Origin of the sequence: Nonomuraea sp. NPDC049714, from assembly GCF_044465295.1 — a bacterium.
Classification (GTDB): domain Bacteria; phylum Actinomycetota; class Actinomycetes; order Streptosporangiales; family Streptosporangiaceae; genus Nonomuraea.
Window position 1 is genome coordinate 394392 of sequence record NZ_JBITLM010000007.1, and the last position, 111593, is coordinate 505984.

104 protein-coding genes, 1 tRNA gene and 2 pseudogenes (2 of these 107 cut by a window edge) are annotated in these 111593 nt (G+C 70.9%); 60 read left to right on the top strand and 47 right to left on the bottom strand.

Annotation, left to right across the window (positions count from 1 at the left end; translation table 11 throughout):
• The 3 genes in view from ACIBQX_RS28020 to ACIBQX_RS28030 are tightly spaced (each overlapping or abutting the next) and all read left to right on the top strand, a layout consistent with a single transcriptional unit that may run on beyond the window.
• Positions 1-191, top strand: partial view of an Nramp family divalent metal transporter gene (locus tag ACIBQX_RS28020; protein ID WP_397009532.1) — the final stretch only. Its footprint begins 1216 nt before the window's first position; 191 of the gene's 1407 nt are visible here — the last part of the coding sequence; the start codon falls outside the window, past its left edge; the stop codon is at positions 189-191.
• A complete protein-coding gene (locus tag ACIBQX_RS28025) occupies positions 191-685 on the top strand; it encodes a hypothetical protein (protein ID WP_397009534.1) in 495 nt (164 codons plus the stop codon). The genes ACIBQX_RS28020 and ACIBQX_RS28025 overlap by 1 nt, the downstream gene beginning before the upstream one ends.
• Entirely contained in the window at positions 682-1668 is a 987-nt protein-coding gene (locus ACIBQX_RS28030) for a TerC family protein (RefSeq protein WP_397009535.1), read from the top strand. The genes ACIBQX_RS28025 and ACIBQX_RS28030 overlap by 4 nt, the downstream gene beginning before the upstream one ends.
• Positions 1669-1714: 46 nt before the next feature.
• Here the strand turns inward: ACIBQX_RS28030 and ACIBQX_RS28035 are convergent, their stop codons facing one another.
• Together ACIBQX_RS28035 and ACIBQX_RS28040 are read right to left on the bottom strand one after the other, a co-directional pair.
• Positions 1715-1894: a hypothetical protein gene (locus ACIBQX_RS28035; protein WP_397009537.1), complete on the bottom strand. Its 180-nt coding sequence runs from the start codon at positions 1892-1894 to the stop codon at positions 1715-1717.
• Between the two features lie 74 nt (positions 1895-1968).
• Positions 1969-2718 carry a GntR family transcriptional regulator gene (locus tag ACIBQX_RS28040; RefSeq protein ID WP_397009539.1) on the bottom strand — a complete coding sequence of 250 codons (750 nt, stop codon included), beginning with the start codon at positions 2716-2718 and terminating at the stop codon, positions 1969-1971.
• Positions 2719-2918: 200 nt separating this feature from the next.
• Here ACIBQX_RS28040 and ACIBQX_RS28045 point away from each other — a divergent pair.
• The 3 genes and pseudogenes from ACIBQX_RS28045 to ACIBQX_RS28055 all read left to right on the top strand — a co-directional run.
• Positions 2919-3686: pseudogene (locus ACIBQX_RS28045) on the top strand (RNA-guided endonuclease InsQ/TnpB family protein); the annotation flags it as partial.
• A gap of 178 nt (positions 3687-3864) precedes the next feature.
• Complete coding sequence (locus tag ACIBQX_RS28050) at positions 3865-4107, top strand: zinc ribbon domain-containing protein (protein WP_397009810.1); 243 nt, start codon at positions 3865-3867, stop codon at positions 4105-4107.
• A 109-nt stretch (positions 4108-4216) separates the two neighbouring features.
• Entirely contained in the window at positions 4217-4345 is a 129-nt protein-coding gene (locus ACIBQX_RS28055) for a hypothetical protein (protein ID WP_397009541.1), read from the top strand.
• 99 nt (positions 4346-4444) lie between these two features.
• Here ACIBQX_RS28055 and ACIBQX_RS28060 read toward each other — a convergent pair whose 3' ends face one another.
• Together ACIBQX_RS28060 and ACIBQX_RS28065 are read right to left on the bottom strand one after the other, a co-directional pair.
• Positions 4445-4846 carry a hypothetical protein gene (locus ACIBQX_RS28060; protein ID WP_397009543.1) on the bottom strand — a complete coding sequence of 134 codons (402 nt, stop codon included), beginning with the start codon at positions 4844-4846 and terminating at the stop codon, positions 4445-4447.
• Positions 4843-5292 carry a hypothetical protein gene (locus ACIBQX_RS28065; protein WP_397009544.1) on the bottom strand — a complete coding sequence of 150 codons (450 nt, stop codon included), beginning with the start codon at positions 5290-5292 and terminating at the stop codon, positions 4843-4845. Before ACIBQX_RS28065 ends, ACIBQX_RS28060 begins: the two co-directional genes overlap by 4 nt.
• 384 nt (positions 5293-5676) lie before the next feature.
• On the opposite strand from ACIBQX_RS28065, the gene ACIBQX_RS28070 reads away from it, so the two are divergent.
• Positions 5677-5874 (top strand): hypothetical protein, encoded by a 198-nt coding sequence (locus ACIBQX_RS28070; RefSeq protein WP_397009546.1) that lies wholly within the window; start codon positions 5677-5679, stop codon positions 5872-5874.
• 280 nt (positions 5875-6154) lie between these two features.
• On the opposite strand, the gene ACIBQX_RS28075 is transcribed toward ACIBQX_RS28070, so the two are convergent.
• Positions 6155-6289 (bottom strand): hypothetical protein, encoded by a 135-nt coding sequence (locus tag ACIBQX_RS28075; protein ID WP_397009548.1) that lies wholly within the window; start codon positions 6287-6289, stop codon positions 6155-6157.
• Between the two features lie 951 nt (positions 6290-7240).
• Here ACIBQX_RS28075 and ACIBQX_RS28080 point away from each other — a divergent pair.
• The 6 genes from ACIBQX_RS28080 (at position 7241) to ACIBQX_RS28105 (ending at position 12212) form a co-directional block, all read left to right on the top strand.
• Positions 7241-8263 (top strand): tyrosine-type recombinase/integrase, encoded by a 1023-nt coding sequence (locus ACIBQX_RS28080; protein ID WP_397009550.1) that lies wholly within the window; start codon positions 7241-7243, stop codon positions 8261-8263.
• A gap of 21 nt (positions 8264-8284) precedes the next feature.
• A complete protein-coding gene (locus ACIBQX_RS28085; protein ID WP_397009552.1) occupies positions 8285-9292 on the top strand; it encodes a hypothetical protein in 1008 nt (335 codons plus the stop codon).
• Positions 9293-9769: 477 nt separating this feature from the next.
• Positions 9770-9898 (top strand): hypothetical protein, encoded by a 129-nt coding sequence (locus ACIBQX_RS28090; protein ID WP_397009554.1) that lies wholly within the window; start codon positions 9770-9772, stop codon positions 9896-9898.
• Positions 9895-10893, top strand: a complete 999-nt coding sequence (locus ACIBQX_RS28095) for a methyltransferase domain-containing protein (protein WP_397009556.1) — start codon at positions 9895-9897, stop codon at positions 10891-10893. Before ACIBQX_RS28090 ends, ACIBQX_RS28095 begins: the two co-directional genes overlap by 4 nt.
• An 11-nt stretch (positions 10894-10904) precedes the next feature.
• Positions 10905-11513, top strand: coding sequence for a hypothetical protein (locus ACIBQX_RS28100; protein WP_397009558.1), 609 nt, complete (start codon positions 10905-10907; stop codon positions 11511-11513).
• Between the two features lie 414 nt (positions 11514-11927).
• A complete protein-coding gene (locus tag ACIBQX_RS28105) occupies positions 11928-12212 on the top strand; it encodes a hypothetical protein (protein ID WP_397009560.1) in 285 nt (94 codons plus the stop codon).
• A 12-nt stretch (positions 12213-12224) separates the two neighbouring features.
• On the opposite strand, the gene ACIBQX_RS28110 is transcribed toward ACIBQX_RS28105, so the two are convergent.
• From ACIBQX_RS28110 to ACIBQX_RS28120, 3 genes are all read right to left on the bottom strand, one after another.
• Positions 12225-12518, bottom strand: coding sequence for a hypothetical protein (locus ACIBQX_RS28110; RefSeq protein WP_397009562.1), 294 nt, complete (start codon positions 12516-12518; stop codon positions 12225-12227).
• A gap of 52 nt (positions 12519-12570) precedes the next feature.
• Complete coding sequence (locus tag ACIBQX_RS28115; protein WP_397009563.1) at positions 12571-13332, bottom strand: hypothetical protein; 762 nt, start codon at positions 13330-13332, stop codon at positions 12571-12573.
• A gap of 457 nt (positions 13333-13789) precedes the next feature.
• Complete coding sequence (locus ACIBQX_RS28120) at positions 13790-15283, bottom strand: hypothetical protein (protein WP_397009565.1); 1494 nt, start codon at positions 15281-15283, stop codon at positions 13790-13792.
• Between the two features lie 88 nt (positions 15284-15371).
• On the opposite strand from ACIBQX_RS28120, the gene sucC reads away from it, so the two are divergent.
• Genes sucC through ACIBQX_RS28150 form a run of 6 tightly spaced genes read left to right on the top strand, consistent with a single transcriptional unit; the run spans position 15372 to position 22277 of the window.
• The gene (gene sucC / locus ACIBQX_RS28125; protein WP_397009567.1) at positions 15372-16502 is read left to right on the top strand and encodes an ADP-forming succinate--CoA ligase subunit beta; all 1131 of its coding nucleotides are present in this window, start codon (positions 15372-15374) and stop codon (positions 16500-16502) included.
• Positions 16502-17386: a succinate--CoA ligase subunit alpha gene (sucD, locus tag ACIBQX_RS28130; protein ID WP_397009569.1), complete on the top strand. Its 885-nt coding sequence runs from the start codon at positions 16502-16504 to the stop codon at positions 17384-17386. The genes sucC and sucD overlap by 1 nt, the downstream gene beginning before the upstream one ends.
• Positions 17383-18147, top strand: a complete 765-nt coding sequence (locus ACIBQX_RS28135) for a hydroxypyruvate isomerase family protein (RefSeq protein WP_397009571.1) — start codon at positions 17383-17385, stop codon at positions 18145-18147. The genes sucD and ACIBQX_RS28135 overlap by 4 nt, the downstream gene beginning before the upstream one ends.
• Positions 18144-19004: a 2-hydroxy-3-oxopropionate reductase gene (locus tag ACIBQX_RS28140; protein ID WP_397009573.1), complete on the top strand. Its 861-nt coding sequence runs from the start codon at positions 18144-18146 to the stop codon at positions 19002-19004. The genes ACIBQX_RS28135 and ACIBQX_RS28140 overlap by 4 nt, the downstream gene beginning before the upstream one ends.
• Positions 19001-20722, top strand: a complete 1722-nt coding sequence (gcl, locus tag ACIBQX_RS28145) for a glyoxylate carboligase (RefSeq protein WP_397009575.1) — start codon at positions 19001-19003, stop codon at positions 20720-20722. The genes ACIBQX_RS28140 and gcl overlap by 4 nt, the downstream gene beginning before the upstream one ends.
• A gap of 4 nt (positions 20723-20726) precedes the next feature.
• The gene (locus ACIBQX_RS28150; protein ID WP_397009812.1) at positions 20727-22277 is read left to right on the top strand and encodes an aldehyde dehydrogenase family protein; all 1551 of its coding nucleotides are present in this window, start codon (positions 20727-20729) and stop codon (positions 22275-22277) included.
• 15 nt (positions 22278-22292) lie between these two features.
• Here ACIBQX_RS28150 and ACIBQX_RS28155 read toward each other — a convergent pair whose 3' ends face one another.
• Positions 22293-22727 carry a DUF6703 family protein gene (locus ACIBQX_RS28155; RefSeq protein WP_397009577.1) on the bottom strand — a complete coding sequence of 145 codons (435 nt, stop codon included), beginning with the start codon at positions 22725-22727 and terminating at the stop codon, positions 22293-22295.
• Between the two features lie 65 nt (positions 22728-22792).
• Between ACIBQX_RS28155 and ACIBQX_RS28160 the strand changes: the two genes are divergently transcribed.
• The 4 genes from ACIBQX_RS28160 (at position 22793) to ACIBQX_RS28175 (ending at position 27695) form a co-directional block, all read left to right on the top strand.
• Entirely contained in the window at positions 22793-23080 is a 288-nt protein-coding gene (locus ACIBQX_RS28160) for an antibiotic biosynthesis monooxygenase family protein (RefSeq protein ID WP_397009579.1), read from the top strand.
• A gap of 96 nt (positions 23081-23176) precedes the next feature.
• Positions 23177-24562: a glycine--tRNA ligase gene (locus ACIBQX_RS28165; RefSeq protein WP_397009581.1), complete on the top strand. Its 1386-nt coding sequence runs from the start codon at positions 23177-23179 to the stop codon at positions 24560-24562.
• 256 nt (positions 24563-24818) lie between these two features.
• Positions 24819-26234 (top strand): FAD-dependent monooxygenase, encoded by a 1416-nt coding sequence (locus ACIBQX_RS28170; RefSeq protein WP_397009583.1) that lies wholly within the window; start codon positions 24819-24821, stop codon positions 26232-26234.
• Between the two features lie 186 nt (positions 26235-26420).
• Positions 26421-27695 carry an SGNH/GDSL hydrolase family protein gene (locus ACIBQX_RS28175; protein WP_397009585.1) on the top strand — a complete coding sequence of 425 codons (1275 nt, stop codon included), beginning with the start codon at positions 26421-26423 and terminating at the stop codon, positions 27693-27695.
• A gap of 31 nt (positions 27696-27726) precedes the next feature.
• Here ACIBQX_RS28175 and ACIBQX_RS28180 read toward each other — a convergent pair whose 3' ends face one another.
• Both ACIBQX_RS28180 and ACIBQX_RS28185 read right to left on the bottom strand, forming a co-directional pair.
• Entirely contained in the window at positions 27727-31374 is a 3648-nt protein-coding gene (locus ACIBQX_RS28180) for an AfsR/SARP family transcriptional regulator (RefSeq protein WP_397009587.1), read from the bottom strand.
• 77 nt (positions 31375-31451) lie between these two features.
• A complete protein-coding gene (locus ACIBQX_RS28185; RefSeq protein ID WP_397009589.1) occupies positions 31452-32423 on the bottom strand; it encodes a D-2-hydroxyacid dehydrogenase family protein in 972 nt (323 codons plus the stop codon).
• Between the two features lie 152 nt (positions 32424-32575).
• On the opposite strand from ACIBQX_RS28185, the gene ACIBQX_RS28190 reads away from it, so the two are divergent.
• From ACIBQX_RS28190 to ACIBQX_RS28220, 7 genes are read left to right on the top strand one after another with little or no spacing between them, the layout of a single operon-like run.
• The gene (locus ACIBQX_RS28190; RefSeq protein WP_397009591.1) at positions 32576-32719 is read left to right on the top strand and encodes a hypothetical protein; all 144 of its coding nucleotides are present in this window, start codon (positions 32576-32578) and stop codon (positions 32717-32719) included.
• Positions 32716-33696 (top strand): AAA family ATPase, encoded by a 981-nt coding sequence (locus ACIBQX_RS28195; protein WP_397009593.1) that lies wholly within the window; start codon positions 32716-32718, stop codon positions 33694-33696. Before ACIBQX_RS28190 ends, ACIBQX_RS28195 begins: the two co-directional genes overlap by 4 nt.
• Positions 33693-34751, top strand: coding sequence for a DUF58 domain-containing protein (locus tag ACIBQX_RS28200; RefSeq protein WP_397009595.1), 1059 nt, complete (start codon positions 33693-33695; stop codon positions 34749-34751). Before ACIBQX_RS28195 ends, ACIBQX_RS28200 begins: the two co-directional genes overlap by 4 nt.
• Positions 34748-35689, top strand: coding sequence for a VWA domain-containing protein (locus ACIBQX_RS28205; RefSeq protein WP_397009597.1), 942 nt, complete (start codon positions 34748-34750; stop codon positions 35687-35689). The genes ACIBQX_RS28200 and ACIBQX_RS28205 overlap by 4 nt, the downstream gene beginning before the upstream one ends.
• Entirely contained in the window at positions 35668-36525 is an 858-nt protein-coding gene (locus ACIBQX_RS28210) for a S1C family serine protease (RefSeq protein ID WP_397009599.1), read from the top strand. The genes ACIBQX_RS28205 and ACIBQX_RS28210 overlap by 22 nt, the downstream gene beginning before the upstream one ends.
• 10 nt (positions 36526-36535) lie before the next feature.
• Positions 36536-37198, top strand: a complete 663-nt coding sequence (locus ACIBQX_RS28215; protein ID WP_397009601.1) for a response regulator transcription factor — start codon at positions 36536-36538, stop codon at positions 37196-37198.
• Positions 37195-38475: a sensor histidine kinase gene (locus tag ACIBQX_RS28220; RefSeq protein ID WP_397009603.1), complete on the top strand. Its 1281-nt coding sequence runs from the start codon at positions 37195-37197 to the stop codon at positions 38473-38475. Before ACIBQX_RS28215 ends, ACIBQX_RS28220 begins: the two co-directional genes overlap by 4 nt.
• On the opposite strand, the gene ACIBQX_RS28225 is transcribed toward ACIBQX_RS28220, so the two are convergent.
• Entirely contained in the window at positions 38468-38914 is a 447-nt protein-coding gene (locus ACIBQX_RS28225; protein WP_397009605.1) for a hypothetical protein, read from the bottom strand. The genes ACIBQX_RS28220 and ACIBQX_RS28225 overlap by 8 nt on opposite strands.
• A gap of 241 nt (positions 38915-39155) precedes the next feature.
• Between ACIBQX_RS28225 and ppdK the strand changes: the two genes are divergently transcribed.
• Positions 39156-41789, top strand: coding sequence for a pyruvate, phosphate dikinase (gene ppdK, locus ACIBQX_RS28230; RefSeq protein WP_397009607.1), 2634 nt, complete (start codon positions 39156-39158; stop codon positions 41787-41789).
• Between the two features lies 1 nt (position 41790).
• Here ppdK and ACIBQX_RS28235 read toward each other — a convergent pair whose 3' ends face one another.
• Positions 41791-43296 carry a M48 family metalloprotease gene (locus ACIBQX_RS28235; protein ID WP_397009609.1) on the bottom strand — a complete coding sequence of 502 codons (1506 nt, stop codon included), beginning with the start codon at positions 43294-43296 and terminating at the stop codon, positions 41791-41793.
• Positions 43297-43376: 80 nt separating this feature from the next.
• Between ACIBQX_RS28235 and ACIBQX_RS28240 the strand changes: the two genes are divergently transcribed.
• A complete protein-coding gene (locus ACIBQX_RS28240; protein ID WP_397009611.1) occupies positions 43377-44597 on the top strand; it encodes a deoxyguanosinetriphosphate triphosphohydrolase in 1221 nt (406 codons plus the stop codon).
• 6 nt (positions 44598-44603) lie between these two features.
• Here ACIBQX_RS28240 and ACIBQX_RS28245 read toward each other — a convergent pair whose 3' ends face one another.
• On the bottom strand, positions 44604-45476 hold the full coding sequence (locus tag ACIBQX_RS28245) for a peptidoglycan DD-metalloendopeptidase family protein (RefSeq protein WP_397009814.1): 873 nt from the start codon (positions 45474-45476) through the stop codon (positions 44604-44606).
• A gap of 188 nt (positions 45477-45664) precedes the next feature.
• Between ACIBQX_RS28245 and dnaG the strand changes: the two genes are divergently transcribed.
• Together dnaG and rpoD are read left to right on the top strand one after the other, a co-directional pair.
• Positions 45665-47506, top strand: coding sequence for a DNA primase (dnaG, locus tag ACIBQX_RS28250; RefSeq protein WP_397009613.1), 1842 nt, complete (start codon positions 45665-45667; stop codon positions 47504-47506).
• A gap of 363 nt (positions 47507-47869) precedes the next feature.
• Complete coding sequence (gene rpoD / locus ACIBQX_RS28255; RefSeq protein ID WP_397009615.1) at positions 47870-48973, top strand: RNA polymerase sigma factor RpoD; 1104 nt, start codon at positions 47870-47872, stop codon at positions 48971-48973.
• Positions 48974-49066: 93 nt separating this feature from the next.
• Here the strand turns inward: rpoD and ACIBQX_RS28260 are convergent, their stop codons facing one another.
• From ACIBQX_RS28260 to ACIBQX_RS28290, 7 genes are read right to left on the bottom strand one after another with little or no spacing between them, the layout of a single operon-like run.
• Positions 49067-49879, bottom strand: a complete 813-nt coding sequence (locus ACIBQX_RS28260; protein WP_397009617.1) for a transporter substrate-binding domain-containing protein — start codon at positions 49877-49879, stop codon at positions 49067-49069.
• Positions 49876-51258, bottom strand: coding sequence for a hypothetical protein (locus tag ACIBQX_RS28265; protein ID WP_397009619.1), 1383 nt, complete (start codon positions 51256-51258; stop codon positions 49876-49878). Before ACIBQX_RS28265 ends, ACIBQX_RS28260 begins: the two co-directional genes overlap by 4 nt.
• 32 nt (positions 51259-51290) lie before the next feature.
• Positions 51291-51926, bottom strand: a complete 636-nt coding sequence (locus ACIBQX_RS28270) for an FHA domain-containing protein (protein WP_397009621.1) — start codon at positions 51924-51926, stop codon at positions 51291-51293.
• Positions 51926-53215 carry a VWA domain-containing protein gene (locus ACIBQX_RS28275; protein WP_397009623.1) on the bottom strand — a complete coding sequence of 430 codons (1290 nt, stop codon included), beginning with the start codon at positions 53213-53215 and terminating at the stop codon, positions 51926-51928. The genes ACIBQX_RS28270 and ACIBQX_RS28275 overlap by 1 nt, the downstream gene beginning before the upstream one ends.
• Positions 53208-54044 carry a PP2C family serine/threonine-protein phosphatase gene (locus ACIBQX_RS28280; protein ID WP_397009625.1) on the bottom strand — a complete coding sequence of 279 codons (837 nt, stop codon included), beginning with the start codon at positions 54042-54044 and terminating at the stop codon, positions 53208-53210. Before ACIBQX_RS28280 ends, ACIBQX_RS28275 begins: the two co-directional genes overlap by 8 nt.
• A complete protein-coding gene (locus tag ACIBQX_RS28285) occupies positions 54035-56287 on the bottom strand; it encodes a tetratricopeptide repeat protein (protein ID WP_397009627.1) in 2253 nt (750 codons plus the stop codon). Before ACIBQX_RS28285 ends, ACIBQX_RS28280 begins: the two co-directional genes overlap by 10 nt.
• Positions 56284-57453, bottom strand: coding sequence for a hypothetical protein (locus ACIBQX_RS28290; RefSeq protein ID WP_397009629.1), 1170 nt, complete (start codon positions 57451-57453; stop codon positions 56284-56286). The genes ACIBQX_RS28285 and ACIBQX_RS28290 overlap by 4 nt, the downstream gene beginning before the upstream one ends.
• Positions 57454-57598: 145 nt before the next feature.
• On the opposite strand from ACIBQX_RS28290, the gene ACIBQX_RS28295 reads away from it, so the two are divergent.
• From ACIBQX_RS28295 to ACIBQX_RS28305, 3 genes are read left to right on the top strand one after another with little or no spacing between them, the layout of a single operon-like run.
• Positions 57599-57778, top strand: coding sequence for a hypothetical protein (locus tag ACIBQX_RS28295; RefSeq protein WP_397009631.1), 180 nt, complete (start codon positions 57599-57601; stop codon positions 57776-57778).
• A gap of 32 nt (positions 57779-57810) precedes the next feature.
• Positions 57811-59085: an amylo-alpha-1,6-glucosidase gene (locus ACIBQX_RS28300; RefSeq protein WP_397009632.1), complete on the top strand. Its 1275-nt coding sequence runs from the start codon at positions 57811-57813 to the stop codon at positions 59083-59085.
• Positions 59082-59558: a hypothetical protein gene (locus ACIBQX_RS28305; RefSeq protein WP_397009634.1), complete on the top strand. Its 477-nt coding sequence runs from the start codon at positions 59082-59084 to the stop codon at positions 59556-59558. Before ACIBQX_RS28300 ends, ACIBQX_RS28305 begins: the two co-directional genes overlap by 4 nt.
• 25 nt (positions 59559-59583) lie before the next feature.
• Here the strand turns inward: ACIBQX_RS28305 and ACIBQX_RS28310 are convergent, their stop codons facing one another.
• Positions 59584-59901 carry a YtxH domain-containing protein gene (locus ACIBQX_RS28310; protein WP_397009636.1) on the bottom strand — a complete coding sequence of 106 codons (318 nt, stop codon included), beginning with the start codon at positions 59899-59901 and terminating at the stop codon, positions 59584-59586.
• Between the two features lie 124 nt (positions 59902-60025).
• On the opposite strand from ACIBQX_RS28310, the gene ACIBQX_RS28315 reads away from it, so the two are divergent.
• Positions 60026-60097, top strand: a tRNA-Asn gene (locus tag ACIBQX_RS28315).
• 299 nt (positions 60098-60396) lie between these two features.
• Here the strand turns inward: ACIBQX_RS28315 and ACIBQX_RS28320 are convergent.
• Positions 60397-60639, bottom strand: coding sequence for a DUF397 domain-containing protein (locus ACIBQX_RS28320; protein WP_397009638.1), 243 nt, complete (start codon positions 60637-60639; stop codon positions 60397-60399).
• A gap of 5 nt (positions 60640-60644) precedes the next feature.
• Positions 60645-61466, bottom strand: a pseudogene (locus ACIBQX_RS28325) (helix-turn-helix domain-containing protein); the annotation flags it as partial.
• A 182-nt stretch (positions 61467-61648) separates the two neighbouring features.
• Here ACIBQX_RS28325 and ACIBQX_RS28330 point away from each other — a divergent pair.
• A complete protein-coding gene (locus ACIBQX_RS28330; protein WP_397009640.1) occupies positions 61649-62017 on the top strand; it encodes an ATP-binding protein in 369 nt (122 codons plus the stop codon).
• A 14-nt stretch (positions 62018-62031) separates the two neighbouring features.
• The gene (locus tag ACIBQX_RS28335; RefSeq protein ID WP_397009642.1) at positions 62032-62157 is read left to right on the top strand and encodes a hypothetical protein; all 126 of its coding nucleotides are present in this window, start codon (positions 62032-62034) and stop codon (positions 62155-62157) included.
• A gap of 29 nt (positions 62158-62186) precedes the next feature.
• On the opposite strand, the gene ACIBQX_RS28340 is transcribed toward ACIBQX_RS28335, so the two are convergent.
• The gene (locus ACIBQX_RS28340) at positions 62187-62672 is read right to left on the bottom strand and encodes a hypothetical protein (protein WP_397009644.1); all 486 of its coding nucleotides are present in this window, start codon (positions 62670-62672) and stop codon (positions 62187-62189) included.
• Between the two features lie 270 nt (positions 62673-62942).
• Between ACIBQX_RS28340 and ACIBQX_RS28345 the strand changes: the two genes are divergently transcribed.
• Together ACIBQX_RS28345 and ACIBQX_RS28350 are read left to right on the top strand one after the other, a co-directional pair.
• Entirely contained in the window at positions 62943-64076 is a 1134-nt protein-coding gene (locus ACIBQX_RS28345) for a nitric oxide synthase oxygenase (RefSeq protein ID WP_397009646.1), read from the top strand.
• An 81-nt stretch (positions 64077-64157) separates the two neighbouring features.
• Positions 64158-64955, top strand: coding sequence for an enoyl-CoA hydratase-related protein (locus ACIBQX_RS28350; RefSeq protein WP_397009648.1), 798 nt, complete (start codon positions 64158-64160; stop codon positions 64953-64955).
• Between the two features lie 4 nt (positions 64956-64959).
• On the opposite strand, the gene galK is transcribed toward ACIBQX_RS28350, so the two are convergent.
• Complete coding sequence (galK, locus tag ACIBQX_RS28355) at positions 64960-66075, bottom strand: galactokinase (RefSeq protein WP_397009650.1); 1116 nt, start codon at positions 66073-66075, stop codon at positions 64960-64962.
• A gap of 73 nt (positions 66076-66148) precedes the next feature.
• On the opposite strand from galK, the gene ACIBQX_RS28360 reads away from it, so the two are divergent.
• Positions 66149-67006: a 1-aminocyclopropane-1-carboxylate deaminase/D-cysteine desulfhydrase gene (locus ACIBQX_RS28360; RefSeq protein ID WP_397009652.1), complete on the top strand. Its 858-nt coding sequence runs from the start codon at positions 66149-66151 to the stop codon at positions 67004-67006.
• On the opposite strand, the gene ACIBQX_RS28365 is transcribed toward ACIBQX_RS28360, so the two are convergent.
• Both ACIBQX_RS28365 and ACIBQX_RS28370 read right to left on the bottom strand, forming a co-directional pair.
• The gene (locus ACIBQX_RS28365; RefSeq protein ID WP_397009654.1) at positions 66931-67602 is read right to left on the bottom strand and encodes a DUF6766 family protein; all 672 of its coding nucleotides are present in this window, start codon (positions 67600-67602) and stop codon (positions 66931-66933) included. The genes ACIBQX_RS28360 and ACIBQX_RS28365 overlap by 76 nt on opposite strands.
• A gap of 79 nt (positions 67603-67681) precedes the next feature.
• The gene (locus ACIBQX_RS28370) at positions 67682-68062 is read right to left on the bottom strand and encodes a hypothetical protein (protein ID WP_397009656.1); all 381 of its coding nucleotides are present in this window, start codon (positions 68060-68062) and stop codon (positions 67682-67684) included.
• 41 nt (positions 68063-68103) lie between these two features.
• Here ACIBQX_RS28370 and ACIBQX_RS28375 point away from each other — a divergent pair, with 41 nt between their 5' ends.
• Positions 68104-68607, top strand: a complete 504-nt coding sequence (locus ACIBQX_RS28375) for a DinB family protein (protein WP_397009658.1) — start codon at positions 68104-68106, stop codon at positions 68605-68607.
• 123 nt (positions 68608-68730) lie between these two features.
• Here the strand turns inward: ACIBQX_RS28375 and ACIBQX_RS28380 are convergent, their stop codons facing one another.
• A complete protein-coding gene (locus tag ACIBQX_RS28380; protein WP_397009660.1) occupies positions 68731-69180 on the bottom strand; it encodes a hypothetical protein in 450 nt (149 codons plus the stop codon).
• A gap of 44 nt (positions 69181-69224) precedes the next feature.
• Positions 69225-69770, bottom strand: coding sequence for a hypothetical protein (locus ACIBQX_RS28385; RefSeq protein WP_397009662.1), 546 nt, complete (start codon positions 69768-69770; stop codon positions 69225-69227).
• A gap of 124 nt (positions 69771-69894) precedes the next feature.
• Between ACIBQX_RS28385 and ACIBQX_RS28390 the strand changes: the two genes are divergently transcribed.
• The 3 genes from ACIBQX_RS28390 to ACIBQX_RS28400 are packed head-to-tail and all read left to right on the top strand — an operon-like array spanning position 69895 to position 78097.
• Entirely contained in the window at positions 69895-74757 is a 4863-nt protein-coding gene (locus ACIBQX_RS28390; RefSeq protein ID WP_397009664.1) for a tetratricopeptide repeat protein, read from the top strand.
• Positions 74758-74810: 53 nt separating this feature from the next.
• Complete coding sequence (locus ACIBQX_RS28395; RefSeq protein ID WP_397009666.1) at positions 74811-75536, top strand: TetR/AcrR family transcriptional regulator; 726 nt, start codon at positions 74811-74813, stop codon at positions 75534-75536.
• Complete coding sequence (locus tag ACIBQX_RS28400; protein ID WP_397009668.1) at positions 75533-78097, top strand: PEP/pyruvate-binding domain-containing protein; 2565 nt, start codon at positions 75533-75535, stop codon at positions 78095-78097. Before ACIBQX_RS28395 ends, ACIBQX_RS28400 begins: the two co-directional genes overlap by 4 nt.
• 102 nt (positions 78098-78199) lie before the next feature.
• On the opposite strand, the gene ACIBQX_RS28405 is transcribed toward ACIBQX_RS28400, so the two are convergent.
• From ACIBQX_RS28405 to ACIBQX_RS28445, 9 genes are all read right to left on the bottom strand, one after another.
• The gene (locus ACIBQX_RS28405) at positions 78200-79618 is read right to left on the bottom strand and encodes a GH1 family beta-glucosidase (RefSeq protein WP_397009670.1); all 1419 of its coding nucleotides are present in this window, start codon (positions 79616-79618) and stop codon (positions 78200-78202) included.
• A gap of 12 nt (positions 79619-79630) precedes the next feature.
• On the bottom strand, positions 79631-81967 hold the full coding sequence (yicI, locus tag ACIBQX_RS28410; protein WP_397009672.1) for an alpha-xylosidase: 2337 nt from the start codon (positions 81965-81967) through the stop codon (positions 79631-79633).
• A 27-nt stretch (positions 81968-81994) separates the two neighbouring features.
• Positions 81995-82852 carry a carbohydrate ABC transporter permease gene (locus ACIBQX_RS28415; RefSeq protein WP_397009674.1) on the bottom strand — a complete coding sequence of 286 codons (858 nt, stop codon included), beginning with the start codon at positions 82850-82852 and terminating at the stop codon, positions 81995-81997.
• Positions 82849-83769, bottom strand: coding sequence for a carbohydrate ABC transporter permease (locus tag ACIBQX_RS28420; RefSeq protein ID WP_397009676.1), 921 nt, complete (start codon positions 83767-83769; stop codon positions 82849-82851). The genes ACIBQX_RS28415 and ACIBQX_RS28420 overlap by 4 nt, the downstream gene beginning before the upstream one ends.
• A gap of 43 nt (positions 83770-83812) precedes the next feature.
• Positions 83813-85144, bottom strand: a complete 1332-nt coding sequence (locus ACIBQX_RS28425) for an ABC transporter substrate-binding protein (protein ID WP_397009678.1) — start codon at positions 85142-85144, stop codon at positions 83813-83815.
• A 13-nt stretch (positions 85145-85157) separates the two neighbouring features.
• Positions 85158-87170 carry a beta-galactosidase gene (locus ACIBQX_RS28430; RefSeq protein WP_397009680.1) on the bottom strand — a complete coding sequence of 671 codons (2013 nt, stop codon included), beginning with the start codon at positions 87168-87170 and terminating at the stop codon, positions 85158-85160.
• On the bottom strand, positions 87167-88219 hold the full coding sequence (locus ACIBQX_RS28435; protein ID WP_397009682.1) for a LacI family DNA-binding transcriptional regulator: 1053 nt from the start codon (positions 88217-88219) through the stop codon (positions 87167-87169). Before ACIBQX_RS28435 ends, ACIBQX_RS28430 begins: the two co-directional genes overlap by 4 nt.
• A 113-nt stretch (positions 88220-88332) precedes the next feature.
• Positions 88333-88989, bottom strand: a complete 657-nt coding sequence (locus tag ACIBQX_RS28440) for a response regulator (protein WP_397009684.1) — start codon at positions 88987-88989, stop codon at positions 88333-88335.
• A complete protein-coding gene (locus ACIBQX_RS28445; protein WP_397009686.1) occupies positions 88986-89966 on the bottom strand; it encodes a histidine kinase in 981 nt (326 codons plus the stop codon). The genes ACIBQX_RS28440 and ACIBQX_RS28445 overlap by 4 nt, the downstream gene beginning before the upstream one ends.
• Before the next feature lie 277 nt (positions 89967-90243).
• Between ACIBQX_RS28445 and ACIBQX_RS28450 the strand changes: the two genes are divergently transcribed.
• Positions 90244-91530 carry an ArsB/NhaD family transporter gene (locus tag ACIBQX_RS28450; RefSeq protein WP_397009688.1) on the top strand — a complete coding sequence of 429 codons (1287 nt, stop codon included), beginning with the start codon at positions 90244-90246 and terminating at the stop codon, positions 91528-91530.
• A 64-nt stretch (positions 91531-91594) separates the two neighbouring features.
• Positions 91595-93292 carry a potassium/proton antiporter gene (locus tag ACIBQX_RS28455; RefSeq protein ID WP_397009816.1) on the top strand — a complete coding sequence of 566 codons (1698 nt, stop codon included), beginning with the start codon at positions 91595-91597 and terminating at the stop codon, positions 93290-93292.
• A gap of 519 nt (positions 93293-93811) precedes the next feature.
• Here ACIBQX_RS28455 and ACIBQX_RS28460 read toward each other — a convergent pair.
• Positions 93812-94609, bottom strand: a complete 798-nt coding sequence (locus tag ACIBQX_RS28460; protein WP_397009690.1) for an IclR family transcriptional regulator — start codon at positions 94607-94609, stop codon at positions 93812-93814.
• A 111-nt stretch (positions 94610-94720) separates the two neighbouring features.
• Between ACIBQX_RS28460 and ACIBQX_RS28465 the strand changes: the two genes are divergently transcribed.
• The 10 genes from ACIBQX_RS28465 (at position 94721) to ACIBQX_RS28510 (ending at position 104325) form a co-directional block, all read left to right on the top strand.
• Complete coding sequence (locus ACIBQX_RS28465; protein ID WP_397009692.1) at positions 94721-95374, top strand: ABC transporter permease; 654 nt, start codon at positions 94721-94723, stop codon at positions 95372-95374.
• On the top strand, positions 95361-96395 hold the full coding sequence (locus tag ACIBQX_RS28470; protein ID WP_397009694.1) for an ABC transporter ATP-binding protein: 1035 nt from the start codon (positions 95361-95363) through the stop codon (positions 96393-96395). The genes ACIBQX_RS28465 and ACIBQX_RS28470 overlap by 14 nt, the downstream gene beginning before the upstream one ends.
• Positions 96385-97152 carry an ABC transporter permease gene (locus ACIBQX_RS28475; protein WP_397009696.1) on the top strand — a complete coding sequence of 256 codons (768 nt, stop codon included), beginning with the start codon at positions 96385-96387 and terminating at the stop codon, positions 97150-97152. The genes ACIBQX_RS28470 and ACIBQX_RS28475 overlap by 11 nt, the downstream gene beginning before the upstream one ends.
• Positions 97153-97191: 39 nt before the next feature.
• Positions 97192-98154 (top strand): glycine betaine ABC transporter substrate-binding protein, encoded by a 963-nt coding sequence (locus tag ACIBQX_RS28480; protein ID WP_397009698.1) that lies wholly within the window; start codon positions 97192-97194, stop codon positions 98152-98154.
• Between the two features lie 124 nt (positions 98155-98278).
• Positions 98279-99343 (top strand): LacI family DNA-binding transcriptional regulator, encoded by a 1065-nt coding sequence (locus ACIBQX_RS28485; protein ID WP_397009700.1) that lies wholly within the window; start codon positions 98279-98281, stop codon positions 99341-99343.
• A gap of 69 nt (positions 99344-99412) precedes the next feature.
• A complete protein-coding gene (locus ACIBQX_RS28490; protein ID WP_397009702.1) occupies positions 99413-100522 on the top strand; it encodes a Gfo/Idh/MocA family protein in 1110 nt (369 codons plus the stop codon).
• Positions 100522-101457, top strand: coding sequence for a PmoA family protein (locus ACIBQX_RS28495; RefSeq protein WP_397009704.1), 936 nt, complete (start codon positions 100522-100524; stop codon positions 101455-101457). The genes ACIBQX_RS28490 and ACIBQX_RS28495 overlap by 1 nt, the downstream gene beginning before the upstream one ends.
• Positions 101454-102374: a cupin domain-containing protein gene (locus ACIBQX_RS28500; RefSeq protein WP_397009706.1), complete on the top strand. Its 921-nt coding sequence runs from the start codon at positions 101454-101456 to the stop codon at positions 102372-102374. Before ACIBQX_RS28495 ends, ACIBQX_RS28500 begins: the two co-directional genes overlap by 4 nt.
• Positions 102375-102452: 78 nt before the next feature.
• Entirely contained in the window at positions 102453-103571 is a 1119-nt protein-coding gene (locus tag ACIBQX_RS28505; RefSeq protein WP_397009708.1) for a LacI family DNA-binding transcriptional regulator, read from the top strand.
• Between the two features lie 91 nt (positions 103572-103662).
• On the top strand, positions 103663-104325 hold the full coding sequence (locus tag ACIBQX_RS28510; RefSeq protein ID WP_397009710.1) for an adenylate kinase family protein: 663 nt from the start codon (positions 103663-103665) through the stop codon (positions 104323-104325).
• 13 nt (positions 104326-104338) lie between these two features.
• Here the strand turns inward: ACIBQX_RS28510 and ACIBQX_RS28515 are convergent, their stop codons facing one another.
• Positions 104339-104812 (bottom strand): hypothetical protein, encoded by a 474-nt coding sequence (locus ACIBQX_RS28515; protein WP_397009712.1) that lies wholly within the window; start codon positions 104810-104812, stop codon positions 104339-104341.
• Positions 104813-104902: 90 nt separating this feature from the next.
• Between ACIBQX_RS28515 and ACIBQX_RS28520 the strand changes: the two genes are divergently transcribed.
• Positions 104903-106480 (top strand): endonuclease/exonuclease/phosphatase family protein, encoded by a 1578-nt coding sequence (locus ACIBQX_RS28520; RefSeq protein ID WP_397009714.1) that lies wholly within the window; start codon positions 104903-104905, stop codon positions 106478-106480.
• On the opposite strand, the gene ACIBQX_RS28525 is transcribed toward ACIBQX_RS28520, so the two are convergent.
• The 6 genes from ACIBQX_RS28525 to ACIBQX_RS28550 all read right to left on the bottom strand — a co-directional run.
• Positions 106467-107282, bottom strand: coding sequence for a glycerophosphodiester phosphodiesterase (locus tag ACIBQX_RS28525; RefSeq protein ID WP_397009716.1), 816 nt, complete (start codon positions 107280-107282; stop codon positions 106467-106469). The two genes, ACIBQX_RS28520 and ACIBQX_RS28525, sit on opposite strands and share 14 nt — an antisense overlap.
• A 115-nt stretch (positions 107283-107397) precedes the next feature.
• Positions 107398-108081 carry a hypothetical protein gene (locus ACIBQX_RS28530; protein ID WP_397009718.1) on the bottom strand — a complete coding sequence of 228 codons (684 nt, stop codon included), beginning with the start codon at positions 108079-108081 and terminating at the stop codon, positions 107398-107400.
• On the bottom strand, positions 108078-108968 hold the full coding sequence (locus ACIBQX_RS28535; protein ID WP_397009720.1) for a carbohydrate ABC transporter permease: 891 nt from the start codon (positions 108966-108968) through the stop codon (positions 108078-108080). Before ACIBQX_RS28535 ends, ACIBQX_RS28530 begins: the two co-directional genes overlap by 4 nt.
• Positions 108965-109900: a carbohydrate ABC transporter permease gene (locus tag ACIBQX_RS28540; RefSeq protein WP_397009722.1), complete on the bottom strand. Its 936-nt coding sequence runs from the start codon at positions 109898-109900 to the stop codon at positions 108965-108967. The genes ACIBQX_RS28535 and ACIBQX_RS28540 overlap by 4 nt, the downstream gene beginning before the upstream one ends.
• A 74-nt stretch (positions 109901-109974) precedes the next feature.
• Positions 109975-111246, bottom strand: coding sequence for an ABC transporter substrate-binding protein (locus ACIBQX_RS28545; protein WP_397009724.1), 1272 nt, complete (start codon positions 111244-111246; stop codon positions 109975-109977).
• A 68-nt stretch (positions 111247-111314) separates the two neighbouring features.
• Positions 111315-111593, bottom strand: the 3' end of a protein-coding gene (locus ACIBQX_RS28550; RefSeq protein WP_397009726.1) for a hydroxyacid dehydrogenase. 741 nt of this gene lie beyond the right edge of the window; only the last 279 of its 1020 coding nucleotides appear in the window; the start codon falls outside the window, past its right edge — the gene reads right to left on this strand; it ends in the stop codon at positions 111315-111317.

The following is a 111593-nucleotide window of genomic DNA, read 5'->3' on the forward strand; positions in this document are numbered from 1 at the left end:
ACACGCTGGCGTTCCTGTCGACCTTCGCGATGGGCGCGTACTGCGTGACGCTGCTGCTGGTGAACAACCGCATGCTGCCGAAACCGATCAGACCGAAATGGTGGACGAACCTGATCATCGGGTTTGGCGCGTTCTTCTACCTCGGCATGCTGTTCTACAGCCTGTTCGCCTTCGGTGTGGTCGTGGGCTGATGATCGAACGGCAAAGCCTCGAACTCGCCCTGCCAGGGGCGTCTATCGGAGCCGGAGCCGGCGCCATCGCCGGCGGGCTGACCCTCCTCGCAGGGCAGCCCGCCGGCCTGGCGGCGCAGTCGGCACTGGCGCTCGCCGTCCCCCTCGCCTTCTTCGGGGGTCTGTACGGCGTCCTGCTCAGTCATGGAATCTTCCGGCCGGGGACCTTCGGGCCCGTCGGCCTCTACTGGATGGCGGGCTTCCCGCTGTCCCGGCTGGTCCAGGAGAGCGTGGCCGGGGTCGGCCTGGCCGAGGGCGTGCTGCCCTTCCTGGCCTACCAGCTGATGGTCAGCCTCGGCTTCGCCATCGGTTTCCTCTGGTTGCACGAGCGGATGATGCCGCACTGGCTGCTGCGTCACGCCGAGGGCAACCCCCGGGCCGAGGCGCTCCTCGGCCAGTACGTCCGTCAAGCTCAGGCCTCGCAGCCGAGGTCGAGGAAGGGAGCTCGCCGATGAATGTGCCCGCCTGGATCTGGCTCGCCACGATCGGCGGGTTCGGCCTTGTGCTGGCCCTGGACTTCTACCTGGTGGCCCGCAACCCGCGCGAGCCCTCCTTCAAGGAGTGCGTGGGCTGGGTGTCGCTGTACGTGAGCATGGCGGCGATCTTCGGGATCGGGCTGCTGGTCGTGTCGGGGGCGCAGCACGGAGGGGAGTTCTTCGCCGGCTGGATCACCGAGTACTCCCTCAGCGTGGACAACCTCTTCGTCTTCCTGCTGATCATGAGCCGGTTCCAGGTGCCACGTGAGTATCGCCAGAAGGTGCTGCTCATCGGCATCATCCTGGCGTTGCTCATGCGGGGCGGCTTCATCGCCGCGGGCGCGGAGGCGGTGACCAGGTTCGACTGGCTCTTCTACATCTTCGGCGCCTTCCTGATCTACACGGCGTGGAAACTGATCGGGCACGAGGACGAAGAGGCGGAGTTCTCCGAGAACCTCGCCCTGCGCACCGTGCGCCGGGTGCTGCCGACCACCGACACCTACCACGGCGGCCGGCTCACCGTGCATCTCGGGCGCAGGATGGTGACGCCGATGCTGATCGTGATGGTCGCCATCGGCACCACCGACCTGCTGTTCGCACTCGATTCGATCCCGGCCATCTTCGGGCTCACCAAGGAGCCCTATCTGGTCTTCACCGCCAACGCCTTCGCCCTCATGGGGCTGCGCCAGCTGTTCTTCCTCATCGGAGGCCTGCTCGACCGGCTGGTCTACCTGAGCAAGGGCCTGTCCGTGGTGCTGGCCTTCATCGGAGTGAAGCTCATCCTCGAAGCCTTGCACCACGACGGCGTCTCCTGGGCGCCGCAGATCCCGATTCTGGCGTCTCTCGGCGTCATCGTCGGCACTCTCGCCGTGACCACGGTGCTGAGCCTGCTCAAATCGGCTCGGGACGCCAAGGCCGCGGAGGCGGCGGAGCCGGTGAAATCGGATTCGATCGAGCGCTGAACCTGCCGCGCGCGGGGAGCGACCACCCCTGTGCGCGGCATCTCAGTCAGCCGCGCGTGCTCTTGTGCACGTCACGCTCTGCGACCCACTGGGTCATGTACCGCTCCGCCTGCTCGGCGGAGTGCTGCTTGCGTATCGCGGTGGCCAGGCCGATGCCGATCCTCCGGCCGTCGGCGGACTGTCCGGGGGTATCTCCAAGGAGAAAGCGGACAAGCGCGCTCTTCATTCTGTTGCACCTCCTTTCTGTGTCATCCTCTGCCCGTGGTGTTACGGGACAAGCGTTCCTGTGTGAACGCCGAGTCAATCCGCGGACGACGTGCGGGGTCGCCGCCGTCGCACGGGCTTGGTCTTGGGCGCGGGCTCCACCGGCTGGCTGCCCCGCTGGTCCATGTAGGAGGCGCGGGTGTGCTCGGTGTGCTCGCGCATGATGTGGGCCGCGCGGTCCTCGTCGCCCGCCTCGATGGCGTCGATCAGGGCCGTGTGCTCCTGCCAGGAGTCCATGCCGCGCCGGCGGGCCACGGGCGTGTGATACCACCGCACCCGGCGGGCCACCTGGCTGGCCAGCTCGGCCAGCACCTGGTTGCCCGACAGGGCGGTGACCAGGGCGTGCAACTCCGAGTTGGTGGCCACGGCGGCCTCGACGTCGTCGGACTTCACGGACGCGATGCCCCGTGCGCACAGGGCGCGCAGGCGGCGTACGCCGTCCTCACCCGCGTGCAGCGCGGCCAGCCTGGCGGACTCGGTCTCCAGCAGCGCGCGCACGGCGAGCAACTGGTCGGCCTCCTCCACCGTCGGGACGTGCACGAACGCACCCTGGCCGGGGTGCAGGTCGACCCAGCCCTCACCGCTGAGCTGCTGCAGCGCCTCACGGACCGGCTGCCGGGAAACCCCGAGCAGCTCGGCCAGCTCGCTCTCCACGAGGTGCTGGCCGGGCTTGAGCTGGCCGGAGACGATGAGCTCCTGGATGGCCTCGATCACGCTCTCTCTGAGCGTGGCTGGGCGGGGAATCTTGGTGGCCGCCGCCTGACCGGCCTGATCCGACAGCAACATGACAGACTCCAGGACTAAGCTTTAGTGGTTTTCGTCGACTGCCTACAGCATACTGCGCATGACGCCGCATCCAGGCGTGAGCCTCGTCACCATGAACCTGCAGCGTGCATGCCTCGTCCTTCAGGGTGGGGAGGAAACGCGGATCGGTCGGGCACTTCTGTCTCCCGGTTGTGTCGGTGTTGATCGGTAGGTTGGTCGGCGTGTCCCGCTACCGGCTCCAGCCCTCGCCCGCCCAGGAGGCGGCGCTTCTGGAGCATTGCGGGCATGCCCGGTATGTGTGGAATCTGGCGGTGGAGCAGCATGCCTGCTGGAGGCCGGATCGCAGGTCCGCGCCAGGGTTCGCCGAGCAGTGCCGCCAGCTGACCGAAGCGCGGGCGGAGAACGAGTGGCTGCGAGCCGGGTCGATCGTCGTGCGGCAGCAGGCGCTGAAGGACTTCGCTCAGGCAATGTCCGGCTTCTTCGGCAGGACCCACCGCAAGCCGACCTGGCGCAAGCGTGGTCAGGGGGAAGGGTTCCGGATCGTCGCGGTCAAGGCCGACGATGTCCGGCGTGTCTCCCGCAGCGTGGGCGAGGTCAAGGTGCCGAAGGTGGGGTGGGTGCGGTTCCGCTGGTCCCGCGCCGTACCCGCGGGCGTCAGGTCGTATCGGGTCACCCGTGACCGCGCCGGGCGCTGGCATGTCGCCTTCGCCGCGATCCCGGAGCCCGTCCCCGCGCCGGGTGCGGGTGAGGTCGTGGGTGTGGACCGGGGCGTTGCGGTGTCGGCCGCCCTGTCCACCGGGCAGATGCTCAACGCGCCCACCCTGCGCGATGCGGAGAAGACCCGCCTGCTGCGGCTCCTGCGCAAGCTCGCCAGAGCGCGCCGGGGATCGAACCGGCGTGGCAGGGTGAAGGTGGCCATCGCGAGGCTGAAGGCCCGGGAGACGGATCGGCGCAAGGGCTGGGTGGAGAAGACCTCCACTGATCTGGCCCGCCGCTTCGACGTGATCGCCGTCGAAGACCTGAAGATCGCTGGCATGACCCGTTCGGCGAGGGGCACCGTTGCCGAACCGGGCCGCAACGCAGAAGGCGGGCCTGAACCGGGGCATCCTGGCCGCCGGGTGAGGCCGGCTGGTGGCGCGGTTGGAGCACAAGGCTCCCGGCCGGGTCGTGAAGATCAACCCCGCGTACACGAGTCAGCGTTGCTCGGCGTGCGGGATCGTGGATCGGCAGGCGCGCGAGAGCCAAGCAGCCTTCCGGTGCCGGTCCTGCGGATACGCCGGCAACGCCGACGTGAACGCGGCCAGGAACATCGCACACGCGGCAGGGCATGCCGTGTCCGCGCGGGGAGGCCCGCCGTTGGGCGAGCCGACGAACCGCGAACCTCAACGCGACCTCCTCCTCGTGAGGTAGTTGCCGCTGGAATCCCCCATCTCCAGGCGGGGGAGGATGCCAAAGAGAGCTACGGGAGGACGTCATCGGCCGCCTCGGCCGCTCACCGGACGCCGGCGACACCGTCGTCATGGCGTTCTGGGCCGAACGCCTGGCCATCCCCTCGATCGGCAACCCCGCCACGCTCCGCCGCACCGCCAGTCGGTCGACGGCCGCGGCCCGCTACGGCCGTCCCACCACCGCCGGCACCCCCGGCTAGAACGGCAAGCCCCAGTGAACTGCCGCGATTCCTCTGCCGGAGAGCAGGTCTCGCCGACAAATCTTGATATTGGCAGCTCGACCCGTGCGAGTGGGGCTCTTATGGCGGAGGCAACTGCGCGGCCTGCTCTGCCGGAGGAGGATTCGAACGCCGGAGAAACTCCTTGATATCGGTAGTGTTTGCCTTGCGGAGAACCAACGTCTTCAGCATGAAGGCGGCGCTCGGGCCCGCCAGTATCGCGGCGAGCCACACCTCGCCATTGAGGCCGAGAACGATGGCCGCGGACAATGTCGCGATGCAGACGACGAACCCTGCGATGAGCCCGGCCATGTGGCGAGCATGAGCACGAGCGTCCCGGGTCATCCGATATTCGTGCTGCCGCGCGAGCTCGGGCTCCAAAGCACCGAGGGCCGTAGCGAGGTATTCCGGAGGAAGCTTCGCCCACTCCATGGCGATTTCAAGGCCGGTGACCGGATCGCGCTCGCGTTCTATGGGATTCACTGCTGGTTCCCCCCATCTCCCCGGCCATGGGGGACAGAATCGACCCGCAGTTCCGGAGGCGGTGGGCCGAGCCGGAGAAAAAGATCATTCAGTCCCGTAGCCACCTCTACGGCGGCTTTCGAGGTGTGTGGGTCTTCTGCAAGATAGCTAAGGTCAATGCCCGGAAGTGCTGAGCCTTTAGCAGGCTTAGCTTTCGATGCGGCTCTATTCAGGCGGATTCGGAGGTGAAACCGTTCGCCTGGAAATCCCATCCAGAAAGTGAAACTGAATGAGAGTGTTGTGATGGCAATCATGGACAAGGTGAAGAGATAGGAAGGTTCAGGTTCTCGCCATTTGATGTAAGTAATTGTTATCGCGGCCATGGCGGCGATAGAGAGGACGTATTCTGCGAAGAGGAGAAGCGGGCGAAACCTACTGCGTCTTTTAGTGCGCCGTTTCTTGGTCATTGGCTCACATGCTGAATGTGTGAATACGGCTCAAATGATTTGCCAATGATACGCCTTCGAGGCTCCGAAGTCCTCCCTTCCACCCAACCTCCACAGCCCCTGCCCCCGCCACAGGTGGCCCTCGCCGGTGCCGCGTGTGCATCGCCGCCAGCGTCCGCGCCAGTCTCGACTACGACAGCCAGGACGTGCGGCCGTGACGCCCCTCCTGCTCCTGCTTCTCCTGGCCCTGCTCGATGGCCTCACCACGGCAGCCGCGCCCCGCTGCCGCCGCGGCCTTCAGGTGCTCCCGCCCGCGTGTCTGCCCCGAGGATTCGGGCCTCTTCCCATGAGCGCCCATCCGCCGAACGGCGAGCGCAGCGGCGGCCAGAACGGCACGATTACCCCATGAGCACATCCACTCACTCCATGCTGTGGCCCGTCGCCCGTGACGACATCGACGCGCGGGCGTTCTTGATCCCGAAGTCGCTCACCGAATGGTGGCCGACCGCCGGGCTGTACGTGTCGCTGCCGCTGCTGGACCACCGCGTTGAGGCGTTCGTCGAGGGCATGCGTCGGTTCGGGGTGCCCCGCACCGAGACCTAAACCAACGACGACGGAAGCACCGGCTACCAGATGAAACAGCACGGCCGGCTGGCGGCTGGGCTTGTCACCGGCACGCCGCCTGGTCGTCGGCGGCTGCGGGCAGCGCCTCGTCGAGGTGAGCCGTGCCAAGGCGCCCGAGGAGTGGATCGACGCCGTGCGGCGTGAGCGCCAGGTCTACGTGTTCGCCGGCGGCCCCGTCCCGCCATGTGACCAGCCGTCAGCGACGACAGTCCGACCACGCCGGCGACGGCCAGAGCTCCTGCGGGTCACCGCCGCGAGGTCAGCGCAGCCCGCCGACCGCCGCCATCACCGCGTCGGCGACCGCCTCCGCATGCTCCTCCGGCGTAGTCTCCACCTGCGCGGCTACCCCCGCCACCACTCCGCCACCGCAGCCCGCCGCCCCACCGCCCGCCACCGCGACGGCACCCCACCGCCGCCGCGATCCGCCGCCTCAACCGGCGACGGTGGAGTCCAGTCCGCCGCAGGGACCTCCAGCTCGACCCTTGCCCGAGCCCCACACCGCGGACACGCCAGCAGCTGCCCGCCGACCCCGGGGCCGGCCTGCCACGAGCCGCTGCTCGCTGTCACCGCGGAGAACTGCAACCGCCTTCATCATCAACCTGCCTTCTTGTCGTGGAGCTGGACATGCTCGCTGGACGACGATCCGCCGTCACCTGATGGCGTGCCCGCGCATCCTGTGTCAGGCCGCCCAACCGGAGATCAATGATCACCGGTTCGGACACAGGTGTTCAACCGCTGCGCTCCCGGCACTTCCGCGCCAGCGGGCCGTCGACAGGTCCATCAGCCGCCCGCGTGAAAGCCCCGCCGGTCGTGCCGGGCCGGGTGATGTGTGGCGTCCGTGATGGAGCCTCCGGGACTATGAAAGCACGCGATCGTCGGTCAAAGGACCCAGGGTTTCGGGCGCTTCCCAGGCGGTCAGCTGCCGCTCAGGGTCGGTTTCCTAATGCGCGAACGTGTTGATCAGGTCGGCGAGGGCTTGCCGGTCCTCGCGGGGCAGCCAGATCTTCGCCGGCGTTTCCGGGGCGGCCGGTGTGGAGGGGCGCATGGGCACACGGTGACAGACCGTGGCGGGTCGTGTACGGCGGTCGGCGAACCAGGCATGGGAGACAAGCGGGGGCAAGGGCGTCGTCTGGGTGTTGTCGGGCGGCGGTCTGTGGCGGGCCCTCATATATAGGTGTGCGCGTGACCCTGGCTTGACTCGGGCGTGAGGAGTGTGGCGTTCTCCTTACCCTCTGTTAGTACCCGCGATAACGTGACTTATCGCGGCTACACGAAACAAGATCGAAAAGGGTCTCCCGATGCACACCTTCCACCGCATCACCCCCCGGGCGAAGACCGAAGACACATGACCGAACTTGTCCCCGCGATCCGGCCCGGCCACCTCCAGCCGGTCGACGGCCAGTCTTACACCGACGCCGACTTCACCATCAGCGACAGCACCCGCGTCCGGCTCGCCGACAGCGTCCCGCTCAACACCCGCCGCGCCTATGAACGGCAATGGCGGCTGTTCATCGACTGGTGCGCCGCCGCCGGCCGCGTCGCACTGCCCGCCACCGCCCAGACCTACACCGACTACGTCTCCCACCTCGCCGACAGCGGCATGGCACCCGCCACCATCGAACAGGCCATGGGCGCCATCCGCAGCTGCCACACCAGCGCCGGCCACGAAGGCCAGCCGCACAGCAAGGCCGCGCTGCGCGTCCTGCGCCAGTACAAACGCCGCCGCGCCGAGAACGGCCAGCGCCACCAGCGCGAAGCACCGCCCGTCACCATCGACGTCCTCAAGGCCATGATCGGCACCTGCGACACCAGGACCATCAGCGGCATCCGCGACCGCCTCGTCTTCATCCTTGGCCTGGCCGTCATGGGCCGCCGCAGCGAGCTCGTCGCCCTCAACCGAGACGACGTCATCGTGGTCGCCGACGGCCTCGAGGTCACCATCCGCACCAGCAAGACCGACAAGGAAAGCCGCGGCGAGACCATCGCCGTACCGCGCGGCAAGCATCCCCTCACCGACCCGGTCGACGCCTACCTTTCCTGGACGCGCGTGCTCGACGAGGCTGGCCACCGCGGCGGCCGGCTGCTGCGTCGTCTGTACGTGCACGACACCATCGGCCGCTCGCTCGGCGCCGACGCCGTTAACGAAATCGTCCGCACAGCAGCCCGGCGGGCCGCTGTTCCCCGCGCCGGCGAGTACACGGCGCACAGCCTGCGCGTAGGCGGCGCTACCGTCGCCTACGCAGCAGGAGTCCCGGTGTCCGTCATCGCCAAGCATGGACGCTGGTCGCCGACTTCTCCCGTCCTGCTCCGCTACATCCGTCCCGTTGACCGCTGGCGTGACAACGCCATGCGTGACGTCGGCCTCTAACCCTCACCCGAAGGAGCGTTCATGTCCCCCACATCCGAAGACGGCCCCCGCACCACGGCTCAGGACCTGAACCTGACGCAGCCGATCACGAGGCTTCGCAGGCTCAGGGCGGTCCTCCGGAAAGCTGCCAGCAAAACCGACGTGCTCGCGGCGGATCTGATCAGCCAGCTCAAGGGGATGGAGACGACGCTGACGGCGTACCTCATAGCGGGAGTGGCGCCCCGCGAGACGGTGGACAGGGCCGAAGCCCTCATCGAAGCCGCCTCCCAGCATCTGGAGATGCTGGGGTGGCGGCAGGAGGACGGCCTGGTCGTGGAAGTACAGGGGCAAGACCGTATGACGGACGAAAACGGGGAGCCGGACTCCGGTCTGCTGGACCTGGTGCCCGACCTCGCTTCGCCGGAACGTCTGCGCCACCTGGTCAAGAGGCACCAAGCCGGCGCCGCTTCGCTCGCTGAGAATCGGTTCGCCAATGCGGTCGTGCACGCCCAGATCGAAGGCGGGCCGGGCGCGAAGTCGGTCGTCGCGCTGTACCTGGACAACGACGAGGACTACTTCGGGGTGCGTGAGGCGCTGGAGGCTGCCCTCGACGTCTTCGGCCTGGAGGTCGACCACGAGTTCCCGCCTGTTCGGGGGTCGATCTGGCAGGCGTTTGTGGCCGCGTTCAAGCGGGAGACGACGCCAGAGGGAGTTGATGGGGCCGTCGGTGTCGCGCGAGCCGGTGCTGAGGCTCGCTGGTACGGCGAGCCTCAGTCTCAGATCACCAAGGCTCAGGCGGAAGCGATCGCGGCCATCCTGCAGTCGCTGGAGGGCACGGACAACGCTCTGCTCCACTTCAGCAACATGCTCATCTTGAAGATCGACGGTGTTCCCCTGGTGCGGGAACTGTCTCCGGAGCAGGTCGAACGCTTGACGAAGAATCCGGGTCTGTTCACCGATCCGCGGAGGGCGCTGCAGGCGCTCGATGAGGGTGAGTGGGCCGCTCAGAGGGCTGGCGGGGAACCGGGGCAGCAGGCCATCACGTCGTGAAGGCTCAGCAGACCGGACACCTCGAAGGCTGCCGGTTCGCGCTCGGCCATGCTGACCCGCGCACGACCCAAGGCTACGACCGGGCGGACGAGGCACCTGAGGCCGACCCTTCCACAAGGTCGCGGTCGCCATCGCGGCCGCCGCGGTGGAGGTGAGGCGATGACGTTCATCCCTGACGGGGGAGATCCGGCGCCACGGCCACATCGGGCCTCTCCCGGCGCCGACGCCGTCATCGTCGTCGGCGAGCTGGCCCGGTGCGGGGGTCATCCACCGCCCACGAGTACACCGCCCACAGCCCGCGGGGCGGCGCCGCCCTGGCACCATGAACAGCTCCCAGCCACCTCCCGACATCTCCCGACGCCGGTAGTTGGACGACCCGTCCAGCGATAGCCGACCATCTCCCCGAAGAGGCTTGCCTCGCACCGTCACGTGGTCATACGGTCACGCACAGCAACGGCAAAGCGAAGGGAGATCAACATGGGCAAGCACGAAGGCGGCAAGAAGGAGACGTTCACTCCGTTCAAGCCGGACAAGGACCAGTCGCGCGATGGCGCCGGCGACGGGGGAGGCACGCGGGAGAAGCCCGCCGACGGCGGCAAAAAGTGACCGACCTCGGGCAGCTGCTCGACGTCATGATCGCCCGGATCGAAACGGTGCGGGCGCCGGTCGAGAGCAGGATCGAGCGCGCTCTGCGGTCGGTACCGCGACACGAGTACGTTCCACCGCTGGTGTTGATCGCGGAGGACGACCGGCCGCCGTTCGTGATCGACCGGGACACCGACCCGGACCGGTGGCTGCGCAGCGTCTACACCGAGACGGCGCTCGTGACGCAGCTCGACGACGGCGCGACCGATCTGCGTGACATGGACGGCAGTTACAGCTCGTCGTCGTCGGCGCCCGCGACGGTCGCCGACCTGCTCGAACTGCTTGACCCCCGGCCTGGTGACCGGGTGCTGGAAGTCGGCACCGGCACCGGGTGGACGGCGGCGCTGCTCTGCCATCTGGCGGGGGAGCAGAACGTGACCTCGGTGGAGGTGGACCCGTCCATCGGCGAGGCGGCGGCGAAGAACCTCGCCGCGGCGGGTCTACGCCCGCATCTGGTCGTCGGTGACGGCGCCGAGGGAGTCGCCGGGCGTGCGCCGTTCGACCGCGTGCACGTCACGTGCGCCGTGCGGACGGTGCCGTACGCCTGGGTCGAGCAGTGCCGGCTTGGGGCGGTGATCGTCACGCCGATGCGGATGGGAGTCGGCGACGGGCATGTGCTGCGGCTGGTCGTGCTGCCGGACGGCACCGCGCAAGGCGGGTTCCGCGAGTACGCCTCCTACATGTCGTACTCGCGGCTCGCCGACGCCTACGACGATCCGGCCCTGCGGCCGCCATGGGACGACGACCGGGATGAGGACGAGGAGATGAGCACGCTGGAGGCGTCCGCGTGGAGTGAGATGCGGAACCTGCCGCCGATGCCCGCGGCCTGGTTCGCCGAGCCCACCCCGGCGGAGCTGCCACCCGGCTCGGGCGGGGTCCACTACGCGGCCGGCCGCATCTACGGGTGGGTCGCCCAGCGCGGAGTGCCGCACGAGGCTTTCCCGGCCGCAACCTGACGATCGAGAGCTTGGGCCCGATCGACACCACGGCGTTCCTGCGCACCAGGTTCCAGCTCGACGACGGCTCGACGGTGAAGGTGGGGGCGTTCACGATGAACGCCGGCCACCACCGCGACGGCGCCGAGTGCGAGACAGCCGCCTGCCAGTTCGACGACACCAGGACGGTGGCGGGAATCGTCACGGTCGGGATGAGCGACGGCGGCCTGTGGTTCAGCGGGGCCGCTGCCCCCTGGCTCAGCGAGTGGGACCGGATGGTGTTCACCGCTTGCCAGCCCAGCTACCACATGCGCCAGGAACGGAACGGGAAATGGGCGCTGCGTGCCGTGCTCAGCGTGCCGGTGCCTGGGCATCCGTCCCGGCTCGCCGCCAGCGCGGTGGTCGAACGGGCGAACATGGCGCTGGCCGCCTCCGCCGCTGCTCCGCCGGGGGAGCAGCCGGTCGCCGGGCTCGACGTGGCCGCGCTGGCCGCCGCTCTGGCTCCGGCGGTGGCCGTGGAACTGGAGCGGCTCGCGGCCCGGCAGGCGGAGGTGGCGAAGCTGTCCGAGCGGCTGGCCCCGGCGCGGGCGCAGATCGCGGCCACGATGACAGAAAAGATCAAGACGATGGGGGCTGCGTGATGGGATGCGGATGCAACAAAGGACGACCGCAGTTCGAGGTGGTCACGGCCGACAACAAGGTGGTCTACAGCTCGACGAGCAAGACCACGGCTGACCAGGTCGCTAAGCGCTACGACGGCGCCACGGTACGGCCGAAAGAGACCGCGAAGCCCGCTACGTGAGCTGCCCAGGTCCGCTCATCTGGTACGACGCACCAGACGGCGGGATCTTGGAGTGTGCGCGGCAAGGCTGCGGCTACTTCGTCACGACGGGAACATCAATGACGAGCGCCACCACGAGACCCCGCTGCTGAGAGAGGGAATCGCCGCCTGAACTCGGGCGGATCGACGGTGTCAACCCCCGCGGGGCGAGCGCCCCCTGGGGGTTTGTCGTATCTGCTCCCGGTGCGGTGTGGCCCTGCCCTACGCTCAGAGCGTGTCAAAAAGGCTACTGTTCGTATCCGCCCTCGGGGCGGTCCTCGGGGCGGCGTGGGTATGGCATCGGACCCGCCCGCCTCTTTCGCTGGCGGACGCTGAACATCTGGCGCTGAGCGTGCGGGTCGCCGATCCGCGGTGCAGGGAGGGCGACTGCGGCGTCTACTACTGCCCAGAGGCCGATGAGGTGGAGTGCCCGACGCACGGTGGCTTCGACCTGTGCTGCTGCGCCCCGAGACGGCATGTGCCGCTGACGGCCGGGGACTACGATTCGGCCGACGCCTGACCGGGGTGAGGGTCAGAAGAGGGTCGCGTGCACCCGTGCGGGCAGCTGCCGGCGTGAGATCAGACGTAGGCAGCGCCGGCAGTTGACCGGTGCGTCGGACGAGCGCAGCCTCCGGGGGTCCCATCCGGCGATGCCCGTGTGGCAGGCCGGGGCGGGAAGCTCCTCGTCGTAGCGATCCACGCTGGTGCCCGCCAGATGGACGGTGCGCGAGCCCTCGACGCGCACAGCGGGCGCCGCCTGTCCGGCGGCGGACCGGTCGACAATGGCGCCGGTCAGCACGGGCGCGTTCAAGGCTTTAGCCTTCATATAAAAACAATACCAAGATCGATATTAGTTGTGGTGACTATCCGACCGTTTGTCACCGCCTCTGCTTTCGGGCCCGCCAAACGAGATTGCGGCGCATTTTCCGGTCGCGTAATGCTTGACGTCGCTCGGCTTCCGAACGCTCTGCCAGCGCGCGTGTCACCTGCTGGGCAACTAGTGCCGCTACATGAGCGCTGTTCAAGGTCTCCGTTGACTCCCGACGGCTCATACGTGCAGCCCACAGAACCTCGCATGCCCACGCAAACAGCGATGTCGCAAGGCCGATCCACAGACCGGACCAGAACGTCGATCGGCTGGCTGCCTTCTCCGCCCGAATATCAGTGAACGTTCCATACTGAGCAGGCAATCCTCTCCACGTGGTGCCTGGGGCTTCGCGGGTGGCGCTCCACTCGAGATCGGGGCCGGTATAGCGTTCCGAGACTGATTCCGCCTTGAACGGGCCATGGTCTGCTGCTGCCTGAACAGACCAGGACGCCGATAATCCTGACGGCGCTGATCTATCTCCGAACAGAAAGATCCCGGGCAAGCGTACATCCACAGTCGAGCCAGCTCGGGCGGCCAGCCTGCCATGCAGGAACACTCGCAAATCCAGCGTGCGATCCGCTCCGGTGCCGCATGCATCCACATTCACCCTGTATCGCCCAGCGGCGGGTCGCTGCTGGGGGGGCCTGAAGGTGAGGTTGGTCCGCTCGTAATAGATCTTGCTGAATGGCACGCCATTGAAGTCCACGGCCACTTGCACACAGGAGAAAGTCGTGCCTGCGTCCGGCGCTTCCGTACCGATCTGCAGCAACATCTCATCACCAGTAGGGCTCACCATTCCCACAACGCTCACCGGGTGTGGCTTCCCCCCAACTGCAAGGTGAATTTCGCCGGGATGGGCAGCCTCAGCGAAAGCGGGAACGGCATCGTTGTATTGAGCCAGCCCGAGCGCTCCCGTGAGGCCCGCCGCCAGAAAAAGTGGTACGCACAACGAACTGGAACGGCTGTAACGAGGCTCGGGCCGTCCTTCCTGAAGGTTCCTCTCGCTCCGTCGAAGGGCACGACGGAGTATTCGCCGGGGATGAAGGGGGATGAGCCGCACATACGCGATCATGCCGCAGCACTATGGGGCCTGTCCCCGGAACTGTAGTCCTGGAGCCGCGTCATGATCGCTGCAGCATGGTGGTGCCGCGTCGACGCTGACGTGGCGACGCTTGGCCACAAGACCAACGACGCGTTGTCCACACAATGCTGTCCGCAGTGAGGGCAGGTCATACCGGGATGGTGGCCGGCAGGCCGGGAGCGCGCAGGCGCAGGGTGGCCAGGGCGGGCAGGGCCGCCAGCGCGGCGGCGAGCAGCAGGGCGGTGGCGGGAGCCGTCAGCGACAGCAGGGCCAGGGCGACGGCCGCCACCCCGGCCACGGCCTTCGCGCTGTAGACCACGGCGTGGATCTCGCCGACGCGCTCGACGCCGAAGAACTCCCGCACCAGGCTGGCGACGAGCGGGTAGAACGCGCCGCCGCCCAGCCCGGCGGCGACGGCCCCCAGCCACAGCAGCGGCCCGCCCGCCTGCGCCAGCCCGGCCGCCTCCGCCACCAGCCCCACCTCGGGTACGAGTCCCGCTCCCGGAGGGAGGGTCGCCCCGGTGCCCAGCGCCGTGCCGGTGCCCAGCGCTGGGTCGGTCACCGGGGTGAGGCCGGTCGCGGCCGACCGGCCGGCGGCGACCAGGCCCGTCGTGGCGTCCTGCATGGCGGCCAGCAGGAGGACCTGGCCGGCGGCGAGCACGGTCAGCACGGCGGCCAGCACCCGCCTGCGGCCGAACAGCTCCGAGCAGCGCATGGCCAGTGACCGGCCCACGCCGTTGAGTGCCACCATGACGGCCAGCGCGGCCCACGAGCCGGTGACCGCCACCGCGACCACGTCGAACAGCGACACGGCGCCCGCGCAGGCCAGGATCACCGCGAGCGCGGGCAGCGCGCGCGTGCGCAGCGCCTGGGCCAGGCCGAACTGCTTGACCGCCACGGGGTTGCGGCGCAGGACCGCCGCGTCCAGCGCGTGCGTCCTCGGCTCCACGGTGTCGGGCCACCACCGGCGCGGAGGCAGCCGCAGCGCCCAGGCCGCCGCCCCGATGGCCGCCGCCGCGAGCACCGCGGCGACCACGAAGGCGGGCAGCACCGCGCCCGGCGCCAGCCCCACCCACACCAGCATGGGCACCGCGCCGTAGCCGAAGGCGCCGGTCACCAGGCTGACCTGGGCGGCGGGCCGTTCGGGATACCAGGAGGATACGACCTCGCTGCAGACCCCGTAGACGATGCCCGCACCCAGCCCGCCGAGCACGGCGTACCCGAGCAGCCCGCCCAGGAGGTCGGCGGTCGGAAAAGCGGACGAGGCGCCGGCGTCCCCGGCCAGGGCGGCCGGTGTGGCGCCGACCGTGGCACCGGTCGGGGGGCCGGTCAGGGCGATGGTCAGGAGGCCGATGGCGCTGAGGGCGGCGCCGATGGCCAGGGCCGCGCGGACCGGCAGGCGGCCGCGGCGGACGAGCCGGATGGCCGGCAGCGCGCCGGCGGCCTGGCAGACCAGGCAGGCGGCCAGCAGAAACAGGGTGGGAGCGTCTCTGGCCAGCAGCGCGGCGAAGCCGTACTGGAGAGGGCTGATGGCGGCCATCGCCGCCAGCGCGAGCCAGAGCATCCGGGTGCGGTCGCGGGGGACGGGGCCGACGAGATAGGACCGCCCGCGCCAGTCCCTGATTACTGCTGCATTCTCCATACTGTATGGAATATCCAGGAACTAGCCCGCTGTCGAGACCTAGACGAAGGATATTCCATACGGTATACCGTCTACAAAGGAGGCTCAAATGGACCTGTACGAATATCAGGCGAAGGAGCTCTTCGGGCGCCACGGGATCCCGATCCCGCCGGGCAGAGTCGCGGCCACCCCTGAGGAGGCCGGGGCGGTCGCGGCCGAGCTGGGTGTGCCCGTCGTGATCAAGGCCCAGGTGAAGACCGGTGGCCGGGGCAAGGCGGGCGGGATCAAGGTGGCGGCCGGGCCCGCGAGCGCCGAGGAGGAGGCCACCGGCATCCTCGGGATGGACATCAAGGGACACCTCACGCGCACGGTGCTCGTCGAGGAGGCGACCGTGCCCTTCGAGGAGTACTACGCGGCCTTCCTGGTGGATCGCGCGCAGGGCGGTTTCCTGGCCATGGTGTCCGCCCAGGGCGGCATGGAGATCGAGGAACTGGCGGAGACCGACCCCGACGCCATCGTGCGGCTGCCGATCGACCCGGTGACCGGAGTGGACGCCGAGACCGCGCGCCTGCTCGTGGCCAAGGCCGGGCTGCCGGAAGCGGTGGCGCCGGTCCTGGAGCGCCTCTGGCAGGTGATGGTCGAGGAGGACGCCCTGCTCGTCGAGGTGAACCCGCTGATCCGCACCACCGACCAGCGGATCGTGGCCCTCGACGGCAAGGTCACCCTCGACGACGCCGCCGCCTTCCGGCACTCCTGGGCGTACGCCGAGGTTTCTGATGGGTTGGAGGACCAGGCCAGGGCCAAGGGGCTCAACTATGTCAAGCTCGACGGCCGGGTCGGCGTCATCGGCAACGGCGCGGGGCTGGTCATGAGCACGCTGGACGTGGTCGCCGGAGCGGGCGCGGCCCCGGCCAACTTCCTGGACATCGGCGGCGGCGCGTCCGCCAAGATCATGGCCGACGGGCTGGAGATCATCCTGGCCGACCCGGACGTGCGCTCGGTGCTGGTCAACGTCTTCGGCGGCATCACGACCTGCGACGCGGTGGCCAACGGCATCGTCACCGCACTCGAACTGCTCGGCGAGCGTGGCCTGGCCCGGCCCATCGTCGTGCGGCTGGACGGCAACAACGCCGAGGTCGGGCGGCGCATCCTCAGCGACGCCAGGCACCCGGTCGTCCGCCAGGTTTCCACCATGGACGGCGCCGCCGAGATGGCGGCCAGACTCGCGGCAGGTGTGTGATGGCGATCTTCCTGACCAAGGACAGCCGGGTGCTCGTCCAGGGCATGACGGGCGCGGAGGGCAGCCGGCACACCGCCCGCATGCTCGCGGCCGGCACGGAGGTGGTGGCCGGCGTGACGCCGGGCAAGGGCGGCCGGTCGGTCGACTTCGGCGAGCGCTCGGTGCCCGTTTTCGGCTCGGTGGCCGAGGCGATGGCCGAGACCGGGGCCGACGTGTCGGTGGTGTTCGTGCCGCCGCGCTTCACCCGCTCCGCCGTCGAGGAGGCAGTCACGGCGGACATCCCGTTGTGCGTGGTCATCACCGAGGGTGTGCCGGTGCACGACGCGGTCCGCTTCCGCGCGCTCGCCGCCGGACGCACCAGGATCATCGGGCCGAACTGCCCCGGGCTGATCAGCCCCGGCCAGTCGTCGGCCGGCATCATCCCCGCCGACATCACCTCCTCCGGGCGCATCGGGCTGGTCTCCAAGTCGGGCACGCTGACGTACCAGCTCATGTACGAGCTGCGCGACCTGGGCTTCTCCACGGCCGTCGGGATCGGCGGCGACCCGGTCATCGGCACCACCCACATCGACTGCCTCCAGGCCTTCCAGGAGGACCCGGCGACCGACGCGATCGTGATGATCGGCGAGATCGGCGGCGACGCCGAGGAGCGGGCTGCCGCCTACATCGAGCAGCACGTCACCAAGCCGGTCGTCGCCTACGTGGCCGGGTTCACCGCCCCCGAGGGCAAGACCATGGGCCACGCGGGCGCGATCGTGTCCGGCTCGTCCGGCACCGCCCAGGCCAAGAAGGAGGCGCTGGAGGCGGTCGGCGTCCGGGTCGGGCGAACCCCTTCGGAGACGGCCAGGCTCATGCGCTCGGCCCTGGGCAGGGCGGCCGCATGAGGTTCGACGTCAACCTCTCGATCCTGTTCACCGACCTGCCGCTGCTGGAGCGGCCGGCCGCCGCCGCCAAGGCCGGGTTCGACGCGGTGGAGCTGTGGTGGCCGTTCGACACGCCGGAGCCCGCGGCGGCCGAGCTGCGGGCGTTCGTCGACGCCGTTCAGGACGCCGGCGTCGACCTCGTCGGGCTGAACTTCTACGCCGGCGACATGGCCGCGGGCGATCGCGGGATGCTGGCCAGGCCGGACGGCTCGGCCGGGTTCGTGGCCAACATCGACGTCGCGGTCGCCCTGGCGGGCGAGCTGGGCTGCGAGGTGCTCAACGCGCTGTACGGCAACGGCCCGGAGGTCGACAGGGACCTGGCCGTGGCGAACCTGAGGCGGGCGGCGGACGCGGCGGCCGGGATCGGCGCGACCGTGGTGGTCGAAGCCGTCAACTCCCACGACAACCCGCACTATCCCATCACCTCCTCCGGCGCGGCCTTCGCCCTGATCGACGAGGTGGACAGGGCGAACGTCGGCTTCCTGGCCGACCTCTACCACCTGCACCGGATGGGCGAGGACGTGCTCGCCCTCATCGACGCGCACGTCGACCGGTTCGTCCACGTGCAGATCGCCGACGACCCCGGCCGGGGTCAACCCGGCAGCGGGCGGATGCCGTACCAGGAGATCTTCTCGCGGCTGGAGGCCGCGGGCTATCGCGGTCACATCGGGCTGGAGTACCGGCACGAGGGGCCAGGAGCGTTCGCTTGGAGGCAGCGATGAGTATCGGTTTCGTCGGCCTGGGGATCATGGGCAGCCCGATGGCGGCCAACCTCGTCACGGCCGGACACGAGGTGACCGGCTACGACGTGAGCGCCGAGCGGATCGCGCAGCTCGAATCCATCGGCGGCAAGGGCGCGTCCAGCGTGGCCGAGGCGGTCGCGGGGGCGGACGTGGTGATCACCATGCTGCCCGACTCGCCGCAGGTCGAGCAGGTCGCCCCCGACGTCGTCGAGCACGGCCGCCCCGGCCTGCTCTACCTGGACATGAGCACGATCAGGCCGGAGACCTCGCGCTGGGCCGCGCGGCTGGCCGCCGGCCGGGGCATCCGCGCGCTGGACGCCCCGGTCAGCGGCGGGGAGCGCGGCGCGATCGAGCGGACACTCTCGATCATGGTCGGCGGCGCGGCCGAGGACGTCGAGGCGGCCAGGCCGGTCCTCGAAGCGCTCGGCACCACGATCGTGCACGTCGGCCCCTCGGGCGCGGGGCAGACCGTGAAGGCGGCCAACCAGCTCGTCGTCGGCGGCATCTACGGCCTGGTGGCCGAGGCGATCGTGCTCCTGGAGGCCTCGGGCGTGGACCCGGTGGCGGGCCTGGACGTGCTCGCGGGCGGCCTGGCGGGCTCCAGGATCCTCGACCTCAAACGGCACACCATGATCGAGCGCGAGTTCACCCCCGGCTTCCGCATCGACCTGCACCACAAGGACATGGGCATCGCCGTCGCGGCGGCCCGGGAGGCCGGCGTCTCCTTGCCGCTCACCGGCCAGGTCGCCCAGCTCGTCGCCGCGGCCAGAGCCCAGGGCCACGGCTCACTCGACCACTCCGCGCTGCTCAAGGTGATCGAAAGGCTCAACTCATGAAACGTGTTCCGTGCATGGAGGCCGTGGTCGCGGTGCTGGAGTCGGAGGGGGTGGACACCGTCTTCGGCATCCCCGGGGCCGCCATCCTGCCCTTCTACGCGGCGCTTCAGCACAGCTCGATCAAGCACATCACGGTGCGCCACGAAGAGGGCGGCACGCACGCGGCCGACGGCTGGTCCAGGGTGACCGGCAACGTCGGCGTCTGCGTGGGCACCTCCGGGCCGGCCGGCACCAACATGATCACCGGCCTCTACACCGCGATGGCCGACTCGATCCCGATGATCTGCGTCACCGGCCAGGCCGCCACCAGCAAGCTGCACCAGGAGGCGTTCCAGGCGGTCGACATCGTGGAGATCGCCAAGCCGGTGACCAAGTGGGCGGTGCAGCTCAAGGAGCCGGCCCAGGCGCCCTGGGTGTTCCGCGAGGCGTTCCGGATCGCGCGCTCGGGCCGGCCGGGCCCGGTGCTCATCGACCTGCCGATCGACGTGCAGCGAGGCACCTGCCTGTACGACCCCGAGCTGGACGCGCCGCTGCCCGTCGAGGTGCGGCGGCCGCTGCCCCAGGCGGTGCGCGCGGCCGTGGACCTGCTCACCACGGCGAAACGGCCGATCATCCTGGCCGGTGGCGGTGTCATCATCGCCGACGCCGCCGACGAGTTGCGCGCGCTGGCCGAGCACCTCCAGGTGCCCGTGCAGGTGACGCTCATGGGCAAGGGCGCCTTCCCGGAGGACCATCCGCTGTTCGCCGGGATGGCCGGGATCCAGACCCAGACCCGGTGGGGCAACGCCGCGTTCCTGGACAGCGACCTCGTCCTGGCCGTGGGCGCGCGCTTCGGCGACCGGCACACCGGCGACCTCGACGTCTACCGCAAGGGCCGCCGCTTCATCCACGTGGACGTCGAGCCCACCCAGATCGGCCGGGTCTTCGAGCCCGACCTCGGTCTCGTCGGACACGCCAAGCCGGTGCTGGCCGAGCTGGCGGACGAGGCGCGCGCCCGCACCGGGGCCCGCGAACCCGGCAAGTGGGTGCGCAAGGTCGGCGAGCTGCGCCGCACGATGGCGCGCCGGGACGACTTCGACGACGTGCCGATCAAGCCGCCCAGGGTGTTCAAGGAGATCAACGAGCACTTCGGCAGGGACACCACCTTCGTCACCGCGATCGGCCTCTACCAGATCTGGTCCGGCCAGTTCCAGACGACCTACCTGCCCCGGCGCTACCTGGTCTGCGGCCAGGCCGGGCCGCTCGGCTGGGAGATCCCCGCCGCGCTGGGCGTCAAGTGCGCCTATCCCGAGCGCGACGTCGTGGTGGTCGTGGGCGACTACTCCTTCCAGTTCCTGATGGAGGAGATCGCGGTGGCCGCCCAGTACCGCATCCCGTTCGTCATCGTCATGATCAACAACGAGTACCTGGGGCTGATCAGACAGGCCGAGATCCCGTACGAGATGAACTTCGCCGTGGACCTGCACTACGGAGAGGGCGGTATCGACCATGTCAAGGCGATGGAGGCCTTCGGCTGCCCGGCGCGCAGGGTGGAGGTGCCCGGTGACCTCAGCGAAGCGCTGGCCTGGGCGTCGGCCGAGGCCGAACGCGAACAACTGCCGGTGCTCGTCGAGGTGATGGTGGAGCGCGAGGCCAACGCCGCCATGGGGCCCTCGCTGGAGGCGATCAAGGAGTTCGAGCCGCTGCCCGAGCTCATCAGCGTCGACTGGTCCGACTGAGGAGATTCCCTTGCAACTCAAACCTGGAACAGCCTGGCGGGACGCCTACGCGGGATGCCGTGCGGCGGCGCCCGAGGCCTTCCACGACGATCGGGTGCTCAACCACTGGGGTGGGTTCTGGCAGCGGGACGGGCGGCCCGTGCCGGTCTTCTCGCCGCTGGACGGCACCGCCATCGCCGGGCCGCCCCGGCTGGACCGGGCCGGCGCGGGCCGGGCCGTGGCGGGCGCGGTCGAGGAGCACCGGCAGTGGCGGCACCTGCCGCTGACCGAACGCAAGGCACGGGTCGCCGCGGCCGTGGAGTCCATGGCCGCGCACCGCGACCTGCTGGCCCTGCTGCTCGTCTGGGAGATCGGCAAGCCGTGGAAGACGGCCTGCGCCGACGTCGACCGCTGCCTGGACGGCGTGCGCTGGTACCTCAACGAGATCGACCGCATGGTCGACGGCCGCACGCCGCTGCCGGGGCCGGTCAGCAACATCGCCAGCTGGAACTATCCGATGAGCGTCCTCATGCACGCCATGCTCGTGCAGGCGCTGGCCGGCAACGCGGTCATCGCCAAGACGCCCACGGACGGCGGGCTGTGCTGCCTCACCCTCGCCACCGCGCTGGCCGTACGGGAAGGTCTGCCCTTCACGCTGGTCAGCGGGGGAGGGGCCGAGCTGTCACCGGTGCTGGTGGCGGGGCAGTCGCTCGGGTGCGTGTCGTTCGTGGGCGGCAGGGACGCGGGCGCCAACGTCGCGACCTCGCTGGCCGACCTGGAACGCAGGCACGTCCTGGAGCAGGAGGGGCTGAACGCGTGGGGGGTGTGGGAGTACTCCGGCTGGGAGGCGCTCGGCCGGCAGATCCGGGCCTCCTTCGACTACGGCAAACAGCGCTGCACCGCTTATCCGCGGTTCGTGGTGCAGCGGTCGCTGTTCCACGAGTTCCTCGGGGCCTACCTGTCGGCGGTCGGCTCGCTGCGCTTCGGGCATCCGCTCGCGGTCGCCGAGCCGGACGACCCGCTGCCGCAGCTGGACTTCGGGCCACTGATCAACGCCTCGAAGGCCAAGGAACTGGCCGACCAGGTGGACGAGGCCGTCGCGAGGGGCGGGGTGCCGATCCACCGGGCGTCCCTGGCTGACGGACATTTCCTGCCAGGTCAGGATATTTCGGCGTATGTGGCGCCGGTGGCGCTGCTGAACCCGCCCCGATCCTCACCGCTGTTCCACGCCGAGCCGTTCGGCCCGGTCGACACGATCGTGCTCGTGGACACCGAGGCGGAGCTGCTGGCCGCGATGAACGCCAGCAACGGCGCCCTGGTGGCCACCCTGTCCTGCGACGAGGAGGAGACCTTCGGCCGGCTCGCCCCCGACGTGCGGGCTTTCAAGGTCGGGCACAACCGGCCACGCTCCAGAGGCGACCGCGAGGAGCTGTTCGGCGGGCTCGGCGCCTCGTGGCGCGGCGCCTTCGTCGGCGGCGAACTGCTCGTCCGGGCCGCCACCCAGGGCCCCGACGGCGAGCGCCTGCCCGGCAACTTCCCGCACTACACGCTGCAGCCCGAAAGCCCGCTCGGCTAGACCAGCCAGAACCGGCTAGAACAGCCCGAACCGGGTCGCCACCACCAACACCAGGAAGGTCGACATGGCGACCCGCAGGAGCTTGCCGCTGACCTTGAGCGAAGGCCAGGACAGGTAGGCCAGCCAGACGATGAAGGCAAGCACCGGCAGCACGGCCACGCCGCCCAGCCAGTTGGTGACCACGAAACCGGTCAGCAGCAGGCCCACCATGACGGCAGGCGGCACCCACTTGGGCACCTGGGTGAACAGGAACGCCAGCGGCGTGGCGCTGCGCTGCTCCACGGCCTTGCGCAGCCCCGTCGCCCCGGGCGTGAAGAACTGCTCGCCCGGCGGCAGCGGGCGTTTCGGCCTCGCCCCCTTGTGGGCTGGCTGCTGGGCGCCCTGTTTGGCGCCCTGGGCCGGGCGCGGCTGGGCGAGCGGGTGCTTGCGGCGGTCGTCGTTGGTGGCCACGTGGCCGAGCCTAGCGGCCGAACGAATCGCCCCGTCGGTATGGATCCGTCTGACATCCTGTGAACGTGCTCGCCGTGATCCGTTACACCGTTCCAGAGTCCCAGTCCCAAGACTTCGCCAAGCAGGGCCACGCCATCCTCGACACCCTCGCCACCCAGCCCGGCTATCTGCGCGGCCGGCTCGCCCGCTCGGTCGACGAGCCCAACCTGTGGGCGCTCGTCAGCGAGTGGGAGGGCGCCGGCTTCTACCGCAGGGCCCTGTCCGCCGCCCGGATGGCGATGTATCCCCTCATGATCCTCATGGTCAACGAACCCAGCGCCTTCGAAGACGTCTACCTGCAAGACCGGGCGTAGCGATACTCGCGCGCGGGGGCGCGTGAGCGTCCCCTAAGCTGGGAGCTTCATCGAATGTTCCTCGCCGACCTCCAGCCGGAAAGAGATCCAACCAAAATGGCACGACGCACAGACGTCATGGACACCATCGTCAGCCTCGCCAAGCGCCGCGGGCTCGTATACCCGTCGAGCGAGATCTACGGCGGACTGCGCGCGTCGTGGGACTACGGTCCATTGGGCGTCGAGCTGAAGAACAATGTCAAGCGGCAGTGGTGGCTGTCGATGGTCCAGGCCCGCGAGGACGTGGTCGGCCTCGACTCCTGCGTCATCCTGGCGCCCGAGGTGTGGAAGGCCAGCGGCCACGTCGAGACCTTCTCCGACCCGCTGACCGAGTGCCAGTCCTGCCACAAGCGCTTCCGCGCCGACCACCTCGTCGAGGCCTACGAGGAGAAGCACGGCAAGCAGCCGGAGCAGGGCCTGGCCGACATCACCTGCCCCAACTGCGGCAACAAGGGCACCTTCACCGAGCCCAGGCAGTTCAGCGGCCTGCTCAAGACCTTCCTCGGCCCGGTCGAGGACGAGTCCGGCCTCGCCTACCTGCGCCCCGAGACCGCGCAGGGCATCTTCATCAACTACCTCAACGTGCAGCAGTCGGCGCGCAAGAAGGTCCCGTTCGGCATCGGCCAGGTCGGCAAGTCCTTCCGCAACGAGATCACGCCCGGCAACTTCATCTTCCGCACCCGTGAGTTCGAGCAGATGGAGATGGAGTTCTTCGTCAAGCCCGGCACCGACGAGGAGTGGCACCAGTACTGGATCGACGAGCGCTTCCGCTGGTACTCCGACCTGGGCATCAACAAGGACAACCTGCGCCTGTACGAACACCCGCAGGAGAAGCTGTCCCACTACTCCAAGCGCACGGTCGACGTCGAATACCGCTTCAACTTCACCGGCTCCGAGTGGGGTGAGCTCGAAGGCATCGCCAACCGCACCGACTTCGACCTGACCGCCCACTCCAAGGCGTCGGGCGTCGACCTCAGCTTCTTCGAGCAGGACACCGGCGAGCGTTACGTCCCCTTCGTCATCGAGCCCGCCGCCGGTGTCGACCGGGCGACGCTCACCTTCCTCCTCGACGCCTACACCGAGGACGAGGCGCCCAACGCCAAGGGCGTCATGGAGAAGCGCACGGTCATGCGGCTCGACCACCGGCTCGCCCCGGTCAAGGCCGCCGTCCTGCCGCTGTCCCGTAACGCCGACCTGTCGCCCAAGGCCCGCGACCTGGCCGCCCAGCTGCGCAGGCGCTGGAACGTCGAGTTCGACGACGCGGGCGCGATCGGCCGCCGCTACCGGCGCCAGGACGAGATCGGCACGCCGTTCTGCATCACGGTGGACTTCGACACCCTGGAGGACCAGGCGGTGACGGTCCGCGAGCGCGACACGATGGGCCAGGAGCGCATCGCCCTCGACCAGGTCGACTCCTACCTGCGCCAGCACCTGAACGACTAGCTCTCCGGCGAGGATTTTCGTCCCCGCCCCGACGCCGCCCGCCGCTCGCGACGGGCGGCGTCGCACGTTCTGGGGTGTCGTCCGGCTCGGCGGGCAGGCCATGGAGCCGGCGAGCCGACGAGTCACCGGCTGTGCCAGAGGCGTGTGCGGGCGATGTGCGGGCGATGCCAGAGGGCCGCGGCAGTCTGCCTGTCGAGGCCGGAGCCTGCACGGCTCCGGTCCGAGACGGAAGGACTGAGACATGAGCGATCTTGTGGTGCACGACGTGGTCATCGTCGGCGCCGGCCCGGTCGGGCTTCTCCTCGCCATCGAGCTCAAGACCGCCGGCGTGCGGCCGCTCGTACTGGAACGGCTGGCCGAGCCCGACCTCGGGATCAAGGCCGCCGCGATCGGCGCGGTGGGAGCCGAGGCGCTGGAGCGACGCGGGCTCGCGCGTGCGCTCGACGACGAACAGGTGACGATGCCGATGGCGAAGGCGGCACGTGCCGGATCCGGGCCGGTGAAGAAGCCGGGAGGCCATTTCTCCGCGCTGTTCGTGATCGACCAGGACCTCCAGCGCGACCCGGAGCGCCGCAGCCGTATGGTGCCGCAGGAGGCACTGGAGAGAGTCCTCACCGTGCGCGCGGGCGAGCTCGGGATCGAGATCCGTCGCGGCGTCGCGATGGAAGGTTTCGAGCAGGACGACGACGGCGTGACCGTGGCGACGAGCGCGGGCCCGCTGCGCGCGACGTACCTCGTCGGCTGCGACGGCGGCCGGAGTCTCGTCCGCAAGCTCGCCGGCTTCGAGTTCCCCGGCACGGATCCGACCATCACCGGCTACCAGGCTCACGTCGAGTTCGACGCGCCCGAGAAGCTGGCGAAGGGCTGGCAGCGAACGCCGCGCGGCCTCGTCACGTCGATCCCCGGGCGCGTCTTCACGGCGGAGTTCGACGGCCCGCCGCCGGATCGAGCCGCGCCGATCACCCAGGCCGAGGTCGAAGCGTCGATCCAGCGCGTGAGCGGCACCGACGTCAAGATCCTCGCGATGACGAAGGCGACGCGCTGGACCGACAACGCGCGGCAGGCGATGCACTACCGCATGGGCCGCGTCCTTCTCGCCGGCGATGCCGCGCACGTCCACTCACCCTTCGGCGGCCAAGGCCTGAACCTCGGCCTCGTCGACGCCGCGAACCTCGGTTGGAAGCTCGCCACGGCGGTGAAGGGGCGCGATCATCTCCTCGACTCCTACACCGCCGAGCGCCACCCCGTCGGTGCGCGCGTCCTGGAGAACACGCGCGCGCAAGTCGCGCTGGTGCGTCCCGACCCGCTCACGAGCGCGCTCCGCACCATCGTGAGCGACCTGATCAAGCTGCCCGAAGGCAATCGCCACATCGGCGAGATGCTCTCGGGGGCCGGCATCCGTTACGACCTCGGCGACGACGACCCGCTCGTCGGCACGCTCACGAAGGACCGGCTCCTCACGCTCGCCGACGGCGGCGAAGAGCGGCTGTACGCGCTGATGGAGAAGGGCGGCGGCCTGTTCGTCTCGCCCTCGGAACGGTCACTCCCGCACAACGTGCACCATGCGCGCACCAAGGAAGGCCCGTCGACGCTCGTCCGTCCCGACGGCTGCATCGCGTGGACGGACGCGTCGACCCGGTCACTCGACGAGGCGCTCGCGCGCTGGTTCTGAACGAGAGCGACCGGCCCGGGCAGAAGCATCGATCCGCATGATGATCACGACGATTCGAGAGGTTGGGCCATGAACGAGGTCCGCGAAAGCACCAGGCCAAGCCCGACAAGCCAGGGAAACTGGATCGCTACCTGGGGCACGGCACAGCAACTGGCGCAACCCGCCGAGCCCGGTGCAGGGCCGTGGATGCCGGATCCACCGGACGACGCTCCGCCCGCCGTCACCCCCGCCGCCGACGCACCCGCACCCACCGCCGACACACCCGCCGCCGCGCCGGCGCAGGATCCCACGCCCCCACCGGCCGAACCATTGGCCGAACCGCCGGTCCAACCGCCGGCGGAAACATCGGCCGAACCACTGGCCGAACCACCGGCCGGGCCGACGAAGGTCAGCGCGCAGACCGTACGCATGGTGGCCCGTGCCACCGTGGGAGGCACGGCCGTGCGCGTCGCGCTGTCGAACTCCTTCGGCCACGCGCCGGTGCGCGTCGAGGCCGCGCAGATCGCGCGGCACGACAGCGGCGCGGCGATCCGCGCGGACAGCTCGCGCGCACTGACCTTCGGCGGGCGCGCAGCGGTCGTGTTGCCGACGGGCGCGCAGATCTACAGCGATCCCCTTGAGTACGACGTGCCCGCGCAGACCGATCTGGTCGTCTCCCTGTACATCCCCGACGAGAAGGTCACTCCCACGACGCACGAGCTCGGACTGCGCACGGCGTGGCTCGCACCGGGCGACCAGACCGCCACGCAGGACCTGTGGGACGCCACCGGGTTCCAGTCCTATGCCTGGCTCACCGGCATCGACGTGCTCGCGCCGCCCACGGCCGCCACCATCGTCGCCCTCGGCGACTCCATCACCGATGGCGCCGGCACCACGCCCGGCGCGGACACGCCGTGGCCTTCGTCGCTGGCGCGCCGGCTGGCCGCGCGGCATGACCTGCCGCCGCGCGCGGTGATCAACATGGGGATCGCCGGCAACCGCGTCCTGCGTGAGACCGACGGCTTCGGCGCCAGCGCGCTGGCGCGCTTCGACCGCGACGTGCTGGCCCGGCCGGGTGTGCGCTGGGTGGTCCTGGCCGAGGGAGGCAACGACATCTGCTTCAGCTTCATGGGCATGCCGGAGAGCGAGCGGGCGACGGCGGAGGACATCATCGCCGGCTACCGCATGCTGATCGGCCGCGCGCATCTGCACGGACTGCGGATCATCGGCTGCACGCTGACGCAGTTCGGCGGCACGTTCGTCTTCACGGCGGAGAGCGAGCGCATGCGCCAGGACGTGAACCGCTGGATCCGCGACAGCGGTGAGTTCGACGCGGTGGTCGATCTGGACGCGGCCACCCGTGACCCGGCCGCACCGACGAACCTGCGCGCCGAGTTCGATTCCGGCGACGGCATCCATCCGAACGACGCGGGCAACCAGGCGATCGCCGAGGCCTTCGACCTGGAGTTGTTCCAGGGATAGAGCCGGCCGTCCGGCGCGTGGCCGCAGGTGCCTACCGACCGGCCGACGGCGGCGACTCCGACTCACCGGCATGGGCCCGCACCGGACCGTCCGGCTCCGAGCGCAGTCGCACCGGATCGTCCGGCTCCGGGCGCAGGCGCGCCGGACCATTCGGCCCCCGGAGCAGGCGCGCCGGATCGACCTGCAGCGAGGCCGTCTTGCCGTCCAGCTGCCAGCCATCCTGGTACGCCGCGGCGAAGGCGTCCTCGCCCAGCGCCGTGCGGCCGCGGGTGGCCATCGCCTGGATCTGCCGGTCGCTGAGGTCGTGGGTGCCGCGCAGCCGGGCCGCCGCGCCGAGCAGCAGCGCCATGTCCCGGTACCGCCCCCGCAGCGCGGCCAGCTCAGCCTCGGTCACCGCGACCATCGCCATGATCGGCAAGTCCCCGCCCTCCAGCGCCGCCCCGTACGCCCGGACCAGCGCAGCCTCGGCACCCTCGGCGTCACCCCGCCGCAGGCACAGCGACGCCCGCACCGAGCTGACGATCACCAGACCATGGCCACCCCCGACCGGGGATCGGCTGGTCGGGGATCCGTCGGCTGGGGGTCCGCCGGTCATCTCCGCCTCCGCCGCCTCGATGCGGGTCTGCGCGCGGTCCAGGTCGCCGAGCCGCAGCCACGTGCCGGCTTCGAGAGCGGTGACGATGACGACCAGCTCCGGCGACGCCGATCGCTCCGCCCGCTCGCGGACCGCATCGAGCATCGCCCTCGCCCTCGCGTCCTCGCCCCGCCGCAGGTGGAGGTCGATCCACCGCACGTCGAGGAAGATCTCGTCGGCCAAGCTCAGCGAGCCGAACTCCCGCGCCTGCGCCCGAGCCTCGCGCAGGTCCGCCAACGCGCCGTCGAGGTCCCCGTCGTACTGCCGCAGCAGCGCGCGCATCGGCAGCACGGTGGCCAGGCCCCAGCGGTCGCCGGCCCGGCCGAAGGCGTCGAGTGCGGCGGCCACGTCGACGCGTACCTGGTCGAGGTCGCCCTGGTCCTCGGCGAACGAGGCCCGGAACATGTGGGCCAGCCCGGACAGCCAGACGTCGGGGCCGTCGACGAGACGCTGAACCAAGGCGCGCGACGCCTCGTGCTCCCGCAGGAAGTGGAGCGTGATCGCGGCCAGGACGCCGGCGAATCCGGGCAGCGACGGGTGGGCGAGCAGGCGATCGGCCAGCGCCCGCAGCGCGGTTTCGTTCTCGTGCAGCCTCTCGGCGGTCAGCGGGGAGCGGGCGTTGATGCGGTTGAGCAGGAACACCGTCTCGGCGGTGTCGCGATCCAGCGTGTGGCCCGCAGCAGGTAGCGCCAGTGCTTCCCCCTGCCAGTACACCGCGTCGGCATGCCGGCCGAGTATCTGCCAGTACCAGGAGAGGTCCATGGCGAGCGTGACGGCCGCGGTGCCGTTGCCGGTGTCGCACAGGTGGCGCAGGGCGGCGAGCGCGTTGTCGTACTCGGTGCGTAGCACGTGCAGTGCGGCGAGCTGATCGGGGCCGCGCAGCAGCGGCTCTTCGCGGGCGACGAGGTCGGCCAAGTGGCGGGCGGCGAGATCGCGGGCGGCGTCGAGCGCGCCCTGGTCGGCGAGCCGCTCCATCCCGTACTCGCGCAGGGTCTCCAGCATCCGGTAGCGGCCCGCGTCGGGCGCCAGTTGCAGCAGCGACTTGTCGACCAGGGCGGCGAGCAGCTCGGGGACCTCGCCCGGGAGCACCGTGGTGCCGGCGCAGACCGCGGCGGCCGACTCCGGCGTCACGCCACCGGGCAGGACCGAGACCCGCTCGGCCACCGTACGCTCGTTCTCGCCGAGCAGATCCCAGCTCCAGGCGATGACCGCGTGCAGCGTGCGGTGCCGCGGCGACGCGGCCCGGCTGCCCGTGGTGAGCAGCCGGAACCGGTCGGACAGCCCGGCGGCGAGTTCGGCCAGCGACAGGGTCCGCAGCCGGGCTGCGGCCAGCTCCAGCGCCAGCGGCATGCCGTCCAGGCCGCGCACCAGCCGGACCACGTCCGCGCGCGTCCGCTCGTCGATGCCGAAGCCGGGGCGCACCGCCGCGGCCCGCTCGGTGAACAGGCGCACCGACGCGCTGCGGCGGAGGTCATCGAGACCGTCGCCGGGGTCCGGCAGCGCCAGCGGGCCGAGCGGGACCAGCGCCTCGCCGTCGATCGCGAGCGGCTCGCGGCTGGTCGCCAGCACCCGCAGCCCGGCGCAGCGCGGCAGGAGCGCTGCGACCAGGTGCGCGACGGCGTCGATCAGGTGCTCGCAGTTGTCCACCACGAGCAGGCTCTCCCGGCCGTTGAGCTGGTCGGCGAGTACGTCCAGCTCGCTGCCTTCGGACCGCATCCGGCCGGAGGCCTCGAAGAGCCCGGTGCCGCGCAGCCCGATCGCGGCCAGCATCGCCGCGCCGGTCTTGGCCGGCTCGGTGACCGCGGCCAGGTCGACCAGCCAAGTGCCGTCGGGGTACTCGTGGCGGTGGCGGCGGCCCGCCTCGACCGCGAGCCGGGTCTTGCCGGCCCCGCCCGGCCCGACCACCGTGACGAGGCGCCCGCGGGTGAACAGCGTGTCGATCCGAGCGAGATCGTCGTCGCGCCCGATGAAGCTGGTCAGGGCGGCGGGCAGATTGCTCGCAGGCGCCTCGCGCCGCACCTCAGGAGCGGAAGCGGAAGCAGGATCGGAAGTGGAAATGGGGGCAGGAGCGGAAGCGGAAGCGGGGGCAGAAGGGGAAGCGGGAGTGGGTGCAGGAGCGGGGGCAGGTGATTGCAGCAGGAGCAGGTGGCGCTCGCGCAGGGCGGTGCCGGGGTCGGCGCCGAGCCGGTCGGCGAGGGTCTCGCGCACCCGCTCGTACAGGTCGAGGGCGTCGGCCTGGCGGCCCTGGGCGGCCAGCGCGTCCATCTGCAGACCGGCCAGCCGCTCGTCCGCCGGGTGCTCGGCGAGCAGGGCGGTCAGCAGGGTGGCGGCGTCGTCGGCGCGGCCCAGCGCCAGCTCCGCCTCGGCCAGATCCGCGCACGCCTCGACCGCGGTGCGGGCCAGCCGCGTCGCCACCGCCGGGGCGACCGCGGCGATCACCGACGATTCGCCACGGAGTGCGGCCGCGGCGATCACAGATGGCTCGCCGTGGAGTGGGGTTGTGGTGATTTCCGATGGCTCGCCGTGGAGTGGGGCTGCGGTGATTTCCGATGGCTCGCCGTGGAGTGGGGCCGCGGCGATCACCGGCGGCTCGCCGTGGAGTGGGGCTGCGGTGATCATCGACGGCTCGCCGCAGAGCGCGATCGCCTCGCTCAGCGGCCCGGCCGCCGCCTGGGGGTCGCCGGCCCGGAGCCGGTTACGGCCGTGCGTGGCCAGTCGCTCGAACCGCAGCGCGTCGACGTCGTCCTCCGCGATGCCGAGGCGGTAGCCGCCCTCGGACTGGGTGACCGCGCCGGCCTCGCCGAGCAGCCGGCGCAGCCGGGAGACCAGCGAGTGCAGCGCGTTCGCCGGGTCGGCCGGGAGATCCTGCGGCCACAGCGCATCGACCAGGACGCCCGATGCGACCGGCCGGCCGCCGGCCAGCGCCAGCCGTACGATCAGGCCGCGGAGCCGGGCGCCGGGAACGGCCACCACGGCGTCGCCGCGGCGCACCTCAAGGGTGCCGAGCAGCCTCACCCGCAGGCGCGTCTCCTCGTTCCCGTGCATCGCCCGATCCTCCCGTGCATCGCCCGATCCTCCCGCGTACCGCCCACAAGCCCCAAAACCGCCTGTCCAGTGTGCGCTCAGGCCGTCAGCACCCGGATCGGGGATCCCGCCCGCCAGGCCGCGACATCCTCGATGACCTGCTCGTACATCGAACGAAACGCGGCCTCGGTGACGTACCCGAGGTGCGGCAGCAGCACGGTGTTGGGCGCGCCCAGCAGCGGGTTGTCGGCGGGCAGCGGCTCGGTGTCGTAGACGTCGAGCCCGGCCCCGGCGATCGTGCCGGCGGTCAGCGCGGTGACCAGCGCCTTCTCGTCCACGATCGGCCCGCGCGAGGTGTTGACCAGGATCGCGGTGGGTTTCATGGCGGCCAGTTCGGCCGCGCCGACCAGCCCGGTCGTGCGGTCGCTGAGCTTGAGGTGGACGGTGAGGACGTCGCCGGCGGCGAACAGCTCGTCCTTGGGCACCCAGGTCGCGCCTGCCTCGGCCGCCCGTTCGGGCGTCAGGCTCTGGCTCCACGCGATCACCCGCATGTCGAAGGCCTGGCCGATCCGCGCCACCTGCGTGCCCAGCCGGCCCAGCCCGAGCACGCCCAGCGTGCTGCCGGCCAGGTCGGTGCCGACGGTGGTCTGCCAGCGGCCGTCGCGCAGCGCCCGGTCCTCGGTCACCACGTGCCGCCGGCAGGCCAGGATCAGCGCCCAGGTCAGCTCGGCGGTGTTGGAGCTCCTGTTCGAGCTCGTGGCCGAGCGGGACATGGTCGTGCCGGTGACCGTGACGCCGTGGGCCGCGGCCGCCGCCAGGTCGATGGCCGCGTTGACCATGCCCGTGGTCACCAGGAGGCGCAGATCCGGCAGCCGGTCGAAGGTCTCGGCCAGGAAGGGCGTCCGCTCGCGCATCGCGACGACGACCTCCGCGCCGCGCAGCGCGGCCGCCAGCTCGTCCAGGCCGGCGATGTGCTCGTGCAGCACCTCGACCTCGACGCCTGGCAGGGAGTCGAAGGGCCCCAGATCGCGGGCCGCCCGCTGGTAGTCGTCCAGAACGACAATCTTCATGCGATCACCGTACGCGGGGATGCGGCACGTCAGACGCACGCGCGGACCTCGCCCCGGGCGGGCACCGAAAAACCGTATAAAGGCTGGAGTTACGTACGTTTTCGCGTGCTCTTGATGACATGCCCTTGTACCTAAGAAAGGACAGGGGACCCATGGCACGCACAACACGTTTCGCGGCCGTCCTGCTGGCCGGTGGCGCGCTGCTCATGACAGGCAGCGCCGCCCACGCCGACCCGGAGCCGTCCGCCCTGGAACTTCGAGTGACCCTCGACGACTGCCCCGAGGTCCGGTCATGACCGACGCCGCACTGCTGGAACGGGCGCTGTTCGAGGTCAAGCGCGTGATCGTCGGACAGGACCAGATGGTGGAGCGGCTGCTGGTGGCGGTCCTGGCACGGGGACACTGCCTGCTCGAAGGGGTGCCGGGCATCGCCAAGACGCTGGCCGCCGAGACCATGGCCACGGTGGTGGGCGGCACGTTCGCGCGCATCCAGTTCACCCCCGACCTGGTGCCGTCCGACATCGTCGGCACCCGCATCTACCGCCCGTCGACCGAGAGCTTCGACATCGAGCTCGGCCCGGTCATGGCCAACCTGCTGCTCGCCGACGAGATCAACCGGGCGCCCGCCAAGGTGCAGTCGGCGCTGCTGGAGATCATGGCCGAGCGGCAGGTCAGCATCGGCGGCGTCACGCACAAGGTGCCGACGCCGTTCCTGGTGCTGGCCACGCAGAACCCGATCGAGTCCGAAGGCGTCTACCACCTCCCGGAGGCCCAGCGCGACCGGTTCCTGCTCAAGGTGGACGTGGACTATCCCAGCGAATCGGAGGAGCTGGCGATCGCCTACAGGATGAGCGTCGACCCCCCGGTGCCGCAGCCCGTTCTGGACCCTGAGCGGCTGATCGCGTTGCAGCGCCGCGCCGACGAGGTGTTCGTGCACCACGCCGTCGCCGAGTACGCCGTCCGCCTCGTCTACGCCACCCGGGCCCCCGAGCGCTACGGGCTGCCCGGCCTGGCCCGGCTGCTGGCCTTCGGCGCGAGCCCGCGGGCCACGCTCGGGCTGCTGGCGGCCGGTCGGGCGCTGGCCCTGATGCGGGGGCGCGACTACGTGCTGCCCGAGGACATCCGCAACCTGGCGCCCGACGTGATGGCGCACCGGCTGGTGCTCTCCTTCGACGCGCTGGCCGACAACGTCTCGCCGAGGCAGATCGTGGACCAGGTCCTGGCCGCGGTGCCGCTGCCGGTCATCGCCCCGCAGCAGGACGCCGCGGCATGATCTCCTACCTGACGGCCGAGCCCGCGCTGCGCAGGCTCGAACTGACGATCACCAGGAGGCTGGACGGGCTGCTCCAGGGCGAGCACCTCGGCCTGTTTCCCGGACCGGGCAGCGAGCCCGCCGAGGCCAGGGCGTACCAGCCGGGGGACGACGTGCGGCGGATGGACTGGAACGTGACCGCCCGCACCGCCGAGCCGCACGTGCGCGAGCTCGTCGCCGACCGCGAGCTGGAGATCTGGACGCTGCTCGACGGTACGGCCAGCATGGACTTCGGCACGGCGGCGATGGAGAAGCGGGAGCTGGCGCTGGCCGCGACGGCGGCGATCGGCTTCCTCACCCAGCGCACCGGCAACCGGATCGGCGCCCATCTGGTCCACGGCGGCGGCGTCCGGGTGCTGCCCGCCCGGACGGGACGGCCGCACCTGATGGCGCTGCTCCAGGCCATCTTCGGGCTGCCGCGCACCCCGCCGGGCACCCGCGAGCCGCTGCTCGGCACCGCCGCCGGCCAGCTCGGCCGGGTGGTCAGGCGGCGCGGGCTGGTCGTCGTGGTGTCGGACTTCCTGGACGACCCGCGTACCTGGGAGTCCGAGCTGCGCAGGCTCACGGTCCGGCACCAGGTGCTGGCCGTCGAGGTGGTCGACCCGCGCGAGCTGACCCTGCCCGACGTGGGGATCCTGACGCTGATCGACCCGGAGTCGGGCCGGCGGCGCGAGGTGTCCACGGCGAGCGCGCGGCTGCGCCTGCGGTACGCGGAGGCGGCGGCAGTGCAGCGCGGCGCCATCCAGGACGGGCTGCGCCGGGCCGGCGCGTCCCACCTGCGGCTGCGCACGGACGGCGACTGGGTCCGCGAGCTGGTGCAGCACGTCCTGCGGCAACGGCGGCTGGCCCGGCTCGCCGCCCCGGCCCGCCCCGCCGATACAGAAACCGCCGATACAGAAGCCGCCGGTACGGGGGCCGTCGGCACGGGAGGCGGTGGCGGTGGCGGTGGCGGGGCCGAGTCCGGTGGCCGTCCGGTCATGGGATTCGATCCGAAGGGAGGGGGTGACGCGGCATGACGCTGCTCTCACCGCTCTGGCTGCTGCTGCTCGTCCCGGTCGCCCTGCTGGCGGTCGCGTACCTGCTGGTGTCGCGGCGCCGCAGCGCGTACGCGGTCCGGTTCACCAACCTGGACCTGCTCGACAAGGTCGCCCCGCGCGGGCCCGGCTGGCGCAGGCACGTCCCGGCGGCGGCGCTGCTGGGCATGTTCGTGCTGCTGGTCGTGGGCTTCGCCAGGCCGACGGCGGAGGTGCAGGTGCCCAGGGAACGGGCGACGATCATGGTGGCGTTCGACGTGTCGGCCTCGATGAGCGCCACCGACGTCTCGCCGGACCGGTTCACCGCGGCCAGGCAGGCGGCGAGGCAATTCGTGGAGGGCCTGCCGCCCCGCTTCAACCTGGGCCTGGTGGCGTTCTCCTCGGAGGCGGCCGTGGCGGTCCCGCCGAGCACCGACAGGCAGGCGGTGCTGAGCGCGCTCGACCGGCTGTCCACCACGTCCGGCACCGCCATCGGCGAGGCGGTCTACTCCTCGCTGGAGGCCATCGCCGCGCTGGACAGCGAGGAGGAGGCGCCGCCCGCGCACATCGTGCTGCTGTCCGACGGCTCCAACACCACCGGCCGCACGGTCACCGAGGCGGCGCAGGAGGCGGCCGCGCGCGGCGTGCCCGTCACCACCATCGCCTACGGCACCCAGGGCGGCGTCATCGAGCTCCAGGGGAGGCAGGTGCCCGTGCCCGTGGACGGACCGGCGCTGCAGGACCTGGCCGAGGTCGCGGGCGGCGGCTTCTACGAGGCCGCCAGCGGCGACGAGCTCCAGGCGGTCTACGAGGACATCGGCACCTCCGTCGGCTACCGGACCGAGCAGCAGGAGATCTGGCAGTGGTTCGTCGCGGCGGCGCTGCTGTCGGCGTTGCTCGCGGCGGTGACCTCGATGCTGTGGTTCGCGAGGCTGCCGTGAACGGGCTCGGCAGGCCGAGCGGGCCTGACTTCCGCACGGTGCCCGTCGTCCCGATCGAGACGGTCCCGCGATCCGTCGTCACGGGGGGATCCCCGGCGCGGGCCAGGGGCAGCCGGGTGCTGCTGACCGCCGTGCTCGTCGCGGCGCTCACCGGCGGTGCGGCCGGCCTGGCGGGGGCCGCCATCTTCGAGGGGAGCGAGCCGGCTCCGGCCACCGCGCTGCCCCGGGCGGCCCCGCTGCCCGCCGGGAGCGTGACCGGCCTGAGCGCCACCGCCGCCCGGGTGCTGCCCAGCGTCGTCTCCATCGAGGCGGGGCGCGGCGGCGGGTCGGGGTTTGTGGTGGACACGCGGGGACATATCGTCACGAACGCGCACGTGATCCGGGGGGAGAGCCAGGTGACCGTGGTGCTCAACGACGGGCGCCGGCTGTCGGCCCGGGTGTTGGGCGCGGACTTCGACGAGGACCTGGCGGTGCTGGAGGTCGACGGGGCCGCGAACCTGCCGGCCGCCACGCTCGGCAGGTCGGGGGACCTGTCGGTCGGCGACCAGGTGCTCGCGATCGGCTCACCGCTGGGCCTGTCGGGCACCGTCACCGCGGGCATCGTCAGCGCGGTGGACCGTGAGGTGCGGCTCGGCGGGTCCACCCGCAGGGCCGTGCAGACCGACGCCTCCATCAATCCGGGGAACTCCGGCGGCCCGCTCGTCAACGCGCGTGGCGAGGTCGTCGGGGTGAACACCGCGATAGCGGCCGGGCGGGGCGGCGGCAACATCGGCATCGGCTTCGCCATCCCGATCGACCGGGCGGCCCCCATCGCAGAACGAATCATCCGAAACTAGGGTCCACAACATGCGATTGCTGGTCGTCGAGGACGAAGAGGATCTGGTCGACGCGTTGCGGGTCGGCCTGATCCGGGCCGGATATGCCGTGGACGTCGCCTACGACGCCCCGGCCGCGCACGAGAAACTCCAGGTCAACGCCTATGACCTGGTCCTGCTGGACCTCAACCTGCCCGGCGGCGACGGCTTTCAGCTGTGCCGGGCGGCCAGGGCCGCTGGTCAGGGCGTGCGCATCATCATGGTCACCGCCCGCGACCGGCTGGACGACCGCGTGCGAGGGCTCGACGAGGGCGCCGACGACTACCTGGTCAAGCCGTTCGCCTTTCCCGAACTGCTGGCCAGGGTGAGAGCCCTGCTGCGCAGGGACACCGGCGGCACCTCCGTCCTCGAAGTGGGATTGCTGCGGATCGACACCGCGAGGATGGAGGTGTCGCTGGGTGGCCGGGACCTGGCGCTCACCCCCAAGGAGTACGGCGTGCTGCACTACCTGATGACCCGGCCGGGACACGTCGTCTCCAGCGAGGAACTGCTCGAACACGTCTGGGACGAGCACGCGGACCCGTTCACCAACACCGTGCGCGTGACCGTCGGCAACCTGCGCCGCAAACTGCAGGCGGAAGGCCTGATCGAGACGGTGATCAGCCGCGGCTACCGGCTCAAGGAGCCAACATGATCCACACCATCCGGTTCCGGCTCACCGTGCTCTACTCCGGCCTGCTCTTCCTGCTGGCCGCGCTGGTGCTGGGTGGCATCTACTACGGCGTCTCACGGACCACCGAGCAGCGTTCGTACGCCACCGACATCGCCAAGGCGTACCGCAACGGTGAGTACGTCGGTAAGCAGGAGGTGGTCTTCATCGAAGAGGTGGAGAACGCGGTCAACGTCAGGACGCTTGACACCCTGCGCGACTACTCCCTCTACACTCTGGGCGCGCTCTTCGTCGCCAGTCTCGGCATCGGCTGGGTGCTGTCCGGCCGGGTGCTGCGCCCGGTCCGGTCGATCACCCGTACCACCGAGGAGATCCAGGCGACGGACCTGACCCGGCGCATCACGCTGAGCGGGCCGAGCGACGAGCTCAAGGACCTGGCCGACACCATCGACACCATGCTGGACCGGCTGGAGGAGGCGTTCAGGGCGCAGCGGCAGCTCATCGACGACGCCTCGCACGAGCTGCGCAGCCCGCTGACGATCATCCGGGCCAACGTCGACGCCGTGCTGCTGTCGCCCGAGGCCAGCGACGAGGAGCGGACCAGGGCGATCGCCATCGTGGACCGGGCGACGACCCGGATGACCCGGCTGGTGGAGGACCTGCTGGCCAGCGCCAGGCGGCAGGGCAGCGCGTTCGCCGACACCGATCTGGACCTGTCGCGGGTGGCGGGGGAGGCGTGCGAGGAGTACGCCGCGCTCGCCGTCGCCCGCGGCCTGACCGTCACCCGCGAGCTCATCCCCGGTCTGGAGATGACCGGCGACCAGGACGCGTTGCGACGGGCGGTGGCCAACCTGCTGTCCAACGCGGTCCGGCTGTCCCCGCCCGGTGGCCGGGTCCGGGTCGCCTCCGGTCCGGCCGGAGTTCCGATGGGGGCGGCGGAGATCCTCAGCGGATCGTCCCGGATGAGCAAGCTGCGCCCGTCGAGCGCCGACGCGCACCGAGAGGTGAGCGGGACGGGCGACTGGCTGTGGGTGGCCGTCCAGGACGACGGCCCGGGGCTGGCGGCGGCCGACCAGGCGCGGGTGTTCGACCGGTTCTGGCGCGGCGAGGCCAGCCGCCGCGACCGGCACACCGGCCTCGGCCTGGCGATCGTCCGCCAGATCGTGGAGTCGCACGGCGGCCGGGTCGCGGTCTTCTCCGAGGTCGGCCAGGGGTCCACGTTCGTCCTCTGGCTGCCCGCCCGCGACGCCGCCGGCGGCCCGGCCCCCGGCCACAACCCGCTCACCCGCAGGCCTAACTGAGCACCCGACCCACCAGTTCCCCCCGCACCGGCACCACGACGCAGTAGGCCGTGCGAGCACGTGGCCAGTCCCTCTCCAGCGGCAGGATGGCGCCGGCCTTCACCGTGTCCCGCTTCTCCGGTCTCACCCGCATCTTGGCCGCGCACCACTCCACCGACTTCCGCATCGCCACCTCCGTGCCCGGCCACGGCCCCTCGGCGAGCACGTACACGGAGGAGAACTCGGCGCGGTGGCCGACGTCGCACGGCACGACCGCCACCCGAAGGTCGGCGGAGATGGCGGCGAGGCAGTCTCCCGGCCGCAGGTCGGTCACGTGGTACTGCTCGGAGCCGACCAGCGATGGCTCCAGGGACGGCAGGGGGCCGGGCGGTGCGGCGGTGCAGGCGGAGAGGGTCCAGACCAGGCCGGTGGCTGCCAGGAGGGGGGTCGATGAGCGCACCGGGTGAGGATGGCAGACGTGGATCACATTCGGATGTCAGGTGCCCTTCGCGGTGTGGACATAGGTGGAAAAATTGGTTTGAACCATTGGTATAAACCAATCTGGTAAGGAACCGAATAAAGATTGGATTAGACCTGTCTAGGAGGCTCTACCTGGGGAAACAGTGACTTAACCAATGAGTGCAGTTTCATCATCAATTCCGCCGGTAGAGTCCGGAACAGGAGCGTTGATTGGAGCTGTGGTGGCCAAGTATGTTTACGACTTCACCGAGGGCAACAGGAATCTCAAAGACCTGCTCGGCGGCAAAGGAGCCAACCTCGCCGAGATGACGAACCTCGGGCTGCCCGTTCCTCCCGGGTTCACGATCACCTCGGAGGCGTGCCGCCACTACCTGGCCGAGGGCGCCGCGCCCGACGCCCTGGAGCGGGAGGTCGCCGAGCATCTCGGCGCGCTCGAAGCGCGCATGGGCAGGCGGCTCGGCCAGGCGGACGACCCGCTGCTGGTCAGCGTGCGCTCCGGCGCGAAGTTCTCCATGCCGGGAATGATGGAGACCGTGCTCAACATCGGTCTCAACGACGAGTCCGTGCACGGCCTCGCCAAGCAGTCCGGCGGCAACGACCGCTTCGCCTGGGACTCTTACCGCCGGCTCATCCAGATGTTCGGCAAGACCGTGCTCGGCATCGACGGCGAGCTGTTCGAGCACGCGCTCGACACGCTCAAGAGTGACCGCCAGGACACCGACCTGGGCGCGGACGAGCTGCAGGCCCTGGTCGAGACGTTCAAGGGCATCGTGCGGGAGCAGACCGGCAAGGACTTCCCCGCCGACCCGCGCGAGCAGATGCGCCTGGCCGTCATGGCCGTCTTCGACTCCTGGAACGCTCCGCGCGCCGTCCTCTACCGCCGCCAGGAGCGCATCCCCGCCGACCTCGGCACCGCCGTCAACATCGTGGCGATGGTCTTCGGCAACTGCGGCAACGACTCCGGCACCGGCGTCGCCTTCACCCGCGACCCCGGCACCGGCCAGCAGGGCGTCTATGGCGACTACCTGCAGAACGCCCAGGGCGAGGACGTGGTCGCGGGCATCCGCAACACGATCCCGCTGCAGGAGCTCGAACGCCTCGACAAGCGCTCCTACGACGAGCTGATGACGATCATGGAGACCCTGGAGAACCACTACCGGGACCTGTGCGACATCGAGTTCACCATCGAGCGCGGCAAGCTGTGGATGCTGCAGACCAGGGTCGGCAAGCGCACCGCCGCCGCCGCGTTCTGCATCGCCGTCCAGCTCGTCGACCAGGGCCTCATCACCATGGACGAGGCCGTCACGCGGGTCACCGGCGACCAGCTCGCCATGCTCATGTTCCCGCGCTTCAACGGCGGCGCCGGCAAGCGCCGCATCGCCAAGGGCATGAACGCCTCACCCGGCGCCGCCGTGGGCAAGGCGGTCTTCTCCTCCGAGCGCGCGGTCGAGCTCGCCGGGCAGGGCGAGAACGTCATCCTGGTGCGCCGCGAGACCAACCCCGACGACCTGGTCGGCATGATCGCCGCCCAGGGCGTCCTGACCAGCCGCGGCGGCAAGACCTCGCACGCCGCCGTGGTCGCCCGCGGCATGGGCAAGACCTGTGTGTGCGGCGCGGAGGAGCTGGAGGTGTCGGTGTCCGAGCGCCGGTTCACCGCGCCGGGCGGCGTGGTGGTCACCGAGGGCGAGGTGATCTCCATCGACGGCACCAGCGGCGAGGTCTACCTCGGCGAGGTGCCGGTGGTCGACTCCTCCGTGGTCGAGTACTTCGAGGGCGCCGAGCCCGGCGATGACCTGGTCAGGGCCGTGGACCGGATCATGCGGCACGCCGACGCGGCGCGCCGGCTGGGCGTGCGGGCCAACGCCGACACCCCCGAGGACGCGGCCAGGGCACGCCGGTTCGGCGCGGAGGGCATCGGGCTGTGCCGGACCGAGCACATGTTCCTGGGCGAGCGCAGGCAGCTGGTGGAGGACCTCGTGCTGGCCGAGGGCGACGAGGAACGGCAGGCGGCGCTGGACGCCCTGGAACCCCTCCAGAAGGCCGACTTCGCCGGGATCTTCCAGGCGATGGACGGCCGGCCGGTGACGGTGCGGCTCATCGACCCGCCGCTGCACGAGTTCCTGCCCGACATCGTGGACCTGTCGGTCAAGGTCGCCACCGGCGAGGCCACGGACAAGGACCGCGTTCTGCTGGCCGCCGTCAGGAGACTGCACGAGCAGAACCCCATGCTCGGCCTGCGCGGGGTACGGCTCGGCCTGGTCATCCCCGGCCTGTTCGCCATGCAGGTACGCGCCATCGCCCAGGCCGCGCGGGAGGTGCCCGGCGCCCGGCCGGAGATCATGATCCCGCTCGTCGCCGCCGTGCAGGAGCTGGAGGCGGTCCGCGAGGAGGCCGTCGCCATCCTGGCGGAGGCGGGCGTGGACGCCCTCGTCGGCACCATGATCGAGACGCCGCGCGCCGCGCTCACCGCCGGGCAGATCGCCGAGGCGGCCGAGTTCTTCTCCTTCGGCACCAACGACCTGACCCAGATGGCCTGGGGCTTCTCCCGTGACGACGTGGAGGCGTCGTTCTTCTCCCGCTACCTGGAGCTCGGCATCTTCGGCGTCTCCCCGTTCGAGACCCTCGACAGGGACGGCGTCGGCCGCCTGGTCGCCCTCGCGGTGGAGGACGGCCGCAGGTCCCGGCCGGACCTCAAGGTCGGCATCTGCGGCGAGCACGGCGGCGACCCCGACTCGGTGCACTTCTGCCACGACACCGGGCTCGACTACGTCTCCTGCTCGCCGTTCCGCATCCCGGTGGCCCGGCTGGAGGCGGGCCGCGCCGCGCTGAGCGACTGCGAGTCCGACACCCGCTGAGTCATCCGGCCGCCTGCTGCTGTGCCGGCTCGGCCTCGGCCGGCACGTAGTCATGGCGTACGCCCAGGTCGCCCAGCCACGCGCGGAGGCCGGCGACGGCGGCCGGGCCGGTCGCGACCTGGGCCGCGTACTCAGCCAGCGCGACCTCCTCACCGTCGTCGTACACCAGCCGGGCCGGGCCCGACCAGGACAGCTCCCACCGGGCCTGGCCGTGCTTGATCAGCACCGCCTCCAGCGCCTGCCCCAGCACCTTGGCCAGCACCGGCTCGGCGGGACCCCAGCCCAGCTCCTTGAGCCGCTCCTCCAGCTCGCCCTGCAAGCCCCTGGCGATCGCCTCGAACGCCGCGTCCAGGTAGGGCTTGCTCGCCCCCATCACCCGCTGGCCCGCCACCGCCAGGTCGTACAGCGCATGGGCGTTGCGGGCGCTGTAGACGCCCTCTGCGACGAGCTCCTCCCAGGAGGCCGCCCGCAGCCCGGTCAGCGCCTCCGGCGTCCACATCGACTGCTCGACGGCGTGCGCGGCCACGTTGGCGTCCTGCAGCAGCGTCAGCGCCGAGCGCGGGTCCGGCACGTGCTCGGGCTCGGGCAGCAGCTCGATCGCCGCCAGCCGGTCGGCCAGGCTCGGATGCGAGTCGTACGGCGAGGTCTCCTCGGGCCGCTCACCCAGCCGCACCAGCTCCGCCTGCCGGGCCGTGTCGTTCAGCATCGAGTGGAAGCCGCCGAACACCGCCGCCGGGCGGTAGCCGCCCGCGCCGGTCAGCGAGAGGTACGTCTCGGTGTAGAGGTCCCAGGCCGTCGCCGTGTAGTGGATCTTGCGCAGCGCCTGGCCCATGGCCTGCCGGCCGCCGATCTGCACCGCGAACTCGTCGGCCTCCAGCTCCTGCTTGCGCGAGACGGCCTGCGAGACCCGCAGGTAGAGCTTGGCGTACGCGGCGAACACGCGCTGGATGAACCGGTGCCTGTGCAGGTTGCGGACGGTCGCGAGCAGCGAGACCCGGCCCCGGTAGACCGGCGCGCCCAGGCGGGTGTGCGCGCCGCTGTAGTGGCCCAGCTCGTGCCCGAGCACCGCCCGCATCTCGTCCACCGTCAGCGTCTGCAGCAGCGGCATCCCGATGTACATCCGCCGCCTGGTCGCCACCAGCCCCAGCAGGCGGGTGTCCTCCCCGACCGCCGCGTTCACCTCCGGCACCAGCCGGATCTCGTCCGGCGGGGCCGTACGCACCCGCCGGGCCAGATCCTCCACGGTCTGCCAGAGCACCGGCTCGTGCTCGCGGCCGACCAGCACTCCCGGCTGCTCCCCGCCGCTGCGGCGGCTCACCATCACCAGGGTCCGGACGAGCGCCGCCGCGGCGAGCGTGAGGATGATCGCCCCCCGCAGGAGGTTGCCGTGGAAGTCGACGATCAGCAGCACGTCGAGGACGACGGCCACCGCAACGACGACGCCGACCAGCACGTAGAAGCCGGTGAGCAGGGCGAAGGCCAGCAGAGCGCGCAAAGCGGTGGTCATAGAGGAGGGCTCCCGGGGAAGGGGTTCTCGCGAGGCTCGACACTAGCGGAGACCGGAAACCGGATAAAATCGCTGCACTTATGATCGGCTACGACGAGCACGACCAGGAGCGGTGGGTTCCTGAGCCCCCCGGCAATCCGGAGCGCAGCGCGTTCGAGCGCGACCGCGCCCGCGTGCTGCACAGCGCCGCCCTGCGCAGGCTGGCGGCGAAGACGCAGGTGGTGGGGCCGGGCGAGTCTCCCGGCGGCGGCCAGCACATCCCGCGCACCCGGCTGACGCACTCACTGGAGTGCGCCCAGGTCGGCAGGGAGATGGGCGCCACGCTCGGCGTCGATCCCGACCTGGTCGAGACCGCCTGCCTGGCGCACGACCTCGGCCACCCGCCGTTCGGCCACAACGGGGAGGTGGCGCTCAACGCGCTGTCGGCCTCCTGCGGCGGGTTCGAGGGCAACGCGCAGAGCCTGCGGCTGCTCACCAGGCTCGAGGCCAAGGTGCTCACCGGCGACGGCCGCAGCGCGGGGCTCAACCTGACGCGGGCCGCCCTGGACGCCTCGATCAAATACCCCTGGACGTGTGACCGGTCGGCGAAGTTCGGCGTCTACGACGATGATCTGCCGGTCTTCGCCTGGATCAGGGACGGCGCGCCCGACGGCCGGGTCAGCTTCGAGGCGCAGATCATGGACTGGGCCGACGACGTCGCCTACTCGGTGCACGACCTGGAGGACGCGCTGCACTCCGGCCACGTCACCCCGGAGGCGCTGCGGTCACCCGCCGAGCGGGTGCAGGTCTGCCGGATCGCCCGCACCTGGTACGCCCCCGACGCCGACCCGGTGGAGCTGGAGGAGGTGTTCGCCAAGCTGGTCGCCGACCCGCTCTGGCCGCGCCGCTTCGACGCCACCCTCGCCGACCTGGCCGGGCTCAAGGCCCTCACCAGCGGCCTGATCGGCCGCTTCTGCCGCGCCGCGCAGACCGCCACCCTGGACGCCTACGGCCCCCGCCACCGCGTCGACCTGCTGGTGCCCAACGAGACATTGCTGGAGTGCGCGCTGCTCAAGGGCGTCACCGCCCACTACGTGATGACCACCGAGGACCACCACGCCAAGCAGGCCCGGCAGCGCGACCTCATCACCGAGCTGGCCTCCCTGATCACCCTCGGCGCGCCCGGCACGCTGGAGCCCGCCTTCCGCCCGGACTTCCTGGAGGCGTCCGGCGACGCCGCCAGGGTCCGGGTCGTCATCGACCAGATCGCCTCGCTCACCGACACCTCGGCCGTGGCCTGGCACCAGCGCCTGTCGCGGTGACCGGCGTCAGGAGAACCCCGTCGGGTTGAGCGTGAACGGCTCGTCGTCCTTGTCCGCCTGCTTGGTCTTGCGCGGGGTCGGGGCCTTCTTCGACGCGCACAGCACGGTGCAGGGCGGCGTCTCGCCGACCCTGCCCCGCAGCGCCAGCGTCTCCTCCCTGGGCGAGAGCGTCGGGTTGCCCGACAGCCAGGCGTCCAGATAGTCCCAGGGCTTGACCATGCCCCTGCGCACCCACCACAGGGACGGGCCGGTCTTCCAGGAGATCGCGAAGTAGAGGTTGGGCGCGGTGGCGCGGGCGTTGCCGGTGTTGCCGACCCGCCCCAGCAGCCGGCCGGCCGACACGCGCAAACCCGGGCGGATCCCCTCGGCGACGCTGTCGAGGTGGCCGCCGAGGTAGCGGACGCCGTCGTCGCCGATGATGGTGACGAACCGGCCCTCGCGGTGGGCGCCGGAGTCGGTGGACGGCAGCCACCGGTTCTGGGTGTTGACCTCGTCGACGACGCCGCCGACCGGCGCCACGAACGCGCACCCCTTGGCCGCCCAGATGGTCGTCTTCGGCAGCACCAGCAGCTTGCTCTGGTAGGTGACCTTGCAGCCCTCGACGGGGAAGACGTAGGTGTACTTCGACAGCTTGGGCGGCGGCACCCTGACCGGGTCGTCGCCCTCGGGGGCGCGCACGGCCGCCTGGTTGGACGGGGACGGCAACGGGATGGTCGCGGTCACGGCGGGAGAGGCCGTCCTCTTCTCCGTGCCGGACGCGGGCGCGGACGCCGGGGACTGGGCGCTGACTCCGGCGATGCCGGTCGCCGTGCTGCAGGAGGCCGTCAGCAGCACGACGCCCGTCACCGCCGCCCACCTCACGCCCAGCCCCGCTCGCATGATCTCCACCCGCGTCACCGTATCCAAGGACAACCTTTACCTTTGTAGCCGACAGGGACCGTTCCCATAACAGCTTTCCGCGTATCCGCGCGATGGCGTCACCACTGGTGTCCGGCCCGTCACGGAGGTCACAGCATTTCTCTCACCGGGGTGAGAGTCTGTCGGAGGCGCGCAATAGACTCACCGGCGTGGCTGGCCGGATCCGTGATGTCGACATCGCGCTCGTACGCGAGCGTTCCCCCATCGCCGACGTGATCGGCGAGCACATCCAGTTGCGAAACGCGGGCGGTGGCAACCTCAAGGGGCTGTGCCCGTTCCACGACGAGAAGAGCCCGTCGTTCAACGTCACGCCCGAGCGGGGGATGTACTTCTGCTTCGGCTGCTCCGAGGGCGGCGACGTCATCACCTTCGTCGAGAAGATCGAGCACCTGCCGTTCAGCGAGGCCGTCGAGCGGCTCGCCCAGCGGGCCGGCATCCAGCTGCAGTTCGAGCAGGGCGGCTATGCTCCGCGGCGCGACCACGGCGAGCGGGCCAGGCTGATCGAGGCCCACCGGGCCGCCGCCGAGTTCTACGCCGACAAGCTGCTCGCCCCCGACGCCGCGCCCGGACGGCGGTTCCTGTCGGAGCGGGGCTTCGAGCGGGCCGACGCCGAGACGTTCGGGGTCGGCTACGCGCCCAACGAATGGGAGGCGCTGGCCCGCCACCTGATGGGGCGCGGCTTCACCGCCGACGAGATCGTCAAGGGCGGGCTCGCCAAGCAGGGGCGGCGCGGGCCGATCGACCGGTTCCGCGGCCGGCTCATCTGGCCGATCAGGGACGCCACCGGAGACGTGATCGGCTTCGGCGCCCGCAAGCTGCTCGACTCCGACGACGGCCCCAAATACCTCAACACCCCCGACTCGCCGCTCTACAAGAAGAGCCAGGTCCTCTACGGCATCGACCTGGCCAAGCGGGAGATCTCCAAGCGCGCCCAGGCGGTCATCGTCGAGGGCTACACCGACGTGATGGCCTGCCATCTGGCGGGGGTCCCCACCGCGGTCGCCACCTGCGGCACCTCTTTCGGCGAGGAGCACATCAAGATCCTGCGCCGCTTCCTGCTCGACCAGGCCGAGTTCCGCGGCGAGGTGGTCTTCACCTTCGACGGCGACGCCGCCGGCCAGAAGGCGGCGCTGCGGGCCTTCGCCGACGAGCAGAAGTTCGTCACCCAGACCTACGTCGCCATCCAGGCCGACGGGCTCGACCCGTGCGACCTGCGCGTCAAGCAGGGCGACGCCGCCGTCCGCGACCTCATCGCCAGCCGCGAGCCGCTGTTCCAGTTCGCCATCCGCAGCACCATCGCCCGCTACGACCTGCGCAGCAACGAAGGCAAGATCGCCGCCCTGGACGCCGCCGCGCCCATCGTGGCCGCCATCAAGGACCCCGGCCTGCGCAAGCGCTACGCCATCGACCTCGACCGGTGGCTCGGATTCATGGACGAGCGGTTCGTCATCCAGCGCATCGGCGACGTCGCCCGCGCCCAGCAGGGCCGCCCCCAGCGCACCGCCAGGCTCGCGCCCGTCGACCCGCACGTCCGCGTCGAGGCCGAGCTGCTCAAGCTGGCCGTGCAGCGGCCCGCGCTGCTCGGCCCCCGCTTCGACGCGCTCGACCCGCAGGCGTTCACCGCCCCCGACCACGTCGTCCTGCACCACGTCCTCACCGCCGCCGGCGGCCTGGCCGCGGCCGGGCACGGCGGGCGCGAATGGGTGGACCTGCTGCTGACACACTCCCACGAGGAGGGCGCCCGCGCGCTGGTCACCCGGTTCGCGGTGGAGGCGATCCAGGTCGAGCCGGGCGCCGAGGAGCGCTACGCCGGCGCCATGCTGGCCGCCCTGGAGGCCGTGGCGGTCGACCGGGCGATCGCCCAGGTCAAGTCCCGCATGCAGCGCCTCAATCCGGTGGACGAGCAGCAGGACTACAACAAGCTGTTCGGCGAGTTGGTGGCGCTGGAGCAGCAGCGCCGCGTGCTCCGCGACCGCGCCGCCGGAAGCTGACCCGGCCTTACCGAATGAATGTGCGTCCCGGCGCGGCGAAGATCGGGGAAAAGTCCACTCAGCCGCCCGGAAGCGGACGGAGTGGCCGAACTCATCGGCAATTCCGGAGCCGCGAACGCCCTGATGGGACGGCTCCGGCAGGGGTGCGGAGGCGTCCGGCGGGCGACATCAATCCAGAGCGCGTAATTGACTTTACTTTCCTGATCAAACTCCGGCTAAACATTGAAGCGATCTCAATTCGGTAAGGGTGGTCGCCTTACCTTCTGTACCAAAAATGGGTCTGCCATTTTATGGAACCAATACTGCAGACTGTCTCCCGTGGGTGCATCGGTGCTGCCAAGTGGACCGCCATCCGTTGATCAGGTGGCGGACCTCGTCGCAAAGGGAAGGGAGCGCGGAAGCGTAACCGTCGATGACGTCGCAGCCGCGCTCGACCGATCCGAGCTGCCGTCCGACGCGCTGGAACGCGTCGTGCGGATGCTCGCCGAGAACGGCGTGGAGGTGCTCGAGCCTCAGGGCGACGAGGAGCCTGCCCGCGCCGATGAGGAAGACGTAGGCAAGCGGGCGCCGACCAGTGATCTGGTCCGGATCTACCTGCGGGAGATCGGCCGTGTGCCGCTGCTGACAGCCGAAGAGGAGGTGGAGCTCGCCAAGTCGATCGAAGCCGGCCTGTTCGCCGAGGACAAGCTCGGCAACGGAGTCTCCCGGCTGGCCTTCCCTGAGTTCAGGGAGCTCGTCTGGCAGGGCACCCGGGCCAAACAGCGCCTCATCGAGGCGAACCTGAGGCTCGTGGTGTCGATCGCCAAACGGTACGTGGGCCGCGGCATGCTGTTCCTGGACCTGATCCAGGAGGGCAATCTCGGCCTGATCCGCGCGGTGGAGAAGTTCGACTACACCAAGGGTTACAAGTTCTCCACCTACGCCACCTGGTGGATCCGCCAGGCGATCACCCGGGCGATCGCCGACCAGGCGCGGACCATCCGCATCCCGGTGCACATGGTGGAGACCATCAACAAACTCGTCAGGGTGCAGCGGCAACTCCACCAGGATCTCGGCCGGGAGCCGATCCCGGAGGAGATCGCCATGGAGATGGACCTTCCCGTCGATCGGGTGGTGGAGATCCAGCGCATCGCGCAGGAGCCGGTGTCGCTGCAGTCACCGATCGGTGAGGAGGACTCCGACCTCGGGGACTTCATCGAGGACGCCGACGCTGTCGTGCCCATGGAGGCGGCCGCCTTCATCATGTTGCAGGATCAGCTCGACGACATCCTGGCGACACTGTCGGACCGCGAGCAGCGCATCATCCAGCTCCGCTTCGGCCTGGCCGACGGCCATCCGCACACGCTGGAGGAGGTGGGCAGGGAGTTCGGCGTCACCAGAGAGCGCATCCGGCAGATCGAGTCGAAGACCCTGGCCAAGCTCCGGCACCCGACCAGGGCCCAGATGCTCCGCGACTATCTGGACTGAGATATCTGGACTGAGATATCTGGACTGGGAGGGGTCACGACGGCGGGCCGGGGACATGCTCCCCGGCCCGCCGTCGTCCCGGAGCAAGCCCTCTCAGACACAGCCCTCGAACTGCGGTACGGCCACCGTGTCGATGCGCAGGCCCGTGGCGCCGAACCACTTCTCCAGCAGCTTGGCGGCCGTGCCGTCCTGGTACATGCCGGTGATCACCCGGTTGACTTCCTCGCAGCCCGCCACGTCGCCCAGGCGCATGCCCACGCCGGTGCGCTGCTCGTTGAACTGGGCGTTGACCAGCCGCATCCCGCCGCCGTCCTGCTTGGCCAGACCGGCCAGGATGATGTCGTTGGTGGTGATCGCGTCCACCTGGTCCGCCTTCAGCGCCGCCAGGCAGGCCTTGTAGTCCTTGAACGGCAGCACCCGCGCGGCCACCTTGCGCTCCTCCAGCACCCGCGAGGCCGCGTTGGACCCCTGCACCTCGCAGATCCGGCGGTCCCTCAGATCGCGCACGTTGCGGATGGCCGTCTCTCCTGGCCGTACCAGAATGTCCTGGTAGGAGATGTGGTACGGCCCGGCGAACAGCACCCGCGCCTTGCGGTCCTGGCTGATCGTGTACGTGGCCACGACCAGGTCGGCCTTGCCCTCGACGAGGACGCGCTCCCGGTCGGAGGCCAGCACGGGGATGAACTCGGCCTCCTTGCCCAGCTTGTCGGCGATGTAGCCGGCGACGTCGATGTCGTAGCCCTCGAAGTCGCCGTCGGGGGTGCGGAAGCCCACCGACGGGAGGTCGGGGCGGACGCCGATGACGATGCGGTCCTTGTCCACGACGGACTCGGGGGCGCCGGCGCCGCAGGAGGCGGCGAGCAGCGCCACCAGGGCTGCCAGCGCCGCCGTCAGCAGCCGCTTCATCTGTACTCCCTCAGTCGTGGCCACACCCCGGCGACGAGGAGCAGGCCGATGCCGCCCATCGCGTACGGGAGCAGCCGCCACAGATCGTCGAGCGCGCTCTCGCCCTGGCCGACGGCTCGCTGGAAGACCGCCTGGTGCCGGTCGGCGAGTGCCGTCAGTTCCTTGTCGTAGGCGTCGAACGCCTCCCGCACCGGCCCCAGCCGGGCGGCGACGGCCTCGCCGGTCCTGCCGGCGGCCACCAGGTCGCGGAAGGTCCGGTCGGCCGCCTGGAAGCGGGTGTAGGCGTCCAGCGCGGGGCGGCCGGTGCCGGTGCTGAGCCGCAGGCCCAGCATGCCGAGGTAGTCGTCGGAGCCCCGCGCCACCTGGGCGTGGTAGGTCTCCAGGTTGCCCGCCTCGCGGTAGAGCACCTTCTGCGACTTGTCGAGGTAGGTGTGCTCGTAGGTGTCGGCCCGCTCCTTGTCCAGCAGGAAGCGGCTCTGGTCGCCCTGCATGCTGTTGCCGATGGCGCGGGCCTTGGCCAGCGTGACGATGGAGTCGAACCCGTCGGACTTGGCGGTCTCCAGATGACCGAGATCCTGCCTGAGCACGTTCCCGCCGAAGACGAGCGTGGCCAGGGTCAGCACGGTCGCGGCCACCAGCGCGGGCCCGAACACGCGGCGGAAGTGCCTGGTCAGATAGACCTGCAGCCGCAGCAGGCAGATCAGCGCCAGCAGCCCGGCCGCCACCACGGCCCACCGCAGCGCGGGCAGCATGACGGTCTTGTCGTCGTAGGTGCGGCGCACGATCGTGCCGCTCTCCAGCGTCAGGTTGTACGCCTGCGGGAGCAGCACCAGCCGCATCAGATCGGTGGCCTCCCGGTAGACCGCCACCACCTCGGCGGGCGGCGGCCCGGCGGGGTGGCCGGACTGGGAGTCGAGCAGCAGGGCCCGCGCCGCCAGCTGCTCGTAGCGGCCGAGGCCGTCGAGCACCGACTCGATGGTGCGGCGCTCGGCCTGGTCGTTCCCGGCCAGCTCGAACGCCTTCAGCAGCGCCCGGTTGGCCATGGCGCGCTGCTGCTCGTACCGGGTGAGGGCGGCCTGGCGGCGGGATTCGTTCGCCTGGCCCATCACGAGCACGTCGGCGAGTTGCGAGTCCATGTCGCTCAGCCCGAAGTAGAGCCCGGCGGTGGCGACGACCTGCGGGCCGGCGTCGCGGCCGATGACCCGCATGCCGTCGCCGGCGACGGCGGCGCCTGCCGCGACGGCCGCGAAGAGCAGCGCCAGCGCGGCCGCCGTGACGCCCGTGAGCAACCTGATCCGGCCGGGCACGCCGCTCCGGGCGGGCAGCGCCCGCGAAGGCGGCGGCTGTGGCGCGGGTGGTGCCGGTGGTGCGGGTGGCATGGGAGGCGCTGCCGGCTGAACCTGTGTCACGGTCAAGGCGTCCCCTCCCTGATGGTGATGACCGTCCAGGCGCCCACGTGGATGCGGTCGCCGACGCCGACGGTGACGGGCGTGTTGACGGCGACGGGCTTGCCGTTGACCCGGGTGCCGTTGGAGGATCCCGGGTCGACGAGCATCCAGGAGCCGCCGGGCTGCGCGATCAGCACGGCGTGCAGGTGCGACACGCCCGGGTCGGACGGCGGGCCGGACAGGTCGATGTCCGGCTGGAGGTCACGGCCCCGGCTGCGCCGTCCGATGCGCACCTGCTCGGCCTCCAGGGGGAAGGAGCGTTCCGGGCAGTACGGCGGGAAGGCGATGGCGTCGGCGTCCGGACCGCCCTCGGCGATCACCTGCTCGTAGTAGACGCGGTCGGCGGCGGTGACCGCCTCCCAGCGGGCGCCGGCCGCCGGCAGGTGCGCCGGGGCGCCCGAGCCGTCGAAGGCGTGGCCGCACACCTCGCAGAACTGCCCGGCACGCGGCGTCTGACAGATGGGGCAGCTCTCGGCGCCCGTCCGCTCGGCGGCCGGCTGCGGCTCGGGCGCCGCAGGGGCGGCTCCGGCGATCTGCGCGCCGCACACGTCACAGTAGTCGTCGCTGCCCGACGCGTGGCCCTGAGGGCAGGTCGCCATCAGCTGCCCTCCCCGCTCTTACGCAGCCTGCTGGTACGGACCGAGCCGGTGTCGAGCTCGATCTCGTCGGCCTTGTCGACCTGGCCGCGCAGCCGGGCCGTGCCGCTGACCGGGTCGACCTCGACGACCTTGTCCAGGAGCCTGGCGGTGTCCTCGCGGCCGGAGTCGGCGGCGATCTGCCTGGCCTTGGCCAGCCGGGCGGTGGCCGTCCGCTCGTCACCGGCCGCGCGGGCGCCGAGCCCGTCCTGGATCAGCTCGTGCAGCTCGGCCTGGCCGGTGTAGTGGGCGACCTTGACGTTGATCTGGGTGGACTGGGCCAGGTCGTCGGTCCACTGGGCGAGCACGTTGCCGCTGGCGTAGACGTCCTGGGTGTCGGGCCGTACCAGCTTCACCCAGGCCGCGCGGATCTCCTGGCCGAGCCGGCCGGGCGGGACCTCCACGCACAGCTGGTACTCACGCTCCTCCGCGCCCCACGATCCGGTGGGGTAGTCGCCGGTCAGCGGGTTGACGTCGAGCCGTTTGCCGGTCAGGTCGAGCAGGGTGGGGGAGACCTGCTTGACGAACTTGAGCGTGGCCGCCTGCGGCACCCACACCCGCAGGGACAGGTCGGCCAGGGTCTTGCTCATCGAGGTCTGGGTGATCCGGCGGAAGAACTCGGCCAGCTCGTTCTGGTTCCGGACGTACTCGAAGGTGCCGAGCAGCGCCTCGGACACCTTGCGGAGCTGGGCGGGCACCCAGTCGGCGCCGACGCCGAGGCTGTCGCAGACGAACTTGCCGCTCCAGGCGGCCAGCACCGCGTCGAACACCTCGTCGCGCTCGTTGTTCTGGCCGTCGGTCATCAGGATGGCGTGCCGGATCGCGTCCGGGTGCGCCGACAGCAGGTTGCCGGCGAGCTTGATCCACTCGCCCATCCCGGTGCCGCCGTGCGCGCTCAGCTTGGCGACGGCCCGCTGCGCCTCCGCCCGGGTGGCCGGAGTGGCGCGTACGAGCCCGTCGCCGCGCGGGTAGACGACCTTGGCCCCGCTGGTCCCGGAGATCACCGCGAAGAAGACGCCGTCGCGCAGGGTGTCCACGGCCGTGGCGGCGGCCAGCCTGGCGTCGCGGATCTTGCTGCCGCTCATCGAGCCGGACGTGTCGACGATGATGACCTCGGCGGCCTCGGCAGGAACGGAGGTCGCCAGGGCGTCACCGGAGGAGGAGACCGTGAGCACGGCGTGCACCTCCCGCCCGCCGGTGGGAAGGTACTTGTTCTGGTCGATCTGCAGCGTGAAGGTGGGCTGGTCACCCATGCGGGCCTCCTAGAGGTTTCACGACGAGGGGGATCACGACGATGGTCACGTTGTCCTGGCCGCCGGAGTCGAGCGCGTGGCGCAGCATCTGGCGGGCCTGTTCGAGCGGGGTGCCGGAGGCGGGGAAGCGGTAGTCGTTCAGGTAGCGCCACAGGCCGTCGCTGCAGATGAGCAGCGACCCCGGCCCAGGCGGGACGAAGGTGCGGACGCGCGGGACCGCGTCGGCGTAGTCGGCGCCGAGCCAGGCGGTGATCTCACCCGTGGGGACGGCGTCGTCCTCGGTCAGCGGCGTGCCGCCGGGCAGCCAGTAGGCGCGGCTGTCACCGGCCCAGCAGAGCGTCACCCGTCCCGGCTCGGCCACCGCGGCCACGTAGGTGCAGGCGGGAGCGTCGTCCTCGGCGGCGGCCAGCTTGACGACCGCCTGCTTGGCCAGGGTGAACGCCTCCTCGTGCGGTAGTCCGCGCGCCAGGGCGGCGGCGGCCGTCTCCACCGCGACGGCGGACGCCTCGTCGGCCCGCGGCGAGCTCCCCACCCCGTCACAGACGACCGCCACGACCGCCCCACCGGCGAGCAGGGCCATCGCGTCCTCGTTGCGGGCGCGGCGCAGGCCTCTGTCGGTCACGCCCGCCGCGCCGCCGGGGAGCTCCAGCTCCGCGTGGTCCCTGCCGGTGGGCTGGCGCAGGCCGCAGCGCTCGCAGTAGCCCTCGGCGTCCACGGCGGGCGCGCCGCAGGCCGTACAGGAGGGAGCGGAGAGCCGGTGGCCGCACGCCTCGCAGTAGGCGTCGCCCGCCGTCACCGGGGCGTCGCAGACGGGGCAGCTCACAGCCACGTCCGGGGACGTACCTCGTTGGCCCGGTCGACCAGGGTGTGGCGCTCCTGACGGGAGGGCGCGGCGGCGGCCAGCCCGCGGTAGATCTCCTCCAGCCTGCGGCGGACGCCCCGCTCGGTGAACGGCGCGCCGGCCAGGCGCAGCCCCGCAGGCGGCGCGGTGGTGCCGAGCAGGGCCAGACCGGCGCGCAGCACCTCGGCGGTGAGGTGCTCACGGCGGCGCGGGTCGAGGTCGGCGAGCTGCTCCAGCCTCGTCACGGCGGCCGCCAGGTCGCCGTGACCGAGCCGCGTGGGGTCGGGACCCCTGGAGGTGGCGGCGACGAGCGCGACCTGGGCCGCCACCCGGTGGCTGGAGGTGACGGGCACCTCGTCGAGCGCCCCCGGCAGGCCGTTCCTGGCCAGCCCGAAGGCGGCGCTGACATAGCCGTGGTCGGTCCGCCACACGCTCTCGTACCAGCGCACCGGATCCTGGCCGGCGCATTCGAGGGCGAAGGCCAGGCCCAGCCGGGGCGCGAGCTCGCCGGGCAGCAGCGACACGCAGGCGTCGAACATCCGCACGGCCTGCGACGGGTCGCCCAGGCCGAGCGCGGCCACCGCGCGGTACCAGGTGACGCGCCAGTCGCCGGGCAGCAGCCGGTCCAGCTCGTCCAGCACCTCCGACGCCTCGGGCGAGCCCTCCTCGACGAGCAGCCTGGCCAGCGTGAAACGGGTCTCCGGGGTGGGTGCCATGGCCCGTACCTCGGTCAGCAGCTCGCTGGGATGGCGGCCCGCCAGGCCGGCGAGCTGACCCGCGGCCGGGTCCTCCGGGTTGGCCAGCGGCACGGGCAGCGCGGCCACCGCGTCCAGCGCGCGCAGGTCGTCGAACACCTGGTCGTCGGCGGCGGCCAGCGCCGTTCCCACCGGCGCCCGCTCGGGCCCGAACAGCGTGGACGCGGCCGGGTACGGCACGCCGTCGGCGGCGGCGCTGATCTCGCGCAGCACGCCGACGAGCTGCTCCTCCATCTCCCTGGCGTCGGCGAACCGGTCGGCGGGGTCCGGCGCGGTGGCCCGGCGCAGCAGCCGGGCGAACGACTCGTGCCCGCAGTCGTCGGGCAGCGGGGAGGCCACGCCGCCCCTGGCCGGGCTGAAGGACGGGATGGCCAGCACCGCGAGCGTCCTGGCCACCGTGTAGAGGTCGGACCGCACCGACGCGGGCTGGGTGTCCAGCTCCGGGGCGTGGTAGCCGACGGTCACCCAGGAGGAGCCGGCGGGGGAGCCGATGCGCTGTACGGCGCCGAGGTCGATGAGCATGAGGCGCTTGCCGACCCGGATCACGTTGGCCGGTTTGAGGTCGCAGTAGACCAGGCCCTGTTCGTGCAGGTAGCCGAACGCGCGCAGGATCTCGCGCCCGTACATGAGGGTCTCGCGCAGCGGTAAGGGGCCCTGGCGGCGCAGCTCGTGCAGGGACTGGCCGCCGACGTACTCCATGACGATGTAGCCGAGGCCGGCCGAGCGCTGGAAGTTGAAGATCTTGACGATGTTGTGGTGGTCGACCTCGGTCAGGAACTTCCGCTCGGCCTCGGCGGCGGCCAGCGCTTCGGGGTCGGCGGTGTTGAGCAGGCCCTTGAGCACCACCCAGCGGCCGTTGAGGTTCTCGTCCGCGGCCAGGTAGATCCAGCCGAGCCCGCCGTGCGCCAGGCAGCCCAGCACCCGGTACTGGCCCGCCACCAGGTCGCCCTTGGCGAGCTTGGGGGTGAAGGAGAAGGGGGTGCGGCAGTGCGGGCAGAACCCGTCGGCGCGGCCCCGCTGCCCGTCCCGCGAGCGCCCTACGGGCTTGCCGCAGGACAGGTTGGCGCAGAACCGCTTCTCCTCGGACACCTGCGGGTCGGACAGCACCGCGTCGGCCGGATTCCGGTAGGGCGCCGACGGCAGGTCGGCGAGCTCGGCGAGCATGCCTGCCCGCGACCGGCCGCTGCTCGCCGGTGAGGTCACGCCCCCGCTCGCCGGCGCGGTCACGCCCCTGCTCACGGGCGCGGTCACGCCGCTGTTCACGGAACCGGATGGGGTGGCGGCGGGGGCGGCGGAGGCGGCCGCCGGTGCGGCGCCGGCCGCGTGCCCGCACCGGTCGCAGTACCCGTCCTCGATCATGCCGGAACAGCCGGGCTGTGCGCAGGTGCTCAGTGACGGGCCGGCCGCGTGCCCGCACTGGTCGCAGTACCCGTCCTCGATCGTGCCCGTACAGCCGGGCTGCGAGCAGGGCGTCATCGGCCACCTCCGTGGATCGCGCGCTTGTACAGATCGACGGCCGAGGCCGCCTTGGTCAGGTCGCAGGGGGCGGTCCACAGCAGCGCCCGCGCCTGCGCGTAGAGCCGGACGGCCTCCGGGTCCTCGGCCGTGCCGAGGCGTGCCGCCTTGGCCTGGGAGGCGACGAGCAGCCCGCGCAGCTCGTCACGCCTGGCGATCAGGCCGAAGAGCGCCTTCGCGGTGGTCAGGGCCTGCTGGGCGGCCTCCTGGGCGCGCTGTTCGAGCGCGGCGAGCCGTTTGGAGCGCGCCAGCCAGGAGTCGGCCGCGGCGTCCAGCGCGTCGAGCTCGCCGGCCAGCTCGCCGACCCGGTTGCGCGGCTGTGCCTGGGGCGGCAGGGCGATCTTGACCACGACCGCGCCGTGCGCCAGCCGGGCCTCGCTCTCGGCCGCGCGCACCTGGTCGAGGGCGGCGCCGAGGTTCTCGCGCCGCCGGCCGTACTCGTCCCTGACGGCCAGGGCCTGCTCCAGGTCGGCCTGGGTGCCGGCGAGGAAGCGGGCGATCGGGTCGAGCTCCTGCTTGGCGGCGCCCGCGTCGAGCGGGTCCTCCAGGACGGCGGCGCGCAGGCGGCTCAGGTCGGCGCGCGTACGGGCCAGATCGGCGGTCTCACCCAGGCGGAGCAGAAGGGCGTCAACCTCGCGCAGGGCGTTGTCGGCCGCGTCGAGCCGGGGCAGCAGGGCGGTCCAGGTGGAGTCGATCTCCGTGAGCGCGTCGGTGGCGGTCTGGAAGGCGGCGTCCATCCGCAGGACGGTCTCGTCGAGGGTGAGCCGCTCGTCCGGCTGGGGTAACAGTGAGCGCTGCTCGACCGGCCGGCGCGGCGCCCTGACCACGACCGAGGGCCCGGCCAGCAGCTCGGTGAGCGCGGCGAGCTGATCGCCGCCGAGCCGGGCGCGTCCGGCCCTGATCCGCTCGGCCTGGCGCAGCACCTCGCGGTAGGCGTCGTTGAGCGACCACATGGCGGCCAGCGCCGTTTGCGCCTGGTCCCAGCGCTGCCGCGTCCGGCCGCGTAACGTCGCGTCCTTCAGTAATCGGTAGGTGGTGTGCGACTCCAGGTCGAGCAGGTCGCCGGAGATGCGGTCGCGCTCGGCGGCTCTGGCGCTGAGCGCGAACTCGGCCGCTTCCCTGCTCATCGGTGGTCCCAGACTGATCACGCTCCCCGTGCAGCAGTCCCCCGCTGCCCGTGTCAACGGGAGGACCGACCGGTTGGTTCCAAAAGAGTAGGGGAACCCCTGACTTGTCCCTGATTGAACCCTGTCTTACCTGCAGAACACTTAAATGATCTCGTACGGTCTGGGCATGGGACGAATTCTTCTTATCATCGCGGCGATCATCGCCGCCCTCTTCCTCATCGGCCCTCTCATGGGCCTCGTCTTCGGTCTGGTCAAGTGGGGCCTCATCATCGGCGCCGTGGCGCTCGGTGTGATGTTCCTGTCGAAGTGGGCTAAAAGGACATAGCGTCCTGGTGCATCCCGGCGCATAGTGGGTTGATGGAGGCGCGGCCAGCGGTCGACGACGCTGCCCTCGGGCGCGAGGCGCTGTCCGTGCTCGAGGCGAACTGGACGGGATGCGCCACCGTGCCCGCGCCTGGCCTCTACCCCCACCAGTGGAGCTGGGACTCCGCGTTCGTGGTGATCGGGCTGGCCAGGCACCGCCCCGACCGGGCCCGCGCCGAGCTGCTCGGCCTGCTCCAGGGGCAGTGGGCGACAGGGATGCTGCCGCACATCGTCTTCCACACGCCCCAGGCGTATTTCCCCGGCCCGCCCGTCTGGCGCTCACAGGACCATGGGGCCGCGCCACCGGTGCTGACCTCCGGACTCACCGCGCCGCCGCTGCACGGGCTGGCCCTGTGGTGGCTCTACCGGCACACCGGCGACGTCGCCTTCGTCCGGCGCGTCTTCCCGGCCATCGCCGCCCAGCACGCCTACCTCGCGAGCGCCCGCGACCTCGGCGGCGGCGGCCTGGCCGCCATCGTGCACCCCTGGGAGTCGGGCATGGACGACAGCCCCGCCTGGGACCAGCCGCTCGCCGCGCTCCCGGAGATCAGGTACGGCTACCGCAAGATCGAGCTGGCCGAACGGCACCCGGACAGCGACCACGACCGTTACGTCTGGCTGGCCCTGCGCTACCGTGACGCCGGCTACCGCCCCGAGTATCTGCGCGACGAGCACCCGTTCGCCATCGAGGACCCGATGTTCAACGGGATCTGGCTCGCCTCCTGCCAGGCCATGGCCGAGCTCGCGCCGCTGACCGGCGCCGACGGCAAACCGCACGCCGAGCAGGCGGAGCGCATCCGGCACGCGCTGCTCGAACGCCTGTGGGACGGCTTCTTCTACGCCCGCGACCTGCGTACCGACAGCTTGATCAGAGTCTGCACGGTGGGTGCGTTCGGCCCGCTGCTCGACCCCGGGCTGCCCAGCGGGCACGTCAGCGCCGCCGTCGACATGCTGGAGTCGGCCCGGTTCATGGGCGCGACCGGCTACCCAGTCCCCAGCTGCGAGATCCGCGCGGCCACGTTCGACCGGACCCGCTACTGGCGCGGCCCCTCCTGGGTCAACACCAACTGGCTGCTGCGCCACGCGGCGGCCGTGCACGCGCTCGAACCCCTGAGCCGGCAGCTCGCCAACGGCACCCTGCGGCTGGTGCGGCAGGCCGGTTTCCGGGAGTGCTTCGACCCGTTCGATGGCAGCGGGCGGGGGTGCAGGGACTTCTCCTGGAGTGCGGCGCTCACCCTCGACCTGCTCGCCGATACCGTGGAGCCATGAAAGCCTTCCGCCGCCTGCCCGCCGACGTACGCAAGTCCCTGGCCACGCTGCCGGGGGAGCGGGTGCTGACGTTCAGCCCCGCCGCGGGCGAGGGTTACGTGGTGGCCACGGACCTGGCCCTGTACCTCGCCGACGGCACCCGGGTGCCGTACGAGACGGTCGACAAGGCGTCCTGGGACGAAGAGGGGCTGCGCCTGCTCACCATCGACGGCCAGAGCCGCCGGGCGCTCGTGCCGGAGCCGCGCCTGCTGCCCGAGACCCTGCGCGAACGGGTCAACGCCACCATCGTGGTGAACAAGCACGTGAATCTCCCCGGGCGCGGCGGCGTGCGACTGGTGGCCAGACGCCGCCCCTCGGGCGAGATGGTGGGCTGGACGCTCGTCTTCGACGACGGCCTCGACCCCGACGACCCGGGCCTGCGCGCCCTGGCCGAGCAGGCCCTCGAAGGGCTGCGGCGCAGCATGGGCGTGTGAGAGACGACACGCCCATGCGCGCCGATCAGTAAGGCATCCGGCTCTGCCCGGCCGCCTTCGGCTGGTCCGCCGTCTCCTCGGGCCAGCCCGTGCCGGCCTCCCCGTCGTGGCGGTGCCGATTCCTGAACGGCATCCGCTCCTGGAGCGGGCCCACCTTGGACCGTGCCGTCTCCCCGGCCTTCGACATCTGCGCCCCGACCACCCCCGCGGCCTCCTGCACCCTGGGGTTGTCGGCCACACGCTGTGCCGTCCGCTTGATCTGCTCGTATCGCTCACGGCCTGCCCGGCTGCCGAGCACATAGCCGACGGCCAGTCCCATGACGAATGGCATTCGATATCGCATGTTGCACCTCCGCTCCCACGGCCCTACCCCGATCACGATGCGACACGCACTCCGCGAGTGCGCTAATCTATTCCTGCGCACGACGGACGGGGCCAACCCCCCGTCGATCAGCGTCATCGTACGATCCCGCGTAGCTCAACGGCAGAGCAGCCGGCTGTTAACCGGCAGGTTAGAGGTTCGAGTCCTCTCGCGGGAGCTTTGCCGCAGCTCAGGCCCCCTTCTTTGATCAAGGAAGGGGGCCTGAGTCGTTCCGGGAGCCACTACCTGGCTTGGTCACCGTTTTTGAGACGGAGTCCAATGCCCTCGGTGTCAGGGACAATGACCGGCCTGATCTGGCGCCGGTAGACGGTCTGCGTGGTGTTAGGTGTTGAGTGCCCCGACGAGATCGGCGAGGTGTTCCACCGAGACAGCCCCGCCATCAACCGTCACCTCGATGGCGTGGAGCCTGCTTGGCCATGTCGTCGTCGAGTACACAGGCCAGATTTCGATCAGCGGCTAGATGAGGTCGTCGAAGTCTCCGTCACCCATGCCGCCACGGAAGGCCTGCCACTCGCTTTCCGTGAAGAAGAGCACTGGGCCATCGGGATCCTTGGAGTCACGCATGACCACCAGACGATCCTCATCAGACTTGTGTGTGGCAAGCTCGTTCGGTGCTTCGAGTACGCCGACCTCGACGCAGTCAGCGCCGCCGTTGCCGCTGCGACGGCTCTTGCGCCAGACGACACCGGAGAGATCCATCGCCGTCAACCTTCTCCTTCGTCACGGGGAAGCTCGCGCAACACCCGGCGTATCAGGTCTCGTGACTGATCGGGGCCGAGAGCCCGAGCCACGAGCAGGTCGAGGACGCGAGCATAGGCCGACACGTCCTCATTTTTCTCCATGTAGATCGAGCCTTGCCGATATTCACACTACGCGACAGCGGGATCCGTCGTGAAGCGCAACAAATGGAACCCGCCCTGCATCCCCGGATGCGCGCCCACGTCGTAAGGGAGGACCTGCAACGTCATGTTGTTGAGCCGCGACACGTCGACCAGATGGTGCAACTGCTCGCGCATCGTTTCGGGACCACCCACGACCTGATGCAGGGCGGCCTCCCCGATGATGCTCCAGAGCCGGAGGGGTTCGCTCGCTGTGAGCTGTTCCTGTCGCTTGAGTCGTACGGCGACACGACGATCGATCTCGTCATCGGCCGGCACTTCGACCTCGGCCTGGATCAGTGCCCGCATGTAGCCCTCGGTCTGCAGCCGCCCATCGATCATCTCGGGATGCCACGTACGGATCTCTGTCGCTTCTGCTTCGAGGCCGACGTAGACCTCGAACCATTGCGGAATCGCTCCTGAGTACGCCTGCCACCAGCTCCGCTGGCGAGCCTCACGAGCAAGCGTCAGCAGCACCTCTCGCCGCTCACCCTCTACTCCGAACAACTCCAGCAGCATCGAGACGTCAGCAGGACGGGCGGCGGCCGAGGCGTTCTCGATCTTCGTAATAGTTGATGGAGCCACACCGACGAACTTCGCCACGTCATCGCGCGACTTGCCGGATGCTCGCCGCAGCTCCCTCAATTCAGCCGCGAGTCGTCTGCGCCGGACTGTTGGGCTCGTACGGGTCCGCGATCGCTGATTCTACGTGCACGATCGGAAGCCTAGCGACGCAATGGCGTGCGGGGTGGCGAGTGACTCATTTCCTGCAAAGGGCTCATGCGAGGCCGTCAGAGCTGCACGAGAATCCGAAAGGTGGTCGACGTGTCATGATATTTCCACTAATTCGTGGGTCCGGCCTGACCGTCATAGGCAAGCGCACCTTCGCGGGGGTTCCCGTCAGCGTCCGTCTGTCTCGCGACTGGCTCGCGGAATTGCTTGATAATTTGGCATCCCCGGCCCTGGCGGAGGTGACAATCCTCCTGCTCAGCGAAATCGCTACCAACGCCATCCTCCACTCGCGTTCGGGTGGCGGGGGTGGTCGCATCGAAGTGCGGGTGGCCACGTCAGAGGACCGCATCCTTGTCGAAGTGCTCGACGAAGGCTCTGATGCAACCAGGCCATGCATCAAGGCCCCCGCCGACACCGACCCGGGTGGCAGGGGGCTGGCGCTCGTCGATGCCATTTCTGCCAGCTGATAGAGCAGTTCGACGTGGAAGAGCAGCAACGCGTAAAGCACGATCTCGACGAAATCGGCAGGATCGTCGACCAAGGTCTTGACAAGGCCAAGACCAGGATCGAAGCCGAGGAGAGAGCGAAAAAGAAGGCGAAAGCCTGACGCTCATACTTCTTTGGGTTCAGCCGGTATCAAAGAGCTTCAGGTGTGGCCTTGATGACGGCGGGCTCCTCAAGAGGCGAAGGCCAAATTTGGAGGTAATGGTCATCGGTGGCGTCGTCCGTTCCCTCTGTGTCCATTCCCTTGACGTGATAGCGGACGCGGTAGGTCCCAGGGCCGGCGGGGAGGGGAGGAAGGAGACTCATCGGGAGATTGTCGTAGTTGAACCCGACCAGCGCCACCTGGCCTGACGCGGACGCGTAACTGATTTCGGCGATCTCCTCGTAGCCGGTCAGATCGGCTCCTGGATCCCGGTCGGCGATCGTCACCGTGAAGTTCGTCTGCCCCCACTGGTGCGTGGTCCACAGGGAAACGGAGCGCTTCGCAACCTGGATGTTCCCGACAGACCGCACCGGTTCTTCTGGATATTGATCCCATCCCTGATCTGCCAGATGTGCGGTGGCGCAGTCCTGTACATCGAATTCCAGGCGTACGGTGCAAGTCTTTTCGTCGCGCATGAGTGGGAAGCGTAGACATCTCCACCGACAAGATCCGCCTGGCGTGGGTTTCACTCCATGTAGTCGTAAGGTCACACACTTTGGTGTTTCGCCGGACAAGCGGGGCTTCGAGGGGTGAGAATGGAGCCGCCGCGTCGGTCAGCCCCATGGCCGGCGCGGCGAGCCGCGGACAAGCTGACGAGGTGGCGTGGAGAGGGCGCTGCCGGCAGGAGGCGTCGCCGACCCGGAATCGGTGGGGTGCTCCGTGAAGCGAAAAGTGCTGGTTACTGCGTGCCTACCTGGATCAGATCCCTGCGTCCTTTCGATGCTCTGGCTCTGCCTGGCGTCATCGAGCGTACGACCGACCTTCGTGAGGCGGAGCGCTTCATCAGGCTCTTCCACGGCGAGCATCCGACCGAGGGCGGGATGCACGCGCGCCTGCGTGACGTGGGGAGGGACATCGCCCGCCACGGAACCTACGTGCACACCTTCGAGGAGTTGCAGTTCGGGGCCCGGGTGGCCTGGCGCAACAGCAATCGCTGCATCGGCCGTCTCTACTGGAAGTCGCTGCGGGTGCGCGATCGGCGGGACGTCGCCGGTGCGGAGGGGGTGGCTCTGGAGTGTGTCGCGCATCTGCGGGAGGCCACCGGTGACGGCAAGATCAGGCCGACGATCACTGTCTTTCCGCCCGACGTGCCCGGTCGGCGGGCGCCGCGGGTGCTGAACGAGCAGCTCATCCGCTATGCCGGGCATCGGACCAGGGGTGGTTCGGTCATAGGTGACCCTCGTCAGACCGAGCTCACGGCGCTGGCCCGGGAGATGGGGTGGCGGGGCGGGCTGGGGCGGTTCGACGTGCTGCCGCTGATCATCGATCCCGGTCTGGGTGGGCCGCTGCTGTGCAACCTGCCGGGTGACGTGGTGCTGGAGGTGCCGATCGTGCATCCGGTGTATCCGTGGTTCGCCGACCTCGGGCTGCGCTGGCACGCCGTGCCCGCGATCTCCGGCATGTGCCTGGAGATCGGCGGCGTCTGCTATCCGTGCGCGCCGTTCAACGGCTGGTACATGGGCGCCGAGATCGGCGCGCGCAACCTGGCGGACACCGACCGCTACGACCAGCTTCCCGTGGTCGCCGAACGGCTCGGCCTGGACACCTCCACCGAGCGCTCGCTCTGGCGCGACCACGCGCTGGTGGAGCTGAACGTGGCGGTGCTGCACTCCTTCGAGGCGGCGGGCGTGACCATGACGGACCACCACACGGAGTCCGGCCGGTTCCTGACCCATCTGGAGCGCGAGGAGAAGGCGGGCCGCACCTGCCCTGCGGAGTGGTCGTGGATCGTCCCGCCCATCTCGGGCGGCGCGACCCCCGTCTTCCACCGCTCCTACGACAATCTCACCCTCACCCCCACCTTCATGCCGCGCCACTGACCTTGCGTCGCCGTCCTCCCCGCACCCCTCAAGAGGCCACTGACCTTGCGTCGCCGTCCTAGAACATGGTTCTGTTGCCTCATGGCCGAACTCGTACTGTCCTCGCTCGACCGAGGCGTGCTGACCCTCACGTTCAACCGCCCGGAGCGGCTCAACGCCTGGACCGACGCCATGGGGCGCCGATACTTCGACCTCCTGGCCGAGGCGGAGCGCGACCCCGAGGTACGGGCCGTCGTGGTGACCGGGGCGGGCAAGGGCTTCTGCTCCGGCGCCGACTTCGAGGCGCTGACCGCCATCCAGGCGGGCACCTACGCCGAGCCGCCGGACCCCCGGCCCGCCACCTTCCCCACCACGATCGGCAAGCCGATCATCGCCGCCGTCAACGGCGCCTGTGCCGGCCTCGGCATGGTCCACGCCCTGGTCTGCGACCTGGTCTTCACCTCGGAAGAGGCCAAGTGGACCACCGCCTTCGCCCGGCGCGGGCTCATCGCGGAGTACGGCCTGTCGTGGATCCTGCCGCGCGTGATGGGCCAGCAGAAGGCCATGGACCTCCTGCTGTCGGGCCGGACCTTCACCGGTGGGGAGGCCGTCGCGCTGTCGCTGGCCAACCGGGCCCTGCCGCCCGGCGAGCTCCTGGAAGCCGCCCAGGCCTATGCCGGGGACCTGGCCCGGCACAGCTCGCCGACGTCGATGTCCGTCATCAAGCGCCAGATCTGGTCCGACTGGACGACGAGCCTGGAGGAGTCGGCGAAGGCGGCCACCCAGGAGATGCTCGCCTCCTTCGAGCGCCCCGACTTCGCCGAAGGCGTGGCGAGCTTCCTGGAGCGACGGGACCCCGACTTCCCGCCGCTCTATGCCCCTGAGGACAGGCGGGGGTGAGGCGTCAGGACAGGCGGTGGGCGCCCTTCGCCGGGGTGGCGGGCAGGAAGCGGGGCGGCGTCCACGAGCGCTCGGCGTAGGCGGCGAGGACGGACTCGCGCACGCTGTCCAGCCGGTCCTCGCCGACCAGGGCGATCGCGGACCCGCCGAAGCCGCCGCCCGTCATCCGGGCGCCCTTCGCGCCGCCGCGCACGGCCGCCTCCACGGCCACGTCCAGCTCCGGTGAGGACACCTCGTACTGGTCGCGCAGCGACAGGTGCGAGGCGTTCAGCAGCGCGCCGATCTCGCTCGTGGCGCCCGCGCGCAGCAGCCCGACCAGGGCCTCCACACGGTGGTTCTCCGTCACGACGTGCATGACGCGCTTACGCTCGTCGCCCTGAAGCCGCTCCAGCGCGCCCGCCAGGTCGGTGACGTCGCGCAGCGAGGCGACGCCCAGCTTGCCGGCCGCCGACTCGCACTCCGCCCGGCGCTTGGCGTACTCGCCGCCGGCGTGCTCGTGGTGCACCTGCGTGTCGATGATGAGAATGCGCAGCCCTTGGGCGGCCAGGTCGAGCGGGATGGACCGGGAGCCCAGGGTGCGGCAGTCGAGGAACAGCGCGTGGCCCTCCTCGCACAGCGCCGAGGCCGCCTGGTCCATGATGCCGCAGGGCATGCCGACGAAGTCGTTCTCGGCCCGCTGGCTGAGCAGCGCGATCTCCATGGGGGTCATGCCGAGGCCGTGCAGCTCGTTGAGCGCCGAGGCGACGGACACCTCCAGGGCGGCGCTGGAGCTGAGGCCGGCGCCCTGCGGCACGTCGCCGTCGAGGGCGATGTCGGCCCCGCGCACCCGGTCGCCGAGCATGGCCAGGACGCCGACCGCGTAGCGGGTCCAGCCGGTGGCCTCCTCGCGGGTGGCCAGGGTGATGGGCTCGGTGGAGGAGCCCTGGAGGGACAGCAGGCGGATCGTCTGGTCCGGGCGCGGGCTCACGGCGGCCGTGACGCCCCACGGGACGGCGAAGGGCAGCACGAAGCCGTCGTTGTAGTCGGTGTGCTCGCCGATCAGGTTGACCCGGCCGGGAGCGCGCCAGACGGTCTCGGGGTCCGAGCCGAACGCGGCACGAAAAGCTTCAACAACGCGCATAACCCAACACTCCTCAACAATGGCCCGACCGTAGACTAGCGGCAACGGGCGGCGGAACGGCACGAGGAGGGCTGTGGAGGAGCTGCTGGATCCCGCGCTGGGCGCTGTACGGGTCTTCCTGGTGCACGACGACAACAAGGCGCGTAAGCTCCGCTACAACCTCGGCCCCGCCCGGATCCTCACCTTCGGCGGCGCCTACTCCGGGCACATCAGGGCCGTGGCGGCGGCGGGTCTGCGGCACGGGTTCGAGACCATCGGGGTGATCCGCGGCGAGGAGCACCTGCCGCTGAACCCGTCGCTGGCCCACGCCGTGGCCTGCGGGATGCGGCTCGACTACCTGGACCGGACGTCGTACCGGCTCAAGCACACCCCCGAGATCCAGGCGCGGCTGCGTGCGCGGTGGGGGGACGTGGCGATCCTGCCCGAGGGCGGGAGCAACGCGGCGGCCGTGCGCGGGTGCGCCGAGCTGCCGGGGGAGTTGCCCGGGGAGGTCGCCGGGGACTACGACGTGATCTGCTGCCCGGTGGGGACCGGGGGCACGCTGGCCGGGATCTCGGCGGGGCTGCCCGAAGGGAGGCGGGCGCTCGGGTTCGCGGTGCTGAAGGGGGCCGGGTTCCTGGTGGGGGAGGTGGCCAGGTTGCAGCGGGAGGCGTACGGGCGGGTCTGGTCGAACTGGTCGATCAACCTCGATTACCACTTCGGCGGCTACGCCCGCACCACACCCACTTTGAACGGATTTATCGCGAAATATCGGGTGGAGGGGGTGTACGTGGCGAAGATGTTGTACGGCATTCTCGACCTCGTACGGCAGGGCGCCTTCCCCCGCGGCACCCGGATCGTCGCGGTCGTCACCGGTCAGCCCTCGACCCCCGTCGCCGAGTGCGCCGCCCCCACCGGCTTGGACTCGGGTGAGCCGCGCTGGCGCAGATAGATGGAGAGCACCACCATCGACAGCACCGCCAGCAACTCCGACTGCCAGTTCTGCAGGCTCCGGTCCCAGAACTCCGGCGAGGTGACGTACGAACTCCATCCGATGGGATCGCGCAGGTCGGTGAGTCGCTCGGAGTTGTACGACGCCAGCCCGGCGACCGACTGCGCCAGCCACGACAGCAGGAAGACGGTCCCCATCGCCAGCCCCAGCGAGTTGCTGTAGAGCCTGAGCCGCCAGCCCTTCGCCCTGGCCCAGGCGGGCGAGTCGGCACTGGCGTGGCGGCCGATCTGCTGCTCCTCGTCGGACTCGGCGCCCTCCTTGCCGGGCTCCTTCGACTCCGGCGAGCCCCGCTGAACCATCCAGATGGTCAGCATGATGAACAGCAGGAACTGCAGATACTCCGACTGCCAGTTCTCCGCCACGTCCACGGCGAAGGAGGAGGAGGTCACGTACTCCAGATAGGAGATGGCCTGCCCGCCGTCCACGAGTTGCCGCTCGTTGTAGTGCAGCATGCCCGCCAGCCCCTGACCCGCCAGGCAGATCAGGAACAGCGTCAGGAACGTCACCGAGAGCGCGTTGTCCTTGATCCGGCTCATTGGTGCGCCAGCCCGATCAGGAAGAAGAAGACCAGGCCGATCACGATCACGGCCACGGTCAGGCCGAACACCACCCGCATCAGTTCTCCACCTCACACTCGTAGGGCAGATCGTGCACCGGCCGGCAACCGGCGGCCTTGACCCGCCAGCCGTCCCGGTAGTGACGCAGGAACAGGGTGTCGCCCGCCAGCCGGACCTGGGCCTCGTCGCCCCAGACGCTCACCTCGGTGACCGGGCCGCCGGCGCCCAGGTTCAGCTCACGCAGCGCTTCCGCGCAGCTCTGACCGGGATCGGGCAGTTGGTCGGCGGTCTGCTTCGCGAGCATGGCGCAGGCCTCGTCCAGCTGCTGGGAGGCGAGGGCGCTGTGGAACCCTTCGGCCGCGCGGGCCGGCCCGGCCGTGTCGACCGAACAGCCGGCGACCAGCACCGCGGCGAGTGCGACAGCGAGGGTGATCCGCATACGCTGCTGCTACCCATTCGAAGATCGGGCATGCTGGTCCGATGAAGAGGACCGATACGCCGACCTCCTGGGACGAGCGCACCACGCTGACCACCTTCCACGACTATGTCCGTGCGACGGTGATCCACAAATGCGAGGGGCTGGGCAGCGAGGACGCCAGAAGGACGCCCCTGCCCGCCTCGCCGCTGATGTCGGTGGCCGGCATCGTCAACCACCTGCGGTGGAACGAGCACTGGTGGTTCGAGGTGATGTTCTTCGGGGACGAGGACCGGGGGCCGTGGACCGACGAGGACCCTGACGCCGAGTTCAAGGTCGCGCTGACGATGCCGCTGGCACGCCTCCTGGTGGAGTACGAGGCGCAGTGCGAGCGCGTACGGGAGCGCATCGCGGGCGTCGACCTGGACACCCTGTCCAAGGGCAAGGACAGCAAGGGCGGCCACCTCACCCTGCGCTGGGTGATCGGTCACATGACCGAGGAGACCGCCCGCCACAACGGCCACCTGGACATCCTCCGTGAGCTCATCGACGGCTCCACGGGCGCCTAGCCGTAGTTGTCGACCTGGGCGGGAACGTGCCCGCCCGTCCGGGGACGCCCGCCTGGCGCCACCTGAGCCGCAGCCGGCGGAGGTGCGGTTCGGCGCAGGTACGAGCAACCCACGCGCTCCACTTCACAGCAGTGTTTCTGGCAGCAGCCTGAACGCCGGCACCTGGCGAGGGCGCATCAGCAAGAAGTCTCGACGGTCAAGGGTTGCGATATGTGTGATCGCGAGCCGCTCGGCGATCGCAACGACGGACACGTCGGCGGGATCGAGGCGTGCGTCCTCATACGTGCGGACGAATTCCGCCATTCGCCTGGTCGGGCGATAGCTGATCCACCAGGTGGTGAAGCTCCTCGTGCGCATGTCCGGCGCTCGTACCTGCGAGCGTACGTTGGCGGTACCGTCAACGACCAACCTCTCGCGGAACTTCACCTGGGGCAGGAGGTACGCCGGTTCGACCCCTCCAAGCGCCAGGGTCTGGGGTCGGCGTATCAGACCGCTCCTGGCAAGGGAATCGTCGTAGCGGAAGCCATTTCTCGTGCTCGCTCGGCGCAGTCCGATCAGCTCGCCGCCGCCCACGCCTACCTCGACCAACGGCTGGTCTCGTGAGCCACGGCGGGGTCCTAGCCGAGCTGGTCGAGCACGGGGGTGACCAGCTCGTTCAGCTCGCGCACCAGCACCGTCACCGCGCGTGCGGCGCTCTGCTCCACCTGGTCGTGCGGGCCTTCCGGCTCCGGTGGCAGGTCGGCGAGCGGCACCGGGACCTCGATGAGCAGGCTGGCCCGTACGAAGGGGTGCCGGGCCAGGTCCTGCTGCGTCGGCTCGACGTACTGGCCGAAGACCTCCTGCCAGCCGAGCCAGCCGCGGTCGCGCCACCAGGTCCGGGAGCTGGTGAGCTGCGCGGGCAGCGGGGAGGCGACCCTGATGCGCGCGTTCAGCGTGCCGTCCCAGGTGTTGCGGACGCAGGTGGCCTCCAGGACCCGCCGGTCCCAGCGCACGTAGCCCGGTGACAGCGACGGCGGCGTGGCGAGCCGCCACGCCGCGCAGGCGAACCTGACGGGCGCGATGTCGCCCCACTCGAACTCTTCGAGATTCTTGCGTACGTGCACGGAGAAGCGCCCGTCACGGTCCCTGTCGAACTCCTGGTCGATCCAGAACGCTTTTGCCATGAGGTCTACGCTACGGCGCGGCCCGCCCCACCCGTCGCGGGACTCGCGATATCCGGATAGCCCTGTGCTCGAAGTGGCCATATGTGTAGTTTTTTCACTTCAAAGCTATACAAGGAGTGGACACATGACGTCAGAACGGCTCGGGCCGGCCATGCGGAGTTGGGAAGCGGGAGATCTCGACGGGGCCGCCGCGCTGTTCCGGGAGGTCGCGGCCGCCGGCGACCCCGAGGCGTCACACCTGCTGGCCTGCCTCCTGCAGGACATGGGCGACCTGGACGGGGCCGAGGCCGCGCACCGGTCGGTGATCCTCTCCGACGACCCGGTGTTCGCCCAGCGCTCGGCCATCGCCATGGCGTTGATGCTGGTCAGCGCCTGCGAGTGGCCTGCCGCGCACCGGGTGCTGTCCATCGCGGCCGACGGCGCCGACTTCGAGGTGGCGGCATTGGCCGATACAGCGCTGGTGCTGGTCTGCACGGAGCTGGGCGACGCGGCGGGCGCCGAGGCGGCACTGAGGCGGGCGCGCCGCTGTGACAGCCCCGCCGTCGCGGAGCTGGCCGCCCACCTTGAGCTGCCGGAATTCGCCTTCCTCACCGCCGCCACGGCGGCCGAGCTGTACGAGGTGGCCGAGGACGAGGAGGACTACCGGCGGCTCCTCACCTGCGGCGACCCTGAGGTGGTGTCGCTGTCGGCGTTCAGGCTCTACCAGCTGTACGCCGAGGAGGAGGAGCACGAGGCGGCCCGCCAGGTGTGCGAGCACGCCGTCGCCGTGGGTCACCCCGAACACCTGGCCATGGCGTACAAGCTGCTCGGCGCGGCGCTGGCGAACCTCGGCGAGTACACCGAGTCGGCCGACGCCTACGCCAGGGCGGCCGAGGACCCGCGGCCCGAGCTGCGCCTGCCCGCGCTCCTGGAGCAGGCCAAGGTCTTCGCCCAGCTCGGCGACGAGGAGACGACCAGGGCGATCTTCCACCGGGTGATCGCCAGCGGCCAGCGCGAGTACGCCGTCCAGGCGCACGCCTGCCTGGCCCAGCTGCACACCGAGGCGGGCGAGGCGGCCCAGGCCCTGACCGCGTTGCGCGCCGTACTGGAGGCGGGGGAGTCGCCGTGGTCCTCCCCCTGCGTCACCCTGCTCGCGCTGCTGCTGGACCAGCACCCTTCGTCGTACGAACCCGCCATGGAGCTGGTCAGGGCGGCGGCCACGCACCCCGACCCCGACACCGCCTTCAAGGCGGCGCTGCTGCTCGACCAGGACGCGCGCCGGCGGCCCATGGCCGACCCCGCCGAGGAGCAGGCGCTCCAGGACGCCGACAGCGGGCTGGAGCGGCTGCGGGCCGGGGAGGTCGAGGAGGCCCGGCGGCTGCTGCGCGGGGCCGTCGACTCCGGCGCGGACACCCAGTCGATCAGGGCCATGGTGGCGCTGGCCGAGCTGGAGATCGGCGAAGGGGACCGGGAGCAGGCCGACGAGCTGCTCTCCTACGTCGCCCACGGCCTCGACGTGGCCCAGGGCTTCACCGCCGCCTTCCTCCTGCACCTGCTGCGCACCTCCGGCGACGACCCGCACCCGGTGCTGCGGGCGATCGTCGACCACCAGCGGCTGGGCCGGCAGGAAGGGCTGATCCGCTACCGCGCCGCGTTGGACCACGACCCGGCGAACGGCCTGGCCGCCGCCGTCTACGCCCAGGTGCTGGCGGCGGTCGGATACGACCTGTCGGAGGCGGCCAGGCTGTTCGAGTCGGCCGCCTCCTCCGGTGACCCGCTCGCCCTGTCCTACACGGCCGTGGTCTACAAGGAGCTCCTCCTCGGCCACGACCAGCGGGAACAGGCGATCGACCTCCTGCGCCGGGCACGCGCCCACGGTCACCCGGTGCTCGCGCCCTGGGTGGCGTACGGCCTGGCCGACCTGGTGGCCGGCGAGCCCGCTGCGGCACGGGCCGCTCACAGCGAGGCCCCGGCCCCTCACAGCAAGGCGCAGGATCCGTACGGCGAGGTGCCGGGCGTCTACGGCGAGGTGCCGGGCCCGTACGGCGGGGCGCTGGGGGTCTATGGCGAGGAGCGGGCGGCCTACGGTGAGGCGCGGGCCGCTTACGGGGAGGCGCTCGCGGCCGAGCATGAAGGGCTGCGCAAGGCGGCGGCGGCCGGGCTGCTGCAGGTTCTTGAGCGGCAGGGGGACCTGCTGGCGGCTGGGCGATTGTACGAGCGGCTGGTCGCCGAGGGCGACACGGCTCGCAGCGGCTGGCTTCTCGGTCTCACCCGGGTCCGGCTCGACGACGTCGAAGGGGCGCGGGCGGCCTTCGCCCTGGTGCCCGGCGACGATCCGGAGCAGGGGGAGGCAGGGCGCTACGCCAGGGCGCTGCTCGATCGGGACTTCGCCGTCGCCGCGCGGTCCCTCGCCGCCATCCCGGCCGACGGCGGGCAGTGGCTGGCGACCATGCTGGCGGCGCAGACCGCGCACGCGTGGCAGCGCGCCGGCGACCGGGCGGCCGCCGACGCCGCCCTGTCGCTCGCCCTGGAGGCGGGACACCCGGGCCTCCAGCAGGAGACGGCCTGCTACCTGGGCGCACTCCGCGACGAGACCGGTGACCGGCCCGGCGCGATCTCCGCCTGGGAGCACGCCGCCGAAGGCGCGGACGAGCCCATGGCCGCCCTGGCCCTGCAGAGCCTGGGCGGCGCCTGGCAAGCCCTGGAGCGGTACGACGCGGCGGCGCGGGCGTACGGCCGTGCGCTGGCCCTGAACCCGGCCGACCAGCGCTCCGCCCTCGGACTCGGCGAGGTCCTGGTGGCCGCCGGTGAGCTGTCCCAGGCCCGGGAGGTGCTCGACGAGGCCTTCGGCGACGCCGGGGCACTCCACCTCGCGGGCTTCCTCCGCGCCCACGGCCACCTGACAGCCGCCATCACCACCCTCACCACGCCGATCACGCCGACCGTCCCTCCCGGGGAGGCGACCGCGACTGCGGCCGAAACGGGCACCGACCCTGGAAGTGCGCCCGTGGCGGCGTTGACGGAGCTGACCGGGTCGGGGGCGCGGGCCGAGCTGTTGCTGGCGCTGGACGCGCGTGACGTGCCGGAGGTGCGCCGGCTGCTGGCCGAGGGGGCGACGGCGGAGGCGTTCGCGGAGGTCGTGGCCGTGGCCGGGGCGTTGGACGGTGCGGAGCCGGCCGAGGAGTTGTACAGGCTGGTGGTCGAGCTGGGCGAGTCGGCCGTGGCCGGGCGAGCGCGGGTCGCTCTGGGGGAGCTGCTCGTCCGTCAGGGGCAGCACTGCAGGGCCGAGCTGTGCCTGCTGCCCGCCACGCGGGAGGCGGAGAGCGCGGAGCCGGCCTGGCGCGGGATCGGGGTGGCGCGCACGCAACGCGGGGATCTGGAGGGGGCGGTCGAGGCGCTGACCGCCGCGATGCCGGCCGCCGCCGTACACCTCGCCGAGGTGCAGGAGGAGCGCGGCGACGTGAGGGAGGCGCGGCGGGCGCTGGAGTCGGGCGTGTCGGCGGGGGACCTGGAAAGCCTGCGCCACCTGCTGGTCCATCTGGTGCGGCACGAGGAGTACGACGCCATCCCCGGCACGGCGGGGCAGGCCGTCGCCAGCGGTGATCCGGAGACCGTGGCCATGGGGCACTGGACATGGGGTGAGGCGTGCCGGGCGGCCGGTGACCAGGACGGCGCGGCGGTGAGGTTCCGCGAGGCGATCGAGGCCGGGTACGCCGACGCGGTGCCGTCCATCCGCGGCGACCTGGCGCGGGCGCTGCGCGCGACGGGGGACGCGGCGGCCGCGGCCGAGCAGGCGATGCTGGCCGTGAGCTCCGACGACCCGGACGCCGCCGCGCGGGCGGGCTTCCAGCTGGGCTGCTGGCTGCACGAGGACGGTGACCCGCTGGGGGCGGCCGACGCGTTCGCGGCGGCGGTGCGGGCGCATCCGCGGTCGGAGGAGGCGGGGGCCGCGTCCGCCAACCTGGTGATCATCGCCGGGCAGGCCTGCGAGCGGGGCGAGCACACGCTCGCCGTGCGGATGCTGTCCAGGCTCGGCGCCGACGCCGCCGAACCGGCACGGCGGCTCGGCGGACTCTGTGCCGACCCGGCCGCCGTGCGCCGCTACTTCGCGCTGGCCGGCGCCGATCCGTACACCGAGATCGAGGTCGCCGGGCGGCTGGCGGAGCTGGGGGAGACAGGGGAGGCCCGGGCCGTGTACGAGCGGCTGAACGAGCACGAGGACGCCGACGTGCGGTTCGTCGCCGGCGGCAGGCTGCTGGAGTTGCTCGACGAGCAGGGCGAGACGGCGGCGTTCTACAGCCTGACCGAGCGCCGGGCGGGAGACGCGGACGGCCCGGCCCACGGCGTGTTCGGCAGCCTGCTCGGTCTGCTGCAGGAGGAGCGGGGCGACACCGAGGCGTCGCTGCGCACCCTGCACGCGGCGGCCGCGAGCGGCGAGCCGACCGCGCTCACCGTCCTGGCGCAGGCCCTGGTCGGCGACGGACAGGTGGATCAGGGCCGGCAGGTGTACGAGCAGGTGCTGGAGGCGGGCGACGCCGCCCTGGCCGCCAGGGCGATGGTGGCCCTCGGCAGCACCTTCCACGAGGAGGACGGCGTACGCGCCCGCGCCTGGTATCTCAGGGCCGTGACGGCGGCCGAGGGGCACGTCGCCGCGGTGGCGGCCATGCACCTGGGCGCGCTGGCCAAGCGCGAGCGTGACTTCCCCGAGGCGCTCGGCTGGTACCAGCGGGTCATCGACTCGGGCGACGCGGAGTCGGCCATGGCGGCGGCGCACCTCGGCGAGCTCTGCTACTGGCTGGGCGACCGGGACGGGACGCTGCGCTTCTACGAGCTGACGCTCAACCTGACGGACCGGCCCGGCCTCGTCGCCGAGGCCGCCTGCCGGCTGGGGGAGATCCGCTACGAGCACGGCGACCTGCCGGCCGCCCGACGGCTGCTGGAGCAGGCGGTCGCCACCGGCGACGACCTGTTCGCCGCCGAGGCGGAGGCGCTCCTCGCCAAACTTTGATTTCTATTTAATGACCATATACGCTCATCCAGTCAAACATTTGGGGGCGAGCTATGGTCAAGGCTGGACGACCGCCGCAGGATCCGGTCAGGCAGGTGGAGCGGGCGCACCGGATCCTGGACGCCGCCGCGGAGCTGATCCTCCGCTGGGGCTACGACAAGACCACCATCGACGACGTGGCCAAGCAGGCGGGCGTCGCGAAGGGCACGATCTATCTGCACTGGAAGACCCGCGACGCGCTCTTCGCCGCGCTGCTCCGCCGGGAGCGGGTGCTTCTGCTGGAGGAGGTCCGCGCCACGGCTCCCGGGACGCTGCGCGAGGTGGTGGGCGGGCTGGCCGAGGCGCTGCTGCGGCGGCCCCTGATGCGGGCGCTGCTGCTCGGCGACGCCGAGGTGCTCGGCAGGCTCGGCAAGCAGAAGCAGGAAAGCGTGACCACACCCGTGCTGACCAGTGCGTTCGAGACCTACCTCGGCGCGCTGACCGGGCTGGGCGTGGCCCGCGCGGACCGGACGCCCGCCGAGCAGCTCGCCGTCGTCTCCTCGGTACTGTACGGATTCCTGTTCACGCAGGGCCTGCTGGCCGAGCCGGTGCGGGTGCCGGACGACCGGCTGCCGGAGTTGATCGCGGACACCGCCGACCGGGCGCTCAGCGCGGGTGCTCCGGCGGACCGAGCCGCCGCCGAGGTGGCGGCCGCCACGAAGGTCTATCTCGACACGGTCGAGGACGTCGCCCGGCGCAAGCTGGCGCTCAGCCTCGGCGTCGCGGAGCGTGAGACGTGAAGACCGTGCTGCCTCTCGGCGACGCCGCCGCCGACCTCGCCACGGCCGGCGGCAAGGGCGCGTCCCTGGCCAGGTTGAGCAGGGCGGGACTGCCCGTTCCCGGCGGCTTCGTCATCACCACGGACGCCTACCGGACCTTCGTCGCCGACTTCCGCGACGAGCTGCTCCAGGTTGACGCCGCCGGCATCGCGGCCCTGTTCGCCGCGCGGGACCTCCCGGCCGGCCTCGCCGCCGAGATCCTCGCGGCCTACGAGGCGATGGGCGACCAGGCGGTAAGGGCCGAGGCGGTAGGGGCCGAGGCAGCAATGGCCGAGGCGGTGGGCGGTGAGGTCGCGGGTGGCGGTGTGGCCGTGGCCGTCCGCTCCTCCGCGACGGCCGAGGACCTGCCCGACATGTCGTTCGCCGGTCAGCAGGACACCTACCTCAACATCCGGGGCGAGGCGCTGCTCGACGCGGTCCGGCGCTGCTGGGCCTCACTGTGGAACCCGCGCGCCATCGCCTACCGCGACCACAACGGCGTGCCGCACGACGACGTCGCGCTGGCCGTGGTGGTCCAGGCGCTGGTCGACGCCGACGCGGCGGGCGTCATGTTCACCGCGAACCCCGTCACCGGCGACCGCGACGAGACCGTGATCAACGCCTCCTGGGGGCTCGGCGAGGCCGTCGTCGGCGGTCAGGTCACCCCCGACACGATCGTGGTGTCCGCAGGAAAGATCACGCAGACGCGTACCGGGGACAAGGCCGTGATGACCGTACGGACCCCCGACGGCACGCACGAGCGGCCGACGCCGGAGGAATTGCGCCACGCGCCCGTGCTCACCGAGCCGCAGGCCCTGGAGCTCGCCGCGCTGGGCGCGCGGGTCCAGGAGTTGTACGGCGCGCCGATGGACGTCGAGTGGGCCAGGAGCGGCGGCGCGTTCGCCATCGTGCAGGCCCGCCCGATCACCGCCATCGGGCAGCGGGTCGAGGAGTGGAACGACAGCCTCAAGGGCGACCATCTGTGGACCGCGGGCAACCTCGGCGAGGCCATCCCCGACGTGATGACGCCCGCCACCTGGTCGTTCGTCCAGCTGTTCATCAGCGAGGCCATGTCCGCCTCGGTCCTGCCCGGCTTCGACCTGATCGGCAACATCGGCGGCCGCTTCTACATGAACCTGAGCGTCGCCTTCTCCGCCGCCAGGGCGCTGGGCATGCAGAGCCGGCTGAGCGCCATCGAGGACGTGTTCGGCAAGCTGCCGCCCGGCCTGGACGTGCCTCTGCTGACGGCCTCCCGCTGGGAGATCGTCAAGGGCGTCCTCCCGGTGGCCGTACGCGTGCGCAGGCGGGTGCGCGCCAACATCAGGGGGTTACGCCCGTTCCTGGCCACCGCCGCGCAGCGGTGCGAGGAGCTCCGCGCCGCCGTCGCGGGCGCCCGGACCGGCCCGGAGCTGGCCGGGCTGTGGACCCGCGAGGGGGAGCCGCACCTGGTCACGGCCTGCCGGATGCTGGAGGCGGCGGGCAGGCAGGGCGGCGCCACGCTCGTCTTCACCCGCGACAGGCTGCGCCGGCTGGTGGGCGACCTCGACGCCGAGGCCATGCTCACCGGCGTCAACGTGGACGGCGAGCTGGCCAGCCTCGGCCTGCTGACCGGGCTCGGCGAGCTGGCCAGGGGCGAGATCACCCGTGCGGAGTTCGCCCGCGCGTACGGGCATCGCGGCCCGCACGAGTTCGAGATCTCCATGCCGCGCCCCGGCGAGGACCCGGCCTGGATCGACGCGCAGCTCGCCGGGCTGCGCGGCTCCAGCGTGGACACCGAGGCGCTGCTGGCCCGCCAGCAACGGGCCCGTGAGGAGGCGTGGGCCCGTTTCGCCCGGCGCTACCCGCGCAGGCTCGCCAGGACGCGGGCCAAGGTACGGCGCTGGAACGCCGTCGTGCGTGACCGTGAGTCCGCCCGGTCGGAGGTCGTGCGCGCCTTCTGGGTCGTGCGCGCGTTCGCCGTCCGCGCCGGCGAGCTCACCGGACATGGCGACGCGATGTTCTTCCTGTCCCGGGAGGAGATCCTCGCCGTGCTCCACGGCGACGAGACCCCGCTGGAGCAGGTGCCGGTGCGGCGGGCGACCTACGAGCGCTACGCCGCGCTGCCGCCGTACCCCGCCCTGATCGTCGGCCGCTTCGACCCGATCCGCTGGGCCGCCGACCCGGACCGGCGCGGCGACCTCTACGACGCGCGCGGCGGCGGCGCCGTCAGCGGCGCCGTCAGCGACACCGTGACCGGCTTTCCCGGCGCGCCCGGCGTGGTGGAGGGCGTCGCCCGGGTGATCTCCGGGCCGGAGGACGGCGACCGGCTCGGACCGGGCGAGATCCTGGTGACGACGCTCACGAACGTCGGCTGGACGCCGATGTTCCCGAGGGCGGCGGCCGTGGTGACGGACATGGGCGCGCCCCTCTCCCACGCCTCCATCGTCGCCCGCGAACTCGGCATCCCCGCCGTCGTCGGCACCGGCAACGCCACCATGAGGCTGCGCGACGGCGACCGCGTCAGGGTGGACGGCGAACGCGGCACGGTCGAGCTGCTCACCTGAGGCGAAGGCGGAGGGCGGAGGCGAAGGCGGATCGGGTGAGGGCCCGACCCGCCCGACCCGCCCGATCCGCCCGATCCGCCCGATCCGCTGGTTTCGCCGTGGTCAGGAGGCGGGGGTGGTGACCTGGTCGGTGGCGGGCAGCGCGTTGGCCGCCACCACCTCGCGGTACCAGTGGGCGCTGTCCTTCCAGGTGCGGACCTGGGTGTCGTGGTCGACGCGGATGATGCCGAAGCGCTTGGCGTAGCCGTGCGCCCACTCGAAGTTGTCCATCAGGGACCACAGGAAGTAGCCCTGGACGTCCGCGCCGCCCTCGATGGCCTCGGTGACGGCCGTCAGGTGCCGGCGCAGGTAGTCCACGCGCTGCTCGTCGTGGATGTGGCCGTCGTCGGACACGACGTCGGGGAAGGCCGCGCCGTTCTCGGTGATCATCAGGGGCAGCTCGGGGTAGTCGCGGTGCAGGCGCAGCAGCAGCTCCGTCAGGCCGGTCTCGTCGATGTTCCAGCCCATCTCGGTGTACGGGCCGGGCTGGCGGACGAAGTCGACGTCGTCGCAGGCGATCCACGGTGAGGCGGCGCCGTTGGCGTGGCCGTCGGCCTGGTCGCGCTCGCTCGTGCCGTCCCACTGGCGGACCAGGACGGGGTTGTAGTAGTTGACGCCGAGCAGGTCCAGCGGCGCGGCGGCGGTCGCCTCGTCGCCGTCCTGGACGAAGGACCAGTCGGTGACGGAGGCGGTGTCCTCGATGAGGTCGCGCGGGTAGGCGCCGTCGAGCATCGGGCCGAGGAAGGCCCGGTTGGCCAGCGCGTCGGTGCGGCGCACGGCCTCGGCGTCCCGCTCGGACTCGCCCCGGATGTGGTGCAGGTTGAGGGTGACGGAGATCTTCGCGGCCGGGTCGATCACCTCGCGCAGCGCCCTGGCCGCCAGGCCGTGACCCAGGTTGAGGTGGTGCACCGCGGCCAGCGAGGCGGCGGCGTCGGTGCGGGCCGGGGCGTGCACGCCGGAGGCGTAGCCCAGGTAGGCCGAGCACCACGGCTCGTTGAGGGTGATCCAGGTGTGCACCCGGTCGCCGAGCGCCTCGCCCATGCGCCGGGCGTACTCGCCGAAACGCAGCGCGGTGTCACGGTTGGGCCAGCCGCCGGCGTCCTCCAGCTCCTGGGGCAGGTCCCAGTGGTAGAGGGTCGCCACCGGGGCGATGTCGCGGGCGCGCAGCCCGTCGACGAGCCGGTTGTAGAAGTCCAGGCCCGGCTGGTTGATCCGGTCACCGGCGCCCGGCAGCACCCGGGGCCAGGAGATGGAGAAGCGGTAGGCGCCGACGCCCAGGTCGGCGAGGATGTTCAGGTCCTCCTCAAGCCGGTGGTAGTGGTCGCAGGCCACGTCACCGGTGTCACCGTTGGCCACCAGGCCGGGGGTGTGGGAGAAGGTGTCCCAGATCGACGGTCCGCGACCGTCCTCGAAGGCGGCGCCTTCGACCTGGTAGGCGGCCGTGGCGGTGCCCCACAGGAAGTTCTCGGGGAAAGCGGGCATGGGGAGTCACTCCTATGATTTCAGGACGATCTCGATGTGATCAGTGTCGCCGTTCGCGGCGACTCGTACGCCGCCGGGGGTGGTCTCAAGAGTGCCGCCGGTGGCGCCGGCGGCTTCGGCGACGCCCGCCAGCAACAGGTTCCAGCGGGCGGGGACACCGTCGGCGCGGCGGGCGTGGACGCGGTCACCCACGCGGGAGACCTCGAACACCGCCGCCGCGCCACCGCTGGTGTCCGGTACGGTCACCGTCCGCCGATCGCCGTCGGCCAGGCGGTACGCCGTCAGGGTGACGTCGTCGGCGTAATCGTAGTCGGGCCGGTCGGAGCGGCCTCCGGTAGGCAGCACCGCGCCCGGCCGCACCAGCAGCGGCAGGCTGTCGAAGCCGTGCCGCTCGGTGTGCCAGCCGGGTCCGCTCACGGTGCCGCCGTCCAGCAGCCGGGTCCAGACGCCGGCCGGGACGTAGTACGACACCTCGCCCTCGGCCGAGAGCACCGGCGCCACCAGCAGGTCGGGCCCGAGCATGTACTGGGCGTCGAGGTACTCGCAGCCCCGGTCGCCGGGGAACTCGAGCTGCATGGCCCGCATCACCGGCATGCCCTCCTGGCTCGCCCGCACCGCCGCGCCGTACAGGTAGGGCATCAGCCGGGCCTTGAGCCGGGTGAAGGAGCGCAGCACGTCGACCGACTCCTCGTCGAACAGCCACGGCACCCGGTAGGACTGGCTGCCGTGCAGCCGGCTGTGCGACGACAGCAGGCCGAAGGCGACCCAGCGCTTGAAGACCGCGGGATCCGGCCGTCCCTCGAAGCCGCCGATGTCGTGGCTCCAGAACCCGAAACCGGCCATGCCGAGGGACAGCCCGCCGCGCAGGCTCTCCGCCATCGCCTCGAAGGTCGACTCGCAGTCGCCGCCCCAGTGCACCGGCAGCCGCTGCCCGCCGACGGTGGCGGAGCGGGCGAACAGCACGGCCTCGCCGGGCCCGCGGCGCTCGGTCAGCACCTCGTGCACGGTCTCGTTGTAGAGCAGGCTGTAGTAGTTGTGCATCCGCTCGGGGTCGGCGCCGTCGGCGTAGACCACGTCGGTCGGCACCCGCTCGCCGAAGTCGGTCTTGAACGAGTCCACGCCCATGTCCAGCAGCCCGCGCAGCTTGCCCGCGTACCACTCACGGGCGGCCGGCGAGGTGAAGTCCACCAACGCCCGGCCCGCCTGCCAGTGGTCGTCCTGCCAGACGGTCCCGTCCGGGCGGCGCAGCAGGTGACCGGCCGCCATACCCTCCTCGAACAGCGCGGACGCCTGCCCGATGTACGGGTTGATCCAGAGGCAGATCTTCAGCCCGCGATCCTTGAGCCGCTTGAGCATCCCCTCGGGGTCGGGGAACACCTCGGGGTCCCACTCGAAGTCGCACCAGCGGAACTGGCGCATCCAGAAGCAGTCGAAGTGGAACACGCTCAGCGGCAGGTCCCGCTCGGCCATGCCGTCGACGAACGAGGTCACGGTCGCCTCGTCGTAGTCGGTGGTGAAGGAGGTGGACAGCCACAGCCCGAACGACCAGGCCGGAGGCAGGGCCGGGCGGCCGGTCAGCGCGGTGTAGCGCCGCAGGATCTCGGCCGGCGTCGGACCGTGGATGATCAGGTACTCCAGGTCGTGCCCCTCGGCGCTGAACTGCACCCGCGACACCGTCTCCGAGCCCACCTCGAACGACACCCGGCCCGGATGGTTGACGAACACGCCGTAGCCCCGGTTGGTCAGGTAGAACGGGACGTTCTTGTACGCCATCTCGCTGCTGGTGCCGCCGTCGTCGTTCCAGATGTCGACCGCCTGGCCGTTGCGCACCAGCGCGCCGAACCGCTCGCCGAGGCCGTACACCAGCTCGCCCGCGCTGAGGTGGAGCTGCTCCATCATGAAGTGCCGGTCGTCGGGGTCCGTCATGGCGCCCAGGCACTTCTCGCCGCTGCGCGTCAGCTCCCGCCCGCCGGCGCTGAAGGTCATGTCCCAGGGCGCGTCCCTGCGCACGCTGACCCGCAGCGAGCCGCTGGTCAGCGTGGCCGCCTCGGCGTCCAGGCCGACCTGGACCGCCGGGTGCTCGTCCCGCACCTCGAACGCGGGCGCGGTGGGCACCGACCCGGCGAGGTGCACCGCGCGGACCCGGATCACCTCGGGCATCGGCGAGGACAGGTCCACCCGCAGCACGGGCCCGTCGATGGTGTTGCCGCGACGGGTGATCGGCCTGGTCGGCGCCAGGATGCGCAGGGTGCCGGCGGTCGGCGGTCCGGCGGTCACGTCGAAGGCCGCGTTGGCGTACGCGCCCCGCGTGCCGGGACGCATCCGCCAGTAGCCGTCTTTGAACTTCATGGTGTCCGTTCTCTTGAGGAGTGCGGGTCAGCCCTTGACGCTGCCCGCGACCAGGTCGAGCCGCCAGAAGCGCTGCAGGAAGAGGAACAGCGCGATGATCGGGATGATCGACAGCAGCGAGCCGGTGATCACCAGGGTGTAGAGGGCGGGCTGCGAGGCGCCCCGGTTGAGCAGTGAGTACAGGCCCACGGTGAGCGGGAACAGGCTGTCGTCGGCGAGCATGATGTACGGCAGCAGGAAGTTGTTCCAGATGGCGATGAACTGCAGCAGGAACACGGTGACCAGGCCCGGCAGCATGACCGGCGCGGCCACCGACCACAGCAGCCTGAACTCGCTCGCCCCGTCGATCCGCCCGGCCTCCAGGATGTCGTCCGGCACGGCCGCGTCGGCGTAGATCCGGCACAGGTAGATGCTGTACGGGCTGATGATGCTGGGCAGGATGACCGACCAGTAGGTGCCCACCAGGCCCATCTCCGACAGCATCAGATACTGCGGGATGGCCAGCGTGATCTGCGGCACCAGCACGCCGGCCAGCAGCGCCCCGAAGATCAGCCGCTGCCCGGTGAAGCGGTACTTCGCCAGCGCGTACCCGGCCGCCGTGGAGACCACGACGGTCAGGAAGGCGCCGCCGCCCGCGTAGATGAGGCTGTTGAGCATCCACAGCCAGAACCGGCCGTCGCCGTAGTCGTTGAGCGCGCTGAGGTTGCCGGTGAAGCCGCCGTTGAAGCTCGGCCACCCGGAGAAGGTGGTGAACAGCTCCTCGGAGCTCTTCGTGGCCGCGAACACCACCCACAGCAGCGGCAGGATGGCGTAGAGCCCGCCCAGCGCCAGCACGATCGTGGGCACGATCTTCGTGCGCGTGCCGCGGTCTCGCAGGACGCTCATCGCTCGCTCCTGTTGGTACGGATCCGGAAGACGCCGATCGCGCCGAGAGACAGCAGCACGGTGGCGACCGCCAGCAGGACCGAGGTGGCGGCGCCGAGATAGATGTCGTTCTCCACGAACGCCTGCTGGTAGACCCGCATCAGGGGCACCCAGTCCTGCGTGATGGTGTTGGTCATCGGCCGCAGCGTGGCCGGCTCGCTGAACACCTGCAGCATGCCGATCAGCGTGAAGACCGAGGTCATGATGAGGGCCGGGCGCAGCAGCGGGATCTTGATCTTGAGCGCGATCTGCCACTCGGCCGACCCGTCCAGCCGCGCCGCCTCGTACAGCTCCTTGGGGATGGCCCGCAGGGTGGTGTAGAGCACCACCATGTTGAAGCCGACCGAGCCCCAGACCGCGATGTTGGCGATCGAGAAGAAGATCGACGCGTCACCGAAGAAGTCGGCGGCGGGCAGCCCGACCGCCTCCAGGCCGGCGCTGACCGGGCTGACCGCGGGCAGGTAGATGAACCCCCACAGCAGGCTCGCGATGACTCCCGGCACCGCGTACGGCAGGAAGATGGTGATCCGCGAGTAGCGCTTGCCGCCGACTCGCGGAGCGTCCAGCAGCAGGGCGAACAGCAGGGCCAGGCCCATGGTGGCGGGCACCATGATCAGGCCGTAGAAGAGCATGTTCCCCAGCGACTCCAGCAGCGCCGAGTCGCGGAACGCGTCGAGGTAGTTCTCCAGGCCGATGAACACCTCGGTACGGATGCCGAACCCGGCGCCGCGCACCCGCATGGCGTGCAGGCTGAGCCAGATCGCGTACCCGATCGGCACCAGGATGAAGACGACGAACAGCGCCACGGCGGGCGCGGTCATCAGGTAGGGCGCCGACGCCGTCCCGCGCCGCCGCGGGGCGAGCTTGTTGACAGTCATGGTCATATCCGTTCTGCGAGCTGGAACGCTCCAAGGGGTCGTCTCAGCCGCCGGAGACCTCGTAGCCCTGCTTCTTGAGGTCCGCCAGGCTCAGCTCCTGGACCTTGGTGGCGACGGCCGCGAAGTCGGACTTCTCCTTCACCGCGGTCGGCATCAGGTCCTCCAGGGCGCCGTAGGTGACGTTGGTGTTCGGGCCCCAGCTGCTGAAGCCGCGGGCGGTCTGCGCGATGGCGGCGGCGGACTCGTAGTAGTCGGTCTGGCTCGCCATGTAGTCGGGCGCGGCGCCCAGCCCGCCGGAGGTCTGGCCGGCCGTGGCCGAGGGGTAGAGGCCGATCTCGACGAGCACCTTCAGCGCCTCGGGGTCGGTGTTCATCCACTTGGCGAACTTGGCGGCCTGCGCCTGCTGCTTGGAGGAGGCGGCGACGGCGGTGGAGGAGCCGCCCCAGAAGCCGGTGAACCGCTCGTCCGCGCTCCACTGCGGCAGCGGGGCCATCTTCCACTTGCCCTTGCTGGACGGGGCGACGCCCGCCAGCACACCGGCTCCCCACACCGCGCTCGGCCAGGCGATGATGGTGCCGTCGTTCATCTGGCTGTTCCACTGCGGCGTGTACATCGGGTCGCCGAGCAGCGTGCCGGAGTTGACCAGCTCGCCCCAGAAACTGAGCATCTTCTTGGTCGCCGGGTCGTCGATGGAGACCTTCCAGGCGCCGCCCTCGTTCGTCCACCAGTTGGCTCCGGCCTGCTGGGCGAAGCCGGACAGCCAGCCCGCGTCACCGGGGGAGAACGTGGTCAGGTAGCGCTTGTCGTCCTTCTTGCGCACTGTCTCGGCCAGCGCGCCGAACTCCTCCCAGGTGGCGGGCACCTTCAGGCCCATGTCCTCGAAGATGTCGGCGCGGTAGAAGAGCATCATCGGGCCGACGTCCTGCGGCACGCCGTAGGTGGCGCCGCCGAAGGAGGTCAGGTTCCAGGTGCCGGCCGGGAAGGCGGACTGCACGTCGCCGATCACGGGGGTCAGGTCCTGCAGGGCGTTGTTGGTGATGAGGGTCGGCAGCGACTGATACTCCACCTGGAGGATGTCGGGCGCGTTGCCCGCCTTGACCGCGGTGAGGAACTTGGCGATCAGCTCGTCGCTGGCGGCCTGGCCGCTGAGGGTGACCTTCTGCGTGGGGTTCTTGGAGTTCCACAGGTCGACGACCCGCTGGATGTTCTCCGCCCAGGCCCAGAAGGTGAGCGTCGCGGCGGCGTTCTCGTCACCCCCGATGGGGGAGGCGGCGGGAGCGGCGGCGTCGCCTGAGTCACCTGCGCCGCCCGAGCCGCAGGCCGACAGGAACAGCATCGCCGCGGACGAGGCCAGGAAGGTTCTTCTGCTGTGCATGGGGGTCTTTCTCCTAGAGGGTGTCGAGCGGGCGCAGGACGGCGACCGCTCTGGGGGCCAGGGTGATCCGTCCCTCCGCCGTGGATCCGGTGAGCAGGTCTTCGGCGCGGTGCGGGATGGGCACCTCGGCGGCGTGGTCACCGTGGTTGAGCAGGAACAGCGCGGGGCCGCGGCGGACCGCCTCGACGCCGGGCGGCACCTCGGGCAGGACTCCGGCGACGCCGGCGTCGGCCAGCGCCCGAGTGGTCAGCTCGGCCAGCGCGTCCTGCTCCGGCATCGTCGCGACGTACCACGCGACGCCCCGGCCGCTGCGGTGCCGCAGCACCGCCGGGTGCCCGGCCAGGTCGCCCTCGGTGAAGGCGGCCACCGGCTCGGCGCCGTCGGAGCGCACCAGCTCGGTCCAGGCGTGCGCGGCGAACCCGGTGCCGTCCGCCCAGCGGCAGGGCACCGGCCGGTCCTCCGGCGCGGGCCGCCACTCCTCGCCCGAGGCGCCCAGCACCTCGCGCAGTGGGGCGGGGAACCGGCCCGTGCGGACGTGCGCGCGGGGGTCCACGACCCCGGAGTAGGGGCCGACCACGAGCACGCCGCCGGCGCGCACGTACGCGGTCAGCGCGGCGGCGTCGGCGTCGCCGATCAGGTAGAGGTTCGCCACCACGACCAGCGCGTACGCGGACAGGTCGGCCGAGGGCGGCACCACGTCCACGGCCACCCCCCGCTCCCACAGCGGCCGGTAGTAGCTGAGCAGCTGGTCGGTGGCGGAGAGCCGGTCGCTCGGCTGGCCGCGCTCCTCCAGCGCCCACCAGCTCGCCCAGTCGTGCACCAGCGCCACCCGGGCGGCGACCCGCGTGCCCGCGACCGGGGCCAGCCGGCGCAGCTCGGCCCCGTGCGCGCGCACGTCGGCGTGCAGCCGGGTGTCGGGACCGGCATGCGGCAGCATCGCGGCGTGGAACCGCTCCGAGCCGAACCGGGAGGCCCGCCACTGGAAGTAGCAGAGCCCGTCCGCGCCACGGGCCACCGCCTGCAGCGACTCCAGGCGCATCTGCCCGGACGGCTTGGGCAGGTTGTGCGGGCGCCAGTTGACCCCCGTGGTCGCCTGCTCCATCAGCATCCACGGCCGCCCGCCGCCGAGGCCGCGCATCAGGTCGTGGACCAGCGCCGTGCGGACCGGGGCCAGCGGGTCGGCCGGATCGGGGTAGTGGTCGTTGGAGACCAGGTCCTCTTCCGGCGCCCACGACCAGTAGTCGACCGGCTTGAACAGACCCATGAAGTTCGTCGTGACGGGCGTGTCCGGGGTACGGGCGCGCAGCAGGTCGCGCTCGGCGCGGTAGTGCGCGAGCAGCGCGTCGGAGCTGAACCGCCGGAAGTCCAGCAGCTGCGTGGGATTGATGAGGTACGGCGCGCGGCGCGGCGTGATGACCTCGGCCCAGTCGCTGTAGCGCTGACTCCAGAAGGTCGTGCCCCAGGCCTCGTTGAGCCCGTCCAGATCGCCGTAGCGCTCCTGGAGCCAGGCCCGGAACGCCGCCGCCGAGTCGTCGCAGTGGCAGATCTGGCCGTACTCGTTGCCGACGTGCCACAGCGCCAGCGCCGGATGGCCGGCGTAGCGGTCGGCCAGGTCGGCCACCAGGGCCAGGGCCCGCTCCCGGTAGACCGGCGAGCTCGGGCAGAACTGGTTGCGGGCGCCGTACCAGAGCCGGTGTCCCGACTCGTCGACCGGCAGCGTCTCGGGCCAGCGGTGGCCCAGCCACGGCGGCGGTGAGGCGGTCGGGGTGGCCAGGTCGACCGCGATCCCGGCGTCGCCGAGCAGGTCGAGCACCCGGTCCAGCCAGCCGAAGTCCCGGGCGCCCGGCTCCGGCTCCAGTCGTGCCCAGCTGAACACGCCCACGGTGACCAGGTTGACCCCGGCCGCCCGCATCAGCTCGACGTCCTCGGTCCAGACGCTCTCCGGCCACTGCTCGGGGTTGTAGTCACCGCCGAAGAGCAGGCCGCGGCCGGCCGTGAGGGTGTGCATGCCCAGGCGTGGCGTCATCGTCGTCCCGCTGTTCTGTCGGCTGTCCGGTCGGCCGGCGGTGGGCCCGAACTGTCGCCGGGGACCAGCCGGCAGGCCACCAGGTGCCGCCGGGGCGGCCCGTCGCCGTCGCCGGTCAGCCGGTCGATGAGCATGCCGGCGCCGAGCCGGCCCAGCTCGGCGCTGGGCGGCTCCAGGGTGGTCAGCCTCGGGTGGAACATCTCGGCGACCCGGGCCGAGGAGAGCACCAGCATCAGGGTCAGGTCACGGGGGATCTGCCAGCCGTGCTCGGCCACAGCGGCGAGCACCCCGACGGCCGCGTGGTCGTTCATCACGGCCAGCGCGGTCACCTCGGGGTGCTCGGCGACCAGCTGTTCGAACGCCTGCCGCCCCTGCTCGGCCGAGTCGGCGCGGAAGTCGCCGACGTAGCCCAGGCCGGCCTCGCGGGCGGCCGCCTCGAACTCCTCGCCGGCGCGGATGGCCGGGCCGTACTGCGCGGAGTAGCCGTCGGTGGAGTGGTTGAAGAAGGCCATCGCGCGATGGCCGAGCCCGGTCAGGTGCGCGACCGCGTCGCCGGCCATCCGGGCGAAGTCGATGTCGGCGTGGTCGATCGGGCCCGGCTCGCGGGTCCGGCCTATCATGCTGAACGGGAAACCGGCCTCCGCCAGCCACCGCGTCCGCTCGTCGTCGAGCCGCACCTCCATCAGCAGCACGCCGTCGACCAGGCCCAGCCCGGTCAGGTGGCGCAGCTCCTCGATCGGGTCGGCGTTCTCCGGCGACAGCAGCAGGTGATAGCCCCGCTCGCTGGCGGCCTCGGCCGCGCCGGTGGCGAACTGCATCTCGGTCAGGCCGAATCCGCTGCGCGGCGCGGGGAACAGCAGCGCCAGGATCCGGGTCCGCTTGCTCACCAGGCCGCGCGCCAGCACGTTGGGGCGGTAGCCGAGCTCGGCGGCGGCCTGCTCGATGCGCTCCTTGGTCGCCGCCGCCACCGGGCGGGTGCCGTTCAGCGCCGCGGAGACCGTGCTGACCGCGACCTGTGCGCGTTCGGCCACGTCGCGTAATGAGGACATCCGGTTTCGGCCCCCTTCGGCCCATGAGAAGCTTGTCGAAACGTTTCGCAAAGCTAAGGGCCGATTTATACAGATGTCAATGGGGGGTTATGGGATGTCCTGAATGACAGGAGCTATGGCTCGACCAGGCCCGCCCGGATGGCGTAGCGGGTCAGCTCCAGGCGGTCCCGCATGCCGAGCTTGCCCAGCACGTTGGCGCGGTGCCGCTCGACGGTCTTGACGCTGATCACCAGCAGGTCGGCGATCTCTTTGGAGGAGTGCCCCTCGGCGATGAGCTTGACGATCTCCTCCTCACGCGGCGTCAGGATGCTGGCCGGCAGCCCTTCGCCCTGGTCGTCGCGCTGCAGGTGGTCGCGGATCAGCGCGGTGATCGCTCCCGGGTAGAGGAACGGCTCGCCGCGCATCGCCGCCCGGCACGCCTCCAGCAGGTCCCGGTCGGCCACCGACTTGAGCACGTAGCCGCTGGCTCCCGCCTTGAGCGACTCGAACAGGTACTGCTCGTTGTCGTACATCGACAGCATGAGCAGGCGGATCTCCGGCCGGCGCCGGGAGATCTCGCGCGCCGCCTGGATCCCCGTCATGCGCGGCATCGCGATGTCGAGGATGGCCAGGTCCACGCCCTCGTCGGCCAGCTCGACGGCTTCGGCGCCGTTGCCGGCCTCGGCCACCACCGTCAGGTCCGGCTCGGCGTCCAGGATCAGCCGTAGCCCGCGTCGTACCAGGGCGTGGTCGTCGGCGAGCAGGATGCGGGTCGGTTCCAAGCTGATCATTTCCCTTCGGCCCGGACCGGAACGGCCAGGCGCACCGCGGTCCCGCCGTCCGGCGGGTGTTCGATGGACAGGCGGGCGCCGATGAGCAGGGCGCGCTCGCGCATGCCCCGGATGCCGGCGCCTTCGTGGATCGGCCCGCCGCGCCCGTCGTCGACGATGGACAGCAGCACGCCGCCCGGCTGCCCGCACAGGGTCAGCTCCGCGCGGGAGGCGTGGGCGTGGCGGCCGATGTTGGTCAGCCCTTCCTGCGCGATGCGATAGAGCACCAGCTCGGCCTCGCCGCCCAGCGGAGGCAGCCCGGTGTCCAGGCGGCGGACCACCTGCACGCCGCTCATCGAGGAGACCTCGGCCGCCAGCGCGTTCAGCGCGCTGATCAGGCCCAGATCCTCCAGCACGCCGGGCCGCAGCCGCCGGGCGACCTGCCGGACCTCGTCCAGGCTGGAGCGAACCGTTTCCTGGATGGCGTGCAGCTCCTCGCGCAGCTCCTCCGGCGCCCGGTCGGCGGCCCGCTTCAGCCCGAGCAGCACCACGGTGAGGCTCTGGCCGATCTCGTCGTGCAGCTCGCGGGCGATGCGCTGCCGCTCGCCCTCCTGGGCGGCCAGGGCGTGCGCGCTGGCCGTGGTCCGCTCGGCCTCCAGCCGGTCGAGCATCGCGTTGAACGCGCCGATCACGTCCGTCAGATCACCGTTGCCCTTGTCGGTGAGCCGGTCGCTGGGCCGCAGCACGTCCACCCGCCGCATGAGCGCGGTGAGCGCCTCCAGCGGGGCCAGGCTCCTGCGCAGCAGCAGCGTGTTGGCGGCCAGCATCAGCGCCAGCCCGATCGTCAGCACCGGGATCTCGGTGAGGAGCACCGGCGAGGACACCGTCGCGGGCGAGAGCGCCAGGACGAGCGTCCCGATGGTGAACACCAGGCCGTTGATCACGATGACCCGCCTGAACAGGGCCTGCACCGGTGTTCGCTGCCGCTGGTCCGTCATGCCTCCACCCTGCCCCCGCGCGAGGACCGGAGTCCATCCGGTGTGGCCACCATCCGCGCCGTACGCCTGCGGGCTCACCCGTGCCGACCTACATGGTGGATGAGGGGAGAGATGGGTGTCAGACCCGATGGTGGCCATGTGTCCCAATTGTCAAGAATTGCGGGACCTGATGCTTTTCCAGTGAAGGACTTGCCATGACAGCACTCTTGATATCGACGCGGCATGTCACATGCGCCACTCGTGCCCGGGTCCGGACGGGACCGCCAGGGCGCGACCGATGACCGGTGTCCTCGCCCTGACCGTCTTCGTGGTGGCGTTCTTCTTCATCGCCACCGAGAAGGTGAACAAGGTCAAGGTGGTGCTCGTCGCCGCCGGCGTGATGGCGGTGTTCGGGCTGATCCCCGGCGCGGAGGTGTTCTTCTCCGAGCACGAGGGGATCGACTGGAACGTCATCTTCCTGCTGTTCGGCATGATGATCATCGTCGGGATCATCAAACAGACGGGGGTCTTCGACTATCTGGCCATCTGGGCCGCCAAGAAATCGCAGGGCCGGCCGTACCGGCTGATGGTGATGCTGATGGCCATCACCGCCATCGCCTCGCCCTTCCTGGACAACGTCACCACGATCATGCTGGTCGCGCCCGTCACCATCATGGTCTGCGCCCGGCTCGCGATCCCCGCCGCGCCGTACCTCATCGCCGAGGTCCTCGCCTCCAACATCGGCGGCGCGGCCACTCTCATCGGGGACCCGCCCAACATCATCATCGGCAGCCGCGCGGGGCTGACGTTCAACGACTTCCTGGTCCACATGGCGCCGATCGTCGTCGTGGTGTTCGCGGTCTTCGTGCTGATGACGCGGGTGATGTTCCGCCGCTCGTTCCACTACAACCCGGACCGGGTGGCCGAGGTGATGGCGCTGCAGGAGCGGCGTGCCATCACCGACCCCAAGCTGCTGCTCCGCTGCATGATCGTGCTCGCCCTGGTCGTCGCCGGGTTCGGCCTGCACGCCGTCGTGCACGTGGAGCCGTCGATGGTGGCCCTGCTCGGCGCGGGCCTGATGATGCTGGTGGCCCGCCCGGACGTCAACGAGACGCTGCGTGAGGTCGAGTGGCCGACGCTGGTGTTCTTCATGGGCCTGTTCGTGATGGTGGCGGGGCTGGTGCACACCGGCGTCATCGCCACCGTCGGGACCTGGGCGGTCGGCGCGGTGGGCGACAACTTCTTCGGCGCGGCGACCGCGCTGCTCTTCGGCTCCGCCGTGCTCGGCGCGTTCTTCGACAACATCCCCTATGTCGCCACCATGACCCCCATCGTCGAAGGACTGGTCGCGCAGGCCCCGGACGCCGGCACCGGGCAGGCGCTGTGGTGGGCCTTCGCCCTGGGAGCCGACTTCGGCGGCAACGGCACCGCCGTCGCGGCCAGCGCCAACGTGGTGGCCATCGGCATCGCCGCCCGCTCGGGGCAGCCCATCTCGTTCTGGCAGTTCACCAAGTACGGGCTGCTCGTCACGGCCGTCAGCTCGGTCATGGCCTGGGGCTATGTGTGGCTGCGCTACTTCGCATGAGCTTCCTGGAGCTTCCCGTGAGCTTCCCGGGAGCTTCGCGTGAGCAAGGGGAGGGGTGGTGACGATGACGTTGCCGCAGTTGTACGTGGTCCTGCTCGCGGGAGGGCTGGTGCTGCTGGCGAGCATCGCCGCCGCCCGCACCGCGAGCAGGCTGGGCCTGCCCAGCCTGCTGCTGTTCCTCGCCGTCGGCGTGCTGATCGGCGAGGACGTGCTGGGCCTGGACTTCGACGACGCCCAGCTCGCCCAGACCCTCGGCACCTGCGCGCTGGCCCTCATCCTGATCGAGGGCGGGCTCAGCACCCGCTGGACCGACCTGCGGAAACTGCTGGCCCCCTCGGCGCTGCTGGCCACCGCCGGGGTCGCGGTCAGCGTCCTGGTCACCGCCGCAGGCGCGCACCTGCTGCTCGGCATGGACTGGCAGCTCGCCCTGCTCCTGGGGGCGATCGTGTCCTCCACCGACGCGGCCGCGGTCTTCGCCGTCCTGCGAGCGTTGCCGCTGCCCCGGAAGCTGGCCGGGATGGTGGAGGCCGAGTCCGGGTTCAACGACGCCCCCACCGTCATCCTGGTGCTGGTCTTCAGCAGTGTCGGCGGGGTGCCCGACCTGGCCACGATCGGCGGGCAGGTGATCTACCAGATCGTCGTCGGCGCGGCCGTCGGCCTGCTGGTGGGCTGGGCGGGGGTGGCCGCGCTGCGCTATGTCGCGCTGCCGGCCAGCGGTCTGTATCCGCTGGCCACGCTCGGCCTGGGCGTCATCGCGTTCGCCGCGGCGGGGGCCGCGAACGCCTCCGGATTCATGGCCGCCTACCTGTCCGCGATCGTCCTCGGCAACGCGGTGCTGCCGCACCGCGCGGCCACCAGGTCCTTCGCCGAGGGCGCCGGCTGGCTCGCGCAGATCGGCCTGTTCGTCATGCTGGGGCTGCTCGTCGACCCCAGCGAGCTGCCCGGCGCGCTGCTGCCCGCCCTCCTCGTCGGCGCGGTCCTGCTGCTCCTGGCCCGCCCCGCCTCGGTGCTCGCCTGCCTGATCCCGTTCCGCGTCCCCTGGCGGCACCAGGCGTTCATCTCCTGGGCGGGGCTGCGCGGCGCGGTGCCGATCGTGCTGGCGACCTTCCCGATCGTGGCGGGCGTGCCGGGCAGCGGCCACCTGCTGAACATCGTGTTCGTGCTGGTCGTCGTCTTCACCCTGATCCAGGGACCGGCCCTGCCGCCGCTCGCCCGCGCGCTCGGCGTGATCCAGCCCGACCAGGCGCGGGAGGTGGACATCGAGTCCGCGCCGCTGGACGTGCTGGACGCCGAGCTGCTCACCCTGACCGTCCCGGCCGGCTCACGCCTGCACGGGGTGGAGGTGGCCGAGCTGCGGCTGCCCGCGCCCGCCGTGATCAGCCTGGTCATCCGGGACCGGGCCACGTTCGTGCCCGCGCCGGAAACCGGGCTGCGGGAGGGGGACACGCTGCTGATCGTGGCCACCGGCGCCACCCGCGAGGCGGCCGAGCGCCGCCTGCGGGCCGTGGGGCGGCAGGGTCGCCTGGCACGCTGGTACGGCGAGCAGGGCGGTCCCGACCCCGCCCGCCTATCCGGTCGCGCCGAGCCCGTCGGCGGCCTGCGGGCCCCGGCCCAGCAGCAGCGCGCCCAGCCACAGCAGCGCCATCCCGACCGCCACCAGGATCGAGCCCCGGCCGTCGGTGAGCGTCGCCCCCGCCAGGAGAACTACGCCGGACACCGCCACGGCGGCGCTCACCGGGGTGACCCGGCGCAGCACGGCTAGGGTGACGGCCAGCACCGGCAGCGCGGCGAAGAACAACTGCGCGCCCGCCCCGTAGACCACCGGCGCCACCCCGGGATAGGCCTGCACCTGGTCGAACAGCGCCCGCATGGCCGCGCCGTCGGCCGCGGTGAACCCGGCGACCAGGTCGATGACCAGCTGGGCGATGTTGGCCGCCACGCTGACCAGCGCCACCCCGGACGCGATCTCCACCAGCGCCCGCCGCCCGCCGGTCACCGGGGCGGCCATCCGCCGCAGCGCCAGCGTCATCACGCCGAAGAACAGGAAACCGGTCAGCCAGACCGCGTGCGCGGCCGTCCACCACGGGCCGGGCACCAGGTCACCGTCGATGGGCAGCATGAGGATCCACCCGCCCAGGAACGCGGCTGGCCCGGCGGTGAAGGAGAGGCGCGCCAGGCGGCTTTCGGAGTTCATAGGGCCACCCTGCCCGTTCGCCCGGCCGGGCCGTATCAGTGATCGCCCCTGAGCTTTCCCCGATCCTCGCTCAGGGGCATGGACGCGTCAGAGCTCCCCGCCGGCGGCCCTGGGCAGCAGGCCCAGACTGGTGGAGAGCTCGCGCGCCGTCCCGGCGATCACCCGGCCCATCTCGTGCGCGTGGGCCAGGTCCGCCAGGCGGGTGACCGACACACTGATCGCGCCCGCGATCAGCCCCCGGTGATCCCAGACGGGCGCCGACACCGCCGCCGGGCTGTCGTCCAGCTCGACGTCGCTGACCACGTACCCGAAGGAGCGCGCGTGGCCGAGATCGGCCATCCACTGCTCCTCGTCGCTGACGGCGGAGTCCAGCCCGGCGGGCAGGGGCGCCCGCAGCAGCCGGCGCACCTGATCCGGCTCCCAGTCCGCGAGCAGCGACCGGCCCGCCGCCGCCATGATCACCGGCACCGAGACGCCCTCCCAGATCCGGTGGTAGGCACGCGAGGAAGGGATCGACACCAGCGTCAGCACCTGGTCGCCGCGGAGCACGCACAGGTGGGCGTCCTCGTTGAAGGTGGTGGCCAGCCGCCGCAGGATCGGCGCGGACACCTGGACGAGCCTGGCCTGCTGCGTCCGTGCCGCCAGCGCGAACAGCCGCCAGCCCAGGCGGTAGCGCCGGGTCAGCGGATCGCGCTCCACCATGCCCTCGGTCTCCAGCGCGCGCAGGGCCCTGGACACCTGGCTCTTCTCCCGGCCCAGCCGCTGCGCGATCCAGCTCACGCCGAACCCGTCGGTATCCAGATCATCGCCGTGACCTGCGAGTACGTCGAGGATCTCCAGGTCCCGGCGGAGCCCGGCGGAGGACACCGCAAGCTTCTCGTCCATCCACATCCGTTCATAACAAGTGCGTTGCGCTAGGTGCAACAAGTTTTGCAATGACCGCAACAAGTCATACGTTTACAAGCCCATGCAAGCGTAAGCGAAGGCGGTAACTCTATGACTTTCAGCGAGTACGTGGTCTCCCGCTGGGACACCCTCTCGCTGGCCGCCGTCGAACATGCCCTCGTGGTCGCGATCGCGATCGCCATCGCCACGGCCGTCGGCGTGGGGGTGGGACTCCTCACCTACGAGAGACCGAAGGCGCGGGGCGCCTCCCTGACAGTGTCCGCCGGAATCCTCACGATCCCCTCCCTGGCCCTGCTCACCCTGCTCATCCCGATCACCGGGCTCGGCTGGGGCTCAACGCTGATAGCGCTCACCGTGTACGCGTTCCTGCCGATCATCAGGAACACCGTCACCGGGCTGAGCGGCGTGGACGTCGCCACCGTGGAGGCCGGACGCGGGATGGGCATGGGCGCCGTCCGCCTGCTGCTGCGGCTGAGGTTGCCGCTGGCCTGGCCGCTGATCCTGGCGGGTGTGCGCATCTCCGCGCAGATGCTGATCGGCATCGCGGCGATCGCCGCCTACGTCGACGGGCCCGGCCTCGGCAGCCAGATCTTCGAGGGGCTCTCCCGGCTCGGCTCCGTCAACTCTCTCAACGCCACGCTCGCGGGCACGCTCGGCATCGTGATCATCGCGGTGCTGTTCGACGCGTTCTTCTCAGCCGTCCGCCATCTGACCACGCCCAGGGGGCTTCGTGTTCGACCGTGATCCCGAAGGAGTCCGCATCGAGTTGCGGGCGCTGACCAAGCACTACCCGGGGCAGCCCGCTCCAGCGGTCGACAACGTCAACCTCGTCATCCCCGCCGGCGAACTCGTCGTCTTCGTCGGCCCGTCGGGCTGCGGCAAGACCACCACGATGAAGATGATCAACCGCCTGGTGGAGCCCACGTCGGGTGAGATCCGCATCGGCGGCGAGGACATCCTCAGCCTGCACCCCGACGAGCTGCGCAGGCACATCGGCTACGCCATCCAGCAGGTCGGCCTGTTCCCGCACCAGACCGTGGGACAGAACATCGCCCTGGTCCCCAAGCTGCTCGGCTGGCCGGCCCCCCGGATCGCCGAGCGGGTGGAAGAGCTGCTCGCGCTGGTGCACCTGGACCCGGCGACGTTCCGGGACCGCTACCCGCGCCAGCTCTCCGGCGGTCAGCAGCAGCGGGTGGGCGTCGCCAGAGCGCTCGCCGCCGACCCGCCGGTGATGCTGATGGACGAGCCGTTCGGCGCCACCGACCCCATCACCCGCGAGCACCTGCAGAACGAGTTCGTCAAGCTGCAGAAGCAGCTGCGCAAGACCATCATCTTCGTCACGCACGACTTCGAGGAGGCCATCAAGCTCGGCGACCGCATCGCCGTGCTGAAGGACCGCTCGCACATCGCGCAGTACGACACGCCCGCCAACATCCTGGCCGACCCGGCCGACGACTACGTGGCCGGCTTCATCGGCCAGGACGCCACGCTCAAGCGGCTCGCGCTGCTCCGGGTGGAGGACGTACCCCAGGAGACGGTGCAGGAGACAGCCCGGGAGACGGCGCAGGAGTCGGCGCGGTCAGGTGGCGCGCTGCCGCGGATCGCGGCGGACGCCAGCCTGCGCGAGGCGCTGGACCTGATGGTCGCGCACGGCACCGACCGGTGCCGCACGCCGTCCGGCGTGCTCACCTACGCCACGCTCTGCGCGGCAGTGGGATCTCCTACGTCCGCCGTCCGGGAGGAAGTGGTCGCCGGTGACCGCTGAAACCCTCACTGTCGGCAAGGCCCGAAACCCCGTCCGCGCCTCGGGCCTGCGCCACCTGCTCACCCCCGCCGCCATCCTCATCGCGCTGGCCGCCCTGTACACCTGGGTCGGCACCCTGGAGCTCGACTCCATCGAACAGCGCAGCCTCAACCGGTCGGTGATCGTCGCCAAGACCATCGAGCACCTCCAGATGACGCTCGTGGCGACCACCCTCGTCGTGATCATCGCGATCCCGCTCGGCATCGTCGCCTCGCGCTCCAAGAGCCGGCTCGTCACCCCGCTCATCCTCACCGCGGGCAACCTGGGCCAGGCCGTGCCCTGCATCGGGCTGCTCGTGCTGGCCACGTTCGTGCTGGGCGTGGGATTCCAGACCGCCCTGGTGGGCCTGGTCGCCTACGCGGTGCTGCCGGTGCTGCGCAACACCATGGTCGGGCTGCAGCAGATCGACCCCGCGCTCATCGAGGCCGCCCGCGGCATGGGCATGACCAAGGGGCAGATCCTGCGCCGGGTCGAGCTCAAGCTCGCCGTGCCCGCCATCCTCGCCGGCCTGCGCACCGCCCTGGTGCTGACCGTCGGCGTCGCCACCCTCGGCGCCTTCGTGGCCGCCGGCGGGCTGGGCGAGCTGATCATCAACGGGCTCAAACTCAACCGCCTGCCCGTGACCATCGTCGGCGGCGTGCTGACCGCGTGCATCGCCTTCTTCATCGACTGGCTGGGCGGGCTCGCCGAGAGCCTGCTCAAGCCCCGCGGCATGTAACCGTTTTTCCGGCAATCCCCCAGCAAGAGGTGTTTTCGCATGCAAGGCCGTCCCCTCCACCGTACGCTCGCGCTGCTCGCCGCGGCCGCGTTGACCATGACCGTGAGCGCCTGCGGTGGATCTGACACCGTCGCCACCGCCAGCGCGGGCGGCGAGCTCGACGGCGCGTCGTTCGTCGTCGGCTCCAAGGACTTCACCGAGAACATCATGCTCGGCCAGATCGCGGTCCACCTGCTGAAGGCGCACGGCGCCGAGGTGGAGGACAAGACCAACCTGGGCGGCACGGTGACCAACCGCAAGGCCCTGCTCGGCGGTGAGATCGACCTCTACTGGGAGTACTCGGGCACCGGGTGGATCGAGCACCTGAAGAACACCGAGCCGATCGCCGACCCGGCCGAGCAGTTCAAGGCCACCTCGGAGGCCGACAAGAAGCAGAACAAGATCCACTGGATCGGCCCGACCCCGCTGAACAACACCTACGCTCTGGCGATCCGCTCGGAGAAGGCCACGGAGCTCGGCGTCAAGACCGTCTCGGACGTGGCGAAGCTCGCCGAGACCAAGCCGGAGGAGGTCTCGATCTGCATCGAGACCGAGTTCTCCACCCGTGACGACGGGCTGCCCGGCCTCACCAAGGCCTACGACTTCAAGATCCCCAAGGACCGGATCGCGCTGCTGGACACCGGCGTCGTCTACACCGAGACGGACAAGGGCCAGACCTGCAACTTCGGCGAGGTGTTCACCACCGACGGGCGCATCGCCGCGCTCGGGCTGACGGTGCTGGAGGACGACAAGAAGTTCTTCCCCGTCTACAACGCCGCCGTGACCGTGCGGGACGAGATCTTCCAGAAGCACCCCGAGCTGGCGGAGGTCTTCAACCCGGTGATCGCCAAGCTGGACGACGCCACCATGCAGAAGCTCAACGCCAAGGTCGACGTCGAGGGCATGGAGCCGGCCAAGGTCTCGGCCGACTGGCTCAAGGAGGCCGGCTTCCTGGGCGCCTGACCCAGGCGGGGACCGGCCGCGGCGTCTCGCCGGACGCGTACGAGACCATGGGCCGAAACTTTCGGCGCCCGCGACCGGGCTACCATGCAGTACGCGCCCGACGACGTCGTGGAGAGGACCCCGGATGCCCCGTGCGGCGAGACGGACGGTCACGCTGCACGACGTGGCCGCGGCGGCAGGCGTCTCGGTGGCGACCGCCTCCCGCGTCCTGGGCGGCAGCTCACGGACGGTGGCGCCGGAGTACGAGCAGCGCGTCCTCGCCGCGGCGGCCGCCCTGCGCTACACCGCGGACGCCTCGGCCAGGGCGATGCGGCGCGCCGGCGACGCCGTCACCCTCGTCGCCGACGACCTGACCACCCCCGCCATGGGGATCGTGGTGGCGGAGATGGAGCGGCGGGCGCGGATGTCCGGCGTCTTCGTCACCGTCTGCTCGACGCAGGCAGCCCCCGACCGGCAGCTCGAAGCCGTCCGCCTGCTGCGCTCGCTGCGCCCGCGCGCGCTCGTGCTCGCCTCCAGCAGGTTCGGGGCCGGCGAGCTCGACGCCCGCCTGCTCGGCGAGCTGCACGCCTACGAGCGCGACGGCGGGCGGGTGGTGATCGTGGGCGTGACCCACGGCTCGTTCGACTCGATCGCCTTCGACAACCACGGCGCGGGCCGCGTGGCGGGGGAGCACGTCGCTCAGACCGGGCACCGGCGGGTGACGATCCTGGCCGGGCCGGCCGACCGGGTCAACTTCTCCGGCCGGGTCGCCGGCATGGTCGAGGGGCTGCGCGCCGGTGGCGTCCAGCCCCGGCACATCAAGGTCGCGCACGGCGAGGCGAGCCGCCAGGGCGGCTTCGACGCCGTGCGCGAGCTGCCCGCCGGACGCTGCGACGCGGTGCTCGCGGTCAGCGACGTCATCGCGATCGGCGCCCTGTCGGGCCTGCGCGCGGCCGGGGTCGCCGTCCCCGGTGACGTGTCCGTGACCGGCATCGACGACATCCAGCTGGCCGCCGACGTGACGCCCCGGCTGACCACCGTGGGTCTTCCCCTGGCCCACGTGGGCGCCGAGTCCATCCGCCTGGCGTTGCGCGAGAAGTCCGCCCCCGAGCACCTCACCGTACGGGGCCTCCTGGTCGTCAGGGAGAGCACCAGAGCTGCGGGATCGGCGGGCTCGACGGGCTCGACGGGTGGCGCCGAGGCCGTCTGAGCGCCTTGACGGTGGCGTGACGCGGCGGGCACACTGCGGAATACGTTTTCCCGGCGTTTGAAGGATTTTATGTCTCAACCCCGCTACCGGGCCGCGATCGTCGGCACCGGTGGGATCGCCACCGCACACGCACAGGCCCTGGCCCGCTCCGGCGGACGGGCCGACCTCGTCGCCGCGGCCGACGTGGACCCCGGCCGAGCCCGGACCTTCGCCGCCACGTGGAACGTGCCGCGCGCCTACGCGAGCCTGACCGAGCTGCTCCGCGAGGAGGAGGTGGACCTGGTCCACCTGTGCACCCCGCCCCTGCTGCACGCGCCGCAGGCGCTGGAGTGCCTGGCGGCCGGGGTCACCGTGCTGATGGAGAAGCCGCCCACGCTCTCCCTCGCCGAGCTCGACACCCTGATCGAGGCCGAGCGCCGTTCGACCGGCCACGTCGCCACCGTCTTCCAGCACCGGTTCGGCGCCGGCGCCGCCCGGCTGCGCGGGCTGCTGGCCTCAGGCGAGCTCGGCCGCCCCCTGCTGGCCACCTGCCTCACCCAGTGGTACCGCGACGAGGCCTACTTCGCCGTCCCCTGGCGCGGCACCTGGGAGTCCGAGGGCGGCGGGCCCACCATGGGCCACGGCATCCACCAGTTCGACCTGCTCTTCTCCGTGCTCGGCCCGTGGCGGGAGGTCAGCGCGATGGCCGCCCGCCAAGCCCGCGACACCGAGACCGAGGACGTGTCGATGGCGCTGGTGACCTTCGACGGCGGCGCGATGGCCACGGTGGTGAACTCGGTGGTGTCGCCGAGGGAGACGTCCGTGCTCCGCTTCGACTTCGAGCGCGCCACCGTCGAGGTCGAGCACCTGTACGGCTACACCGACGACGACTGGACCATCACCCCGGCTCCGGGGCACGAGAAGGTGGCCGAGCTCTGGCAGCCCGACCCCGAGGCCGTGCGGAGCAACCACGACGGCCAGTTCGCCGCGGTCCTGGACGCGCTCGACCGGGGCGAGGCGCCCCCGGTCACGCTGGAGGAGGCGAGGCGGACGATGGAGTTCGTCGCCGCCGTCTACGCCTCCTCCTTCACCGGCCGGCGCGTCCGCAGCGGCGAACTCGGCCCCGGCAGCCCCTTCGCCGAGCGCATGGACGGGACGGGCACCCCCTGGAAGACCCTTTCGAGCGAAGTGAGCCAGTGATGACCCCCACCCTGCAGGCCGGCCACGCGCTCGGTCGTTCGGTCACCGTCTCCGCGGGCGACGTCGAGCTCTTCACCTACACCTACCGGCCCGACACCCCCGTGCTGGAGTCGCCGAAGCCCTACCTGCACCCGCTCCGCACCCTGACCGGCGACGTGGTCTCGCTGTTCCGGCCGCACGACCACGTCTGGCACAAGGGCATCGCCTGGTCGCTGCCGCACGTGGGTGAGCACAACTTCTGGGGCGGGCCCACGTACGTCCAGGGGAATTACGTACAGCTCGACAACAACGGCAGCGCCGTCCACCACGACATGACCGAGCTGTCGGTCACCGGCGACCGGGTGCGGATCGCGCATCGCCTGGACTGGATCTCCCAGGCGGGCCGGCCCGTCATCGAGGAGCGGCGGGCGCTGACGGCCACCGTGGTGGACGCGACGACCTGGGCGCTGGTATTTGAGACGGCCATGACGAACGTGTCCGGGGCCACGCTCGACTTCGGCTCCCCGACGACCAAGGGGCGCGAGAACGCCGGCTACGGCGGCCTGTTCTGGCGCGGCCCGCGATCGTTCACCGGCGGCATCATCCAGTCGCCGACCGGCGCGGGCGGCGACGAGCTGCGGGGGGTGCGGGCGGAGTGGTTCGGCTTCCGGGGCCGTCACGACGGGAGCGGCGCCTGGTCGACGATCGTCATGGTCGACGACACCGCCAACCCGCAGCATCCGCCGCAGTGGTTCGCCCGCAGCGAGATGTTCGCCTGCCTCAGCCCGGCGCCGTTCTTCAGCGAGGAGGTCCCGCTGGCGGACGGGGAGACGATGAGCTTCCGGTACGCGGTCGTCGTGGCCGACGGTGACCGGGGCGAGGACGGCTCGGTGCTCCTGGCCGACCAGGGCCGCGCTGCCCTGACCGCCCTCGCCACCGGGAGGGACCGAGCATGACCCCACCCCCTCCAGGCGGCTCGTCCCGCCCTCCGGACGGTTCGTCGCCGCCGCCGAGCGGTTCGTCCTGGCCTCCGGACGATTCGTCCCCGCCTCCGGACGGTTCGTCCGCGTTCTCGGACGGTTCGCCCGCGCCTTCGGGCCACTCGCTCGCGTCCTACGGTGAGACTCCCGCGTTTCCCGGAGGCACGTCCGTCAGCAGGCTGGCGGTCTACTCGGGAGCCTGCGCCGACGGCCTGAAGGGCGGCACGCCGCACCTGCACACGGCCTCCACCGAGGCGTACGTCGTCATCGCCGGTCGTGGCGCCCTGCAGACGCTCGACATGAGCGGCTTCCGGGAGACCGAGCTGAGCAGCGGCTCGACCGTGTGGTTCACGCCCGGAACCATCCATCGGGCGATCAACCGGGGCGGCCTGGAAGTGGTCGTCGTCATGCAGAACGCCGGCCTGCCCGAGGCCGGTGACGCGGTCATGACCTTCCCTCCGGAGATCGTCGGCGACCCGGCCCGCTACCGGGAGGCCGCCACCCTCCCGTCCGGCGACCCCGCCACGGTGGAGGCGGCGGTCCGGCGGCGGCGCGAGCTCGCCGTCGCGGGTTTCCTGCGGCTCGCCGACGCCGCCCGCGACGGCGACCTCGCCCCACTGCGCAGCCTGTACGCGAGCGCGGTCGCGCTGGTCCGGCCCTCGGTCGCACGCTGGCGCGAGATCTGGGCGGCCACGGTCGCCCGGGAGACCCGCGAGACGGCGTCGGTCCTCGACGCGCTCGAACGCGGCGACGGCGACCACCTCCTGCGCTCCTCGCTCCTCGAAGCCCCACCCGAGCCCCGATGGGGGATGTGCGGCCACCTCCAGGCGCACGACGTCGCCCACCCCCTGGTGCACGCTCCGGAAACCGGGCAACGACAGGCCGGGCGATGACACGCCGGGTGGTGACAGGCCGGGTGGCGGCAGGCCGGGCGATGACACACCGCGTGCTGACATACCGGGTGCGGCGCCATGGATGAGGCCCCGCCGGTGCCGGCCGCCGGAGTCCGGGGGTCGGTGACGCTGCACGATGTGGCACGTGAGGCGGGCGTCTCCATCGCCACCGCCTCGCGGGCGCTCAACGGCAGCGCCCGCAACGTCCGCACGGAGAACGCCTCCCGGGTGCGCGCGGCGGCGGCCAAGCTCAACTATCGGCCGCACCCGTCGGCGCAGGCCGTCGCGAGGGGTTCGACGCCGACCGTGGCGCTGGTGGTGGGCGACGTGGCCGACCCCTACTTCTCGGCCATCGCGGCCGGGGTCACCCAGGCGGCCGAGGCGGCCGGGCTCGTCGTCACCATGGCGGTCGCGGGCCGCTCCCCGCAGCGCGAGCTCGAACTCGTCAGGACGCTACGGGGACAGCGTCCGCGCGTCATCGTGGTCGCGGGCACTCGCGTCGACAATGTCGGCGGTGCTGGCAGTGCTGGCGGTGCTGGCGGTGCTGGCGGTGCTGACAGTGCCGGCGGTACGGACACGCGTGGCGCGCTCGCCGGTGAGCTGGAGGAGTACCAGGCGGCCGGGGGCCGGGTCGTCATGGTCAGCCAGCGGGACCTGCCGTTCGACACCGTCACCATCGACAACACCGGCGGCGCCCATCGGCTAGCCCTAGCCCTGGCGGGCGCGGGCTACCGGCGTTTCGCGATCTTCCGGGCGCCCGACTCCGTCCGCACGTCTCGCGACCGGGTCGCGGGCTTCACGGCGGGGCTGCACGCCTCGGGGCTCACCGTCGACGACCGGTTCGTGTTCGAGACCGAGTTCACCCGCGGCGGCGGCTACGACGCGGCCCGGAAGCTCGCCGAGCGGGGAGCCGGTGAGGTGGAGGTCGTCTTCGCGGTCAACGACGTGATGGCCATCGGCGCCATGACGGCCTTCCGCGACGCCGGTCTCGTCCCCGGCGAGGACATCGCGGTCGCCGGTTTCGACGACATCGACTCGGCGATCGACGTCACCCCGGCACTCACCTCCGTCGCCGTACCCCTGCGGGAGGCGGGGCGGGCCGCCATGCGGCTCGCGCTGGGCGGCGGTCCGGGCCTGGACACCGTACAGATCCCCACCGGCGTCGTCCTGCGGGAGAGCACCCCCATCCGGCGCTGATCCTCTTCCTCCGCCCGAGCGTACAGAGTGGATCTTGCCGGGTGCGGTCTGTGGCATGGTGGCGGGACGACGAGATGAGGAAGAGGACGATATGCGGAAATATGTGATCATGGGAGTGCAGGGGAGCGGCAAGGGCACCCAGAGCACGTTGCTGGCCGGCGACCTCGACCTGGTCCACATCAGCGTCGGCAACATCTTCCGCTGGCACGTCAAGAACCACACCAAGCTCGGCGCCCAGGTCCGCCGCCTGGTCGCCGCCGGTGAGCTGGTGGGGGACGACCTGGTGGAGGACGTGGTCAGGGAGCGGCTCCAGCAGCACGACTGGAACTACGGCTTCCTGATCGACGGCTTCCCCCGTAACCGGCGCCAGGCGGAGTTCTTCCTGGAGAGCTACGACCTCGACGGGGTGATCCTGCTCGACCTGCCCGACGACGAGGTGCGGCGGCGCGTCCTGGCCCGGCGGCTGTGCTCGCGGTGCGGCATGGACTACAACCTCATCGCCCACCGCCCCGAGGCCGAGGGCAGGTGCGACGTCTGCGGCGGCGAGCTCGTCACCCGCGCGGACGACACCCCGGACGCCCTGGCCAGGCGACTGCGCGACTACCACGACAAGATCGACCCGGTGGTGGAGCTGTTCCGCCGCAAGGAGTACGTGATGACGATCGACGCCCGAGCCGACAAGATCGCGGTCCAGCAGGAGATCCGCGCCCGGCTCGACCTGCCGCCCTACGCGCCGGACGACGGGCGTGACTGACGAGCCGTAGATCTCAGGGAGCGGTCTCGTGGCCGGGCAGGCCGGGCGTGCGCCGCTTCTGCTTCAGCTCCGCCTCGTACAGGTGCGGGCGCCCGCCCGCCAGGCGCTCGCGCGCGTCCGCCTCCAGGGCCTGGAACGTCGCGTAGTACAGCGCGTCGTACTCCTCGCACACCTGGAACGTCCACCGCCCCTGGATGACGTTCAGCCCGATCAGGTCCCGCTCGATCCGATCGGCGATCTCCTGGTGCCCGGCCCTGCGCAGCAGCTCGACGGCCTTGTCCAGGCCGGCGTCCGCGCTGCCGGTGAGCTGGTGCCAGGAGTAGAGGTGGCCGCGCGCCCGGTGGGTCCGTTCCAGCGCCTCGCTGAGCGCGCCCAGCGCCTCGACGGTCTCGTCGCTCACCTCCTCGGGGCGGCGGTGGTCGGGATCGGGCTCGTCGGTCACGCGTTCGGCTGCCATGGTCAGACGGCTACCCACGAACGCGCTCATCGTCACCACCACCTGCGGTCAGGTACCGTACACCTTCTGGATTCCCGTGTAGGAGAGCCTGTCCCGAGTTCCGCACGACGAAGGATTCCTATGCGCCGCACCCTGCTTCTGACCACCGCACTGCTGGCCGCCGTGGCCCTGCCGGCCGTCCCGGCCCAGGCTGTCCCGGCCCAGGCCGACGCCCAGGCCGGCCGGGCCCGGGCGGGGGCGCCCGACGGCACGCTCACGCTCCGATCCGCGAGCGTCAAGGCGGGCGACCCGATCGAGCTGTCCTACTCCACGCCGCGCCCGGACCCCACGAACTGGATCGGCCTCTACACCGACCCCGGCAACGGCCCGGTCGCGGAGAAGTACGTCGGCCCCTCGCTCACGTGGGTCTACATCCCCGCCGCGACCGGCACCGCCACGCTGCCCACCGCCGGGCTCGAACCCGGCGACTACGTCGCCTACGCGCTGGCCGAGGACGGCTATGCGTGGCTGGCCCAGCCGGTCAAGATGAAGGTCGTGAGCAGCGAACCCGTCCACTTCGTGACCGACCGCTTCACCCTGCGCAACGCCCGCGCGAAGACGCCGTACACCGCGAGTGTCACGGGCACGGTCCGCGGCCAGGCGACCTTCCGCAAGGTGAGCGGCCCCGCCTGGCTGCGGGTGAGCGCCGACGGCGGGGTCACCGGCACGCCGCCGGCCGCCGCCTCGGCGAAGACGGCCACGTTCGAGGTGGAGGCACGCGACGCGGCAGGTGAGCGGGACACCGCCACGGTCGCCGTCCGCGTCCGGCCGCCCGGCGGGCCGCTGGTGCCCGAGCTGCGGGCCATGAGCTGGAACCTGTGGCACGGCGGCAGCCAGGTCAGGGGAGGCAGGGAGAAGCAGCTGAAGTTCCTCCTCGATAGCGACGTGGACGTGGTCGGACTGCAGGAGACGTCCTCCACCTCCGCCAGGGAGCTGGCCGAGGCGCTCGGCTGGGACCACTACCAGGCGGGCTCCGACCTGGGCATCATCAGCCGCTACCCGATCGTCTCGCGGGGGCCGCTGCCCGCCGAGTCGGGAATGCCGGCCGTCAGCGCCAGGATCGCGCTCGACGAGCGGCACGAGGTGGCCCTCTGGAACGTTCATCTCGGCTACACCCCGTACGGCCCGTACGACGCCTGCTTCGGCAGGTGGAGCGTCGAGCGGCTGATGGAGCGGGAGGCCGAGTCGAAGCGCACCGGCCAGATCCGGCAGATCATGTCGGCCATGTCCGGCGACCTGGCCGACGCGCGCCGTACCCCTGTGTTGTTGCTGGGCGACTTCAACGCGCCCTCGCACCTGGACTGGACGCCCGCGACCCAGCGCTGCGGCTACGAGTCGGTGGCCTGGCCCACCTCGGTCCTGCCCGAGCGGGCGGGCATGCGCGACTCCTACCGGGAGGCCCATCCGGACCCGGTCGCGGCTCCCGGCATCACCTGGTCGCCGATCTACACGACCTTCACCGGCGGGTACGGCCACGACGGGCACACCGGCGAGCCCGAGCCGCTGGACCGCATCGACTTCGTGCACTACAAGGGCGACCTCAGGGTGAAGGCGTCGGAGGCGGTGGTCGAGGGCGCCCCGACGCCCATCCCGAACCATCAGGACAACGCCTGGACCTCCGACCACGCCGCCGTCCTGACCACGTTCACAGCTCGCTGAGAACGTCGGGCCTGTTGGTGATGATGCCGTCCACCCCGGAGGCGATCATCCGGCGCATGGTCGCCGCGTCGTCCACGGTCCAGGTGAGGACCGCCATGTCCAGGTCGTGCACGCTCTCGACGTAGTCGCGGGTGACGTCGCCGTGCGGCGGGTTGATCTGGTCGGCGAACTCCGCCAGCGCGGGGAGTTCGCCGGCCGAGGGCGTCCCGAGCAGGCCGATGGGCGCCTCGGGCATCGTTCTGGCGAACCGGCGCATCGAGCCCCAGTCGAACGACTGCACGGCGAGCCCGCCGGACCACGAGCGGCGCAGCTCACGGGCGACTCTGGCCTCGATGCCCGGGTAGAGCCGCGGGGACTTGATCTCCAGCAGGAGGCCGAGCCCGCTGCCGCGCATCGCGTCCAGCGCTTCCTGTAGCGTGGGCACCGGCTCGGCATCGTCGCCGAACCACGAGCCGGCGTCGAGCTTCCGGATCTCCGCCAGGGTGAAGTCGGCCACCCGCCACGGCGCCCTGCCGGGGAAGACCCGCTCCACGTCGGTGGTGCGGGCCAGGGTGGTGTCGTGCATGAGCACGAGCCGGTGGTCGCTGGTCTCCTGGACGTCGAGCTCGAACATGTCCGCGCCCTGCCGCGCGGCCAGCCTGAACGCCGCGACGGTGTTCTCCGGTGCGTACGCCGACGCGCCGCGATGCGCCACGTTGATGGTGGAAGGGGCGGCGGTGGCCGGGTCGGCGGTGCCGGGTGAGGCGAGCGCCACCACAGCCGCCAGCACGGTCATGAAGATCAAGCCTGCTCGTCGGATCATGGGTCTCCTCGTACTCGGGAGTGGCCGATGATCCGAACATGACCTGCGGGTATGACCAAATGTTGAGAGGAGTGTGGACGGCCGATGAGCTTCCGGAGTCCCTTGTACGTTCCGGCTAGGCGGCCGGCAGTGCCGGGGTGACCACGTACCTGGTGGTGGACCAGGCCACGAACAGCAGGGGAGCGGTGGCCAGCAGGACGCCGAGCACCGGCTTGACCAGAATGACGGCGACGGCCAGGCCGAGCACGGCCACGGTGGGGGCGCTCAGGTACCAGCGCCGCGCCACCAGATAGAGGCACGGCAGGACGAGCCCGCGTGGCCGCACGTCACGCGGCGTCTCGGCGATCACCACGAGCAGCGCCACGGTCAGCGCCACGACCAGTACGGTCGCGGTGACGAAGAACGGCACCAGCACCGGCCCCCACGACGTCCGCGCGACCACGACGGCGTCCAGCACCAGCACGCACACCAGCACCGTCGCGGCCGCCCAGACGGCCAGCGCCCGGCCCGCGGCCTGACGGTAGCCGCCCCAGAACGCGCGGAGCACGGCCGTCGACCCCTCGTTCAGCGCGGCGAAGCACCGGAACGCCCCGGCCAGCGCCGGCGCGCACAGCGCGGACAGCACGGCGAAGAACGGCCACGACACCAGCGGATCCCGCACGATCGCCAGCGCGACCAGCAGCGGCGCGCACGCGACGGCGAGGAACAGGTTCGTCATCAGGCCGACGTACACGGTGTTGAACACCCGCTCGTACGTCGTCTGCTGGGCCGGTCGCAGCAGGCCGCGCACCGCGCTCACCCCTTGAGCCCGCTCGTCGCGATGCCCTGGATGAAGTAGCGCTGCCCGAACAGGAAGATGACCAGGATCGGCAGCACCGACAGCACCGCCCCGGTCATGATCATGGCGTATTCCACGCTGTACATGCCGACGAACGAGCGCAGGCCGAGCTGGACCGTCCACAGGTCGTTGCTCGTCAGGTAGATGAACGGCCCCATGTAGTCGTTCCAGGTGTTCACGAAGGTCAGCAGGGCCAGGCTCGCCAGCGCCGGCTTCGACAGCGGCAGCATGATCCGCCACCAGATGCCGTACTCACTGAGCCCGTCGATGCGCGCGGCCTCGCACAGCTCGTCGGGGATCGACATGTAGTACTGCCGCATGAGGAAGACGCCGAACGCGCTGAACGCCTGCAGCAGGATGATCGACAGGTGCGTGTTCGTCAGGCCGGCCTGGTGCATGATGATGTACTGCGGCACCATGTACGCCTGCCACGGCACCGCGATGGTGGCGATGTAGAGCAGGAAGAGCAGGTCCCGGCCGGGGAAGCGCACCTTGGCGAAGCCGTAGGCGGCGAAGCTGCCGGTGAGCAGCTGCAGGAACGTGATCACGACCGACAGGTAGACCGAGTTACCCAAATAGGTCGCCAGCGGGATCTGCGTCCAGATGTCGACGAAGTTCGACCAGCGCAACTCCTCCGGAATCCACTGGATGGGGATGGAGAAGACCTGGTTGTTGCGCTTCAGCGACGACGACACCATCCACGCGAACGGCACCAGCACCACCGCCGCCGCAGCGAGCAGCGCGGCGTACGCCAGCACCATGCGGACCAGTCGCCGCCCCCGCCGCGACGGGACGGCGGGCGCCGACCGGCGCTCCGTGGCCGGGGGAGCCTCGTGCAGCGCGGTCATGTGGCACTCCTCCGCTCGTTGATACGGAACTGGGCGACGGTCACGGCGAGCACGATCACGAACAGCACCAGGGCGATGGCCGAGGAGTAGCCGAACTGCCCCTCCCTGATGCCCTCCCGGTAGATGAGCAGCGACAGGACCAGCGTGCTACGGCCGGGGCCGCCGTCGGTCATGACCTGGATCAGGTCCAGGATCTTGAAGCTCTGAATCGTCAGCAGGACCAGCACGAAGAACGTCGTCGGCCGCAGGCACGGCAGCGTGATGCTCCAGAAGCGCTGCCAGGCGCCGGCCCCGTCGACCTTGGCCGCCTCGTAGTACTCCCGGGGGATCGTCTGCAACCCGGCCAGGAAGAGCACCATGTAGTAGCCCATGTCCCGCCACACGCTGGTCACGATCACCGTCGGCATCACCCAGTCGGTGCTCGCCACCCACCGGGGCGGCTCCGCCACGCCCAGCGCCGTGAGCAACTGGTTGACCGGCCCCGCCGACGGGTTGAACAGCATGTTGAACACCACGGCGACCGCGACGAGCGAGGTGATGTACGGGAAGAAGGCGGCGGTGCGGAAGAACCCCACGCCGCGCAGCTTCCTGTTGAGCACCAGCGCCAGGCAGAGCGCGGCGACCAGCGTGAGCGGGATGTGGCCGGCCGCGTAGTACAGGGTGTTGAAGAGCGCGACGCGGAAGTTCTCGTCGGAGAACATCTTCTGGAAGTTCTCCAGGCCCACCCACTCCGGCGTGCTGTAGGAGTCCCACTCCATGAACGCCAGGGCGAACGCCGCGCTCATCGGAATGAGCGTGAACAGGGCGAAGCCGATGAAGTTCGGCAGGATGAAGCTCCACCCGATCAGGGTGTTGCGCCAAGCGCGAGGCCGGCGGGGGGCGCTGGGCGACGGTTTGTCCGTCGGCGCCTGTTGCGTCATTACATGGGCCATGGTGGTCCTTCGTGACTTCCTATGCTGCGCTCAGGAGAGGGGCGGGCGCCTGCTGAGCGCCCGCCGCCCTTCACTTAGCTGAGAACGTCGCTCTTGACGCGGTCGTTCATCGACTTGATGCCTTCGGCGGGCGTCTTGTCGCCGACCATGATGAGCTGGTGCTCCTCGTTGAGGATCGTGTCGATGTCGGACGCCTTCTCGCTGACGGGCATCTCCAGCACGACCTTGTCCGGCGTGAACGCCTTCTTGGACAACTCGTCGGTCGGCATGCCCTTGAGCTTGAAGTAGGCCTCGGTGATCTCCGGCGTCTGCAGCGCCGGCACCACGCCCACCTTGGTGATGGCCTCGGCCCCGGCCTTGCTCGCGGCGAACTCCACGAACTTCTTCGCCATGTCGGCGTGCTCGGCGTTCTTGTTCACGGCGAAGGCGGTCGGCGAGCCGAACGTCGTCACCCCAGTGCCGCCCGGACGCTGCGGCATCGGTGCCAGGGCCCAGTCGACCTTCGTCTCGCCCTTCTCCTTGGCCTCGAGAATGCCGGAGATGTACCAGGTGCCCATGGGCAGCATGGCCGTCGCCTCGGTCTCGAACATGGTGCGGTAGTCGGCCTGCTGGGCGGTCGCGGTGCCGTAGTCCAGCGTGTTGCCGGCCTTCTGCAGCGCGAGCGCCGTGTTGTACTGCTCGGTGAAGAAGGTGTAGTCGCCGCCGAGCTGGTCGCCGCCGGTCTGGGCCGCCGAGATCGCCTGGACCACCGACCGCCACGTGTGCTGGTAGGTGCCGTAGACCTTCTTGGCGCCGTCGCCCTGGGTGAGCTGCTGCGCGTACTTGGCGTACTCGTCCCAGGTGATGCCGTCGGTGAACTTCACGCCGGCTTTCTCGGTGAGGCCCTTGTTGTAGTACAGCAGCCAGAAGTCCTGGCGGTACGGCATCGCGAAGTAGGCGTTGTTGACGTTGAACGCGTCCAGGCCGGCCAGCTTGGAAGTGTCATTCTTCTTCACGATGTCGGTGATGTCGGTCAACTGTCCCCGGCTGGAGTAGCGGGAGTAGTCGATGACGTTCTTCATGGTGATGACGTCGGTCTTGTCGCCACCGGCCAGCATCGTGGTGACCTTGTCCGGGTAGTCGTCGGCGAGGATGTCGACGGGTTCCACCTTGACGCCCGGGTTCGCCGCCTCGAAGGCGTCGAACAGGGCCTTGAACTCAGGGGTCTTGGCGAGGTTCCACACCGTGACAGAGAGGGTGACGTCGCCGCCCTCGCTCTGGGCGGCTGGGTCGCTCGCGCCACAAGCGGTTACGGCGAGGGCTAGTGCGGCCGCGGCCGCCGCGCACTTCACAAGCTGACGTCGCACTCCGCGACCTCCTGGCGTGTTCGAAGCGATCATTGATCCGGTCTCCTTTCATGAGCCGGTCTCAGAGCTCAGGCGCTCACCACGAACTCGTCCCGGGTGAGGGCCGCACGAGGCGGCCTGCCGGACAGGTAGCGTTCGAGCTCATCGAGCGCACTCTCACTCATGCGCCGGGTCTCAGCCCCGAGAGACCCGGCGATGTGGGGGGTGATCATGACGTTGGGCAGGTCGTAGAGTAGCGAACTTGCGGGCAAAGGCTCAGGTTCTGTGACATCCAGGATCGCGTCCAGCCGGCCAGAGGCGCACTCGTTCTCCAGCGCGGTCGTGTCCAGGACCGCGCCGCGCGCGGT

Coding starts and splice junctions, on each gene's coding strand:
- ACIBQX_RS28420 (WP_397009676.1), bottom strand. CDS start 83,769: ATGACTGTCAACAAGCTCGCCCCGCGGCGGCGCGGGACGGCGTCGGCG.
- ACIBQX_RS28440 (WP_397009684.1), bottom strand. CDS start 88,989: ATGATCAGCTTGGAACCGACCCGCATCCTGCTCGCCGACGACCACGCC.
- ACIBQX_RS28425 (WP_397009678.1), bottom strand. CDS start 85,144: ATGCACAGCAGAAGAACCTTCCTGGCCTCGTCCGCGGCGATGCTGTTC.
- ACIBQX_RS28340 (WP_397009644.1), bottom strand. CDS start 62,672: ATGCGCGACGAAAAGACTTGCACCGTACGCCTGGAATTCGATGTACAG.
- ACIBQX_RS28505 (WP_397009708.1), top strand. CDS start 102,453: ATGGATGAGGCCCCGCCGGTGCCGGCCGCCGGAGTCCGGGGGTCGGTG.
- sucC (WP_397009567.1), top strand. CDS start 15,372: ATGGACCTGTACGAATATCAGGCGAAGGAGCTCTTCGGGCGCCACGGG.
- ACIBQX_RS28055 (WP_397009541.1), top strand. CDS start 4,217: ATGGCGTTCTGGGCCGAACGCCTGGCCATCCCCTCGATCGGCAACCCC.
- ACIBQX_RS28310 (WP_397009636.1), bottom strand. CDS start 59,901: ATGCGATATCGAATGCCATTCGTCATGGGACTGGCCGTCGGCTATGTG.
- ACIBQX_RS28330 (WP_397009640.1), top strand. CDS start 61,649: ATGATATTTCCACTAATTCGTGGGTCCGGCCTGACCGTCATAGGCAAG.
- ACIBQX_RS28435 (WP_397009682.1), bottom strand. CDS start 88,219: ATGTCCTCATTACGCGACGTGGCCGAACGCGCACAGGTCGCGGTCAGC.
- ACIBQX_RS28140 (WP_397009573.1), top strand. CDS start 18,144: ATGAGTATCGGTTTCGTCGGCCTGGGGATCATGGGCAGCCCGATGGCG.
- ACIBQX_RS28520 (WP_397009714.1), top strand. CDS start 104,903: ATGCGCCGCACCCTGCTTCTGACCACCGCACTGCTGGCCGCCGTGGCC.
- ACIBQX_RS28215 (WP_397009601.1), top strand. CDS start 36,536: ATGCGATTGCTGGTCGTCGAGGACGAAGAGGATCTGGTCGACGCGTTG.
- sucD (WP_397009569.1), top strand. CDS start 16,502: ATGGCGATCTTCCTGACCAAGGACAGCCGGGTGCTCGTCCAGGGCATG.
- ACIBQX_RS28285 (WP_397009627.1), bottom strand. CDS start 56,287: ATGACGCCCTGCTCGCAGCCCGGCTGTACGGGCACGATCGAGGACGGG.
- ACIBQX_RS28510 (WP_397009710.1), top strand. CDS start 103,663: ATGCGGAAATATGTGATCATGGGAGTGCAGGGGAGCGGCAAGGGCACC.
- ACIBQX_RS28385 (WP_397009662.1), bottom strand. CDS start 69,770: ATGGCAAAAGCGTTCTGGATCGACCAGGAGTTCGACAGGGACCGTGAC.
- ACIBQX_RS28350 (WP_397009648.1), top strand. CDS start 64,158: ATGGCCGAACTCGTACTGTCCTCGCTCGACCGAGGCGTGCTGACCCTC.
- ACIBQX_RS28300 (WP_397009632.1), top strand. CDS start 57,811: ATGGAGGCGCGGCCAGCGGTCGACGACGCTGCCCTCGGGCGCGAGGCG.
- ACIBQX_RS28490 (WP_397009702.1), top strand. CDS start 99,413: ATGTCTCAACCCCGCTACCGGGCCGCGATCGTCGGCACCGGTGGGATC.
- ACIBQX_RS28080 (WP_397009550.1), top strand. CDS start 7,241: ATGACCGAACTTGTCCCCGCGATCCGGCCCGGCCACCTCCAGCCGGTC.
- ACIBQX_RS28030 (WP_397009535.1), top strand. CDS start 682: ATGAATGTGCCCGCCTGGATCTGGCTCGCCACGATCGGCGGGTTCGGC.
- ACIBQX_RS28375 (WP_397009658.1), top strand. CDS start 68,104: ATGAAGAGGACCGATACGCCGACCTCCTGGGACGAGCGCACCACGCTG.
- ACIBQX_RS28455 (WP_397009816.1), top strand. CDS start 91,595: ATGACGTTGCCGCAGTTGTACGTGGTCCTGCTCGCGGGAGGGCTGGTG.
- ACIBQX_RS28245 (WP_397009814.1), bottom strand. CDS start 45,476: ATGCGAGCGGGGCTGGGCGTGAGGTGGGCGGCGGTGACGGGCGTCGTG.
- ACIBQX_RS28070 (WP_397009546.1), top strand. CDS start 5,677: ATGAGCACATCCACTCACTCCATGCTGTGGCCCGTCGCCCGTGACGAC.
- ACIBQX_RS28465 (WP_397009692.1), top strand. CDS start 94,721: ATGACTTTCAGCGAGTACGTGGTCTCCCGCTGGGACACCCTCTCGCTG.
- ACIBQX_RS28500 (WP_397009706.1), top strand. CDS start 101,454: ATGACCCCACCCCCTCCAGGCGGCTCGTCCCGCCCTCCGGACGGTTCG.
- ACIBQX_RS28450 (WP_397009688.1), top strand. CDS start 90,244: ATGACCGGTGTCCTCGCCCTGACCGTCTTCGTGGTGGCGTTCTTCTTC.
- ACIBQX_RS28515 (WP_397009712.1), bottom strand. CDS start 104,812: ATGAGCGCGTTCGTGGGTAGCCGTCTGACCATGGCAGCCGAACGCGTG.
- ACIBQX_RS28180 (WP_397009587.1), bottom strand. CDS start 31,374: ATGCACGGGAACGAGGAGACGCGCCTGCGGGTGAGGCTGCTCGGCACC.
- ACIBQX_RS28120 (WP_397009565.1), bottom strand. CDS start 15,283: ATGGAGAATGCAGCAGTAATCAGGGACTGGCGCGGGCGGTCCTATCTC.
- ACIBQX_RS28265 (WP_397009619.1), bottom strand. CDS start 51,258: ATGCCACCCGCACCACCGGCACCACCCGCGCCACAGCCGCCGCCTTCG.
- ACIBQX_RS28240 (WP_397009611.1), top strand. CDS start 43,377: ATGATCGGCTACGACGAGCACGACCAGGAGCGGTGGGTTCCTGAGCCC.
- gcl (WP_397009575.1), top strand. CDS start 19,001: ATGAAACGTGTTCCGTGCATGGAGGCCGTGGTCGCGGTGCTGGAGTCG.
- ACIBQX_RS28025 (WP_397009534.1), top strand. CDS start 191: ATGATCGAACGGCAAAGCCTCGAACTCGCCCTGCCAGGGGCGTCTATC.
- ACIBQX_RS28395 (WP_397009666.1), top strand. CDS start 74,811: ATGGTCAAGGCTGGACGACCGCCGCAGGATCCGGTCAGGCAGGTGGAG.
- ACIBQX_RS28485 (WP_397009700.1), top strand. CDS start 98,279: ATGCCCCGTGCGGCGAGACGGACGGTCACGCTGCACGACGTGGCCGCG.
- ACIBQX_RS28320 (WP_397009638.1), bottom strand. CDS start 60,639: ATGGATCTCTCCGGTGTCGTCTGGCGCAAGAGCCGTCGCAGCGGCAAC.
- ACIBQX_RS28275 (WP_397009623.1), bottom strand. CDS start 53,215: ATGGGTGACCAGCCCACCTTCACGCTGCAGATCGACCAGAACAAGTAC.
- ACIBQX_RS28260 (WP_397009617.1), bottom strand. CDS start 49,879: ATGAAGCGGCTGCTGACGGCGGCGCTGGCAGCCCTGGTGGCGCTGCTC.
- ACIBQX_RS28495 (WP_397009704.1), top strand. CDS start 100,522: ATGACCCCCACCCTGCAGGCCGGCCACGCGCTCGGTCGTTCGGTCACC.
- ACIBQX_RS28445 (WP_397009686.1), bottom strand. CDS start 89,966: ATGACGGACCAGCGGCAGCGAACACCGGTGCAGGCCCTGTTCAGGCGG.
- ACIBQX_RS28175 (WP_397009585.1), top strand. CDS start 26,421: ATGCCGGATCCACCGGACGACGCTCCGCCCGCCGTCACCCCCGCCGCC.
- ACIBQX_RS28480 (WP_397009698.1), top strand. CDS start 97,192: ATGCAAGGCCGTCCCCTCCACCGTACGCTCGCGCTGCTCGCCGCGGCC.
- ACIBQX_RS28460 (WP_397009690.1), bottom strand. CDS start 94,609: ATGGACGAGAAGCTTGCGGTGTCCTCCGCCGGGCTCCGCCGGGACCTG.
- ACIBQX_RS28185 (WP_397009589.1), bottom strand. CDS start 32,423: ATGAAGATTGTCGTTCTGGACGACTACCAGCGGGCGGCCCGCGATCTG.
- ACIBQX_RS28535 (WP_397009720.1), bottom strand. CDS start 108,968: ATGACCGCGCTGCACGAGGCTCCCCCGGCCACGGAGCGCCGGTCGGCG.
- ACIBQX_RS28235 (WP_397009609.1), bottom strand. CDS start 43,296: ATGACCACCGCTTTGCGCGCTCTGCTGGCCTTCGCCCTGCTCACCGGC.
- ACIBQX_RS28405 (WP_397009670.1), bottom strand. CDS start 79,618: ATGCCCGCTTTCCCCGAGAACTTCCTGTGGGGCACCGCCACGGCCGCC.
- ACIBQX_RS28190 (WP_397009591.1), top strand. CDS start 32,576: ATGGCACGCACAACACGTTTCGCGGCCGTCCTGCTGGCCGGTGGCGCG.
- ACIBQX_RS28305 (WP_397009634.1), top strand. CDS start 59,082: ATGAAAGCCTTCCGCCGCCTGCCCGCCGACGTACGCAAGTCCCTGGCC.
- ACIBQX_RS28195 (WP_397009593.1), top strand. CDS start 32,716: ATGACCGACGCCGCACTGCTGGAACGGGCGCTGTTCGAGGTCAAGCGC.
- ACIBQX_RS28090 (WP_397009554.1), top strand. CDS start 9,770: ATGGGCAAGCACGAAGGCGGCAAGAAGGAGACGTTCACTCCGTTCAAG.
- ACIBQX_RS28085 (WP_397009552.1), top strand. CDS start 8,285: ATGTCCCCCACATCCGAAGACGGCCCCCGCACCACGGCTCAGGACCTG.
- ACIBQX_RS28200 (WP_397009595.1), top strand. CDS start 33,693: ATGATCTCCTACCTGACGGCCGAGCCCGCGCTGCGCAGGCTCGAACTG.
- ACIBQX_RS28415 (WP_397009674.1), bottom strand. CDS start 82,852: ATGAGCGTCCTGCGAGACCGCGGCACGCGCACGAAGATCGTGCCCACG.
- ACIBQX_RS28365 (WP_397009654.1), bottom strand. CDS start 67,602: ATGAGCCGGATCAAGGACAACGCGCTCTCGGTGACGTTCCTGACGCTG.
- ACIBQX_RS28270 (WP_397009621.1), bottom strand. CDS start 51,926: ATGGCGACCTGCCCTCAGGGCCACGCGTCGGGCAGCGACGACTACTGT.
- ACIBQX_RS28525 (WP_397009716.1), bottom strand. CDS start 107,282: ATGATCCGACGAGCAGGCTTGATCTTCATGACCGTGCTGGCGGCTGTG.
- ACIBQX_RS28035 (WP_397009537.1), bottom strand. CDS start 1,894: ATGAAGAGCGCGCTTGTCCGCTTTCTCCTTGGAGATACCCCCGGACAG.
- ACIBQX_RS28135 (WP_397009571.1), top strand. CDS start 17,383: ATGAGGTTCGACGTCAACCTCTCGATCCTGTTCACCGACCTGCCGCTG.
- ACIBQX_RS28430 (WP_397009680.1), bottom strand. CDS start 87,170: ATGACGCCACGCCTGGGCATGCACACCCTCACGGCCGGCCGCGGCCTG.
- ACIBQX_RS28370 (WP_397009656.1), bottom strand. CDS start 68,062: ATGCGGATCACCCTCGCTGTCGCACTCGCCGCGGTGCTGGTCGCCGGC.
- galK (WP_397009650.1), bottom strand. CDS start 66,075: ATGCGCGTTGTTGAAGCTTTTCGTGCCGCGTTCGGCTCGGACCCCGAG.
- ACIBQX_RS28390 (WP_397009664.1), top strand. CDS start 69,895: ATGACGTCAGAACGGCTCGGGCCGGCCATGCGGAGTTGGGAAGCGGGA.
- ACIBQX_RS28205 (WP_397009597.1), top strand. CDS start 34,748: ATGACGCTGCTCTCACCGCTCTGGCTGCTGCTGCTCGTCCCGGTCGCC.
- ACIBQX_RS28115 (WP_397009563.1), bottom strand. CDS start 13,332: ATGTTGCTGCAGATCGGTACGGAAGCGCCGGACGCAGGCACGACTTTC.
- ACIBQX_RS28165 (WP_397009581.1), top strand. CDS start 23,177: ATGGCACGACGCACAGACGTCATGGACACCATCGTCAGCCTCGCCAAG.
- ACIBQX_RS28540 (WP_397009722.1), bottom strand. CDS start 109,900: ATGGCCCATGTAATGACGCAACAGGCGCCGACGGACAAACCGTCGCCC.
- yicI (WP_397009672.1), bottom strand. CDS start 81,967: ATGAAGTTCAAAGACGGCTACTGGCGGATGCGTCCCGGCACGCGGGGC.
- ACIBQX_RS28295 (WP_397009631.1), top strand. CDS start 57,599: ATGATCTCGTACGGTCTGGGCATGGGACGAATTCTTCTTATCATCGCG.
- ACIBQX_RS28065 (WP_397009544.1), bottom strand. CDS start 5,292: ATGACCAAGAAACGGCGCACTAAAAGACGCAGTAGGTTTCGCCCGCTT.
- ACIBQX_RS28220 (WP_397009603.1), top strand. CDS start 37,195: ATGATCCACACCATCCGGTTCCGGCTCACCGTGCTCTACTCCGGCCTG.
- ACIBQX_RS28040 (WP_397009539.1), bottom strand. CDS start 2,718: ATGTTGCTGTCGGATCAGGCCGGTCAGGCGGCGGCCACCAAGATTCCC.
- ACIBQX_RS28110 (WP_397009562.1), bottom strand. CDS start 12,518: ATGAAGGCTAAAGCCTTGAACGCGCCCGTGCTGACCGGCGCCATTGTC.
- ACIBQX_RS28290 (WP_397009629.1), bottom strand. CDS start 57,453: ATGAGCAGGGAAGCGGCCGAGTTCGCGCTCAGCGCCAGAGCCGCCGAG.